The 115,343-nt window shown below is 33.7% G+C and carries 91 protein-coding genes, 2 tRNA genes and 1 other RNA gene (2 of these 94 running past the window's edge); 53 read left to right on the top strand and 41 right to left on the bottom strand.

What is annotated here, in order from left to right; translation table 11 throughout:
* The 6 genes from panB to ypfJ all read left to right on the top strand — a co-directional run.
* A protein-coding gene (panB, locus tag EG814_RS06915) for a 3-methyl-2-oxobutanoate hydroxymethyltransferase (RefSeq protein ID WP_125720265.1) crosses the window boundary here: on the top strand, positions 1-150 show its final stretch. Its footprint begins 669 nt before the window's first position; only the last 150 of its 819 coding nucleotides appear in the window; the start codon falls outside the window, past its left edge; it ends in the stop codon at positions 148-150.
* Between the two features lie 194 nt (positions 151-344).
* Positions 345-1,034 carry an RluA family pseudouridine synthase gene (locus EG814_RS06910; RefSeq protein WP_125720263.1) on the top strand — a complete coding sequence of 230 codons (690 nt, stop codon included), beginning with the start codon at positions 345-347 and terminating at the stop codon, positions 1,032-1,034.
* A 75-nt stretch (positions 1,035-1,109) separates the two neighbouring features.
* Positions 1,110-2,438, top strand: a complete 1,329-nt coding sequence (locus EG814_RS06905) for an aldehyde dehydrogenase (protein ID WP_125720261.1) — start codon at positions 1,110-1,112, stop codon at positions 2,436-2,438.
* 120 nt (positions 2,439-2,558) lie between these two features.
* Positions 2,559-3,356 carry a DUF2189 domain-containing protein gene (locus EG814_RS06900; RefSeq protein WP_125720259.1) on the top strand — a complete coding sequence of 266 codons (798 nt, stop codon included), beginning with the start codon at positions 2,559-2,561 and terminating at the stop codon, positions 3,354-3,356.
* 91 nt (positions 3,357-3,447) lie between these two features.
* On the top strand, positions 3,448-7,500 hold the full coding sequence (locus EG814_RS06895) for a PAS domain S-box protein (protein ID WP_125720257.1): 4,053 nt from the start codon (positions 3,448-3,450) through the stop codon (positions 7,498-7,500).
* Between the two features lie 141 nt (positions 7,501-7,641).
* The gene (ypfJ, locus tag EG814_RS06890; RefSeq protein ID WP_125720255.1) at positions 7,642-8,490 is read left to right on the top strand and encodes a KPN_02809 family neutral zinc metallopeptidase; all 849 of its coding nucleotides are present in this window, start codon (positions 7,642-7,644) and stop codon (positions 8,488-8,490) included.
* A 278-nt stretch (positions 8,491-8,768) separates the two neighbouring features.
* Here the strand turns inward: ypfJ and EG814_RS06885 are convergent.
* The 4 genes from EG814_RS06885 to EG814_RS06870 all read right to left on the bottom strand — a co-directional run bounded on the left by EG814_RS06885 (position 8,769) and on the right by EG814_RS06870 (position 11,271).
* Positions 8,769-8,842, bottom strand: a tRNA-His gene (locus EG814_RS06885).
* A gap of 79 nt (positions 8,843-8,921) precedes the next feature.
* Positions 8,922-9,638 (bottom strand): bacillithiol biosynthesis deacetylase BshB1, encoded by a 717-nt coding sequence (gene bshB1 / locus EG814_RS06880; protein ID WP_125720253.1) that lies wholly within the window; start codon positions 9,636-9,638, stop codon positions 8,922-8,924.
* Positions 9,639-9,771: 133 nt separating this feature from the next.
* Positions 9,772-10,836 (bottom strand): chorismate-binding protein, encoded by a 1,065-nt coding sequence (locus EG814_RS06875; RefSeq protein WP_125720251.1) that lies wholly within the window; start codon positions 10,834-10,836, stop codon positions 9,772-9,774.
* Between the two features lie 3 nt (positions 10,837-10,839).
* On the bottom strand, positions 10,840-11,271 hold the full coding sequence (locus EG814_RS06870; protein ID WP_012026684.1) for a PaaI family thioesterase: 432 nt from the start codon (positions 11,269-11,271) through the stop codon (positions 10,840-10,842).
* A gap of 252 nt (positions 11,272-11,523) precedes the next feature.
* Here EG814_RS06870 and EG814_RS06865 point away from each other — a divergent pair, with 252 nt between their 5' ends.
* Positions 11,524-13,035: a hypothetical protein gene (locus tag EG814_RS06865; RefSeq protein WP_125720249.1), complete on the top strand. Its 1,512-nt coding sequence runs from the start codon at positions 11,524-11,526 to the stop codon at positions 13,033-13,035.
* Positions 13,036-13,555: 520 nt separating this feature from the next.
* Positions 13,556-17,209: a phosphoribosylformylglycinamidine synthase gene (gene purL, locus EG814_RS06860; RefSeq protein WP_125720247.1), complete on the top strand. Its 3,654-nt coding sequence runs from the start codon at positions 13,556-13,558 to the stop codon at positions 17,207-17,209.
* A 143-nt stretch (positions 17,210-17,352) separates the two neighbouring features.
* Here purL and EG814_RS06855 read toward each other — a convergent pair whose 3' ends face one another.
* Entirely contained in the window at positions 17,353-17,637 is a 285-nt protein-coding gene (locus EG814_RS06855) for a hypothetical protein (RefSeq protein ID WP_125720245.1), read from the bottom strand.
* A 282-nt stretch (positions 17,638-17,919) separates the two neighbouring features.
* On the opposite strand from EG814_RS06855, the gene EG814_RS06850 reads away from it, so the two are divergent.
* The 10 genes from EG814_RS06850 to EG814_RS06805 all read left to right on the top strand — a co-directional run bounded on the left by EG814_RS06850 (position 17,920) and on the right by EG814_RS06805 (position 28,360).
* Positions 17,920-18,354 (top strand): hypothetical protein, encoded by a 435-nt coding sequence (locus EG814_RS06850; protein ID WP_125720243.1) that lies wholly within the window; start codon positions 17,920-17,922, stop codon positions 18,352-18,354.
* Between the two features lie 177 nt (positions 18,355-18,531).
* Positions 18,532-20,310 (top strand): AMP-dependent synthetase/ligase, encoded by a 1,779-nt coding sequence (locus tag EG814_RS06845; RefSeq protein WP_125720241.1) that lies wholly within the window; start codon positions 18,532-18,534, stop codon positions 20,308-20,310.
* A 247-nt stretch (positions 20,311-20,557) separates the two neighbouring features.
* Positions 20,558-22,372: a type VI secretion system Vgr family protein gene (locus EG814_RS06840; RefSeq protein ID WP_125720239.1), complete on the top strand. Its 1,815-nt coding sequence runs from the start codon at positions 20,558-20,560 to the stop codon at positions 22,370-22,372.
* Positions 22,373-22,399: 27 nt separating this feature from the next.
* Positions 22,400-23,887 carry a hypothetical protein gene (locus EG814_RS06835; RefSeq protein ID WP_125720237.1) on the top strand — a complete coding sequence of 496 codons (1,488 nt, stop codon included), beginning with the start codon at positions 22,400-22,402 and terminating at the stop codon, positions 23,885-23,887.
* Between the two features lie 71 nt (positions 23,888-23,958).
* Positions 23,959-24,672 carry a hypothetical protein gene (locus EG814_RS06830; protein WP_125720235.1) on the top strand — a complete coding sequence of 238 codons (714 nt, stop codon included), beginning with the start codon at positions 23,959-23,961 and terminating at the stop codon, positions 24,670-24,672.
* 47 nt (positions 24,673-24,719) lie between these two features.
* Positions 24,720-25,025 carry a hypothetical protein gene (locus EG814_RS06825; RefSeq protein WP_164515284.1) on the top strand — a complete coding sequence of 102 codons (306 nt, stop codon included), beginning with the start codon at positions 24,720-24,722 and terminating at the stop codon, positions 25,023-25,025.
* 4 nt (positions 25,026-25,029) lie between these two features.
* Positions 25,030-25,626, top strand: coding sequence for a hypothetical protein (locus tag EG814_RS06820; RefSeq protein WP_125720231.1), 597 nt, complete (start codon positions 25,030-25,032; stop codon positions 25,624-25,626).
* Positions 25,627-25,629: 3 nt separating this feature from the next.
* Positions 25,630-26,358, top strand: coding sequence for a hypothetical protein (locus EG814_RS06815; protein ID WP_125720229.1), 729 nt, complete (start codon positions 25,630-25,632; stop codon positions 26,356-26,358).
* A 210-nt stretch (positions 26,359-26,568) separates the two neighbouring features.
* A complete protein-coding gene (locus tag EG814_RS06810) occupies positions 26,569-27,126 on the top strand; it encodes a hypothetical protein (protein WP_125720227.1) in 558 nt (185 codons plus the stop codon).
* 319 nt (positions 27,127-27,445) lie between these two features.
* Positions 27,446-28,360, top strand: coding sequence for a phytanoyl-CoA dioxygenase family protein (locus tag EG814_RS06805; protein WP_125720225.1), 915 nt, complete (start codon positions 27,446-27,448; stop codon positions 28,358-28,360).
* An 87-nt stretch (positions 28,361-28,447) separates the two neighbouring features.
* Here EG814_RS06805 and EG814_RS06800 read toward each other — a convergent pair whose 3' ends face one another.
* The 11 genes from EG814_RS06800 to EG814_RS20965 all read right to left on the bottom strand — a co-directional run bounded on the left by EG814_RS06800 (position 28,448) and on the right by EG814_RS20965 (position 47,759).
* Positions 28,448-28,993: a 3'-5' exonuclease gene (locus EG814_RS06800; RefSeq protein WP_125720223.1), complete on the bottom strand. Its 546-nt coding sequence runs from the start codon at positions 28,991-28,993 to the stop codon at positions 28,448-28,450.
* A 50-nt stretch (positions 28,994-29,043) separates the two neighbouring features.
* Positions 29,044-30,141, bottom strand: a complete 1,098-nt coding sequence (locus EG814_RS06795) for a slipin family protein (protein ID WP_125720221.1) — start codon at positions 30,139-30,141, stop codon at positions 29,044-29,046.
* 881 nt (positions 30,142-31,022) lie between these two features.
* Complete coding sequence (locus EG814_RS06790; protein ID WP_125720219.1) at positions 31,023-31,565, bottom strand: hypothetical protein; 543 nt, start codon at positions 31,563-31,565, stop codon at positions 31,023-31,025.
* Positions 31,566-32,679: 1,114 nt separating this feature from the next.
* Positions 32,680-37,749, bottom strand: coding sequence for a DUF4132 domain-containing protein (locus tag EG814_RS06785; protein ID WP_125720216.1), 5,070 nt, complete (start codon positions 37,747-37,749; stop codon positions 32,680-32,682).
* A 133-nt stretch (positions 37,750-37,882) separates the two neighbouring features.
* A complete protein-coding gene (locus EG814_RS06780; protein WP_125720214.1) occupies positions 37,883-38,317 on the bottom strand; it encodes a hypothetical protein in 435 nt (144 codons plus the stop codon).
* 198 nt (positions 38,318-38,515) lie between these two features.
* Positions 38,516-40,840 carry an AAA family ATPase gene (locus EG814_RS06775; protein ID WP_125720212.1) on the bottom strand — a complete coding sequence of 775 codons (2,325 nt, stop codon included), beginning with the start codon at positions 40,838-40,840 and terminating at the stop codon, positions 38,516-38,518.
* Positions 40,824-41,534 (bottom strand): hypothetical protein, encoded by a 711-nt coding sequence (locus tag EG814_RS06770; protein ID WP_125720210.1) that lies wholly within the window; start codon positions 41,532-41,534, stop codon positions 40,824-40,826. The genes EG814_RS06775 and EG814_RS06770 overlap by 17 nt, the downstream gene beginning before the upstream one ends.
* Positions 41,527-42,720 (bottom strand): ABC-three component system protein, encoded by a 1,194-nt coding sequence (locus tag EG814_RS06765; protein WP_125720208.1) that lies wholly within the window; start codon positions 42,718-42,720, stop codon positions 41,527-41,529. Before EG814_RS06765 ends, EG814_RS06770 begins: the two co-directional genes overlap by 8 nt.
* A gap of 646 nt (positions 42,721-43,366) precedes the next feature.
* The gene (locus EG814_RS06760; RefSeq protein ID WP_125720206.1) at positions 43,367-44,788 is read right to left on the bottom strand and encodes an RtcB family protein; all 1,422 of its coding nucleotides are present in this window, start codon (positions 44,786-44,788) and stop codon (positions 43,367-43,369) included.
* 449 nt (positions 44,789-45,237) lie between these two features.
* Positions 45,238-47,478 (bottom strand): hypothetical protein, encoded by a 2,241-nt coding sequence (locus EG814_RS06755; protein ID WP_125720204.1) that lies wholly within the window; start codon positions 47,476-47,478, stop codon positions 45,238-45,240.
* 165 nt (positions 47,479-47,643) lie between these two features.
* Positions 47,644-47,759: transfer RNA gene (locus EG814_RS20965), tRNA-OTHER, on the bottom strand.
* A gap of 493 nt (positions 47,760-48,252) precedes the next feature.
* Between EG814_RS20965 and EG814_RS06750 the strand changes: the two genes are divergently transcribed.
* From EG814_RS06750 to EG814_RS06715, 8 genes are all read left to right on the top strand, one after another.
* Entirely contained in the window at positions 48,253-48,876 is a 624-nt protein-coding gene (locus EG814_RS06750; protein WP_125720202.1) for an HD domain-containing protein, read from the top strand.
* 174 nt (positions 48,877-49,050) lie between these two features.
* A complete protein-coding gene (locus tag EG814_RS06745; protein ID WP_125720200.1) occupies positions 49,051-50,115 on the top strand; it encodes a helix-turn-helix transcriptional regulator in 1,065 nt (354 codons plus the stop codon).
* 224 nt (positions 50,116-50,339) lie between these two features.
* Complete coding sequence (locus EG814_RS06740; protein WP_125720198.1) at positions 50,340-50,798, top strand: MarR family winged helix-turn-helix transcriptional regulator; 459 nt, start codon at positions 50,340-50,342, stop codon at positions 50,796-50,798.
* A 138-nt stretch (positions 50,799-50,936) separates the two neighbouring features.
* Entirely contained in the window at positions 50,937-53,327 is a 2,391-nt protein-coding gene (locus EG814_RS06735) for a 3-hydroxyacyl-CoA dehydrogenase/enoyl-CoA hydratase family protein (protein ID WP_125720196.1), read from the top strand.
* Between the two features lie 30 nt (positions 53,328-53,357).
* Positions 53,358-53,738 carry a four helix bundle protein gene (locus EG814_RS06730; RefSeq protein WP_057120870.1) on the top strand — a complete coding sequence of 127 codons (381 nt, stop codon included), beginning with the start codon at positions 53,358-53,360 and terminating at the stop codon, positions 53,736-53,738.
* 32 nt (positions 53,739-53,770) lie between these two features.
* Positions 53,771-54,952 carry a thiolase family protein gene (locus EG814_RS06725; RefSeq protein ID WP_125720194.1) on the top strand — a complete coding sequence of 394 codons (1,182 nt, stop codon included), beginning with the start codon at positions 53,771-53,773 and terminating at the stop codon, positions 54,950-54,952.
* A gap of 167 nt (positions 54,953-55,119) precedes the next feature.
* Positions 55,120-56,910, top strand: coding sequence for an acyl-CoA dehydrogenase family protein (locus EG814_RS06720; RefSeq protein ID WP_125720191.1), 1,791 nt, complete (start codon positions 55,120-55,122; stop codon positions 56,908-56,910).
* Between the two features lie 485 nt (positions 56,911-57,395).
* Positions 57,396-58,490, top strand: coding sequence for a glycoside hydrolase family 18 protein (locus tag EG814_RS06715; RefSeq protein WP_125720189.1), 1,095 nt, complete (start codon positions 57,396-57,398; stop codon positions 58,488-58,490).
* 73 nt (positions 58,491-58,563) lie between these two features.
* Here the strand turns inward: EG814_RS06715 and EG814_RS06710 are convergent, their stop codons facing one another.
* The 3 genes from EG814_RS06710 to EG814_RS06700 form a co-directional block, all read right to left on the bottom strand.
* Positions 58,564-59,049, bottom strand: a complete 486-nt coding sequence (locus EG814_RS06710) for a hypothetical protein (RefSeq protein ID WP_125720187.1) — start codon at positions 59,047-59,049, stop codon at positions 58,564-58,566.
* 143 nt (positions 59,050-59,192) lie between these two features.
* Positions 59,193-59,705: a DUF4251 domain-containing protein gene (locus EG814_RS06705; RefSeq protein WP_125720185.1), complete on the bottom strand. Its 513-nt coding sequence runs from the start codon at positions 59,703-59,705 to the stop codon at positions 59,193-59,195.
* Between the two features lie 4 nt (positions 59,706-59,709).
* Positions 59,710-60,135, bottom strand: a complete 426-nt coding sequence (locus EG814_RS06700; RefSeq protein ID WP_206430290.1) for an META domain-containing protein — start codon at positions 60,133-60,135, stop codon at positions 59,710-59,712.
* A gap of 212 nt (positions 60,136-60,347) precedes the next feature.
* Here EG814_RS06700 and EG814_RS06695 point away from each other — a divergent pair, with 212 nt between their 5' ends.
* Together EG814_RS06695 and EG814_RS06690 are read left to right on the top strand one after the other, a co-directional pair.
* Complete coding sequence (locus EG814_RS06695; protein ID WP_125720183.1) at positions 60,348-60,875, top strand: superoxide dismutase family protein; 528 nt, start codon at positions 60,348-60,350, stop codon at positions 60,873-60,875.
* A 108-nt stretch (positions 60,876-60,983) separates the two neighbouring features.
* Positions 60,984-62,186, top strand: a complete 1,203-nt coding sequence (locus tag EG814_RS06690; RefSeq protein WP_125720181.1) for an LETM1-related biofilm-associated protein — start codon at positions 60,984-60,986, stop codon at positions 62,184-62,186.
* Between the two features lie 41 nt (positions 62,187-62,227).
* Here EG814_RS06690 and can read toward each other — a convergent pair whose 3' ends face one another.
* From can to EG814_RS06670, 4 genes are all read right to left on the bottom strand, one after another.
* The gene (gene can, locus EG814_RS06685) at positions 62,228-62,863 is read right to left on the bottom strand and encodes a carbonate dehydratase (RefSeq protein ID WP_125720179.1); all 636 of its coding nucleotides are present in this window, start codon (positions 62,861-62,863) and stop codon (positions 62,228-62,230) included.
* Positions 62,864-62,982: 119 nt separating this feature from the next.
* Positions 62,983-64,623, bottom strand: coding sequence for a SulP family inorganic anion transporter (locus EG814_RS06680; RefSeq protein ID WP_125720177.1), 1,641 nt, complete (start codon positions 64,621-64,623; stop codon positions 62,983-62,985).
* 84 nt (positions 64,624-64,707) lie between these two features.
* Entirely contained in the window at positions 64,708-64,989 is a 282-nt protein-coding gene (locus EG814_RS06675) for a hypothetical protein (protein WP_235830924.1), read from the bottom strand.
* A gap of 122 nt (positions 64,990-65,111) precedes the next feature.
* Positions 65,112-65,591 carry a Dps family protein gene (locus tag EG814_RS06670; protein ID WP_125720173.1) on the bottom strand — a complete coding sequence of 160 codons (480 nt, stop codon included), beginning with the start codon at positions 65,589-65,591 and terminating at the stop codon, positions 65,112-65,114.
* A gap of 107 nt (positions 65,592-65,698) precedes the next feature.
* Here EG814_RS06670 and EG814_RS06665 point away from each other — a divergent pair, with 107 nt between their 5' ends.
* Positions 65,699-66,640 carry a LysR substrate-binding domain-containing protein gene (locus EG814_RS06665; RefSeq protein WP_125720171.1) on the top strand — a complete coding sequence of 314 codons (942 nt, stop codon included), beginning with the start codon at positions 65,699-65,701 and terminating at the stop codon, positions 66,638-66,640.
* 474 nt (positions 66,641-67,114) lie between these two features.
* Here EG814_RS06665 and EG814_RS06660 read toward each other — a convergent pair whose 3' ends face one another.
* Together EG814_RS06660 and mnmD are read right to left on the bottom strand one after the other, a co-directional pair.
* Positions 67,115-67,312 carry a hypothetical protein gene (locus EG814_RS06660; protein ID WP_095928926.1) on the bottom strand — a complete coding sequence of 66 codons (198 nt, stop codon included), beginning with the start codon at positions 67,310-67,312 and terminating at the stop codon, positions 67,115-67,117.
* Positions 67,313-67,479: 167 nt separating this feature from the next.
* Positions 67,480-68,142 carry a tRNA (5-methylaminomethyl-2-thiouridine)(34)-methyltransferase MnmD gene (mnmD, locus tag EG814_RS06655; RefSeq protein ID WP_125720169.1) on the bottom strand — a complete coding sequence of 221 codons (663 nt, stop codon included), beginning with the start codon at positions 68,140-68,142 and terminating at the stop codon, positions 67,480-67,482.
* A gap of 308 nt (positions 68,143-68,450) precedes the next feature.
* Between mnmD and EG814_RS06650 the strand changes: the two genes are divergently transcribed.
* Positions 68,451-69,521, top strand: a complete 1,071-nt coding sequence (locus tag EG814_RS06650; protein ID WP_125720167.1) for a branched-chain amino acid aminotransferase — start codon at positions 68,451-68,453, stop codon at positions 69,519-69,521.
* Positions 69,522-69,750: 229 nt separating this feature from the next.
* Here EG814_RS06650 and EG814_RS06645 read toward each other — a convergent pair whose 3' ends face one another.
* Positions 69,751-70,131: a pyrophosphohydrolase domain-containing protein gene (locus EG814_RS06645; RefSeq protein WP_125720165.1), complete on the bottom strand. Its 381-nt coding sequence runs from the start codon at positions 70,129-70,131 to the stop codon at positions 69,751-69,753.
* Positions 70,132-70,549: 418 nt separating this feature from the next.
* Between EG814_RS06645 and EG814_RS06635 the strand changes: the two genes are divergently transcribed.
* The 4 genes from EG814_RS06635 (at position 70,550) to EG814_RS06620 (ending at position 73,328) form a co-directional block, all read left to right on the top strand.
* Complete coding sequence (locus tag EG814_RS06635) at positions 70,550-71,758, top strand: SRPBCC family protein (RefSeq protein WP_125720161.1); 1,209 nt, start codon at positions 70,550-70,552, stop codon at positions 71,756-71,758.
* A 77-nt stretch (positions 71,759-71,835) separates the two neighbouring features.
* Positions 71,836-72,378: an RNA polymerase sigma factor gene (locus EG814_RS06630; protein WP_125720159.1), complete on the top strand. Its 543-nt coding sequence runs from the start codon at positions 71,836-71,838 to the stop codon at positions 72,376-72,378.
* Between the two features lie 33 nt (positions 72,379-72,411).
* Positions 72,412-72,831 (top strand): hypothetical protein, encoded by a 420-nt coding sequence (locus tag EG814_RS06625; RefSeq protein ID WP_125720157.1) that lies wholly within the window; start codon positions 72,412-72,414, stop codon positions 72,829-72,831.
* A gap of 38 nt (positions 72,832-72,869) precedes the next feature.
* The gene (locus EG814_RS06620) at positions 72,870-73,328 is read left to right on the top strand and encodes a sensor of ECF-type sigma factor (RefSeq protein ID WP_125720155.1); all 459 of its coding nucleotides are present in this window, start codon (positions 72,870-72,872) and stop codon (positions 73,326-73,328) included.
* 72 nt (positions 73,329-73,400) lie between these two features.
* Here EG814_RS06620 and EG814_RS06615 read toward each other — a convergent pair whose 3' ends face one another.
* A complete protein-coding gene (locus EG814_RS06615) occupies positions 73,401-74,462 on the bottom strand; it encodes a WD40/YVTN/BNR-like repeat-containing protein (protein WP_125720153.1) in 1,062 nt (353 codons plus the stop codon).
* 250 nt (positions 74,463-74,712) lie between these two features.
* Between EG814_RS06615 and EG814_RS06610 the strand changes: the two genes are divergently transcribed.
* From EG814_RS06610 to EG814_RS06600, 3 genes are all read left to right on the top strand, one after another.
* Positions 74,713-76,023, top strand: a complete 1,311-nt coding sequence (locus EG814_RS06610; protein ID WP_125720151.1) for a hypothetical protein — start codon at positions 74,713-74,715, stop codon at positions 76,021-76,023.
* 133 nt (positions 76,024-76,156) lie between these two features.
* Positions 76,157-78,136 carry a KUP/HAK/KT family potassium transporter gene (locus EG814_RS06605; protein ID WP_125720149.1) on the top strand — a complete coding sequence of 660 codons (1,980 nt, stop codon included), beginning with the start codon at positions 76,157-76,159 and terminating at the stop codon, positions 78,134-78,136.
* Positions 78,137-78,272: 136 nt separating this feature from the next.
* Positions 78,273-79,487 (top strand): RsmB/NOP family class I SAM-dependent RNA methyltransferase, encoded by a 1,215-nt coding sequence (locus EG814_RS06600; protein WP_125720147.1) that lies wholly within the window; start codon positions 78,273-78,275, stop codon positions 79,485-79,487.
* A gap of 190 nt (positions 79,488-79,677) precedes the next feature.
* Here the strand turns inward: EG814_RS06600 and EG814_RS06595 are convergent, their stop codons facing one another.
* A complete protein-coding gene (locus EG814_RS06595; protein ID WP_125720145.1) occupies positions 79,678-80,721 on the bottom strand; it encodes an AMP-binding protein in 1,044 nt (347 codons plus the stop codon).
* A 4-nt stretch (positions 80,722-80,725) separates the two neighbouring features.
* The gene (locus EG814_RS06590; RefSeq protein WP_125720143.1) at positions 80,726-81,658 is read right to left on the bottom strand and encodes a CPBP family intramembrane glutamic endopeptidase; all 933 of its coding nucleotides are present in this window, start codon (positions 81,656-81,658) and stop codon (positions 80,726-80,728) included.
* A 118-nt stretch (positions 81,659-81,776) separates the two neighbouring features.
* Between EG814_RS06590 and arsC the strand changes: the two genes are divergently transcribed.
* Entirely contained in the window at positions 81,777-82,121 is a 345-nt protein-coding gene (gene arsC / locus EG814_RS06585; RefSeq protein ID WP_125720141.1) for an arsenate reductase (glutaredoxin), read from the top strand.
* 88 nt (positions 82,122-82,209) lie between these two features.
* Positions 82,210-84,663 (top strand): outer membrane beta-barrel family protein, encoded by a 2,454-nt coding sequence (locus EG814_RS06580; protein WP_125720139.1) that lies wholly within the window; start codon positions 82,210-82,212, stop codon positions 84,661-84,663.
* Between the two features lie 322 nt (positions 84,664-84,985).
* Here EG814_RS06580 and EG814_RS06575 read toward each other — a convergent pair whose 3' ends face one another.
* Positions 84,986-85,159, bottom strand: a complete 174-nt coding sequence (locus tag EG814_RS06575; protein ID WP_111288649.1) for a hypothetical protein — start codon at positions 85,157-85,159, stop codon at positions 84,986-84,988.
* A 274-nt stretch (positions 85,160-85,433) separates the two neighbouring features.
* Between EG814_RS06575 and fumC the strand changes: the two genes are divergently transcribed.
* A complete protein-coding gene (gene fumC / locus EG814_RS06570) occupies positions 85,434-86,819 on the top strand; it encodes a class II fumarate hydratase (protein WP_125720137.1) in 1,386 nt (461 codons plus the stop codon).
* 93 nt (positions 86,820-86,912) lie between these two features.
* Here fumC and EG814_RS06565 read toward each other — a convergent pair whose 3' ends face one another.
* Positions 86,913-88,115 (bottom strand): NAD(P)-dependent oxidoreductase, encoded by a 1,203-nt coding sequence (locus tag EG814_RS06565; RefSeq protein WP_125720135.1) that lies wholly within the window; start codon positions 88,113-88,115, stop codon positions 86,913-86,915.
* A gap of 241 nt (positions 88,116-88,356) precedes the next feature.
* Here EG814_RS06565 and EG814_RS06560 point away from each other — a divergent pair, with 241 nt between their 5' ends.
* The 10 genes from EG814_RS06560 (at position 88,357) to EG814_RS06515 (ending at position 97,087) form a co-directional block, all read left to right on the top strand.
* Entirely contained in the window at positions 88,357-89,559 is a 1,203-nt protein-coding gene (locus EG814_RS06560) for a serine hydrolase domain-containing protein (protein ID WP_125720133.1), read from the top strand.
* A 250-nt stretch (positions 89,560-89,809) separates the two neighbouring features.
* Positions 89,810-90,207: a transfer-messenger RNA gene (gene ssrA, locus EG814_RS06555) on the top strand.
* 156 nt (positions 90,208-90,363) lie between these two features.
* Entirely contained in the window at positions 90,364-90,936 is a 573-nt protein-coding gene (locus EG814_RS06550; RefSeq protein ID WP_235830923.1) for a Crp/Fnr family transcriptional regulator, read from the top strand.
* 82 nt (positions 90,937-91,018) lie between these two features.
* Positions 91,019-91,912, top strand: coding sequence for an aromatic amino acid DMT transporter YddG (gene yddG / locus EG814_RS06545; protein ID WP_317133040.1), 894 nt, complete (start codon positions 91,019-91,021; stop codon positions 91,910-91,912).
* A gap of 68 nt (positions 91,913-91,980) precedes the next feature.
* Complete coding sequence (locus EG814_RS06540) at positions 91,981-92,676, top strand: nitroreductase family protein (protein WP_125720129.1); 696 nt, start codon at positions 91,981-91,983, stop codon at positions 92,674-92,676.
* Positions 92,677-92,854: 178 nt separating this feature from the next.
* Positions 92,855-93,184, top strand: a complete 330-nt coding sequence (locus EG814_RS06535) for a hypothetical protein (RefSeq protein WP_125720127.1) — start codon at positions 92,855-92,857, stop codon at positions 93,182-93,184.
* Entirely contained in the window at positions 93,165-94,094 is a 930-nt protein-coding gene (locus EG814_RS06530) for an FAD:protein FMN transferase (RefSeq protein WP_164515283.1), read from the top strand. Before EG814_RS06535 ends, EG814_RS06530 begins: the two co-directional genes overlap by 20 nt.
* A complete protein-coding gene (locus tag EG814_RS06525) occupies positions 94,073-95,344 on the top strand; it encodes an RnfABCDGE type electron transport complex subunit C (protein ID WP_125720123.1) in 1,272 nt (423 codons plus the stop codon). Before EG814_RS06530 ends, EG814_RS06525 begins: the two co-directional genes overlap by 22 nt.
* A complete protein-coding gene (locus tag EG814_RS06520) occupies positions 95,341-96,426 on the top strand; it encodes an RnfABCDGE type electron transport complex subunit D (RefSeq protein WP_206430289.1) in 1,086 nt (361 codons plus the stop codon). The genes EG814_RS06525 and EG814_RS06520 overlap by 4 nt, the downstream gene beginning before the upstream one ends.
* 10 nt (positions 96,427-96,436) lie before the next feature.
* Positions 96,437-97,087, top strand: coding sequence for a nitroreductase family protein (locus tag EG814_RS06515; RefSeq protein WP_164515282.1), 651 nt, complete (start codon positions 96,437-96,439; stop codon positions 97,085-97,087).
* A gap of 292 nt (positions 97,088-97,379) precedes the next feature.
* Here EG814_RS06515 and EG814_RS06510 read toward each other — a convergent pair whose 3' ends face one another.
* Positions 97,380-100,658 carry an AsmA family protein gene (locus EG814_RS06510; RefSeq protein ID WP_125720117.1) on the bottom strand — a complete coding sequence of 1,093 codons (3,279 nt, stop codon included), beginning with the start codon at positions 100,656-100,658 and terminating at the stop codon, positions 97,380-97,382.
* 279 nt (positions 100,659-100,937) lie between these two features.
* Here EG814_RS06510 and EG814_RS06505 point away from each other — a divergent pair, with 279 nt between their 5' ends.
* Together EG814_RS06505 and EG814_RS06500 are read left to right on the top strand one after the other, a co-directional pair.
* The gene (locus tag EG814_RS06505; protein WP_125720115.1) at positions 100,938-101,579 is read left to right on the top strand and encodes a DNA alkylation repair protein; all 642 of its coding nucleotides are present in this window, start codon (positions 100,938-100,940) and stop codon (positions 101,577-101,579) included.
* 183 nt (positions 101,580-101,762) lie between these two features.
* Positions 101,763-102,155: a Rid family hydrolase gene (locus EG814_RS06500; protein ID WP_125720114.1), complete on the top strand. Its 393-nt coding sequence runs from the start codon at positions 101,763-101,765 to the stop codon at positions 102,153-102,155.
* Between the two features lie 129 nt (positions 102,156-102,284).
* Here the strand turns inward: EG814_RS06500 and EG814_RS06495 are convergent, their stop codons facing one another.
* The 9 genes from EG814_RS06495 to EG814_RS06455 all read right to left on the bottom strand — a co-directional run bounded on the left by EG814_RS06495 (position 102,285) and on the right by EG814_RS06455 (position 114,511).
* On the bottom strand, positions 102,285-102,467 hold the full coding sequence (locus tag EG814_RS06495) for a hypothetical protein (protein WP_125720112.1): 183 nt from the start codon (positions 102,465-102,467) through the stop codon (positions 102,285-102,287).
* A gap of 63 nt (positions 102,468-102,530) precedes the next feature.
* Positions 102,531-102,935: a ribonuclease E inhibitor RraB gene (locus tag EG814_RS06490; protein WP_125720110.1), complete on the bottom strand. Its 405-nt coding sequence runs from the start codon at positions 102,933-102,935 to the stop codon at positions 102,531-102,533.
* Positions 102,936-103,148: 213 nt separating this feature from the next.
* Positions 103,149-105,167: a polyphosphate kinase 1 gene (ppk1, locus tag EG814_RS06485; protein WP_164515281.1), complete on the bottom strand. Its 2,019-nt coding sequence runs from the start codon at positions 105,165-105,167 to the stop codon at positions 103,149-103,151.
* Between the two features lie 276 nt (positions 105,168-105,443).
* The gene (locus EG814_RS06480) at positions 105,444-106,349 is read right to left on the bottom strand and encodes a glycerophosphodiester phosphodiesterase family protein (protein WP_125720106.1); all 906 of its coding nucleotides are present in this window, start codon (positions 106,347-106,349) and stop codon (positions 105,444-105,446) included.
* Between the two features lie 8 nt (positions 106,350-106,357).
* Positions 106,358-107,932: a calcineurin-like phosphoesterase C-terminal domain-containing protein gene (locus EG814_RS06475; RefSeq protein ID WP_125720104.1), complete on the bottom strand. Its 1,575-nt coding sequence runs from the start codon at positions 107,930-107,932 to the stop codon at positions 106,358-106,360.
* Between the two features lie 10 nt (positions 107,933-107,942).
* Positions 107,943-109,376, bottom strand: coding sequence for a SusD/RagB family nutrient-binding outer membrane lipoprotein (locus EG814_RS06470; protein WP_125720102.1), 1,434 nt, complete (start codon positions 109,374-109,376; stop codon positions 107,943-107,945).
* A gap of 7 nt (positions 109,377-109,383) precedes the next feature.
* On the bottom strand, positions 109,384-112,761 hold the full coding sequence (locus EG814_RS06465; RefSeq protein ID WP_235830922.1) for a SusC/RagA family TonB-linked outer membrane protein: 3,378 nt from the start codon (positions 112,759-112,761) through the stop codon (positions 109,384-109,386).
* A gap of 149 nt (positions 112,762-112,910) precedes the next feature.
* Positions 112,911-113,834, bottom strand: coding sequence for a FecR family protein (locus EG814_RS06460; RefSeq protein WP_125720098.1), 924 nt, complete (start codon positions 113,832-113,834; stop codon positions 112,911-112,913).
* A gap of 89 nt (positions 113,835-113,923) precedes the next feature.
* On the bottom strand, positions 113,924-114,511 hold the full coding sequence (locus tag EG814_RS06455; RefSeq protein ID WP_125720096.1) for an RNA polymerase sigma factor: 588 nt from the start codon (positions 114,509-114,511) through the stop codon (positions 113,924-113,926).
* A gap of 171 nt (positions 114,512-114,682) precedes the next feature.
* Between EG814_RS06455 and EG814_RS06450 the strand changes: the two genes are divergently transcribed.
* Positions 114,683-115,343: the 5' portion of a DeoR/GlpR family DNA-binding transcription regulator gene (locus tag EG814_RS06450; protein ID WP_125720094.1), read on the top strand. Its footprint extends 89 nt past the window's final position; only the first 661 of its 750 coding nucleotides appear in the window; the start codon lies at positions 114,683-114,685; its stop codon lies beyond the right edge, outside the window.

The raw sequence follows: 115,343 nt of genomic DNA, 5'->3' as shown, positions 1-115,343 counted from the left end.
ATTCACGATATGCTTGGAATGAACAACGAATTCAGTCCGCGTTTCTTACGCCGTTACTTAAATCTTTACGACGAAATGACAAAAGCAATTGGTCAATATGCTGCCGATGTTAAGGCTAGCGATTTCCCTAATGCTAATGAACAGTATTAGTTTTTGAGTTGCTAAGCTGCTAAGGTTCTAAGGCTCTAAGGCTCTTAGGGACAAAGTTGCAAAGGGACAAAGTTGCAAAGAATAAACCTAATGTTTAAAAATATAAATTGCCTCCAGCTTTAGCTGGAGGTTCTTTTTAAGCCTATCGGAAAGGCTTTAGCCAAACTTTCTACATTTAATTCGAAATTCCCATTATGAAAATTATTTCTACCAAAGACAATTTACAAATTCTGCACGAAGACAATCATATTATCGTGGTTAACAAACGTGTGGGAGATATTGTGCAGGGAGATAAAACGGGCGACAAACCTCTTTCTGATATTGTAAAAGAATATATTAAAGAAAAATACAATAAACCTGGAGATGTTTTCTTGGGCGTTATTCATCGTTTGGATCGGCCGACAACTGGAATTGTAGCTTTTGCTCGTACAAGTAAAGCGCTTTCGCGAATGAATGAATTGTTCAGCAATCGGGAAACTAAAAAAACATATTGGGCGGTTGTAAAAAATAAACCAAAAGAGCCAAAAGCAAAATTGGTTCATTATTTAAAAAGAAACGAAAAAAACAATACCTCTAAAGCGCATTTAAAAGAAGTTCCGGACAGTAAATTAGCCAGTTTAGATTACACCATAATCAAAGAATTGCAGAATTACACTGCATTGGAAATCAATTTGCATACGGGAAGACATCATCAAATTCGTGCTCAATTAAGCGCTATTGGGTCGCCAATTAAAGGAGATTTAAAATACAGTGCAGACCGAAGTAATCCCGACGGCGGAATTCATCTTCACGCTAGAAAACTCACTTTTGTGCATCCTGTTTCTAAAGAAGATATCACAATTATTGCTCCAACTCCAGACGATCCAATTTGGAATGCGGTATGATTTTATGATTTAATTGTTAATTTTTTAAATTTTATCGATTAACTTGCATAGAGAAAAAAACAAGCTAATCGGAAAATGGATTATAAAAGCAACATCGGATATCGAAAGGAAACTCTAAAAAAGTTATTGTATAATATTCAGAAAAGTGAAGATTTAATCGTAAAAGCTTTATATGATGACTTTAAAAAACCAGAGTTTGAAGCTGTTTTGACTGAAACCAATTACGTTATTTCAGATCTGAAAGACGTTATAAAAAACATCTCCAAATGGGCAAAACCAGATCGAGTTTTTCCTTCCTTGCTTAATTTCCCTTCTAGCGATTATCTTTATAAAGAACCATACGGAGACGTACTAATCATTGCTCCTTGGAACTATCCTTTTCAGCTTGCCTTATGTCCGCTTATTGCCGCGGTCGCCGCAGGAAATCGCGTAGTTTTAAAACCTTCTGAATTAACACCTCATACTTCTGCCATCATAACAAAAATTATACAGAAAACATTCCATGTAAATCACGTCGAAGTTTTTGAAGGCGGAATCGAAGTTTCTAATAAATTATTGGCTCAGCGCTGGGATTATATCTTTTTTACCGGAAGCGTTGCTGTCGGCAAAATTGTTGCCAAAGCAGCAGCAGAAAACCTAACTCCGGTAACTCTAGAATTGGGCGGAAAAAATCCTTGTATTGTTGATGAAACCGCCAACTTAAAACTCGCTGCCAAACGAATTGTCTGGGGAAAATTTATTAATGCTGGACAGACTTGCATTGCTCCAGATTATATTCTGATTCAGAAAAACATGAAGGTCAATTTTATTTCTTATTTAATTGAAGAAATTATTAAAGCCTACGGAAAAAAAATAGATAAATCACCAGATTTTGCTCGAATTATAAATACTAAAAACTGGTTTAGATTGACCAACATGATTCAAAATGAGCATGTTTTGTTTGGCGGAGAAAGTGACGCCAATTCACTTTATATTGCTCCTACCCTTCTAGAAGAACCCGATCTAGATAGTGCCGTTATGAAAGAAGAAATCTTTGGGCCAATTCTGCCGATACTCGTTTATGAGAATGAAAACGATATTGAAAAGGTTGTTAGCCGTTATGAGAAACCTCTTTCATTTTATATTTTTAGTGAAAATAATTCATTTTCGAAGCAATTAATTTCAAAATACTCTTTTGGAGGCGGGTGCATCAATGATACTGTTGTTCATTTTTCCAATAAAAGACTGCCTTTTGGCGGTGTTGGACAAAGCGGAATCGGTGCTTATCATGGTAAACTAAGCTTCGATACCTTTTCTCATCATAAAGCAATTGTAAAAAAAGCAAACTGGCTCGATTTACCTATGCGTTACGCACCTTACAAAGATAAATTGGCTTCCATAAAACGTGTTTTAGACTGGTTATAAATCAATTAAAAACATTTGGGAATGTTTTGTAGATTTTGATACGGTATTGATTAAAAATATTATATTTACGTCAAGATACCTTTCAAATAGTACAAGTCTATAAAACAATTTTACATTAAAATGAAATCGACACTTAACCAAATTGAGGACATCAAAAAAAATGGCTATTCCCTTGATTTTGCTACAGTTTTTAATCATGCTTTCGAAAACTATAAAAAAATAGCTCTTTACTCTGGGCTTATCATTTTAGTATTTTCAATTATTGCCGCTGTGGCTTTTATGGGCGTAATGATAGCCTATTTTGGAGCCGAAGCTATGACTAAAGATTTCATTCAAAATTTTGAAAACCAAGAGTTCACCGCTATCCAACTTGTCATACAAACTGTTGCTGTTTCTGTAGTTGCAGGAATTACAGCCCCTTTTGGAGCAGGATTTCTAAAAATGGCAGATTCTGCAGACAAAGATGTAGAGTTTAACGTTTCAACCATTTTCACCTATTACAAATCTCCTTATTTCGGGCAAATTTTTGTAGCCGCATTTATTCCTGCTTTGCTAGGAACTGCTCTAGCCAATTTAATTGATAGCTTGGGCGTTTTGTTTGTCGGAAATATAATTTCGTTTACCGTTTCCTTCTTTATGTATTTATCAATTCCGTTAATTGTTTTCGGAAATCTAAAAGCATTCGATGCTATAAAAGCCAGCATTATTATCGTTACAAAAAATCCAATTAACATATTTGCTTTTTTCATCATAGGTTTTCTTGGTTCAATGATTGGCTTTATTGGCTGTTGCGTTGGAGTCATTTTTACTGTTGTTTTTAATAGCTCAATGATTTACGCAACCTATTTTGCCATTTTTGGAACAGAATCTGAAGAAGAAGATTCAATAGATTCTATTGGAAGACAGGATGTAGATTAAAATAGAAAATTCTTATTTCGCAGAGAAACTAACCACTTCTTTTTAAGAATTTTCAAAACCTTATTTACTAAACCAACATACCCCAAATTCTATGGCCGCAAACTGTAGTTTTTTCAATTCGGTTATTTCAGGAATTTTCACTATTGGAAATGCCTTTGAATCAATTATGACCGGATGGTATGTGTTTAATTCCGATATCATTTATTACAATAATCATAAACTTTTTGTTTTAGGATTATCACTTTTTGCCTTTCTTTCACTGCTGGTTTATCAATTTTTTAGAATTAAATCTAAAATTGGAAATTTCATCGAAAAAAAGAAAGAACAAGACACTGCCCGTAGAGAATACCAACTTTATATCCTGTTTTTTGGTATAGCGGTTATTGTTATCGAAATTATAAATGAAATCTTCAAAATTAGACCCAAAAGCCTATTATTAACCAATGTTTTAATCGGTGTTTTTGTTCTTATTACTTATGCCATAACAGATAAAATTAAATGGCTGAGAGATCAAATCCAACAGATATTTATTTTCTGTTTTTTCATTTACATCAGTTACGTCGCCTTCAACATTGTTACTTTAAAAAATGATGTTGTGCCCATCATCGTTTTCCTAATTTCATTTTTCTTTTCTTACAACATCCTCAAACCCATAAAAATTTACTGGTTTTTTGTTGGTTTAACGTTTACTTTTTTAATTGTTACGTTAGCACTGCATCTTATTCCGATAAAATCTTCTATTTTACTACTCAATTTTTGTATCCTCATTTTCATTATAAATCAGGTAAAATATGCTGTTTTAGTAAACAATCGTGACAATTTTAGGTTTGCAAACGAAATTGTTCATAAAGGAAATTCGCTTACGATAGCATCCAACCAAAAAGGCGAAATACTTTTTTGCAGCGAAACGATAACTCCAATTTTAGGATACCAACCTGATGCTGTTATGGGATTAAAATTCTGGGAACTAACGCAAGATCCTGAATCGCACGGAAATTTAAATGCAACAGGAAATCAAGAAAACAAACTTTACATTAGAAAATTAAAAACCCAAAACGGCGAATACAAATACATTCAGTGGAAAGATAAAAAATTCTCAGACGATTTAATTATCAGCATTGGACAAGATGTTACAGAACAGGTTATAGTTCAAGATCAGTACAAAAATCTAATTCAGACAGCAACCGATATTATTTTTGAAATCGATGCAGAAGGTCATTTTACTTTTATAAATGAATTTGGTGCTTATGCTCTTGGCTACACTGAAAATGAAATAATTAAAAAACATTATTCCAATTTTATTCACGAAAATTATATCAATAGCGCCGTTGATTTTTATGAGAATTTGGTGCTTAACGAAAGTAATTATCCTATTATTGAAATTCCGGTTCTGAAAAAAAATGGTGAAGAAATATGGATTTCACAAAAAATCATTGTCCGTAAAAATGAACTAGGATTAACAACTGGATTTTCTGGAATAGCAAGAGATATTACAGAAAAAAAGAATATCGAAAACGAGAAAAAAAAGCGTCTTAAAAAAATTGAAGCCTATAATAGTTCAACCAAAAAATTATCAACTACAGACTTTAGCAAATACAATCAATTAAACACTGTTATTGATTTAATCTTAAAAGAAGCCGCAACCATAAGTCAAGTCAATCGCATTAGTTTCTGGAAATATGACAATGATTTGATTACCTGCAAAAATCTTTTTAGTCTTGATAATCAAAGCCTAAGCGACAAAAATATTCTAAATAAGGAGTCTTATCCTATTTATTTTGAAACCTTAAACAACAAAGCGATTATTAATGCCCCAGATGTATTCAATAAACTGGAAACCTCTGAATTTGAAAAGCTTTATTTTACAAAAAATAACATCAAGTCGATGCTCGATGTGCCTATTTTCTTAACAGGCCAATTAGCGGGCGTGGCTTGTTTTGAAAGCACAGAACAAAAAAGAGAATGGGATAATGAAGACATTAATTATGCTAGAACTATTTCAGATGTAATTTCGTTGGCAATTTCTTCTCAAATGCGTTTAGAAGCAGAAAGAAAATTAGAGCTTAAAAGTCAGCTTTTGTCTGCGCTTTCTTCCTGTACCGAGAAGTTTCTACTAAGCAAAACCACGCACCAAATGTTTCAGGAAACGTACAACATTATTGGAAAAGCGGCCAAAGTAGATCATATGTATTACTACGAAAAAGATGCGATTTACAATGTTGTGAGCCAAAAATACAAATGGTCTCGCGAAGGTGTAACTCATCAGATTACGCCACTTCGCCTTATGTCTGAAGAAAATCTGAAAGAAATTTACGAGGCCGCATCACAAAGAAAAATTGTTAATACATTGACTCGAAATCTTGCCGATGGTTTCTTTAAAAAACTTCTGATTGACAATGAAATTCAATCTATCTTAATTCTACCGCTCTATATCAACGATATTTTTACTGGCTTTATTGGTTTTGATGACTGCACAACAGAAAGAAAATGGTCTGAAGACGAAATAAATATCTTTCAGGTTTTGGCAAATAATATTTCGTCTGCTTTAGAACGAAACCGAAATGAAACTAAAATTATAGAAAGTGAAGAAAAATTCAAATTGATTGCCAACAATATTCCTGGAACGGTTTATTTATCAAAATTTGATGCTTTTTCAACTAAAATATTCTTAAACGACGAAGTTTTAAACCTAACGGGATATTCAAAATCTGAGTTTATTGAAAATAATTTGTCTTTTCTCTCGTTAATTCATCCTGATGATAAAGAAGAAGTAATTAATAACCAAATTGATAATTTACAAAAAGGAATGCCCTTGCATAATGTGTACCGCATTAAGCGTAAAAGCGGCGAGTTTATTTGGATAGAAGAATTTGGAGACGTAATTAAACGAGATGATGAGATTGAATTTGTTGGCGGAATTTATTTTGACATTACAAGCAAAAAAGAAATAGAAGATGCCATAAAAGCCAAACAGCTTGCAGAAGCGGCAAACAAATCAAAATCTGATTTTTTGGCCAATATGTCTCACGAAATCAGAACTCCGCTAAACGGAATTATTGGTTTTACACACCTACTAATGAAAACGGATTTGGAAGAAATTCAAGAAAAATACATGACTACCATCAACCAGTCGGCCCATTCTCTTCTTGAAATTATAAATGACATTTTAGATTTTTCGAAAATTGAAGCCGGAAAATTGGAACTTTTTATTGATTTATATGATATTAAAAAAATCTTAGGACAAGTTTTTGATTTAATCCTTTATGAATCTAACAGAAAAAATCTCGAACTTGAACTGAATATTGATCCAGATGTTCCTAATTACATATGGACAGATATTGTGCGACTCAAACAAATTTTGATTAACCTTCTTTCTAACGCAGTAAAATTTACAATCAAAGGCTCTATCCAATTAAATGTTACGGTTTTAGAAAAAAAACACAACAACAACAGCCTTATCCGTTTTGCTGTAGTCGATACTGGAATTGGTATTCTAGAAAAAAATCAGAAGAAAATTTTTAAAGCATTTCTGCAGGAAGACAGTTCTACTACGAGAAAATTTGGAGGAACCGGTTTAGGTTTAACAATATCCAATCAGTTGCTTGCTTTAATGGAAAGCCGCTTACAGCTGGAAAGCAAAATTGATGAGGGAAGCACTTTCTTTTTTGATTTAAACTTAAAAACAAGCAATCAAAGTATTCATGATAAATACAACGCCGAGCTCAAAAGTTTAAATATCAATGTCGATTCTAATGCACTAGAAACAAGTGACAGCGATATTACTTTTTTGATTGTAGAAGACAACAAAGTAAATATGCTACTTCTTAAAACAATTATAAAAAATCTATATAGCAATGCCTTTATTTTTGAATGCGAAAACGGATACGAAGCCATTCAGCAATTTGAAAAAATCAATCCAACCATTATTTTTATGGATATCCAAATGCCAATCATGAATGGCTACGAAACTGCAAAAGCCATTAGAAATACTAAAAAAGGCCGAGATATTCCGATAATTGCCGTTACTGCCGGTGCTGAAAAAGAAGAACGAAACAAATGTATTTCTGCCGGAATGGACGATTATATTTCTAAACCGATTATGAAAGGAACAGTAGAAGAAGCTTTAGTAAAATGGCTAGGTTAATTTGTTGACAGTTTCGGTAAATTGATTTTAATCAAAAACTATAACTCAGACTAAAAACAAATGTTCTGATTGTGAAATTTATCCCAAAAAATCTCTAAATTCGTACAACGTTTTAAATAACAAGTTAAAAAACAATTTAATATGAAATGGTTAGGCAGAAGACAAAGTGATAATGTTGAAGACCGTAGAGGACTTTCTGGAGGGAAAGCAGTGCTTGGAGGTGGTGTAATTGGAATCATTATTTTGTTGCTAAATGTTTTTGGAGGCGAGACAGGCCAAACTGTAGGTTCTGTATTAGAACAAATGCAAGGCGGACAGCCACAAACAGAAGCTGCAGCTCCTTTAAGCAAGGAAGATGAAGAAATGGGAAATTTTGTTAGAGTTGTTCTAGCAGATAACGAAGACATATGGACCAAAATTTTTGCTGAACATGGCATGACATACGAAAAACCAAAATTAGTTCTTTTTAAAGGTTCTGTGCAAACAGCTTGTGGCGGTGCATCATCTGCTTCTGGTCCTTTTTACTGCCCTGGCGATCGTAAAGTGTATATGGATTTAGCTTTTTTTGAAGAATTAAAAAGTAGATTTGGTGCAAAAGGTGGCGATTTTGCCATAGCATACGTTATCGCCCATGAAATTGGACATCACATTCAAACTTTAATGGGAACATCTTCTAAAATGCGCCAAATGCAGCAAGGAAAAAGTGAGACTGAAGCCAATAAACTTTCTGTAGCATTAGAATTACAAGCCGATTTTTATGCTGGAGTTTGGACGCATTATAATCAAGCAAATCTAGATACTGGAGATATTGAAGAAGCTTTAAGCGCTGCAAATGCTGTTGGAGACGATGCCATTCAGAGTAAAATGCAAGGACATGTTGTTCCCGATTCTTTTACCCACGGAACTTCAGAGCAAAGAATGTATTGGTTTAACAAAGGTTTTAAAAGCGGAGATATTACCCAAGGCACTACATTTGAAGAAATTCGATAATACATAAACCAAATATAATAACCACCAGAAAAGCATGACTTAATCGTCGTGCTTTTTTTTATAAACCATATAAGTTATATAAGTTTTTTTTTGAAGCCATATTGTTGTTTTCCTAAACTGGAGAAAGAACATATTAGAAGCTGTATATATGAATTGTTACAAACATTTCTCTTAAAGATTCTTTAAAAAAAACTCAAATCACTTAAATGAACTTATATGGTTTACAAAAAAATAAAAGCACAAAAAAAGCCTTGAATTACTTCAAGGCTTTAAATCTGGGTGGCTGACCGGGTTCGAACCGGCGACCCGCGGCACCACAAACCGCTACTCTAACCAGCTGAGCTACAACCACCATTTTTCTGCTTAGCGAGTGCAAATATAGAACAAAGGTTCAGTTCTACAAAGAAAAAAATGAAAAATTTTCATAAAAATTAAATCAAATTTTCTAAGCTATTGACTGCCAAACATCTTTCAACTGTAAAACCTTCAGCAAAATCTTTCCCAACTAGCCTTCCTAAGTCCTGCGCACGATAATTTAAGCTTTCTAAAAAGTTTTTGCTCGTAATTGGCGTTGCAGGTTCCTTTGAATTCGGATCGTAAAATTGTGTTTTGTATGCTAAAACTGCTTCTATCTTTTTTTCTTCAAATCCTGTAATGTCTACAACAAAATCAGGTTCTAAGTTTTTCCATTGAATATAATGGTAAACGACGTTTGGTCGCCAAGCTTCCTGTTTTTCTCCATCAAGAGTAGTTTCTATTTTCATTAAACCAGACAAAAAGCAAGAATCAGAAACCAATTTGCTTCCTTTTCCGTGATCAATATGGCGGTCGTCAATTGCATTGCACAATACAATCTCAGGTTTGTATTTGCGAATCATTTTAATGACTTCCAACTGATGCTTTTCATCGTTAACGAAAAAACCGTCACGCATACGTAAATTTTCGCGTACAACAACGCCTAAAATGGCCGCAGCATCTTTTGCTTCCTGATCTCTAGTTTCTGCTGTACCGCGCGTTCCTAATTCGCCACGCGTTAAATCAACAATCCCCACTTTTTTCCCAAGAGAAACTTCTTTTAAAATGGTTCCAGCACAACCTAATTCTACATCGTCTGGATGTGCGCCAAAGGCTAGTATATCTAATTTCATAGTTTTTTATTTCATGTTTTTTTTTGTTTCAGGTTTCAAGTTTTACGCTTTGACCTAAAATCAGTGCTTTTGTTTCTCATTTCAGATTTACGTTCCAATTAGCAACTTGAAACATGAAACCTGAAACTTGAAACTATTTTTTCAAAACCCTCTTCATCGTCATCGACTTATTGACGCTTTCTTCCCATTCTTTTTCAGGAATACTTTCTTTAGTAATACCGCATCCCATATATAAAATGGCTTTATCTTCCTGAATCTGCATGCATCGTAAATTTACAAATAAATCAGAACTAGAATTATTTCCTGTAAAACTGTTGTTTAATTCACCCAGAAAACCGCTGTAAAAAGTACGCTCGTAATTTTCATTTTCTAAAATAAAAGCTTTTGATTTCTTTTTTGGAAGTCCACAAACGGCTGGCGTAGGATGCAAAGTATCAATTACTTCTTCTAGAGTCGAATTATCTTTTAAAACTCCCGAAATATCCGTTTTAATATGCCAAATCGATCCTGCTTTTAAACTGTAAGGTTCTGAAACTACAACCGAAGCAGCAAATTCGCGAAGGCGTTTTACTATAAAATCCGTTACAAACTGCTGTTCGTCTTTTTCTTTTTGCTGCCAAACGATTTCTATTTCCTGATTGTCTTTCTGCGTTCCCGCCAAAGCCATAGTTTCAAAAACATTTCCGTTTGCTTTTAGAAGTTTTTCTGGAGTTGCTCCCATCCAAAGTCCGATTTTAGGATGAAAAAAACAATAGCAGAAAGTTGCAGGATAAAGCTGTACCAAGTGCTGAAAAGTTTCGATAAAATCAAATTCAGACAAAGGCACTTCTTCACTTCGCGATAAAACCACTTTTTTGAATTCTTCATTTTTTATAGCCTGAATTCCTTGCGCCACTAAATATTCATATTGAAATTTAGCTTCAGGATCAAAATTCAAATCGTCGATCTCGATTGGATCAAAAGAAGTCGTTACTTTTTCTGCGGTAATAATTTCCGATTCGTTTTCGGGAATTAAAATCAGCTGTTTTTCGTCAAAAGAAGCAAAAACAAAACCTTTTTCGCTGTAATCCGAAATGGTATATAAAGTATTATTTTGCTGTAAAATCCCAACGTAGTTTGATGTGTTGGGTTTTGAATAAAGTACAAAGGGTAAATTTTGTTCTTTATGATTTTTAATTTTTAAGACAAATGAATTCATGATTTATTCGCTTTTCTTTCTATCCAAAACCATATTAGTCAATTTACAAAGGGAAACTAAATTCCCTTCTTCATCGGTAATTTTGATTTCCCAAAGATGAAGACTTCTTCCTTTATGAATAATTCTGGCCGTTCCAAAAACATAACCTTCACGAATACTTTTGAGGTGATTTGCCGAAATTTCGATCCCTCTTACCTCCTGCTCTTTCGGATTGATAAAAAAGAAAGAAGCTGCACTACCAACACTTTCTGCCAAAGCAACAGAAGCGCCTCCGTGCAATAATCCCATTGGTTGGTGAACACTTGGATTTACTGGCATTTTTGCAGTTAAAAAATCTTCTCCAGCGTCAATATATTCTATTTTTAGCGTTTCCATCAATGTGTTTTTAGAAAACTCATTACAGCGCGCCAAAATCTGCTCTTTTGTATAATTCATTAAAATAAACTTTAAAATCGTAAAATTAAAGAAAGATAAGACACAAATCGAAAAATAGCTTTCTAAAATTAAAAATCAACTTCAAACTTGTCAGTTTTTTGCTATTTTTACAAAAACAATTAAAATCAATCTTTGGCTTTTTTGCCACAGATTACACAGATTTTCACAGATTATTTTTTTATGCACCAAGCAAAAAATCATTCTAATCCTTTTATCCCGATAGCTATCCGGAGTGGCAAAAAAACTATCTAAATGCGTCAATACTTTTTACTTTTTATTTTCGGAATAATTCTGGCTTTCAGCTCTTGCAGAACTGATTTTGATACTGTTGCAAGTTCAGGAGATCTAAAGTTTTCAAAAGACACCGTTTATTTAGATACTGTTTTCAAAAATATTGGCTCAAGCACTTATCAATTAAAAGTCTACAATCAGAGCAAAAATGACATTTCGATTCCAGTTGTGCAATTTAAAAAAGGGTTAAATTCTAAATACAGAATGACCGTTGACGGAATGACAGGCAAGAACGGTAAGATTTTCAACAACGTTACACTTTTAGCAAAAGACAGTCTGTACATTTTTATAGAAACCACAGCTGATATTACAGACGCCAATCCAGCCGATTTTTTATATACCGATGAAATTCAGTTTGACAGCGGTGCAAATCTTCAAGAAGTGGCTTTGGTGACTCTAATTCAGGATGCTGTTTTTTTATATCCAAATCAAAATCCTGACGGAACTAAAGAAAAAATCAAAATCGACGGTAAAGATGTTGACGGATTTTATTTGAGTGAAAATGATTCTGCAAACGGAAATGAACTTCTTTTTACAAACGAAAAACCATATGTAATTTATGGCTACGCAGGAGTTCCGGAAAACAAAACAGTAACTTTTGAAGCTGGCGCTAGAGTTCATTTTCATGCCAATTCTGGATTATATGTAGGTAATAAAGCTTCGCTTCAAATTAACGGAACCGTTTCTACAACAGACAAACTAGAAAAAGAAGTTATTTTTGAAGGCGACCGATTGGAATCTCTGTATGATGATATTCCAGGACAGTGGAAATCTGTTATTTTTGAAAAAGGCAGCTTAAATCATGCTGTGAATCATCTCACTTTAAAAAATGCCATTATTGGTTTAGATTTTAGAAGTCCTTCAAATACTGTTGAAATTAAAAACTCACAAATTTACAATTGTGCGGAGTACGGAATTCTAGCTCAAAACGCACAAATTAACGGAGAAAACATTGTTGTTAATTACGCAGGTTTAGCAAGTTTATCTTGTGTTTATGGCGGAAATTACAATTTTACACATTGCACTTTTAACAACAATTGGTCAGGGAGCGCTCAATTTGCAGTGAATTTAAGCAACTATATGGCAGGCGCAACTCCAGAAACCAATCCGTTGACGAATGCCACTTTTAACAACTGTATTATTTATGGTTCGGCTTCAAACGAATTTAATTTAGACAAAAATACAACTGCGCCATTTGTTTATCAATTGAACAATTGTTTATTGAAGTTTAGCGGTTCTACAACAAATTCGTTATACCAATTTAAAACTGATACGGAACATTACAATACTATTATTTTGAATGAAAATCCAAAGTTTTATAATGTTGCTGAGAATAAATTCAATATCGATAAAACTTCTGCCGCTTTCGCAAAAGGGAATCAGGCATACATAATTCCTACTGATATTTTAGGAATTACCCGAACTTCTCCACCAGATTTGGGTGCTTATCAGAGTGCTGAATTTCCTAAATAAGTTTTTTTTCTTTGCGCTAAATATTTTTTTCTCGCAGATCTGGCAGATTAAGCAGATTATTAAACTGCTTTAAGATTTACACAGATTTTAAACTAAAAATTGATAGAATCTGCTCAATCTGCCAGATCTGCGAGATAACAATCTCTTTTTTTACGCAGATTTATTCAACTAAAATCTGCTGAAATCTAAACAAATCTGCGTGAAACAAAACTTTTTAATTTCTCTTAAATGAAAAAAATCCGCAAAATCTGCAAAATCTGCGGGAGCAATTATTTTAAGTCTTTCATCAAATTCTAATCAAAAAAAGAAATAAGAAATCACCTCAATCCATTAAAAATAAAAACCTTCACAACATTAAAAATCAAAAAAACTTTGTGCCTTTGTGCCATTGTAGCAAAAAGAAAAATTCTGCCAAAAAAAAGCAGTTTTAACTTTTTTCTAAAGACTTTGTTATCAAATTTGCGCCTGCTATTTATTTAAACTAAATTTGCAGCTCAATACAACAAACTACACAAAAAAAATGATCCATTTCTTTGAAAACCAAAGCAAAACTGTTTTTGCCGTACAAACGCAAAACGAAATTTCAGCTCAAGACATTTCAAAATTAAACTGGCTTTTTGCCGACGCAAACAAGATCGAAAAATCTGCATTGACAGGCTTTTTTGTTGGTCCGCGCGCCACTATGATCACACCTTGGAGTACTAATGCAGTAGAAATCACTCAAAACATGGGTATTGACGGCATTATCAGAATCGAAGAATTTCATCCTGCAACAGAAGATTTTACCGATTTTGACCCAATGCTTTCTCAGAAATTCAACGAATTAGATCAGGAAATTTTCACGATCAACATTCAGCCAGAACCAATTTTGGAAATTGAAGATATTGCGACTTACAACAAAGTTGAAGGTTTAGCTTTAAGCGAAGAAGAAGTTGATTACTTAAATAATCTTTCAACAAAACTGGGAAGAAAACTAACTGACTCTGAAATTTTTGCTTTTTCTCAGGCGAATTCAGAGCACTGCCGTCACAAAATTTTCAACGGAACTTTTGTAATTGATGGCGAAGAAAAAGAGACTTCTCTTTTCAAATTAATCAAAAAAACATCACAGGAAAACCCTAACGATATTGTGTCTGCTTACAAAGACAATGTTGCTTTTGTAAAAGGACCAAAAGTGCAGCAATTTGCACCAAAATCTGCTGACAAACCAGATTTTTATGAAGTAAAAGAATTTGATTCTGTTATTTCATTAAAAGCAGAAACACACAATTTCCCAACAACAGTTGAGCCTTTCAACGGAGCTGCAACAGGATCTGGAGGAGAAATTCGTGACCGTTTAGCTGGTGGACAAGGTTCTTTGCCTTTGGCCGGAACTGCTGTTTACATGACTTCATATTCTCGTTTGAACGATGACAGAAAATGGGAAAATGCGGTTGAAGAAAGAAAATGGTTGTACCAAACGCCAATGGATATTTTAATCAAAGCTTCAAACGGAGCTTCTGATTTCGGAAATAAATTTGGTCAGCCGCTTATTACTGGTTCTGTTTTAACTTTTGAACACGAAGAAGAAAACAGAAAAATTGGTTACGATAAAGTAATCATGCAAGCGGGTGGAATTGGTTACGGAAAAGTAGATCAGTCTATTAAAAACAAACCAAAAGAAGGCGATAAAATCGTTATTTTGGGTGGAGAAAATTATAGAATCGGAATGGGTGGTGCTGCAGTTTCTTCAGCAGATACAGGAGCTTTCGGTTCAGGAATCGAGTTAAATGCAATCCAACGTTCTAACCCGGAAATGCAAAAACGTGCTGCAAACGCAATTCGCGGATTAGTAGAAAGCGACAATAATCCAATTGTTTCTATTCACGATCACGGAGCGGGTGGACACTTAAACTGTCTTTCTGAATTGGTGGAAGAAACGGGAGGTTTAATCGATTTAGATAAATTACCGGTTGGTGACCCAACACTTTCTGCAAAAGAAATTATCGGTAACGAATCTCAGGAAAGAATGGGATTGGTTATTGGCCAGAAAGATATTGATACGTTACAAAGAATTGCCGACAGAGAGCGTTCTCCAATGTACGAAGTTGGAGATGTAACTGGTGATCACCGTTTTACATTCCAATCTAAATCTAACGGTTCGAAACCAATGGATTATGCTTTGGAAGATTTCTTTGGAAGTTCTCCAAAAACAATTATGACAGATAAAACTGTTGACAGAAAATATGCTGACGTTGCTTACAACTCTGCAGATTTCGAATCGTATTTAAAAGACGTTTTACGTTTAGAAGCCGTTGCATCTAAAGACTGGTTAACCAACAAAGTTGACCGTTGTGTTGGCGGAAAAGTGGCGAAACAGCAAAATGCAGGTCCGTTACAATTGCCATTGAATAATGTAGGTGTAATGGCTTTAGATTATTTAGGAAAAGAAGGAATCGCAACTTCTATCGGGCACGCTCCTATCGCGGCTTTGATTGATCCTGCTGCAGGTTCTAGAAATGCTATTGCAGAATCTTTATCAAACTTAGTTTGGGCTCCAATTATCAATGGAATAAAAGGTGTTTCGCTTTCTGCAAACTGGATGTGGGCTTGTAAAAACGAAGGTGAAGATGCTCGTTTATACGAAGCTGTTCAGGCTTGTTCTAATTTTGCTATCGAATTGGGAATCAATATTCCGACAGGAAAAGATTCACTTTCGATGAAACAAAAATATCCAAACGATGAAGTAATTGCGCCAGGAACGGTTATTATTTCTGCTGCTGGAAACTGTACAGATATTAGAAAAGTTGTTGAACCTGTTTTACAAAAAGACGGAGATTCAATCTATTATATCAATTTATCTCAGGATACTTTCAAATTAGGAGGTTCTTCTTTTGCACAAATTAGAAACACAATCGGAAACGAAACTTCTACTATTAAAGATACGGCTTTCTTCAAAAATGCATTTAATACGATTCAGGAATTAATTGTTGAAAACCAAATTTTAGCTGGACACGATATCGGAAGCGGTGGTTTAATCACTACTTTATTAGAAATGTGTTTTGCTGATGTAAATCTGGGAGCTAAAATTGATTTCAGCGCTTTCGCGGAAAAAGATTTATTGAAAATCCTTTTCGCAGAAAACATCGGAATTGTATTCCAGGCAAACTCAAACGAAGCAGTTGAAGCAAGATTAAAAGCTAATGGCATTGAATTCTTCAAAATTGGTTCAGTTCAAAGCACACCAAGTTTGGAATTTGGAATTTATAATTTGGATATTGCGAAGTACAGAGACATTTGGTTCGAAACTTCTTATTTATTAGATCAAAAACAATCTAAAAACGGAACTGCTAAAGCACGTTTTGAGAACTATAAAAATCAGGCTTTAAATTATACTTTCCCAGCTCATTTTACTGGTAAAGCGCCAGTAATTGACGCTTCTAAACCAAGACCAAAAGCGGCTATTATTCGTGAAAAAGGAAGTAATTCTGAGCGTGAAATGGCAAATGCTATGTACTTAGCAGGTTTTGACGTAAAAGACGTTCACATGACTGATTTAATTTCGGGTCGTGAAACTCTTGAAGATATTCAGTTTATCGGTGCAGTTGGAGGATTCTCTAATTCAGACGTTTTAGGTTCTGCTAAAGGTTGGGCTGGAGCTTTCTTATACAACGAAAAAGCAAAAACAGCTTTAGACAATTTCTTTAAAAGAGAAGACACTTTATCTGTCGGAATCTGTAACGGATGCCAGTTGTTTATGGAATTAGAAGTAATTAACCCAGAACACGACGTTCACGGAAAAATGCTGCACAACGACAGTAACAAACACGAAAGTATTTTTACTTCTGTAAAAGTTCAAGAAAATAATTCTGTAATGCTTTCTACTTTGGCAGGAAGTACTTTAGGAGTTTGGGTTTCTCACGGAGAAGGTAAATTTAATTTGCCAATGGGTGAAGAAAACTATAACATTGTTTCTAAATATGCTTATGAAGGATATCCTGCAAACCCTAACGGTTCTCATTATGATGTAGCTATGATGTGTGACAAAACAGGAAGACATTTGGTTACAATGCCTCATATTGAGCGTTCTACTTTCCAATGGAACTGGGCATACTATCCAAAAGACAGAAATGACGAGTACACTCCTTGGCATGAAGCTTTTGTTAATGCCAGAAAATGGCTTGAGAAAAAATAAAAATATTTTATAATTAAAGCGCTTGAATTATCAAGTGCTTTTTTTTTGCCACGAATTGCACGAATTTACACAAATTAATTCATGTCAATTCGTGCAATTCGTGGCAGAAAATATCTCGACGCTATCCCTAAGTCGAGGCATTTTTAACGTTTAAAAGCTGTAGCCACTCCTGTTACAACGCTTGCTGTGCCGAAGGCAAATAAACCAGATGCAATAGCATTTTGTCCAGAGAAAAATTGGCTTTCACGAATTGCATTGCTAAAGAATGTTCCGCCGGCAAGACCAGCTATTAACCCCAAGCCAATTGTTCCTATAATCCACCAAGGCTCTGGGTCTGGCGGTAACGGAGGATTTTTAAAAAAACGTTTCCACCATCCAGGATATTTGGTACCGCACCATCCCATTGCTAAAAAGAAAGCTGTTTCCATTTTATTTTATTTTAAATAATGCCTACTCATCTGCTTTTCGGCTTCCGCATTTTTTTAATAGGATAAAATTAGCAGATGCAATTCACAACCAGCCAATAGAAATTCCTGTTTTTAAACGGGGAAAAAACACCTTTTTTAAATGTAGTTATTAAATCAAAAAAATAACATATAATATTCGATTCCGAAGATTTTTCGTTCTTATTGCTAGTGTAATTAAACTATATTAGCCAACGAAATCAGCCATTAGATTTTTTAAAGCCCAAAAACAAAAACCTACAGAGAATGAAATTTTTAAAACTACTTTTTATCTGCAGTATTTTCTTTACTGCGTTACAATCAAATGCCCAAGTTGAAGTAAATCAGATTAAACACAACTCAAAAGACCGATTTATTACCACCACAATTGGATATCCAGTTTCTGGAACTTTTGCACCGATAGGTCAAAAAGACCCCATTACAGTATTAAATCCAGATGGAACTGGTTATATTCAATCAGAAGATTTAAGCAAACAAAAAATCAATTGGGGAATAGAATGTACAGAAGAAGGCGTTCCTGTTTTTAAAGAAGGTTTCAATAGTGCTTCTTACACATTTTGGTACAGACCAACTGATGGAGAAGAATGGTATTACTCTCAATTTTCTATTCATTTTGCCAAGAAAAAAATGTTTTTAATGGGCGAAAGAGTAAAAATATATGAGGATTATAATGTACAATAGCCATAAAAAAGCTTTTCCAAATTAAATTTTTCTTGATTTTTTAGAAATTTTACAGCAAAAAAGAAAACGTTTTCGTTGATTTTTAATAGTCTATATAATTTTTCCCATTAAATTTTACAAAACTGAAAATCATACCTAAATTTTATTTAATTTGCAATAAAATTCAATATATTAAACATGGTTTCAATCACACGCCTTTTTGATTTTCCCTATTATCAACAAGAAACTTACAACCTTCCAGTTGCTCTCGCAACCAAAAAAAATGGAGCCTGGGAGAAAACATCTAGCCAAGAATATATTGCAAAAGCAAATGCTATTTCTAGAGCATTATTACGCATGGGCGTTCAGAAAGATGATAAAATAGCTTTAATTACTTCCAACAATAGAACGGAGTGGAATATAATGGATATTGGTATTTTGCAGACTGGTGCTCAAAATGTCCCTATTTATCCAACAATTGCAGAAGAAGACTACGAATATATTTTAAATCATAGTGGCAGTATTTACTGTTTTGTTTCTGATACAGAAGTATTAAAGAAAGTAAATGCTATTAAAGCAAATGTTCCAACTTTAAAAGAAGTGTATTCATTTGACGAAATTGATGGATGCAAACATTGGACAGATTTACTTTTGGCTGGTGAGGACGAAAGTAACCAAAACGAAGTAGAAGCTAGAAAAGACAGTATTCAGACCGACGATCTGGCAACTATTATTTATACCTCAGGAACAACAGGAAGACCAAAAGGTGTAATGCTTTCTCATAAAAATATAGTTTCAAACGTACTAGACAGCGCGCCAAGAATTCCGTTTGATCCAGGAAAAAGTACAGCTTTGAGTTTCTTACCAATCTGCCATATTTTTGAGAGAATGATTTTGTACATCTATCAATATTATGGTGTTTCGGTATATTTTGGAGAATCAATAGAAAAAATCAGCGATAACTTAAAAGAAGTTCGTCCAACAGTTATTACTGCTGTACCGAGACTTTTAGAGAAGGTTTACGATAAAATTTATGCAAAAGGTGCTGACTTAACCGGAATCAAGAAAAAACTATTTTTCTGGGCAATTGATTTAGGTTTAAGATATGAACCATACGGGGCCAACGGTGCTTGGTATGAATTTCAATTAAAAATTGCCCGCAAACTAATTTTCAGCAAATGGAAAGAAGGTTTGGGCGGAAATTTAGATTTAATGGTTTCTGGAAGTGCTGCATTACAGCCACGTTTAACGAGAGTTTTTGCTGCCGCAGAAATTCCAGTAATGGAAGGTTACGGACTCTCTGAAACTTCACCCGTAATTGCAGTAAATGACCAGAGAAATAAAGGATTTAAGATTGGAACTGTCGGAAAAGTGATTCGCAACGTTGAAGTTAAAATTGCCCAAGATGGAGAAATCTTATGTAAAGGGCCAAATGTAATGTTGGGCTATTATAAAGATCCAGAGAAAACAGCAGAAGCGCTAATTGATGGTTATTTTCATACGGGAGATATTGGAGAAATTGACAGCGAAGGCTTCTTGAAGATTACCGATCGTAAAAAAGAAATGTTCAAAACTTCTGGTGGTAAATATATCGCACCTCAATTGATCGAAAATGCAATGAAACAATCTCGTTTTATTGAGCAGATTATGGTTATTGGGGAGGGCGAAAAAATGCCAAGTGCTTTTATTCAGCCAAACTTTGAATTTGTAAAAGAATGGGCTAAAATTCACAAAATTAGTTTAGGAAATTCCACAGCCGAAATCGCTTCCAATCCGCAAGTAATTAAACGTATTGATGCTGAAGTTGAAGAAATCAATAAAAAATTTGGACATTGGGAACAAATCAAACGTTTTGAATTAACTCCAGACGTTTGGTCTATAGATGGTGGACAACTTACTCCTACTCTAAAATTAAAACGTAAAATCATTAAAGAAATCTATAAAGATCTTTACGGAAAAATCTACGGAAACAATTAATCAAAATAATATAACCAAAAGTAAAACGGCTGTCTGAGAAGACGGCCGTTTTTTTGTTTATAAAAGAATGCTTTTATAAAAAAGTTTTGAATTATAAATAATCTAAAAGTCTTTCTATTAAAACTTGTCTTATTTTGATATAAATAAAACTTTTAGTGTCTATGTAAAAGCAATGGTTTTCTTTAAATTCATAAAAGTAAGAAATTACTACTTTTATTTAAGATTAACCAATTTAAAACTAGACCTCATGTCCAAATTTTCAGAGCAGGTTCATATTTCGATTAGTTCCTTCGAAAAAAATATTATTTATTATGATTTGAAGCTTTCGCAACAAATGGCCGACCACCATTATTTTTCTTTTGTATGGCAGTACACCGGCAAGGCAGTTATAGAACCTGAAGACCAAGAAAAAGCAATCAGTAAATATAATGGCAGTGAAGTGATTTTTACTTTTAAAGTCAATGGAATCAAACTGATGTGCAAAGGAATTATCAACGGTTTAGAATCTATAGATCTTCACGGGAGTCCAGCAGGGCTTCATGTTTATGGAATAAGCCATACGGTACTTCTGGATGATCTGAAGAAATCTAGAATATTTATGAATAAAAACCTGCAACAAATCGCTCTTGAAATCTTTGCCGAAACAAGTTCTGGAGAATTTTATCAGCGTGATGCTATTGTACCAACTCATACCAAAGTATTCAGTAATAAAGCTCAGTATAATGAAACAAGCTTTAATTTTATGAAAAGGCTTTCTGCACGGTACGGACAATGGTACTATTTTGACGGAATGAGAATGCAGTTTGGCCAAACTAAAGCTAGTAAGGTAAAGCTCATTAACGGATCTTCACTACATCAGTTTAGAATAAAAACCAAGCTTGCCTCCCATTTGGCATCATTGGGAAGTTATGATTATAACACTGCTAAAAGTATTAAAAACAGTGCTGAAAAATCATCATCTGCCAACAGAGACAGATTTTCGGTCTCTGCAGTGTTTAATCAGGGGTCTATAACTCGAAGAGATTTAAGCATAGGCGCTTATACCAATAACGCCAACAATAAAGAAGAAATTGATGAAATGATCAGGCTAGAGACAGCTTCTCGGGATGCCAATAGCGTTTTTTACGGCGGAATTTCATATTATCCCATCGGTGTGGGACAGGTTTTTACGATTCAGAACAAAACCGTCGAACACGAGCTGATAGCTATAGAAGTTCACCACTATTCTGAGGTAAACGGCAATTATAGTTGTGAGTTTAAAGCAATTCCTGCAGAGGTCGCTGTTCCGCATTATACTGATGCAGGAATATTTGCTTCTGCTGATAGTCAGCCTGCCAGAGTAGTAGATAACAACGATCCAGAAAAAATGGGACGCATAAAAGTTGAATATTACTGGGGTCACAGATACAATGAAAGCGACTGGATGAGAATGATACAGCCCCACTCAGGTAGAGGAAAAGGATTTTATTTTATTCCTGAAATCGGCGAAGAAGTTTTGGTAGGTTTTGAAGGTGGTAACTTTGAATGTCCTTATGTAATGGGAACACATTATAATGGTGCTGCTACTTCTGGTTACGAAACTCCGCAAAATGACTTAAAAGTAATACAAACCCGTAGCGGCAATCGAATTATTTCTAATGATGAAACAGGAGATGTGACTATTGAAAGCCAGAAAGGACAAACCATAGCGGTAATTCACGGTGACGGAAACATCAAATTTAAAGCGCCAAAAAATATAGAGTTTGAGGCTGGAGAAGATTTTATTGTAAATGCAGGCAGAAATATTAGCACAAGCGCGGGGCAGAATATTTCTGAAAGTGCTCTTACTAATAAATCGACTAATGTTGGAGGCATTCTACATACAAATGTTGGAGGAGATAATCTACTTAAAGTCTTTGGCGATTGTCATGAAGATATTGAAGGCAACCTAAATTCAGATATTAAAAAGGATAAAAATTATATCGTTGCTGGAAAAAGTATTGTTCAAAGTGAAAATGGACATGAATTTCATTCGGATAAAACTATCAAGAACAATAGTTCCGAAGATACAAGACAAAATTAAATTGACAGCATATAACAAACTCAAGAAATGACCAAAACAAGACGTGTTGGCGGTAATGCAACTTATATTACCAGAGGAGTTTCGAAAGAATTTGCCAATGAAATCGAAATAAACTCAAACGGGCGCATTGAGTATAATGCCCCTGAATATAGCTATGGAGAACCTGAGGCTAGACCAATTAGTGAAGAACCACAAAAAGCTTTCTCAGGCTGGTGGAGTCCAGACTATGAAGGAATAAGGAATATGCCAGAGCAGGATTCTAACTGGCCAAAAGCCTATTTAGAAGAGACCGTTTATTTTCAGTTGAACGTAAGTGAGAGTATTCCAGTTGGTACAAGCATAACATTTCAGCTTTGGGACAAGGACAACCCTTTTAATGACCTCACCATATTTGATGATGCAAAATTGGACGGAAAAAGGGTTTACAAAACCGCTATGGTGAGAAATGTAAACGGACAGCACAGAATAACAATAGAACTATATTTGAACCCAAAATGGGATATTGATATTAAAAAAGATGAAAAATTAAGCGTAAATAGCTGTCTTGAATTTTATTGGACTTGGAAATACCATAATACTTACTGGAAATCTAAAAATAATATACTTGATGTATATCGTTCTAAAACAACTTTGTTTATAAAGCCGGCTATAAGCGACAAAAGATACGGACTGCCAGAAATCTATGCAAACAATGGTTCTATTATCGTCTACGCCATTGACAAACTTTCTGATGGTACAATTAAAAAGTTTTCGACCATTAGACTTCGAACCATAACCACTTTTAAATTTCAGGCAGACATAAATAAATTTAAAAGAGAAATTTATAATGAAGCGATCAACCTTGAAACCAATAAATTGGAATCTGCAAATTATGAAGTAGAAGAAATGACTAGTTTTTTTTATACTAGAAAAAATGCCTCTCAGATTTACATTGATGAAAATATAATTGAAGTGCCAATTGAAGCGAGAGGAAAACTAGCTGTGAAGAATTTTGGAACTAAAGTTATAAAATTTGCTAAAGAAGCCGCTAAAGTCTATGAGCAGATTGAGATATTGAAAGAAATGAAGGAAATGATTCCGGAACTAAGCAGCAACGAAAAATTTAATATGCCTTCGTTATCTACTTTTGTTGGGTTTGTGCCTCAATTGGCTGTATTTGCTTTCGGTGTAGAAGTGATAGGCTGGATGGTAAAAGGTTCGCTTAAAGAATCGAATGATATTGTTGACGAAAGTATGTGGGCAGATTGGCAAAACGCAAAAGCTAAGGGATTAAAGAATGCACAAAATTTTATTAGTAGTTATTGGGCAATAGATAAAGAGTTTAGATTTATTTATGTAAGCAAAGAAATGCTGGACAATCTTTTAAAAGGAAAATTTAAAACAAAAGATGAATTTATAAAATTAAATAATATGGATCAAACTGATAAAAGTTATGTAGTTGCTACTCACAATATGTACGATGAATCTACGAAGAAAATATTTACAATAGTAGACAGCATTTTTATTAATGTTTAAAGAGATTTTGTTATTTATTTTGTTCCCACAAAGTTAAAAAAAAAAAAAAAAAAAAAAAATAGAAGTATCCAATGAAAAAAAAAATTTTTTTAATCGCTATATTATCTCTAGTATTTATATATGTAGCCTATTCTTATTTTCAAAATTCTATTACTGTTTTTAATGATAGAGAATATAATCATGATTGCAAGAAAATGCCTTTTGGCGACAGTTTAATGATTTATATACCTTATAAAATAATAATTTCAAACAATACACTTAGATTAATTAATATAGAGAGAATAGATGATGAAAATTATGCCAGAAACTCACCTATTTATAGAAATTTGATTTTTAATAAAGATGGATTTGAAATTACAAATAATTTTGAAAGAGATTCTGAAATTAATTATCTAAGATATAAATATAGAAAAACAATTTTTCCATTTACAAAACGGACTTTCTATTATTTTAAAGGCGTGCCTATTAAATACAAAATCGGAAATAAAGATTTTGATTTGATTCAAAAACAATTGAGTGATTTGAAGATAACTTATGATATCAAAATTAGTAAAAAATATATAGACAGCCTCTATGAGGTCAATAATAAAAAAAGATTTAATGTGAATTTTGAAAATTCAGCATATCGATTTATGCCAGAATATATAATGGCTAAACTTAATGATAAAAAACAAAAACATGTAAAAGTTATTGATTCATTGAAATGTTTAAATAAGCAGGAACAAGTAGAATATTTACTTAAAGCTGGAAGAACTAATATTAAAGTTTTATTAAATGATTTTTAAATAAGCATATGACTAGTTCGAGCGTCACGTTCGTACACACAATCAAATTGAGTAGAACTTACCATATTGAAACACTCACAGTGGCGAGATCATATCAAGATTTTGTACAAAGTGATTGGGCGATTAAAAATAACTTTAGAAGTTTGAAATTAAATAAGGAAATGTTAGAAAAATTATTGAAAGGTGAAATTAAAAATCTGGAAGAACTAAAAAAGCTAAGAGATAATCTTATATCTAAAAATTATAATGAATATCAATCAACACTTAACTACACAGCTTTTTACACAACAATCTATAATAAAGAAATAGAAGACGATTATGCTTTTATCGATTCTATTTTTGTAAACCAGTAAATAAATGAAAAAACATCACTTATTAAATTACATGATAACATGCTTATCACTAGCGTCTTGTGACAATATTGAACCTCTTAAAATTAAACAAATAAGTTCAAAGGAAATTGTAACATTTTTTGTAAACACAGAAAATGGTTTAGATAAAAAAGATAGTATATCAATTATTATACCTACTGAATTTGAATTAAAGTTAAATACATCAAAAGTTAGGGTGCTAGATTTAAATTACATTTTAAATAAAAGACGATTAATGGATGATTTTTTTGAGTATCAAGTTTACAATAAAAAGAACAGACAAAAACCTATTTATTCTTTAAAACCATATTTGAATGATAATCCTCTAAATATTATTATAAAGGAAAGAAATCATTTAATATCAAAAGATGATGCCAATGGTTTATTAAAAAAATATAATATTAAAAAGTCTGTCAATAATTTAAAGATAGGTGATACAATTAAATTGATACCCTTTGATCAATTACTAAAGGAAAATAAAAAAATACTTGATGAATTAAATAAGATTAATGATTCCATTTTTTTTAGAGTCACTTTAAAAGGAGGAGAAGTTTTGATAGTGAAACAGAAAATTAATTGGTAGATTATGAAGAAGTACCAGAAAATTTTAGTTATTATTCTAAGCTGTTTTTTACTTGTTATAGTTTGGTATCATTTAAAAACTCCTATAACTATTGAACAAGAAAGAGCAAGAGAGGTTCCTGTAAAATTCCATTTGGATAGAAATGATAAAGGCAAAAGATTAATTAATGTATACATACCTTATAAAATAACGATCTATAATAATAAATTGAATGAAATAACAATAACTTTTTTTAGTGATGGGGGCTGGGGTTTTGGAAATAATTTAATATATAACACTCAGGGAATGGAACTTAATGATTACAGACAGGTTCACTATGCCGAAAAATTTTGCGATACATATCTTAAATATCGAAGAACAATTTTTCCATTTTTTAGTAGAACCTTTTACTATTATAAAAAACATGTCTTTTTTGAAGATAGCTTAAAATACAATTTCCGAGAATTTGAATATGCTGAGTATTCTAAACAGCTAGAACTTTTGTCAAATGACCTTAAAATTCCAATTAAAAAATCAATAATTGATAGCTTGTATAAGTCTGATAAGAAAAAGAGACTTAATATCCACTTTGATGACTATAAACATCATGTTATTCCAATATTTATAGAATCTAGAATAGATACAAAAGAGCAAAGACTTGTAGATATATGTGATAGTATAAAATCGATGAATAAAGAGGAGTCAGTTATATATTTAAAAAAATATTTGATGACTAAACAAGAGTTTTTCTAATATAAATATGCCGACTAGCAAAATTCGAAGCTAGAAAATTAAAATATGCTTAAAATTTATTCAGAGACCTTGGTGTCCCTCTTACAAACACAGTCAAAATTAATCTCAAAAATCTGTATGTAAGTGAAATAGAATTTAAAAAATTTAATCAAATAACTATTAAGCAAGATCTAATAAAAAGATTTTGCAAATAATCACAAACTAAAAAATATGAAACTTATAATAATACTTATGCTATTAACACAGCAGTTCGTTTTCTCTCAACAAAAAAACAATGATTACCTACGTCTAGATAGTGATCTTTTTCAAGTTAAACTTAATTCAGTAAATTATAAATTTTCTGTTATAGCTAGTAAATATAAAAACCGTTTTGATCTCGCTCGAGATACAATCTTGAAAGAAGGAAATTATATAATTAAATACGATGATTTTTACACAAAATTCTCAGTTAATAAAGCAGGCAAAGTTGACGGAAAACTTGATAAAAAGTTTAAAAGTCAGGGAAAAGTATTTACAACTAAGCACCTAGTTAAAGATGGGTATATTTATAAAGCCACTACATATGACGGTACAGATAACTTAGTTAATGACAGTGATGTTTATTATTGTGAAGATATTATTGAAATAGTGATGATTTCAGCGAATGGCGAGAAAAAAATTACGATTGAAACCCCTGATAAAACTGAGATTAGAAAATATGACCAGAACGGTAATTTTTTAGATGAAGAAATATGGAATAAAGCAGGAATAGGTGGTTCTGACAAATAAAAAAGGATTTATAAAGAATCTTAAATCCGATCGCGCGGATTGCAATCCCGTAACGATAAGCAAACATTAAAAGCAAAAAATCGAAGCCAATCTTTGTGGGCACGGATTGCAAATCCGCGCGATCGAAAACAATTAAATCCGTGCCTACATCAATAAGAAATATTCAGCGCAAGAACAAGAATCAATCTTTGTGGGCACGGATTACAAATCCGCGATAATTAGACATTCATTTTCAGCATAAAAAACAGGTATTTCTACTTTAACCGCCAAACCAACAATCCCGTATTTTTAAGTTTTCTTTCAACTAAACCGAAAACTTATGCCTTGGACAGTTCTCGAACAATTATGGAAACGTGCTGTAAATCCTGAACATACAAATTCAGGCGATTCAAATTGGGACAATGAAGTTAAAACATTGTATAAGCTCGGTATTGGCATGGAAGATACTTTGTTGTTTTTATATGCTGAAAAGCCCGATTTTGAAAATTTTAAAAATTGGATAAACGGCAGAAAACGAGATACCGTTTACGAAGTCCAAGATTTAACCGAAAATGTATTGTCTGAACAAGATCTTGAATTCTGGAATGAAAACGGTTACATTGTAGTTAAAAATGCGATTTCTAAAGAAGATTGTGAAGCCACACAAAAGGCAATTTGGGAATATTTAAAAATGGATCCGAATAAAAAAGAAAGCTGGTACAAACGTCATGAAGACCAAAAAGGACTAATGCTTAATTTTTCGGATCATGAAACTTTAAATCGCAACCGCTTTTCGCCAAGAGTAAAAAAGGCTTACGAACAGCTTTATAAAACCGACAAAATCTACAAAACAATTGACAAAGTAAGTTTTAATCCGCCAGAAACAGAGCATTTCAAATTTCTTGGAAGTCCGCTTCACTGGGACATGAGTTTAAAAAAACCGCTGACTTTCGCTCTTCAAGGAATGCTTTATTTAACGGACTGCGGACCAGAAGATGGTGCTTTTCACTGTGTTGCGGGTTTTCATAATCAAATTAATCAGTGGTTAGATGAACTTGAGTCTGATGAAAATCCAAGAAACAAAGCCCTGCAAACTCTACAGTCAAAACCAATTATTGGTAATGCTGGCGATTTTATCATCTGGCACAACGCGCTTCCGCACTGCGCAACACCGAACAAAGGAGGAAAACCCCGAATGGTTCAATACCTGACTTATCTGCCCGATGATTACAATGCTGCAGGAGAATGGATTTAATATAAACAAGAAAACTGCAAACATAAATGTCTGCAGTTTTCTTCAGTTACCAATTATGCTTTTGATAACTTGAAAACAAATTAAATTCTAATTTTTAAGGCACCAATGCAAAATCTTGGCGATGTTTTTGGCATCGTCAATGCCTCTGTGGTGTGTTCCTTCTAAAGGAATCTTCAATAGCGCTAAAGCTCCATTCATTCCCATTGGTTTTACTAAACCAAATTTTTCTGCAAACATCGTTTTAACATTGATATGTTCATCTCCCATTGGATAAACAACTCCGAATGATTTACATTGTTTTTTAAGCATATTCAAGTCGTACTGACCGTAACTTGCCCAAGTGTACAAATCGGGATTGTATTCATCAACCAGCTGATTAATGGCTTCTTCAAAACTCACTCCATTTTCATCTAGTAAATCTTGGGTAATCGTGGTCAGTTTTGTACAAAACGGACTCACTGTGGAACGTTGCGGTTTGATTAGCAATCCTTTGTTTTTCGAAATTTCTCCAGTTTGAGTATCCAAAACTGCAAGACCAATTTCAATAATTTCATTTTCTTGCCCTTGCGGAACCGCACCTTGCCAACATGTGGCTTCAAAATCGATAATAATAATTTTATCTGTAGTTTTCATTTTTTTAAATTTTAGATTAAAACCATCAGCGTTTCCGTTGATGGTTTTCCTTATTTTACGAAGATTTCCTTCAATTGACCAATTACGTTTCCGCCTCCAGAAATTGTGATTTCCCCAATTTTATCCGCAATTTTTTCGACGTACTCCATCTCTTTCAATTTCCACAACATTTCGTTTTCTTCCATTAGCTTTGCTGTGTTAAGTAAACTTCTTGTTGCAGCGGTTTCTTCTCTTCTCATAATACTGTTTGCCTGCGCTTTTTTCTCGGCAACCAAAACCTGATTCATGATTTCTTTCATATCACCTGGCAAGATTACATCTCTAATTCCTGCATCAAAAATCACTAAACCTAAATCTTGGATTTTAGTTTTTGCTTCTTCCAAAATAGCATCGGCAATAGCATCTTTCTTTGACAATAATTCGTCTAAAGTCAATGCGCCCACAAAAGCTCTCAAAGCCAATTGCATTGCAACATACAATTGTTTTTCAAAGTCTTTGTTTTCGATCAAAGCTTTCATAATATCAACAACTTGATATCTCACAAAAAAGTTGATTCTTAATCCTGCTTTATCTTTTGTCAACAATTCTTGTCCAGAAATCTCAACTTGCTGTTGTCTCATATCGATTGTTTTGACTTCGATTGTAATCGCGTTATTCCAAAAATAATGGGTTCCAGATTTTAATTCTTTAACGAAATTCCCATTCACAAATAACAACGCTTTGTCATTACTTGACACAATGAATTTTCTTGTAAAATACCTCATCTTAGCATTTTCTAATAAGTTCACTGATATATTTTCAGTGATTTCAATCTTAGACAAATCTGCTTTAATGAATTCATTTTTTACAATTCCTTTCCAAAAAGCATACTTTCCTGGCAATAGAATTTCTTTGAAATTTCCTTTTACAAATTGTAATACAATTTCGTTATCGGCCACTTCAACCACTTCTAAAAGTGAAGCCAATATTTCATTTTGCAATAAAATATCTAATTCAAAAGGAGGCTGAAAAGATCCGTTTAAATCGTAAATCATAACATTTTTATCCCCAAAAATCCAGTGTAAACCTTCTTCTAATATTTTTAATAATTTTCTGTTTTCGAACACCAAGCCCACTTGGTAATTCTCGATTTTAATTCTTTTTATCATGGTTATATTTTTTTAACTTCTTGTTTATTTGTTTTATGTTTAAAGTTCTAAACCTGTAACTTCTCTTTATTCTATTCTCTTTATTCTATTCTCTTTATTCTATTCTCTTTCTAAATAAAAAAACCTCTTTGCCTTTCTCCTCTAAGAAAAACGGACGAATAGTTTGTTCTTTGTCTGTCTGAATTGTTTCTGATTCTATTTTATTGAAAGATTCCGCAGATTCGCTTAATAATCAAATCAAAAAGAAAACAACTTTTCAAAATACATTTCGATTCGCGCTGGCTTTATCAGAGTGTGAATTTCGAATTCTAAAAATTCTAATTTCACTGACAAAGACAAATCAGTTTTTTTTCTAATGGTCATCTTTTTAAGAGTGATGGTCTCTGGAAATACAGGTTTTTGAGGCCCGTTGACTTACCACTTCGTCCAATCAACCTAAGTTGATGCAGGATTCGAACCTGCAAATTTCTATTGCTCTAACCAGACTGAGCTATCGCATTACTGCGAATGGGACTCGAACCCATGACACATAGAGTGTGCGATAGTTTTTTGGAAAACCATCAAAACCTCCAAATCAAGTTGCATAGAAAAACATAATTCGCTTTCGCGGAAAGTTCCCTACAATGGTGCTATACAGAAACACGCAACTGGACTTGTTTGATATTTTTAATCAAAGCCAAAACTTTGATGTTTTTCATTTTATAAAAGAACTTATTTATTTCTTGAGCAAATATTCAAATCGTACTGCGCAATGATTTTGCGTAGTATAAAATTTCTAATTAAACTTTATCTGAATGTATATTGGAAGAGAATCCTGCCAGTCTAATTTCCTGGCAGTTTTCTTATTTCACGAAGATTATACTTCAATGGATCAATTCGCGCTAGCCGCTTGACAAAGCCATTATTTTTCTAGAAAACATATTTCTAAAACTTGCGAAAAGATTTTCATGCTTAGCTTTTTTGGCTGATTTTTTCTTTTTTTCAGAGCTGTTTTCTAAACTTTCTTTCTTCGCTTTAGCAGTTTTTTTAGCTTTAGCTTCTTCGATGCTTTCCAACTGCTTGATTTCTTCACTTCTAAATTTCTTAAAAGGACGCGGTTGAAAATCAACCAAAATTGCAGCCATGTTTATAGCATCTATGTTTGTCAAATCTGTCTCACCCTTAAAGAATGTTTCGATAGGTCTGAATTTATCTTTCTTCTCCTTGAACTTATTCTTCTTGGTTGGCTCAAAATCCATAGAAAAGAAGTTTCTAAAAACATTCAAGTCATCTGGAGTTGCGCCATCTTCGAAAATCATCCAACAGAAATCACGTAGTTTTCCACGAGAGGGTTTGTACAAGTAATCGAAGTGTTGTCCTTCTTTAGCTATTTCGTATTTCTTTTTAATCTCTTTTTTATACTGTTTTAATGTGTTGTTGTGCATGGTTATTTATTTTTAGTTGGTTATTGGAATCTCAGGAAAACTTAGTAATTCAGGGAATCCAATAACTTCAAAGGTTTGCATGCACCTCTACAGTATCAGAGTAACATCATGCAATTGACATTACTTTTTCCCAAAAAATTACCAATACTCCATAGTTTCATAAGCTTCGACTCTATTTCTCCAGCAGGAGAAAAAGAACTTTTACTAAATCGACCTCTATCTGTTTGATCAAAATGATGATCTGTCTTAATGGCTATTTTTTGATTCATTATTTATTTTTTACTTTTTAAAAATCTTTTGTGTCTTAGCGCCTTATTGGCAAATGAGCATAAAAAAAGCACCCAATTAAAGGTGCTCATCAAAGTTATAAGATAACATTCGTATCCTACTGCTCATAATGATGCACTTGTATTCTAATACCTCCAAAGGCCGACCCTGGCAATACTAATTCTATTTTATATTCTAAACTGAAACCCATTTTATATACTTTTTATATTTTTTAAATCATTTGTTTTTAAAACCTCGCTGAGATTTTGTTCAGCAAAGATAATATCGAAAAAATCAATTCTCCAAATTTATTTTTAACATAATTTTCTGATTATCAATAATTTAAATCCTACTTTTAAGCAAAGAAATTCCTGTCCGCTTATTTGTGCAGATTTCCATTTTATTTTAATTAATTGTCATTCATCCAATTACTCTCCAAGATTATTTTTTGTTATCTGGGTTAATCAACAAAGATTCTTTCATGTATTTTTTTTTAATATTTTTAATTTATACGTTAATTCTTATACTATTTTATCAAATTGAGCAATCCTAAAACTTTTAGGAAAGAGCTTAAAACAAAAAAAGCGTCCCAAATAAAAGGACGCTTTCTCTATATCTTAATTTTCGAATTTGATATTGCTACTTGCTTTTCTCTTCGAAAAAATACATACTGCATCCATAATTTTTCACCAAGGCAAATCCTGCCAGGCAATCATTATTTTCTGCTTTAAATAAACTAGTACGCATTTCTTTTGCTTTTATTTGAGGTACAAATGTAGTAATTTATTTCTTAATTTAACATTTTTTGTTAAAAAAGTTAAAAATATCACAATTTAAAAACTTCATTTTAAGCATAGGTTTTATCAATCTGACTCAAAATAGTTGGGTCTTGAATTTCATCATCTTTAGCAAACAATAAAACTTTAGACATCACCTCAGCCGATTTCGGATCATCATCTGCAAATGGCAGGAACAAACGTCCTCTATGCTGTGAATGAATCGGAAGAACCGATAAATATCTTCCTGGAACCTGATGCACAATTGCACTTCCTAAATGAACGCTGTATTCTGCCATCTTTCCTTTAATGATTGCGTGATTTCCTGTAATCTCCACATTTTTGATTTTAAACAATCTCAAAGTTTCTCTCAATAAAACTGCTCGCATTTCGATAGAAGAATGGCTCGCTTCTGGATCGACACCACCAACGTGCGCCACGCTTACCACCAAATCGATATCACGCATCACTTCTGAGAAAATCCTCGGATTTACATCTTCAAAAGCAATGTTTTTATAATCTTTTAAAGAGTGAAATTCAATGGTTTCTAAAGTTGGACTTTCAACATCTGCTGGTGAGAACCAATCGGCCATAGCATACATTTTTACCTGATAGCCTTCTTTATGGAAAACTTTCTGCAATCCTTCTTCGTAATCTACCTTCCAGCCTCTTGTTTTCAATAAAGCCAAAGTTTGCGTTGGCTGAACTTGATGTCCTGCGTAACGTCTAGAAATTGATTTTTCTTTCAACTCATCTGGAGTTGGAACATACAATTCTCTGAAAATCTGTTTAAATGGTTGCTGTACTTTATTGTCAAAACAATAGGATTGAAAATCGGTCCAAACTCCATTTTTATGCAGATCAAAACAATGTGCAATTCTAAAAGTCTGATTTTCATTTAACGAAATCATTTCTCCTTGAGCCGAAATCAGGTTTCCGTCCACGTAAAAACCAATCTGATTGTCATTAGAAATAAAAACTAATTTTTCTAAATGTTTGGAAATAATCGGATGCTCGAAAAGATTCTGCATTTCTGCAAATAAAAACTCATCACCGCGAATCATACTTTCCTCGAGTCCTTTTCTTGAACGCGTCCATTGCTCGCGCATCGTTTTTCTATAAGCGGTTAACTCCAGAATGCCTTTGTCTTTTTTGTATTTTGCCGGAATCGCTTTTATCTCCTTATCCCCTTTAAAAGTAACCAGATCGGCTTTTCCTTCTTTATTAATTACCAGACTAACGGTTACATCGTCTAGTTTTACTTCTGTTTCTTTAGACAAAATATTCTGAATTTGCTTCGTTTCCATCGCCCAAGTCAAACGAACGGGATCTGGATATCCAGCATTTCTAGCTAAGTTTTCTAAAGCGACACGAATCGCCAAAGCCTCGCTCGCCTGCTTCATCGAACCAAACTCTTTACTTTCTTTTTTAAACTGCTGTAGATATTCGTAACGCGCCAAAATATCTTTTTCCGGACTTGTTTTGCTTAACGTAACCAAACCGTAAACTCTTAAATAATCCTGATCGCGTTTGTCTTTTACTTTTGCGGTTACTTCTCTAATTTTCAAATCGCCCGTAATTGTATCTGCGTATAAGCGCGCGCGTCTGTGTCCGTTTCCGTCACTTACATATTTGGCCGATTCGTATAAAAGTTCCCATTTGGCTTTTCCAAGTTTTTTGTAAGCCGATAAAAACCAATCTTTGTCGACCGCTCCATCTTTAAAATCCTGTAAATCGATAGACGAGAATTTCGCCATTTCGCTTTCCAATTCTGAGTTTACCGCGCTATACGTTGCCGTTTTAGTGTGCGCATGAAACCACCAGATTCCATCATCCAATCCGTTCCAGTCCAAATACGTGCTAATCAACTTTTGCCATTGCGGCGCATAAATCGCTGTCTGAATCAACTTGGCTTCAGAGATTTTGGCATTTTTCACTAAAGCATTAAAAACTTCCTGCGTGTCTGTCTCGAGCGGATAACATTTTTTTAGCAAGAAACTAAACAGCTTTTGTTTCGTCAATTCGGTATAACTCCACGAATAAATATAGCCTTTGTACAAACTTGCTTTTCCAAGTGCAACAATGATTTCTACAAGTCGGTTAGCGCCATAAATAATTTGAAAACTCTGTACGAAAGACGTTACCGAAGTATTTGAATCGCCTCGTTTGATTTCGATATCCAAAAAGGTTTCACGGATTTTAGTAATCATTGCAGCTAAAAATGGGAATTTGTCCAGTAATTCCATGCTTCCATTATGTCTGTAATAACTTCTTCCGCCTGTTAAAGCCGAAATTCTTTCGGGTTCTAAAATACCTTCATACAATTCTCCTTCGGTAATTAAATTTTGTTCGAAAGCAACACAATACGAATGAATTGGCGGTTTGTTAAACGAAATGTTTTTCTCCAGACCGTTTAATTGTCTCCAACGGTACAGATTCCAAACCTTGGCATTTTGTTCAGCTGTTAGATCTAGTAAAGTGATTTTATTCAGATAAATATCAAAAAAGCCCTGATCCTGCCAGCCATTACCGTGATTTGAACTATAATAATATTCATCTTTTCCTGGCTTGTATTCAAATTCTAATATCGATTGCGGAAGATTCGCATACAAAGTACTGCAGGCATCGATAAGGAAATCGTTTTTTTCTGGAAACGAATACTTCAATTGCAAAGCATTCAGAATGTTTAAGATAGCATTATCCCAATCGTAACCTCTTTTGTTTTGGTGCGGCAATAATTCTTTATAGTAGAAAACATATTCTTCGAGAAAATCTCTCCAAATTTTTCGGTCGCAATTGCTTACCAAAGTCATCAGAAACAAATCTCTTTCTGCTAAACCTGAATTTTTAAACCAGTTTTCCCAAACTTCATACAGCGGATAATTTACCGCTGCTGCTTCAGTATCTTTTTCGTCTTTTAGATTTTTTAAGGTTCTAAAAGTGTTGCCAAGCAAAACGGTCGATTTACTATTATCGTAATTCTCGATTTCGTATTCGTAATTTCTATTTTCTTCATACATCTGATAAAGCTTTGCAATCTCCGTTTTAATATGAGAAATGGGTTTAGAAAAACCATATTTTTCTGCTTTTACCGATTTAGCATACAGCGAATCCGTTTCTAGTTTTGGAAGTTGATAAGCCGAAACTGTATTTGGAGTATAAAAACCATAACCATTTTCCTCGCTTAGTATATTTTTCTTTTGCGAAGGTTCTAACTGCTCAATAAATTTGGTTTCTTTTTCGGTAATTTTTGGTCTTTTCTGATAATCCTGAACCCAGTCGTTTACTTTATCTGTCAGTTTGTTGTTTTTCTGAAGCTGAAGCATAACGTCTAACATAGACATACGCTGTTCTAAATCTCCTTTTTCTATAGTCTGATCGACAAAATTGGTGATTTTCGCCTCTTCTTGTTTTACTAAAATTGCGGTTAGATTTTTCTTTAAATTGGAATTCTTACGTTTATACAATTCCTGAAAAACAGCCAATTCGTTTTCAGTTAAACTCATATTTTCTAAAACACAAATCGCCGAAGCTACTAGAGATTCTCCTCTGTCTTTTAAAATTCGTAAAGCAAAATTTCGCTGAAAATCAGTTGGAACTTTATCCTGAGTTTTCTGCTGGTTGGAACTGTAAAATGAATACTGATAAAAACCGCCTAATAAATTTCGAGTCAATTTTTCTCTTAAGTTGATAGAAAATCCTTCAAAATGTTCTAAAACAGCTTCCAATCTTTCGTTGTTATCACCAACCAGATTTATTGCTGCTGCGAAAAGCGTATCGCGTTCAAACTTGATGTTGAGCCACGAAAATACTTTTCCTTCAAAAGTTTTTTCCTTTTCGGTTATTTTTTGAGCAAGGTCAAATACTTTATTAAAGAAGTTCGGATAATCGGCATTTTCTATATAAAATTTAGATCTGGCATTGGCTTCCAGCAGCATATTCATTCTTGGAACAGCAAAAGCCAAAACCTGAAGATTTTCGTCGTCTAAAGCTTTAAAATACAAAGGCATTTCGATATACGGATCGTTGGTTTCTCCCGCAAATTTCAGCGCCAGCGATTTCTTTTCGACCGAACCTTTTTCTAATAATTCATGCAGATATGGAACCGTTTTCTCGACGTCTAAAACACCCTGAACCCAAAGCGCCATATAAACTTCATTGTTGTTTTTGCTTTTAACGCCAGTCGAAATCGTTTCTGGATTTGAAAAATAACCCGAAGCCAACTCGATTATGTTTCGAACGGTTGTTTCTTTTTCCGATTCCCAGCCTAAACCTGTCCACGTATCGATTGCTCTTACGACAGATGAAAAACGCGTTAGTTTATTATCGATAATTACGCGAATCATGTATTGCAAAGCGCCAATACTCGTTTCGTCCAACGCTTCTAAAACCGTCTGGCGCAAACCTTCCTGACGCTGAGCAGCCAAAAGCAATTTTTCGACCAATTCCCAGCTTTCTTGTTTTTCGCTGTTTAAAAGCGCTTTAATGATATTTCTGGATACTTTTCCGTGTGTATCTTTATTGAAAATAATGTCTTCAAACAATTGAAAAAGACCTTTCTTGCCCGAATCAATCGCCGACGACCATACCATAAACTGATTCAGTGGATTCGAAATCTCAGTATCATAACGAATCTGGTCTTCGATGCTTAAATCATAATAAAAAGTCGTGCTGTCCTGATAATTGTATTTGTACGGTCCGTTGAGCAGCGAACGCAGAAAATTAATCTGATTAACAAGCAAATAACTCTTATGATTCGGTGCTCTAAAAGATCGTCTCGCATAACCGTGCTGATACATTTTTTGAGGCAGTCTGTTCCAAGCTTCTTTTACGTACGCCGCGTTTTCTTCGCCAAAGAAATAAACCAGCAGATCGTAATAATTTTTATCGTCCCACATATTATCTTTGACCAAAGTGGCAAAGCTTTCGGCTTGTGTAGAACCCAGCGAAATATAATTGCTGTAATAATTGTCTTCTAACTTTAAAAGTGCCAAACCAAACTCGGCCACTTCTTTTTTCAGTTTTGTGCCAGAAAACAATTTCGAAAGCAGATTGCTATTTACAATTTCTTCCAGTTCTTTTTTAAATCTCTTAATCGGATTTTCGATTACTTTACTTTTTAAAAGATCTTCTATTGTCATGGGAATTATTTTAGATTGTTGATTTTAGATTTTAGATTATTTTGATGACACTCAATTTTTTGATTTGACATTGCAATTGATTTTTGATATTGTCATTGCAATTGGAATTTGGGATTTAAAAATTGGAATTTAATCACCAGTAACTCCCCGCCAGAAAAGTCAGTCTGATAAACATGAGGTTTTTATTTTGAGATAAATCGATTTCCTCTGAAAGCGTTTCCAGCTGATCGTCTCCGTAGAAAACGGCATATAGACCATCTTCAAACGCTACGATGGCATTTTCTTGCGCTTTCGCTAAATCGACTTGGTTGTGATTGTAAATCGCACCGAAACCAACTTTTCCGGTATCGGTAAGAATGGGAAGGTAATTTTCTTTGGGAAGATGGATTTTGTCTTCGTCTTCAAACTCAAACGAAGAAGAACGGAACAATTGTACCTGATGATCTACTATCGATTCTATGAGTTTTTGTGTAGTAATGACAGGATTTTCTATGGCCAAAGCGATACTTTTTTCCTGAAGCAACGGATGTTTTTTTCCTAATTGTTTAACTGAGATGCTTATATTCATCTTTACGGCTTTTATTTTGAAGCTGTAAAATAAGAATTTTACATCAATTTTCGCTTAAACGAATGTGTATTAAATGTTAAAAAATCTTATGAAATAAAAGTATAATTTGAAGACAAAAAAATACCCCGCAAATTGGTAGTTGCGGGGTTTGGGTTTTTATTGGTTGAGATTTATTAGATATTTGTTTCAGTCCTCCTCTTAAATTCTATTTTTCATATTAATTGATTTTCCAGACAAACCAAATCTATCATATTTGTATCGAATAAATTTGGAATATCTATCTTCATGTGTTGAAAGAATTAATTGCTGATCATTAAAATTGTACTTAAGCAATTCTACTAATGAATGAGTATTAATTTCATCCAAAGTCTGTAATGGGTCATCAATTAAAATCGTACCAAGTTTTGATTGATTGAAAACTTTATTCAAAACTAACATTAGAGATATAACAGTTGCAGACAATTGACCAGAACTTAACAAATATGCAACTTCTTGATCTTTGCATGTTGGTCTTATGTAAACCTGTTTTTGCTTTCCAGTTTCAAATTCAATAGAAAGTCCAGAACCTAAACTATGATTTTGCAAAATCTTCCCAGTATATATGTGAAAAGGAATACTGATTTTATTGATAATTTCTTCTGTGTAATCTTTTATTTTCTGATCATAAACTTTTATGATACTATTTAGTTTATCTTCAACAACTTTAAGTCTACTATATTTTTCTTTAAAATTCTGCAATTCAGAATCAATAGCTTTTAAATATTGTATTTCAATATATTTCTTTTTGTCAAGTATGTCCTGCTCAGTTAATTGTTCCAAAAGCTCGAAAGATTTATTGAAATAATTTTCAAAATCTGATAGTATTGAATTAATGTCTATTTGTTCAGAAATTTTTGGCTTATAATCATTTGTAAAGTCATAAACTTTTTTTGTAATTTCATTGATATTCTCTATTACTCTATTATTTACAAGACTAATTAATTCATCTCGTTTACGTGATTCAAATAATTCTAAAAAATGATCAAATCTACTTTTCAAATTTTGAAATTTCTCTTTTAGTTCCAGAAATTTACCATTTTCTATTAACTTTTTATTTTCTTCATCAAAAGAATCAATCTCTTTTCTTAAAAAATCTTTAATGGGATTTAAATATTCATTAATTAATAATTCTTTTTGTTCTTCAAAACTCTTATTGTTTACTAAATAATCGCTAAATATTTTTTTTTCTGTAGCATTTATTTGCTCTATTAATTTTTCATTATTTTTCCAATCAAAGCCACAAGTTGGACATTCTCCATCACTTAAATTAATATGGTCTTTATGTTGATTATTAAAATCAATTAGATCTTGTCTTCTATCTTTAAAATTTGATAAAATATTATTTTGTAAAGATAAACTTTCTTGTAGGCTTTTAACCAATCTAGTTTTTACATCAAATGCATTTATATCGATTTTTAAGTTTTCTTTTTCCTGTAAAAACTCTTTAAAAGATTCATCGCTTAAATCTGAAAAACTTTGTTTTTCTATATCTTCGATTTTCGATTTATTATTCCTAATTTTTCTATCATTACTATTTCTCAAAGAATATTCATTTTCTAAAAATTGGAAATTTTCTAAACTCCAATAATTGTTTGAAAATTCTTCTGCAAATGCTAAGTTGGAAAAATTATTTAATTTACTTACTAATTCGATATCCTTTAATATAGATTTATTTTCTAAAAGAGACTTTATTTTTTCTATTTCAATTAAATATGAAATATTGACATTTAGAACAGTATTTTTAATCTCACTTTTATCCCACTCAAAATCTTTATCTGTAATTAAGTGTTTATAACTTAATGTTGAATCAATACTTGAAAAATCAGTATTTGATCTTTCTATTTCATCAATTCTTTCTTTATGCTGTTTTTTTCTCTTAAGAATTTCAGTACTACAAAATTTTATTTTCGCTAATTCATTTCTTTCCTCTTCACCACCTAATAGTGAAACAAGAAAAGAATCATACCTATCTTTAGGATCTTTTTTTAGAAAGTAAGTGTTTTCATCTTGTTCTACATAATTTAAAACCGAATAAAGTTTATATAAATCTGAAAAATCTAAAGTTTGTTCTAAATCTTCATAAGTAGAAATTCTATTATTTATAAGAAGTGTGGATTCATTAAAGATTTGACTTATATTATTCAACTTAGATTTGCCAATACTTTTAGGAAAAATCCTTTTTATGGAATGTTCTATCTCACTTCCATCATTAACTATTAATTCTAACTCCACCTCTAAATCATTAGACTTATGTATTGGACTATCCAAAAAGGTATATCTGGCATCTAAGTTAACATCTCTAAATCTTCGTGGCTTTCCAGTAAATAATATTTCTATCGCCTCAAAAACAGTAGTTTTCCCATATCCATTTGGTCCATCAAAAACAATTAAATTATTAGAATCAAAACTAAATTCAATTTTATCAATACACTTAAAATTTTTAATTTTTAATTGACTAATTTTAAATCTATTCTCTTGTTTCATTTTCAAACAAATTATTATTTAACAAAAAATCTTCTACGTCTTGATTTTGGTTGAAATCACTTAAAATATTTTCAACAAATATCTTTTCCGAATCATTCAATTCCGAATTAATCTCATTTTTAATATTTTTTAATTGTTGATTATCATTTAAAGGAATATAGTTTAGAAAAGGAATCTTTATAAATAAACTCATTAAAAGCTTATACCATGTTTCGTTTTTATTATTTAATAAACTACTATTCTCTATCGCAATTCTATTTAATTCAATAATTGCATTGCTTGATTTAATCTTCTCTTTTAAATTATTAACATCATTATTATTATATGGTAATATATATTTTTTAGCGATTCGATAATTCTCTTCAATTTTATGCAACTCTTTTAAAATTAAATCTGTTTCTTCTTCAAGGTTTAGAATTAAAATAAATGAAAGATTATAATCTAAATTAACAGCCTCAAACTCTTTCAAATGTTTTTTTCTAATATCTTCTTCAATAACGGCATTTACTAAAAATTCCAATTTAAAATCACTGTCTTCATTCAAAATCTTTAGCTCATCATAACTCATAAATAATAAAACATAATAATCTTCCTTTCCATCGTCAAAAAAAGTAAAGTACGTTTTATAATCATATTGAATTTCATGAAGCATCATTTTATTTTCAATCAAAATTTCTTTAATAATTTCATCCATTGTTTATTTCTCTTATTGAATTTACAACGCTTTTAAATTCGAATTCAAAGCTTTTATCTGTTATATCTAATCCTTTCTCTACTTCAAAATTTGGTTGCATAATATTTCTTAAAACATCTTTTACTTGCTCTTTTTCTAAATTTAAACTATGAGTAACAATCGTATTTATTTTGTTTAAATTATTATTTTCAATATTGGTACAATATTCATAAAGAGTTTTTTTATGTGGAGTTCTAGAATTTTCATCAATATTAATATTAACTAAACTAAGCTGATAGTTATTTTCATTATGTTTATAAGTTAAATCTGCAAATAAGGGATCTTTATCTATATTCTCAAAACATTTAATTATTATCCCTCTAATGTCATTATCAGAAAAATAACTAATAATATTTTCTACCTTAATATCCTTTTCCAAAAGTTTATGAGCATTTATCCTATCTTTAATTAATATCTTAATATCATCAGAAGGCAAAACATTAATTTGCTCTAAATAATTAATTAGCTTTTCTTTAAGCCTAACTTCTTCTTCATCATTTTCATCATATTGTTCAATATATTCCCTAATTACTTTAAAAAATTTCTTTATAATTGAAATCCATGCTATTTCTTCATTAAAAGCTAAATCAGAGTTTAAAATCCATTCTCGTATTTCATTAAGCGAAAAAGATTTAACAATTTTTGTTCTATGTCTCTCTTTTATTGCAGAGCATATTTTATAACAACAATAATTTCTCTTTAACTCAACATCAGAGTTGTGCAACTCAGGACGAAGTTTTTTTATGGCATCATCAATTTTTGTAGTTATATTATCAAGAGTATAAAATCCACACAGTACATTTGTAGCGAGTCTCGGTTCTTCTTTTGTTACTTTAAATTTATTTATCTCAATGCCACTTTTATGTAGATATAGAAAATTTCGTTCAGCATTATCAGGAAATCTAGCCATCATATCATCCCATGCCTTTGAATATTTAGTGTAATTATGTGCTCCGTACGCTTTAACTTGAAACGCCTCCCAAACGTTTGTTGTTAAAGAAAAATCCTCATCCTCTTCTAATTTTAAGCAATAAGAATGTGGTATAATATCACCTGTTAATTTATTAATTTCTTCAAGGGCTTTACATAAAGCTACTTCACCTTGAAATATATAACCCGACCAACTTGGCGTAGCATCTGTACTCATATTATATTTTTAATTTGCGAATAAAACCAAACTTTCATTTCCAGATCTACTAAAATCTTTCATAACAAATATCAATAAAAATCTTACTGTCATTTTACGGTTTTCCATAATCTCGGTAATTTTATTTTTTTCAAATATATACAAACAAAAAGCCTTCAAACCAAGTACAAACCCCTGATTTGAAAGCCAACATTTTTTTGCCACAAAGGCGTTACGTTTTTTTGTTTAAGCAGGATTTTTGTCATTTCGACCGAAGGAAGGATTTCCGTGAGTAGCTCGACAAAGATTGGACATACGTTGTGGAGTTTCTTGCGGAGATCCTTCCTTCGTCAGGATGACAAACAGTACGATATAATCTTATTTAAAATAAACTTTGTACTAATTAATCGCGCAAAGGCGCAGAGACGCAAAGTTTTTTTGCCACAAATTGCACAAATTTTCGCTAATTTTTTTGCCACAGATTAAAAGGATTAAAATGATTTTCTTAATTTGCTTAATCTGCTCAATCTGCGGGAGAAAAACTTTGCGCCTTGGCGACTTCGCGTGATTTTATATTTATTCACTTTGCGTGAGACGCACTGCAGTGCGCCTCTACATTGCAACATTATCACAACAGACTGAACACTAAAAAACTGACTACTGACCACTAATCCTCACGGCTTCCATCATCTGCCATTCTCACTAATTTTGGCGTAAACTTGGCGACAACATCAACTAAATCCTGTTGGGCTTCCATGACCATGTTGATATCTTTATACGCCATTGGAGCTTCGTCAAGACCAGCGCCTATTAAGGTAACACCATGATCTTTCAGAATCGATTTCATTTCGGTTTGTGTAATGTTTTTAATCGCCTGAGTTCTGCTCATTTGTCTTCCTGCTCCATGCGAAGCAGAATTAATGGCGTTCTCCTCGCCTTTTCCTCTCACCAAAAATCCCGGTGCGGTCATACTTCCCGGAATGATTCCCATAACACCTTTTCCGGCTGGAGTGGCTCCCTTTCTATGTACGATCACTTCTTCGTCGTTCCAGATTTCTTTCCAGGCAAAATTATGGTGGTTTTCTACTTTGGCTAAGATTGTCGCTCCCAACGCACGTTCCATTTTGTTATGGATAATCTCGTGACAAGCCGAAGCGTAATCGCCCGCCAGATTCATCGCCATCCAATATTCCTGACCCAATTGTGAGTTCATATCCAAATAAGCCAAATTTCTCGCCACTTCTGGAAGTTTACATTCGTCTTTGGCAATTTTAGTATAATGCCCCGCAATCGTTGCGCCCATTCCGCGTGAACCAGAATGCGTTAACAAAGCCACATATTTACCTTTTGGAATATTCAAAACGGCATCGTCTTTCGCAAATTCCATGATTCCGAATTCAACGAAATGGTTTCCACCACCCGAAGATCCTAATTGCGACCAGGCTTTATCTTTCAAGTTCTTCACAAACGGATTCATATTAAAAGTCTCGTTCTCCAAAACCGCATGATCTGATTTGTACTGACCGTGAAATCCATGACCGGCTCCAAAAATAGAATTGGCAATTAATTCTTTTTTAAATTTAGCTTCGTTTTCAAAGTAAAAATCTTCTGGAATATCGTAAACCGACAAAGCCATTCTACACCCAATATCAACCCCAACGCCATACGGAATAATAGCATTTTTAGTGGCTAAAACGCCGCCTATCGGTAATCCGTAACCTTGGTGAGCGTCTGGCATTAAAGCGCCCGCAACGGTAACAGGAAGTTTCATGGCGATTTCCATTTGTTTTCTGGCGCCGTCTTCGATATGATCCAATCCGTAAGCAGAATACGCATTTGGATTTTGGTTTAAAGCAATAAAATCTTCTGGTTTTTCATTCGATTTTTCGATTAAAGCCACAGCGAGTTTGCTAAATACTTTATCGTCTATATAATTTTCTGGAGTTTCTAAGACGTTTTTATAATTCTCGATCATTTCTTCTCGAGTAAATCCGTTTCTTTTGCTGTTTATTTTTAAGGCAATCCCAATTATTTTTCCTTCAGGAAATCCTAATTCTAATATATCTGTACCGTTTATTTGTGTATTCATTGTTTTCTTTTTTAGTGACAAAGGGTCAAAGTTTCATAGTACCAAAGGTCTTTTACTGCTGCGCAGTTATTTTGCGTAGATTATTTATTTCTCGCAAAGTTTTTTGCCACAAATTGCACAAATTTTCGCTAATTTTTTTTTGCCACAGATTAGAAGGATTAAAATGATTTTTAAAATCTGTTTAATCTGCTAAATCTGCGAGAGAAAACTTTACGCCTTTTGCGAAATCCTACAATTCCACTAATTTTTTGCCACACATTAAAGGATTAAAATGATTAAAAAATCTGTTTAATCTGCTAAATCTGCGAGAGAAAAACTTTGCGCCTTTGCTCCCGATAGCTATCGGGATTGCGAGATTAAATTTCACCTCACTTTGCAGGAGACGCACAGCAGTGCGCCTCTACAAAACCTTTGGCACTTTGCAACTATGTCCCTTTGTCACTTCTAAATTAATCTATTAATAACTGTGTAACAAGAGCATCATTCATTGCCCATTGCGCATTATACACCTCATCAGCATTTTCGGTATCGATAATTGTTAAACCTTGAGCTTCCGCTTTAAGTTCTAATAAATTACCAATATTCAATTTGCTGTTCAATTTTGCCAATAACGCCTGAACTCCTTTGAAATCCAAACCACCTACGACCTGACCTCCGAAAGTCATCTCTAACCAAACGATTTCTCTTTTGGCTACATCCAACACTCCAAACACCAAACCTTTGGCAACATTCTGCGTTACACGAACTTGATGATCTACACACGACGGATCGTACGCAACACCTGTTCGCTCCGAGATTTTCATCGGATATTTGCTATTCATCCAACCTACGACCAAATTTGGTGTGATACTTCCGTTGCTGTACGCATTACAAGTAAAAGTTACAAATTTTGCCTTCGCTTTCGTTAATTCGTCGATGTTGATATTAATGTATTCAGCTGTTCCAATTTTATTCGGAATACTTCTGATATCACCGCTATGCTGACAACCTGTAGTCGTCAATCGGCTGAAAGAGCAAATATCTGAACGGTCTTCGTAAGCGATATGACAGCTCAAATCCATATCTAAATGTTGTGCAGACAAAGCTGCACCCCATTGCATAAACAATCGCACTTCGTTTCCTTCAACTGGAAAACGTGTTCCCATTAAAGCAACTGGCAAATCCTGAACAGTCTCACTTCTATCGCCAATTGAAACTGGCATATTGTACAATTGTGGATCGATATAAATCGTTTTATTTGGGTTTGAAACCGACGCAAATCGTTTTTTCATAGCCAAAATAGTCAATTCTTCTATTTGATTTTTCATTGTTGCCAACTGCGCATCATCGTACAACTTCAACAATTGATTTGATGCAATACGTTTGTTTGTTCCGCCCAAAGGTTTCACACTTCGCTGCATGTTTACATCAAAGTAATTTTGTGCATACATATTTAAAGTAAACACTAATCTTGCTGGAACTTTATCGATCACTTCTTCAAAATGCTTAATTGTTTCATCAGCTCCAAACCAAAGCATATTCGAAAATAACGAACGTGCAAATAATCCTGGGCGCTGTTTCAATAAAGCAAAAGTCTTATCGGCATCAAATTTTAATCTTGACGAATTCACTTTGCTTTGCCAAACATCGTACACTTGGTTGTAGAATACATCCATTAAAAAATTCAATTTCTCAAATCCTTTTCTTTTGCTGTATTCTGCCAAACGCAAAGCACGGATAAAACGAACCCACATTCCGCGTTTCGGATGCATGATTTCGCACATCGTTTCCACATCCATTTGCATGTTGTTTAACCAATTTGCCACCATCAAACATTCTTTTCGAGAATATTTAAGTTTCAAATCTTTTTGAGATGCAATTTTCGCTTGCGCGCTTGTATCCAAAACATTGTAAAAATGCTGATTGTTTTTAGACGCTCTTTTAATAATCGTTTTTGGTTCGATAATCTGCAATAAGCCCGTGTTTTTATACCACAAATAACGTAAGATATCTGTTGGAGTTTTCAAAAACTGAGATGCTAAATCTTCGTTGCCGTTTTCAATCAGCAGATCGATTACCAGCATTAAAGTTTCCTTCATGGCAATTTCAGTTTTCGGCAAAGCCAAATATTTCATTGTTATTTTTAAACTATCAACCTGAGTTGCGTCTAAAGCGGTTTTGGATTGCAATAAGGAAATATAGAAATCATTTAAGTCTTTCTCCTTCCATAATTCCAACACTTTTAGTTTACTTCCTTGACCGATATTTTCCAGTTTACCGAATTCAAACGGAGTTCCACAGAACGGACAGCCGTTGTATCTTTCTAAAGGAAAAGTATTATCTGGAATTATATGTCCGCATTGCAAAACTGTTCCGCCAGTCATTCTAAAAGTATTTCCAAAAAAAGTCAAAATATGATCTAAAATAGATTCACCCGTTGGCACATTCCATTCTTTAACCAATGGTGTCCAGTTTTTATCCGTTCCTAAAACTTCTCTTAAGACTTCTAAAACTTCAATTTTATATTTTGGGTTTACATTATTTAGCGCCTGCAATAACGATTCAGAAAACGTAAATCCCAATTTTGCAACATTAGCCGCTAAAACCGAAGTTGTTCCTGATAAATTTTTGCTATCATTCACAATCATTTCTGACGGAATGAAAATGGCATTTTGACGTAAACTGATTTTTAATAATTCTTGTGTTTTCATTTTTTTTTTAATTTTTAAAATTTAGATAATTGCGTTTCTGATTTCTACCTAAAAGAGTTTTGAAGTAAGAAACACTTGACCTGAAATTTGAAGGTAATGGACTAACTAACTAAAATGGAGCGGGCGACCGCGAAAGAAGTAAGTTAATCTTGACCTTCGTTTTAGTGAAGCAGATGGGATTCGAACCCACGACATGGACATTAGAAGTGTACGAAGTAAGTTTGGATTGACCTTGAAGGATAATTTCAAAACTACCTGCTCTACCGCTGAGCTACTGCTTCAATTTATATAAAGAGATAATCGCATAAGTATAAATCGTGGAAAGGTTTCTAGAAGTAACTTAAACTTGACCTGCTTTATTTAATTTTTTTTTCTATGAACGTTTGTTTTATTTCTTGAACAAATATTCCAAAACTACTGCGCAGTTATTTTGCGCAGTTAAATTTTGTTTTTCATTTTTAAGAAATACTGTTTGTTTTTATTTCTTGAGCAAAGATTTCAAAACTACTACGCAATTATTTTGCGCAGTAAAAAAAGAATTTTAAATTTGAGTAAAAACAATTGATATCAAAAGCGGATAAGTCCCAGAGGGACGGCATATCTATAGTTTTTTTTATAATGTAACAGAAAGAGCCCCAGCGGGGTGAAATATTTATTTTAAAATATAAAAACGGAAATGTCACTCCGCTGGAGCTTTTAATCCTGTCGCGAAAAATTGGCTATAAATATTACGCTCTTCCAGAGCTTCTCATTCGATTTAAATAAAAAGACAGTATGAATTTAAATAAAATCTATTCCGAACTACTTTCCGTTATTGGCTTTTCAGAAAATGAAATTCAGCAGAATTGGTTGGACTTAGAAAAGGCATATTCCAAAAAATCAAGACATTATCATAATCTGAAGCATCTAGAGGAAATGATTGCCAGTTTTGAAATCTATTCTGATAAACTTCAAAATCCGAACGAAATATTATTTTCTATTTTTTATCATGATTTTGTGTATTCGGCTTCGAAAAAAGATAACGAACTCAAAAGTGCTGAATATGCTTTGTTAGTGTTGGGTGAAAAAAGCGACCTTAATAAACAATTAGTTTTTGATGCTATTTGTGCTACACAAAATCACACGCATAACACAAACGATGACATTAATTGGTTAATTGACTTTGATTTGAAAATTCTCGCCAAAGACTGGGAAGAGTATAAAACTTATTTTGAACAAATCAGGAAAGAATATCGCATTTATCCTGATTTTCTATACAAACCTGGACGCGCAAAAGCTTTGAAACATTTTCTTGAATACGATTTTATTTTTCAAACGGAGGAATTTAGAAGTTTATATGAAGAGAAAGCGAGAAGAAATATTGAAAAAGAAATAAGCTATTTAGAAAGTAAAAAATAATCGCGCAAAGTCGCTAAGGCGCAAAGTTTTTTTGTCTCCCGCAGATTTTGCAGATTGAGCCGATTATTTTAAAAATAAAGAATCAAGATTATCTGCTTAATCTGCAAAATCTGCGGGAAAACAAATTTTAAAAAAACTTTGCGCCTTAGCGCCTTTGTGGCAAACAAAAAAAACATGTCACAAAACAAAAACGCCTTAATCCGCTACAAAACCATCGACAAATGCCTCCAGAATAAATACAGACAATGGACATTAGAAGATTTAATCGAATGCTGTTCTCAGGCTTTAGAAGAATATGAAGGAAGGCAGATTCCGATTAGCAAACGAACCATTCAGATGGATATTCAGATGATGCGCAGTGAAAAACTCGGTTACAATGCGCCAATCGTGGTTTACGATAAAAAGTATTATAAATATGATGATGAAGATTTTTCAATAACCGATATTCCGCTGACGGAAACCGATATGAATGTTTTGACTGAAACGGTTTCGATGCTGAAACAGTTTAAAGATTTTTCTTTATTTAGCGATGTATCAGACATTTTACAGCGTTTGGAGGATAAAATCTATTCGGAGAAATCGCATACCAAACCTGTTATCTATCTGGATAAAAATGAAAATCTAAAAGGACTTCATTATCTGGACGAAATTTATCAGGCGATTATCAAAAAAATGGTTCTGATTATTACTTATAAATCTTTTAAATCTAGAGAAGAAACAAAATTTCATTTTCATCCTTTTATATTAAAGGAATTCAACAACCGCTGGTTTTTAGTTGGAAAGAAAAAAGCATCTCAACCGATTACCAATTTGGCTTTGGACAGAATCGTTTCTATAGATTATGATTTTAACCTTCCTTATATAGAAGAAAATTTTGATGCTGATATTTATTATAAAGATGTTATAGGTGTAACTGTAAATTCTGGTTTACAGCCCAGACGCATCGAACTTTGGATTGATGCTGCGAACGCTCCTTATGTACTCACGAAACCATTACATTCTTCACAGCGATTAATTAAAGAAAATGAGGATAAAAGTATTATTGTACACGTTTTTCTACTTCCTAATTACGAAATGGAAAGATTGTTATTAGGTTTTGGAGATTCGATTGAAATTTTACGTCCAGAGTATTTACGAAATCGTATGAGAAAGATTCTTCAAAGTGCAATTTCGAGATATGAAGCGGGATTAAATTCCAATTCTGAAATTCCAAATTCCAATTCTGAAACTTTTAAATAAATTCAAATAACGTAATTCCAAATTTCAATATCATGTTATTTAAAGGTAGCAGATTGGAATTTGGATTTTTTTCTATTGGAATTTAAATTTTCACTATATTTCAAAATAAATAAACCACAAACCCCTCTAAATCAAAGGGATTTTTTAACTAACCAAAAATTTATGAAAAAATAATATGCATGCATAGTATTTTTTGATTATATTTGAAATCGATATAGTTACCTATGAAAGACAAAACGATAGATTATATTTTGAGAGCAACATGGCAGGCTGTTTCAAGAATGTATAATGAAGAGGCTGCAAAATACGATGCTACAATGGCAACCGGATTTGCTCTGTTAAGTATTGATAAGGAAGAAGGAACTCCATCAACGGCTTTGGGACCACGAATGGGAATGGAAGCCACAAGCCTGACCAGAACATTAAAATCGATGGAAGACAAAGGTTTGATTGTTCGCAAAAAAAATCCAAGCGACGGAAGAGGCGTTTTGATCTATCTGACTGAATTTGGAAAAGAAAAAAGAGAGCTGTCTAAAAATACGGTTTTGAAGTTTAACGAGACGGTTAGAAAACACGTATCAGACGAAAAGTTAAATCATTTTATTGAGGTTTCTGAAATCATTAATGAATTGATTCACGATAAAAACATATTTAATCAAACTGAAAATATTGAAAAGGAATAATCTAAAAATTATTCTTTTTCTAACAAAAACAAACAAGTAACAAATTATGAAATCGCTCACAATAAAAAATTTGTGTAAACAAATACAAAATAAAAAAGCGATAACATATTTGACATACAAAAAACAAAATCAACAAATATGAAACGCACAATTAAAAAAGTTGCTGTAATTGGATCCGGAATCATGGGTTCAGGTATAGCTTGTCATTTTGCCAATATTGGTGTTGAAGTTTTACTGCTTGACATCGTACCTCGCGAGTTGACAGAAGCTGAAGCTAAAAAAGGATTAACGCTTGAAAGCAAAGCCGTTCGCAACCGTTTGGTAAATGACCATTTGGCGAACTCATTAAAATCGAAACCCTCTCCTATTTACAGTCAGAAATTTGCAAACCGAATCACGACTGGAAATACAACAGACGATATGGCAAAAATTGCTAATGTGGATTGGATCATTGAGGTTGTAGTAGAACGTTTGGACGTTAAGAAATTAGTTTTCGAACAAATCGACAAATTCCGCAAACCGGGAACTTTAGTTACTTCAAATACTTCTGGTATTCCAATTCACTTTATGAGCGAAGGAAGAAGCGAAGATTTCCAACAACACTTCTGCGGAACACACTTTTTTAACCCTGCGCGTTACTTAAAATTATTTGAAATTATTCCAGGACCAAAAACTTCAAAAGAAGTTCTGGATTTCTTAACCGATTACGGATCTAAATTCTTAGGAAAAACTTCGGTTGTTGCTAAAGATACTCCGGCATTTATTGGAAACAGAATTGGTATTTACGGAATTCAGAGTTTATTCCACTTGGTAAAAGAAATGGGATTAACGATTGAAGAAGTTGATAAATTGACTGGTCCGGTAATTGGTCGTCCAAAATCGGCTACTTTCCGTACGGTTGACGTTGTTGGATTGGATACTTTGGTACACGTTGCCAACGGTATTTACGAAAACTGTCCAAACGACGAACAACACGAATTATTCAAACTTCCGGATTTCATTAACAAAATGATGGAAAACAACTGGTTGGGTTCTAAAACTGGTCAGGGATTTTATAAAAAAGTAGATAAAGATATTCTTTCTTTAGACTTAGATACATTAGAATACCGCGCTGCAAAAAAAGCCAATTTTGCAACGCTTGAATTAACTAAAACTATCGACAAGCCAATTAATCGTTTTAAAGTTTTAGTAAAAGGGACAGACAAAGCGGGAGAATTCTACAGAAAAAGTTTCGCTGGAATGTTTGCTTATGTTTCAAACAGAATTCCTGAGATCTCAGACGAATTATACAAAATTGACGATGCCATGAAAGCTGGTTTTGGATGGGAAAATGGTCCATTCGAAATCTGGGATGCTATCGGTGTTGCCAAAGGAATCGAAATCATGAAAGCGGAAGGTTTAGAGCCTGCTGCATGGGTTAATGAAATGTTAGCTGCTGGAAGTGACAGTTTCTATACGGTTAAAGAAGGCGCTACGTATTTCTACAATATTCCAACAAAATCACAAACTAAAGTTCCTGGACAAGATTCATTTATTATTCTGAACAACATTCGCGAAAGCAAAAAAGTTTGGAGTAATTCCGGTGCAATCATTCAGGATTTAGGAGATGGAATTTTAAACTTAGAATTCCAATCTAAAATGAATACCATTGGCGGTGATGTACTTTCTGCTATTAATAAAGCTATTGAATTGGCTGAAAAAGAACACCAAGGTTTAGTTATTGGAAACCAAGCAGCGAATTTCTCTGTTGGAGCTAATATCGGAATGATTTTCATGATGGCAGTGGAACAGGAATATGACGAATTGAATATGGCAATCAAATTGTTCCAGGACACGATGATGCGCGTTCGTTACTCTTCAATTCCAGTAATTGTTGCGCCTCACGGAATGACTTTTGGCGGTGGATGCGAAATGAGCTTACATGCTGATAAAGTGGTTGCTGCAGCAGAAACCTATATGGGATTAGTTGAATTTGGAGTTGGCGTGATTCCAGGTGGTGGTGGTTCTAAAGAATTGACTTTAAGAGCTTCAGACTTATTCCGTAAAAACGATGTGGAACTGAATGTTCTTCAGGAGTATTTCTTAACCATCGCAATGGCTAAAGTTTCGACTTCTGGTTATGAAGCTTTTGATACTGGACTTCTTCAACACGGAAAAGATATTATCGTAGTAAACAAAGATCGTCAGATTGCAGAAGCTAAAAAACATGCCTTGTTAATGGCTGAAGCTGGTTATACTCAACCAATCAGAAGAACAGACATTAAAGTTCTTGGTAAACAAGCTTTAGGTATGTTCTTGGTTGGAACGGATCAAATGGAAGCGGGAAAATACATCTCTGAACACGATAAGAAAATCGCAAACAAACTGGCTTATGTAATGGCTGGAGGTGATTTATCTGAAGCGACTTTAGTTTCTGAACAATATTTATTGGATATTGAAAGAGAAGCTTTCCTATCTCTTTGTACAGAAAGAAAAACTCTTGAGCGTATTCAATATATGTTAACTAAAGGAAAACCTTTGAGAAACTAGTATCAAGTAATAAGAATTAAGTATTAAGAAATGCATCAGTTTGAAAAATTAAAGATTTGGCAAAAAGCAATGGATATTGCAGTTCATGTTTATGAAATCTCTGCATTGCTGCCAAATGATGAAAAATTCAATTTAATTCATCAAATTAAAAAATGTGCTGTTTCTATTCCTTCAAATATTGCTGAAGGTTCTGGTAGAAATTCTGATAAAGAATTTATGCACTTTTTAGGAATTGCAAATGGCTCAACATTCGAATTAATAACACAATTAATACTTGCAAAAAGACTTAAACTTGTTAGTGAAGATTTAATTCAGCCAACTATTAATCAATTAGTAGAGGTTTCAAATATGAATTTTTCTTTTCAACGATCATTAAAAGATAAAATCAACAAAACAATTGGAAAATCTTAATACTTAATTCTCCAATCTTAATACAATCATTTATGAAAACAGCATATATAGTTAAAGCTTACCGTACAGCGGTAGGAAAAGCACCAAAAGGAGTTTTTAGATTTAAACGTCCTGATGAATTGGCTGCAGAAACCATTCAGTTTATGATGAATGAACTACCTGATTTTGACAAAAAACGCATCGACGACGTTATGGTTGGAAACGCCATGCCAGAAGCAGAACAAGGACTTAACGTTGGTCGTTTAATCTCTCTTATGGGATTAAAAGTTGAAGACGTTCCAGGAGTTACGGTAAACCGTTACTGCGCTTCTGGATTGGAAACAATCGGAATGGCAACGGCTAAAATCCAATCAGGAATGGCAGATTGTATTATCGCTGGTGGCGCAGAAAGTATGAGTTATATTCCGATGGGAGGTTACAAACCAACTCCGGATTATAAAGTTGCGGCTGCAGGTCACGAAGATTATTACTGGGGAATGGGTTTAACTGCCGAAGCGGTGGCAAAACAATACAATGTTTCGAGAGCAGATCAGGATGAGTTTGCTTACAATTCTCACATGAAAGCGTTGAAAGCACAGGCAGAAGGAAAATTTGACAAACAAATCGTTCCGATTACGGTTGAGCAGACTTTCATCAACGAAAATGGTAAAAAAGAAACAAAATCATACGTAGTAAATAAAGACGAAGGACCAAGAGCAGGAACTTCTGTAGAAGCTTTAGCAGGTTTAAGACCGGTTTTTGCTGCTGACGGAAGTGTAACTGCTGGAAACTCTTCTCAAATGAGCGACGGTGCAGCTTTCGTTTTAATCATGAGCGAAGAAATGGTAAAAGAATTAAACCTTGAGCCAATCGCAAGATTAGTAAACTTTGCTTCTTCTGGAGTTGAACCTAGAATTATGGGTATTGGTCCGGTAAAAGCAATTCCGAAAGCATTGAAACAAGCTGGATTAACTTTGAATGATATCGAATTAATTGAGCTAAACGAAGCATTTGCTTCTCAGGCTTTAGCGGTTACTCGCGAGTTAGGTTTAAATCCTGATATCGTAAACGTAAACGGAGGCGCAATTTCATTAGGTCACCCTCTGGGATGTACGGGTGCTAAACTTTCAGTTCAGTTATTTGATGAAATGAAACGTCGTGGAAACAAATACGGAATCGTAAGTATGTGTGTTGGAACTGGACAAGGTTCTGCTGGGATTTACGAGGTATTATAAAAAGAAATATGCGTCTTCTTTGTCATTTCGACGAAGGAGAAATCGCACGCGGGACTCGACAAAGGTTAGCAAATTTCAATACGGAATTTCTAGTGCGATTTCTCCTTCGTCGAAATGACAAAACTGAGATCATAAATAAACTATACAAAAACAAAAAAACATAAGTCATGAGCGACAAAACAAGAGGAGGTCAATTCCTAGTAAAAGAAACTAAATGCGAGGATATCTTTACTCCAGAAGATTTCTCAGAAGAACAGTTAATGATGCGTGACTCTGTAAAAGAGTTCGTTGACAAAGAATTATGGGCGCATAAAGATCGTTTTGAGAAAAAAGATTATGCGTATACAGAATCATCTATGCGTAAAGCAGGTGAATTGGGACTTTTAGGAGTTGCAGTTCCGGAAGAATACGGTGGATTAGGAATGGGATTCGTTTCTACAATGTTGGTTTGTGATTACATTTCTGGTGCAACTGGATCTTTTTCTACTGCTTTTGGAGCTCACACCGGAATTGGAACTATGCCAATTACACTTTACGGATCTGAAGAACAAAAGAAAAAATACGTTCCGAAATTGGCTTCTGGAGAATGGTTTGGCGCTTATTGCTTGACTGAGCCAGGTGCAGGATCTGATGCAAACTCAGGAAAAACGAAAGCAGTTTTATCTGAAGACGGAAAATACTACTCTATCACAGGTCAGAAAATGTGGATTTCGAATGCAGGTTTCTGCAGCGTTTTCATCGTTTTTGCTCGTATTGGAGATGATAAAAACATCACAGGTTTCATCGTTGAAAACGATCCGTCAAACGGAATTTCTATGAATGAAGAAGAGCATAAATTAGGAATCCGTGCTTCTTCTACTCGTCAGGTTTTCTTTAACGAAACAAAAGTTCCTGTTGAAAACATGTTATCTGAAAGAGGAAACGGTTTCAAAATCGCTATGAATGCTTTAAATGTTGGTCGTATTAAATTGGCCGCAGCTTGTTTAGATGCTCAACGTAGAGTGACTTCTGGCGCTGTAAAATATGCTAACGAAAGAATTCAGTTCAATACTTCTATTTCATCTTTTGGAGCTATCCGTTCTAAATTGGCTGAAATGGCAACTAGCGCTTACGCAGGAGAAAGTGCTTCTTACCGTGCTGCAAAAGATATCGAAGATAGGATTGCTGCCCGCGAAGCAGAAGGAACTTCTCACCAGGAAGCAGAATTAAAAGGTGTTGAAGAATATGCTATCGAGTGTTCTATTTTGAAAGTTGCAGTTTCTGAGGACGTTCAAAACTGTTCTGACGAAGGAATTCAAGTTTTCGGTGGAATGGGATTCTCTGAAGACACTCCAATGGAAAGTGCCTGGAGAGATGCTCGTATCGCTCGTATTTACGAAGGGACAAACGAAATCAACAGAATGCTTTCTGTAGGGATGCTGATCAAAAAAGCGATGAAAGGACACGTTGATTTACTTGGGCCAGCAATGAAAGTTCAGGAAGAATTAATGGGAATTCCTTCTTTTGATACTCCTGATTTCTCTGAATTATTCGCAGAAGAAAAAGTAATCGTAGCTAACCTGAAAAAAGTTTTCTTAATGGTTGCCGGAAGCGCTGTTCAAAAATACGGGCCAGATTTAGATTCTCACCAACAGTTATTAATGGCTGCTGCTGATATTTTAATCGAAATCTACATGGCTGAAAGTACAATTTTGAGAACTGAGAAATTAGCAAAATCTCAAGGTGAAGATAAAGTTCAGGAGCAAATCGCTATGGCAAAATTATACTTGTACAAAGCGGTAGATATCGTAAACTTAAGAGGAAAAGAAGGAATCGCTTCTTTCTCTGAAGGTGACGAACAACGTATGATGTTAATGGGACTTAAACGTTTCACAAAATACACTAACCTGCCAAATGTGGTAGCGTTAAGAGAAAAAATCGCAGAAAAATTAGTTGCAGAAAATTCATACTGCTTCTAATATAAAGATAGTTTTTAGCTTTTAATTTGTTTAAGCCCGCGCAAGTCCGAAACTGTGCGGGCTTATTTTTTTTTAAACCATATAAGTTATATAAGTTAATATAAAGCTGTTATGATAGCTTATATTTAATCGCAAAGGTTTTTACAAATAGATTGGAGTGTAGAGACGCACCGCAGTGCGTCTAACGTTTGCTCTACCGCAAACACACGAAAAATATTTATTATGAAATTTGGCATGGAATGCTACACATGCAATACTTTGCGTAGACGCACTGCGGTGCGTCTCTACTGTAACAATCTTTACGTATGTTTGCGGTTAAAAAATAAATGAACTTATATACTTATATGGTTTAAAATTCAGACCGCAATATTTTTGCATGAATTTGCAAAAAAATCGTTAAAATTGTATCTTAAAGTTATCTGTAATAGCGAATATCAAATTTATACTTTACTTTTAGCATTCTAAAAAACTAAAAACAACATAATATGAAAAAAATTAACCTAATTGCCCTTTTCTTTTTGTGCATAGCAAGCTGCAATATTTTTGCACAGAAAAACAAAAAAATGGACATTATTGCTTATTACACAGGCGATGCTGATTTAATTGACAAATACGAAGTCAATAAACTGAACCAAATCATATTTAGTTTTTGTCATTTAAAAGACGGAAAACTAGCTGTAGATTCTCCTAAAGATTCTATTACGATTAAAAAATTAGTTTCGCTTAAAGCGAAAAATCCACAATTAAAGATTATCGTTTCACTTGGTGGCTGGGGCGGCTGCGAGCCTTGCTCAGAAGCTTTTTCTACTGCTGAAGGAAGATTGAAATTTGCAAAATCAGTAAAAGCATTAAGCGATTCTTATAAAGTGGACGGTTTAGATTTAGATTGGGAATATCCATCAATTGAAGGGCTTCCAGGACATTTATACCAACCTGCTGACAAGCCTAATTTTACTGAACTGATTAAAATATTACGTTCTACATTAGGTAAAAAATATGAATTGAGTTTTGCTGCAGGGGGTTTTCAAAAATGTTTAGATGAATCTATCGACTGGAAAGCTGTTGCTCCATTTGTAAATCGTATTAATATTATGAGTTACGATTTAGTAAACGGATATTCGAAAGTTACAGGACATCATACTCCATTATATAGTACAAATCCGAAAGAAGAGTCTACAAATAGAGCCGTTGAATTTTTATTAAAAGCAGGCGTTCCTGCTGAAAAACTAGTTATTGGAGGTGCATTTTATACTAGACAATGGAAAAATGTAGAAAACATCAATAATGGACTGTATCAAGCTGGAGAACACTTCCAAGGTGTTGATTTTAAAAATTATGCTACAACTTATACAGAAGCAAACGGCTGGAAATATTTCTATGACGAAAAAGCCCAAGCTCCATACTGGTACAATGCTGGAACAAAAACTTTTGCAACATCTGACGATTTAAGATCTATCAAAGCGAAAGCGGAATATGCGAAAACGAAGAAATTAGGCGGAATCATGTTCTGGGAACTTACTTTGGACAGTTTCCGTGATGGAATGGTAAATGAGATTTACAAAGTTAAAACTGGTAAATAAGTAAAATAAAAAGCATAAAAAAACGGGAGGTATCATTTAGATGGCTCCCGTTTATTTTATAACTAAAAAGAAATTAATTCACTTTTGTTTTATCCAATTCTCCAATAAACGGAATAGCTTCTAAAATTTCGCTTCTAATTATTGTTTGAAGATAAACTTCAAGCTGGATAAACTTCGCCGCATTTATAGAACCAATCGCTTTTTTTGCCTGATTATATGTTTTAGAATAAAGCTTCTCATAATCAATATGGTTTTTCAAAGTAGCTTTAGCCAATTCGTCAGCTTTAGCATCGGTTAGCGTTTCATAATTTGCTGCATAATCATTTATCAATTGAAACTTTGTCTGCCCTAACGTTTTACGAGATGCTTCGTAATTATCGTAAACTTTAGTAAAAGCTGTGGCTTGCGCATCAGATAAATTCATGTATTGCTTTACGAGTTCGCTTTTTGATTTTCCATACACACTTTGTACCACTTCTAAATCTTCTTTATAAGAAGACTGCGCATAAGATGAAAACGAGGCTGCCACCATAATAAGAATAAGACTTAATTTTTTCATAGTTTTAATTTTAAATTTGTTTTTAAAAATATATGCATACTCAATTATATATTGATTTTAAAACGTTAATTTCTAATCGAGTTACAAAATGAATAAACTGCATAACTAGAAATTAGACTTCAAAAAAACGGAACTTATAATTTTTATTCTTTAGTTTTTGGAGCGTAAATTATTCCATCGTAATTAATCGGGGCTCTATTATTGCTGGTAACAGAAAGCGTTGCGCTTCCGTTATAAAAAATAGAAAACATTAAATCGTAAACATCAGTTTTTCCTCTTACTGTTGCTTTTAGGTTTGTATTATTCTTTTTATTTTCAATTTTAATATTTTCGGGCTTACCTTCAAATTTTATTCCGCCATCACTATTGTATCCAATATTATAAGCACGTCCAAAAAAAGGAAGATCGCATGTTACAGTATCTGCTTTAAATTTTAAAAAATAAGTATTATAATCTAGCTGAATTAATCTTCCGCTCTGTGGAGTAGTTTTTTGAGCTTCAAAAACAAAATCTTGAGCATCTATAAGTGCTTTTATTTCATTTTGTCTTTTTAATTCTCTCTCTTGTTTGAGTTCTTTTTTTGTTTTTTCTTGTCCAGAAACGGAGAAACTTACAAAACTTATCAGTAAGAGGAAAAAAGATACGGTAGTTTTCATAAAATTACTTTTTTGTAAAACGCATCATTGCAATATCTCCAGAAATAAAATTCAGCGTTTTGCCATAGTCTGTAATATCGTATGATGTAATTTTTTCCAGCGTACTCATATAAGTCTGCTCGCCCTGACCATCGAGACACATCATTTTGGTGACTGCCATTGGCTGTGTAAAGTCAATTGTGTTTCCAGTTACATTGAGTTTTCCTGTATAGGAATTACAGCTATTGTTTCCAGAAACTCTATTTTCTTTTGTATCAAAATTTATGGTAGGCTTTTTATTTGGATATAATCCATCAAAAGCTATTCGTGGACCCGAAATATAATTGAGCTCCCAAGTTCCGTCCAGTTTAGAAACTGAATCTACTTTTTTACACTTACAGGAAAATAAAACCAAACTAAAAAAAACGAGGGTAAAAATCTTTTTCATCATAACATTAAGAATTAAATGTGAGCGAATTAGACAAATTGGCTTCAGAAATTATTCGTTAAAAACCTTTACGAATTTAAGCAATATTTTCGGTTTTGAACTCAATCAATATTAAATTATACCGTATAGTTTGACTTTTTTTTAACTTTTTGAGTTAATCAATTCGGTTATTTTATGTTAAATTTACTTAATCTTTAACTAAAATGACCGTAAACATGAAAAAACTAATTGTTTCTTTCGCTATACTTACCGCCTTAGTAATTGGCTGTAAGACCAATACAAAATCAAACGATGCAAAAACATTAACTGTTGCATTAGAACCAAAAAGCAATAGTAAAGTTGCCGGAACTGCTACTTTTGTCGAAAAAAACGGTAAAGTAACTTTTACAGCAAAAGTAACTGGATTAGAGCCTGGAGTTCACGCCATCCACATTCACGAAAAAGCAGATTGTACTGCTGCAGACGGAAGTTCTGCTGGTGGACACTGGAATCCAACTTTCAAAAAACATGGAAAATGGGGAGTTGCAGAATACCATAAAGGCGATATCGGAAACTTTACTGCTGACGCAAAAGGTAACGGAACTATTACTTTGACAACAGATGAATGGTGCGTAGGTTGCGGAGATTCTAATAAAGACGTTCTTGGCAAAGGTTTAATTGTGCATTCAGGCGCAGATGATTTTACCACTCAGCCAACCGGAGATGCAGGCGGAAGAGTTGCTTGTGCAGGAATTATTAAATAAGAAAATTGGAATAACCACTATTTTTAACAAAATCTAGTGGTTATTTCATTTTAAAATGAATTCTAAAACAAGAAAAAGACATAGCTTTGCATCAGCAAAATTAAGTCCATGATTAACCCATCAGCACCAGGCTGGATCGATAAGTTTTTTAGTGAACAGAAGTTTTCAGAAGCTATTCCTTTTGAAACTGTAGATTCGTTTTACTATAAAGTAAGAGAAACGGGATTTATCTATGGACATATTATTGCAATCGATTCTCAAATTCCGATACCGATAAAAGGATGGTTTAAAACCGAAATTTCTAAAGTAGCTTTACTGAATACGCTCTATCATGTTTTTTGCTTAGAGAAAAGAAATTCGGAACCTCAAAATTTTATTTCAGAAGTTTTAAAGTTTTACAAACAGATGAATCCAGAAGGATTTAATTTGTTTAAAATGTTATTGCCAAAAGACACCCCATCTCTATCTCTAGAAAACATTATCGACCAGAGAGTCCAAACCAATGATAGCATTATCAGCAAAAACTTTTCACATTTAGTCACTAATGCACTATTGTTTATTGATGTTTTGGCTTTCAGACAATATTTAGAACATGGAGAAATTCCTGAAAAATATTTAAAGAGAATTGAAGAAACTGTTCTAGGAATTGTGGGGCTGGCTTTAAAAACCAAAACCGCTAAATCACAGCACGACGATCTTTTAATTAAACTTTTTGAAGCTTCTATACGTTATTCCAAATTTTCAAAAGTTACCGTTGAGACTTTAGAAACGTTAAATCTGGATTACTTTACCAATAAACTGGAACAATTTTATTTACTAGATATGGCCGGAATGGCTTTATGGAGTGACGGAGTTGTCGAAAATGAGGAATCCTATTTTTTGTATTCTTTAGGCTCGACTATGGGCGTTTCTGACGATTTTGTAACCAAAAGCATGGACACAACAAATGCTTTTATTACAACACATAAAACAAAAATTCCATATTTTAATTACTCTAATCCTGTAAAACATTTTTATGATCAAATGACACACAGCGTTGTCAAACTGATTATTAGAAACAAAAACAGGTTAATAAAAGAAATTGTTCAGAGTAAAGAATTGATGGTTCTCCTCGCCTATTCTACAACGAGAGATTTGGACGCCAAAGAGAAAAAGAAAGTCAAAAAACAGCTTTTGGATATTTGCAAAACCATTCCATCGTTGACTATATTTTTGCTTCCGGGAGGAAGTTTACTGCTACCTATATTAATTAAATTTATCCCAACAATGCTGCCATCGGCATTTAATGAAAATTTAGACGAAAACGAATAAAAAAAATCGCCCTTTTAAAAGGGCGATTTTTTATAAAACTATTAAAGATCTAATTGATAAACATTATCAAGCTCAGCATTTGAACTTATCGTGACATTTAAATCTGTTACAAAACCAGAATTTAATCCGTAAACCCATCCATGAAGCATAAGATCTTGACCACTTTTCCAAGCATTCTGCACAATTGATGTTTTCGCCAAGTTATAAACCTGTTCTTTAGCATTGATTTCAACAAAAGCATTAAAACGTTCTGTTTCGTCTTCAATAGAATTTAAATATTTATCATGTAAACGATATTCATCTTTAATGTGACGAAGCCAGTTATCAATAATTCCCACTGACTGATTTCCCATAGCTGCTTTAACACCTCCGCATCCATAGTGACCACAAACAATAATATGTTTTATCTTCAAAACATTTACTGCATAATCCAGAACACTCAACATATTCATATCAGAGTGCACAACCATATTTGCTATATTACGGTGAACAAAAACTTCGCCTGGTTTTGCACCAACAATTTCGTTTGCAGGAACACGGCTGTCAGAACATCCTATCCATAATAATGGTGGCTGCTGTCCTTTAGCCAAATCAGCAAAATAATTTGGGTCTTTTGCCAATGAAGTTTCAACCCATTTTTTATTGTTTTCTAATAACTGCTCATAAAATTTTCTCATTTCTTTATTTTTTGTTGGTAATTTCTAATGCTACGATTGTCTCCAAAAAAGAACTTAGTGTAAAGTTACCTAAATTTTGACGTTTGTATGGGCTTAAAATTATCTAAATTTAATTATTATTATCTAACTACTTCTTTTTGAACCATCTCTCTCTTCGCCACGTCATAATAATGTTCGATTGTAACATGATTATGATTTTCGGGTGTATTTTCAAGTTCGTACGCTTCTTTAAAGCCTTTAAGCTTAACTTTTATATTTTCATCAAGAGCTCGCGTTTCTTTAAATTCACGAATTAAATCTAGAACATCATGAGAAATATATTCTGTATCATGAGCATTAATAATAACTTTTGAGTTTTCTGGAATTTCGGCCAATGTCTGTTTTATTGCCGCTTTATTTAAAAACGAAACTTCTTGAGCTAGATCGATATGAATAATATCTCCATCTTCGTATTCTTCTTTTTTGAAAACATAAGCTCTTTTTAAGTTTCCTCTTAAAACGAATATAATACTTATAATAATTCCCAACGCAACACCTTTTAGCAAATCTGTCGCAACGACAAAGACCAAAGTTGCGATAAAAGGGACAAACTGGTATTTTCCCTTTTTCCAGAAATGCATAAAGGCTGCTGGTTTTGCTAATTTATATCCAACTAAAATCAACACAGTGGCTAGTGTAGCCAATGGAATTTTATTCAAAATCATTGGAATTGATAATACACTTATCAATAATAGAATACCGTGAATAATAGCAGAAAGTTTAGATTTTGCTCCTGCATTATTGTTTGCAGAAGATCGCACTACTACCGATGTCATTGGCAAACCTCCTAAAAGAGAACTCACGACATTACCAATTCCTTGTGCTCTAAGCTCTACATTGGTATTGGTGTAACGTTTTTGCACATCCATTCTATCAGTAGCTTCAATACATAAAAGCGTTTCAATAGAAGCGACAATGGCAATTGTAACAGCAACTACCCAAACTTGCGGATTTGTAACAGCAGTGAAGTCTGGCATAATTATAATTGACTTAAAATCATCAAAAGATTTTGGAACTGGCAAAGAAACCAAATGTTCTTTTGCAATTGCCAAAGTGCTTCCTGTTGATAGAAATATTTCATTTAAAACGACACCAGCAATAACAGCAACAAGAGCTCCTGGAACCAATTTTATTCTTTTTAAAAATGCAACTTTATCCCACGCTAATAAAATTACTAATGAAACTGCAGAAACTACCACAGCTCCTAAGTGAATGTGATTTAAAACATCAAACAAAAATGAAAAAGTATTACTTCCATCATTTTGAATAAAAGCCTGATCTCCTTCATAATCTGCATCATAACCAAAAGCATGCGGTATTTGTTTTAAGATGATAATGATTCCGATACCCGCCAACATTCCCTCAATTACATTTGTCGGAAAATAATTCGATATACTTCCTGCTTTTAAAAATCCTAATGCTAATTGAATTAATCCAGCAATAAAAACAGACATTAAAAATACATCGAAAGCTCCTAAATCGGTAATTGCGGTTAAAATGATAGCTGTTAACCCAGCAGCTGGACCCGATACACTAATATGCGACTGGCTTAAAGACCCTACAATGATCCCGCCCACAATACCAGCAATAATTCCAGAAAATAATGGCGCTCCAGAAGCCATTGCAATACCTAAACACAATGGAAGAGCCACCAAGAAAACCACTAAACCTGAAGCAAAATCAGATTTAAGGTTGGCAAAAAGATTGATTTTTTTTGTCATAATATAATACTAAAAAAATTATTCATTAAAGATTTACCCCATCTCAGATTGAGACGTAGCTAAAGATCAAAATAATCGGAAGTATTATACCAAATTTGGCGGAGGGGCAAATATGCTTGGAGAAATATTGTCAAGCATAACAATATTTTCAGAAATGATAGTTTTTTTCTCGATATAAACCGGAATTACAACTTCGTGCTCTAGAATAGCCGGATGAACTGCATTTTTAAGTTCTTTATGCACTTCTTCCTCTGCAATGTTAAAAGATATAGCCGTACTATTCCCTTTCTTTAACGCCTGAACAATTGTCGGGGTCGATAAGAAGGCAACAAATATGAATAATAATATGCGGGCTACAAATTTCATTGAAACAAAAATAGCGTTAAACAAATAAAATCAAAGAAATTTTGATAGAAATTTAACACAAACAAAAAAGCAGAATGCATTTTTTACTGCATTCTGCTTATAATTTATTAAAAAACAACCTTTTATAACGTTTCTTCTAGCCAAGCATTCATCATCCAAATTGTTTTTTCCTGCTCAGAAATAAAGTCACTCATCATAGAATTGGTTCCTTCATCATTAATTTCGTCAGATTTGTTCAATATTTCTCTTTCTATCTTCAATAAATCTGATAAAGAATGAACGATTAATTGAACCGCCTTTTCGTCATTAGAAATATTCTTTCCAACCTTTAATTTATTGTTTTCGATATAATCTTCAAAAGTATGCAAAGGCGTTCCTCCAATTGTTAAAACCCTTTCGGCGATCATATCTATTTTTAACTGAGCATCTGTATATAGTTCTTCGAATTTTACATGTAAATCAAAAAAACGTTTTCCGCGAATGTTCCAGTGAATTCCTCTTAAGTTTTGATAATACACTTGAAAGTTTGATAATAGTACATTCAGTTCTTTTACTAATAATTCTGATTCTTTTACAGGTAAGCCTAAAATATTTGTCTTCATAATCTAATTTTTTACACTAATTTACTACAAATTTAGAGTAACTTTCATAAAATAAACATAAATAAAAATTATATTTTCTTATTTTTGCATCACAAATTACTATCAATATGACTATAACTCAATTGCAATATGTATTAGCAGTCGCTGAACATAAAAACTTCACACTAGCTGCTGAAAAATGCTTTGTGACTCAGCCTACTTTAAGTATGCAAATACAAAAAATTGAAGAAGAACTTAATATTTTAATTTTCGACAGAAGCAAAAAACCGATCCAACTAACCGATATTGGACAAAAGATTGTAAATCAGGCAAAAAATATCGTAAACGAAGCAGATCGTATTAAAGATATTGTAGAACAGCAGAAAGGTTTTATTGGGGGAGAATTTCGTTTAGGGATTATTCCAACGATTATGCCTACGCTTTTGCCAATGTTCTTGAACAATTTTATTAAGAAATATCCAAAAGTAAAACTCTTAATTGAAGAATTAAATACAGAAGAAATTATTCTAAAACTAAAAAACGGACATCTTGATGCCGCCATCGCTGCGACACCACTTGAAGACGAAAAAATAAAAGAAATCGTTTTATACTTCGAGCCTTTTGTAGCTTATATCCCTGAAAATCATTCTAGTTTCCAGAAAGAAGAAATTGAAGTTGCTGATCTAAATTTAAACGAAATTCTATTATTGCAGGATGGACACTGTTTTAGAGATGGGATTCTAAATCTTTGCAAGACAGTTTCAGAATCTGACCAAAATAATTTTCAGATTGAGAGCGGAAGTTTTGAAACGCTTATAAAATTAGCCGATGAAGGTTTGGGCACAACATTACTTCCGTACTTGCACACCTTAGACTTAAAAGAATCTGACAAGCTGAAACTTCGTAATTTTAAAGAACCAAAACCAGCTCGAGAAGTAAGTTTGATTTACCCAAAAAGCGAATTAAAAATGCAAATCATTGACGCTTTACGATCTACAATTGCTGGCGTAGTAAAAGGCGCAATTGTTTTTCAAAATGTTCAAATTATTAGTCCGTTGCAAAAGAAATAACTCTTTGCGGTTAGTTTTTTAACGCAAAGCATGTTAAGATTTTTTTTACTGCAAGATTAAATGTCTATATATTAAGTTCGCAAGCTGTGGGTTTGTTTTTGACCGCAGAGTACGCAGAGAATTTTGCAGTGAGTTTTTTAATATCGCAAAGGCGCGAAGGCGCAAAGTTTTTTTTCAGGAATACAAATAAATTTCACGCAGATTTAAAAAGATCTCAGCAGATATGCGTACATATTTTATAAAATCCTTTTAGATCTGCGCAAATCTGCTGAGATCTGCGTGAAACAAACTTTGCGACTTCGCGCCTTTGCGAGCAAATTTCTAAACAGCTTTATTCCCAAAGCTTTGCGAACATCTCATTTTAATCATAACCCAAAAAACTTCGCGCTCTTTGCGTAAAAAACTTTGCGCTCTTTGCGGTTAAACTCAGCAAAAAAGAAAGCAATAAAAAAGGAGCCAAATTGGCTCCTTTCTTTATACTTTAATTAACTGTAGACTTTGTTTTAATTCTGGTTTTCCGACTACGAAATTCAGTAACCACTCTTGCAATTGTTCCATTTCGTATGGTAACAGTGTTTTGATAGCTTTTTCTAACTCTTTGCAGAAAAGTATCGGATCGAAACTAACTCTCTCAAGTATAGATTTCGTGTAATCAAACATCATTTTTGACATAATAAAATAAGATTTTCGGGGGTTATCTATTTTTTTAAACTCGAGCCAAATTTAAACAAATAACTAACATAATTTCTATTTTTAACTTATTATTTTAAAAAATTTAGCAACGAATACGTTTTCTTAAAACATATAAATCAATCTAGAATCATTCTAAACAGCTCATTCTAAACCTTTTTGAAAGCTCGAAACATTTCTCGTTTTCCTGGAGGCCCCGCTAACTTTTCCACTGTAAATCCAACTTCGATCATACTTCTTTTAACAACTCCACGAGCTGCATAAGTCACAAGAACTCCATTTGGCTTTAAACTATTGTACATTTTCTGAAAAATTTCGGTACTCCAAAGCTCCGGTTGCACTCTAAATCCGAAGGCGTCAAAGTAAATCAAATCAAAAATTTCAAAATCGTTTATTTCGTGAAAAAATTGTTTCCTTTTGGTTAACGAGAAACGGCTGCTAATTTCTGCTTTTTTGTCCCACGCTATTTTATGCATTTTTTCAAAAATGTTATGATATTCCAATGCTTCCAGTTCTTTGGCATAATTCATTTCTAAAATTTCATTAGGATCTACAGGATAGGCTTCAACTCCAACATAATCTATATTTTGTTCTTTTCTAACCGATTCCAAAAAAGTAATAAAAGCATTTAATCCAGTTCCAAAACCTATTTCTAATATACTTATAGAATTGTCAAACAATGAAAGCCCATTTTTAATAAAAACATGCTTTGCTTCCTGAATTGCACCGTGTTTAGAATGATAACATTCGTCCCATTCTGGCAAACGAATTGTTGTTGAGCCATCTAGCGTTTTAATTATTTCTCTTTTCACCTTTTTAAGAATTTAACAACGGCTTTTTATTGATTTTCAAGCCATTTTAATATTCAAATTTAGTCAAAACAAATGCGTAAAGCCTTAAAAATTGATAGATTTTTCATAAAATCTTTATAAAAACCAATTAAAAATTTGAGTTTATTATAGGATAAATAAATCTCAGTCAAAACCAGTAAATAATGAATTTTCGCTAAGTATTTTACATATTTTTACTTAATTTTGCATTCAATAAATTCCATTTTACACGATATCATCACTTTATATTTTATAAAAGTGAAAATATCTCACAAAAAACTTACATAACTATGAGTACAACTCAAACGAGCAAAATTGAAATCATTAAAGCTACTTCTACAAAAATAAATGAAGTAGATTTTGAGAACTTAAGTTTTGGTGCTGTATTTACAGACCATTTATTCGAATGCGATTTTAAAAACGGGCAATGGCAAAATCCTGTCATTAAGCCTTATGCTCCTATTTTGATGGATCCATCTTCAAAAGTCTTCCATTACGGACAAGCTATTTTTGAAGGAATGAAAGCTTATAAAGACGAAAGCAACGACATTTGGTTGTTTAGACCAGATGAAAACTACAAACGTTTTAATAGTTCTGCTGTTCGTATGGCAATGCCAGAAATTCCAGAAGCTATTTTTATGGATGGTTTAAATGAATTATTGAAAATTGATCAAGAATGGATTCAGAGAGGAAACGGAGCTAGTATGTACATCCGTCCTTTTATGATTGCGACAGGTCCTGGAGTTATCGCAAATCCTTCTGACGAATATAAATTTATGATTTTACTTTCTCCTGCAAAAGCATATTATGGAGGTGAAGTAAAAGTAATTATTGCTGAACATTACAGTAGAGCGGCAAATGGTGGAATCGGAGCTGCAAAAGCTGCTGGAAACTACGCAGCACAATTTTATCCAACTAACTTGGCAAACAAAGACGGTTTCCAACAAGTTATCTGGACAGATGATGCAACGCACACCAAACTAGAAGAAGCGGGAACAATGAACGTTTTCTTCAGAATTAATGATACTTTACTAACAGCTCCAACAAGCGAAAGAATTTTGGATGGTGTTACTAGAAAAAGTTTGATTGCAATGGCTGAAAAAGAAGGTTTAAAAGTAGAAGTTCGTCCAGTAATTGTTTCAGAATTAGTTGAAGCAGCTAAAAACGGATCTTTGAAAGAAATCTTCGGAGCTGGAACTGCAGCAGTTATCAGCGTTATCAAAGGATTCTCTTATAAAGATGAATATTTTGAAATGGCGCCAATTGAAAATTCGTATGCTTCTTTCTTAAAAGAAAAATTAACAAGTCTTCAAAACAAACTTTCTGAAGATACTTACGGATGGACAGTTAAAGTTCAATAATCCAAAACCGATAATAAAAAGAGAAACCCGATAAATTTAATTTTATCGGGTTTTTTATTTGATATTCTAATCGTCAGATAATATTTAACACATAGAAACATAGATTTTTTTGATCCTTAAAAGAGTACAAAAGAAACTTGTTTTTAACACATAGCTATGTGTATTTATGCAAGTGAAACGCCTTTTACATAATTCAAAACTATGTTTCTATGTGTTTAAAAATTATTTATTACAATAATTTCGAAAAATCAGGTTTAAAATAATTCGGACCTTTCATTACTTTTCCATCTTCGCGATAAATTGGTTTTCCGTCTTGACCCAATTTACTCATATTACTGCGCTGAATTTCATCAAAAACAGCTTCAATTTTATCCTGAAGTCCGTGCTCGATAATCGTTCCGCACAAAATATACATCATATCTCCAAGTGCATCTGCAATTTCGACTAAATCATTATTTTGAACCGCTTCGTAATATTCTTCATTTTCTTCTTTCATTAAATTGTAACGAAGCAACTTTTTCTCTGCTCCTACATCGGCAATTGGGGTTGCACTATGACCAATTTTAAAAGCAGTGTGAAATTCGGTTACGGCATCGAGTTGTTTTCTCATATAGTAGTTTTCTTTTTTTTTGCTAATGTAAGTCTCTTTCGTATAAATATGAAAATTTATTGAACGAAATGAAAAGGCAATTTAGCAGCAAATCGTTTACAAATCTTTAAATTTGCTAAAAATTTTTATATCTATGTTTAGTCAAGGACAAATACTATTTGGAGTGTGTTTTTTTATTGCTTTTGTAATCATAATGATTTTTGCTTATCGAAAAGATCTGAAATTACACAAAGTCTTCTACAAAGGAAATTACAAAGTACTCCTTGCTTTCCTGCTTTTTATTGTGCTTTTGTTTGTAATTAAAATATTTCTAAAGAAATAAATTATTCTGCTTACAATAAAATAAAACCTAATAATTATGGGTTATTAGTAAGACTCATGATAAATTTATAACTTTACCCAATCCAAACAATCTGCCATGAAAATTCTAAAGTATTTATTCCTTTTCGCGTTACTAAGTTTTGTTGCTCTTACTGTTTTTGTTGCTACACAAAAAGGTGATTTTTCTGTAGAAAGAAGTAAAGTTATCAATTCGCCACGCACAACGGTTTATAACTACCTAAATGACTTTAGAAATTACGAAGATTTTGAATCATGGTCTGTAGAAGATCCTTCTATCAAAATGAATTACGCTAATAAAACGAGCGGAAATGGCGCTTCATATTATTGGGATGGCACGGATGGAAAAGGAAATGCTATTATTCTTAAAACAAAAGAGGGAGAAAGCATTGAGCAGAAAATGCAATTTGACGGCACCGAAGCCGATGTAAACTGGACTTTAAAAGATACTTTGAACGGAAAAACAAAAGTTACCTGGAAAGGAAAAGGAACTATGAGTTTTCTATTTAAAATATATACTGCTCTTCATGGAGGTTCGGACAGAGTTATTGGAACTATTTATGAAAAAAGTTTGGCTAATATTGACAAAAATTTAGATTACGAAACTAAAACTTATGCTGTTAAAGTAGATGGAGTGGTTAAGAAAACAGAAACACCTTACATCAAACAGACTTTTACGAGCGAAATTGCCAAAGTAAATAAAAATGCTAGAATTGTAATTCCGAAACTTATTCAGTTTAGTGAAACCAACGGATTATCTGCAATGGGAAAACCATTCATTATTTACCATACTTATGATACGAAAACTGGTTTAGCTAAAATTTCAATCTGTTTACCAATAAATAAAGAAATTTCAACCAGTTCTGGAAGTGATATTTTAGCAGGAAAATTAAATGGTTTTGATGCTGTTAAAACAACTCTTAACGGAGACTACTCTCATAGAAATGAAGCAATTGCCAAAACAACGGCTTACATAAACAACGAAAAGATTATTCCAGATTTAAGCTGGTCGCATCTTGAAATCCTAACGCTAAGCAAATTGGACGTAAAAGCTTCTTCAAAATTGGTAACTGAAATTTATTTTCCAATAAAACCAAAAGTAGTTCCTGTCACTGCAGAACCTGCTTACGCTCCTGTAAACACTAGCACTACTGAAACTCCAAGTGAGCCGCGTACCGAACAACCTCGCACAGAACAGCCACGTACAGAGCCTGTAAAACGCAAATCTGCTCCTACTCCTGCTCCTGCACAAACACCTGCTACTCAAGAAGAAGATTCAGAATTTTAAATAATTTCAAAACGGCATTAAACCTTTTGCCTTAAATTCTGTCTAACTTCTTTAAAAAAGTTTACAAAACAAAAAGTTTGATAGACGAGAAAGAATTTATAAAACAATTATTAACCCCTGAGACGCAAAATTCTGCGTTTCAAAAACTCCTGTCTGATTATCAGAGGCCTTTGTATTCTCATATTCGAAACATTGTTTTGAATCATGATGATGCCGACGATGTATTGCAGAATACTTTTGTAAAAGTCTTTCAAAATCTTAAAAACTTTAAAGGAGAAAGCAAACTTTTTTCCTGGATGTACCGTATTGCCACCAACGAAGCTTTGACTTTTTTATCGCAAAAAGCAAAACTAAGCGGCATTACATCTGAAGCTTTACAAAATAAAACGATCGACAATTTAAAAGCCGATCTTTATTTTGACGGAGATGAGATTCAGATCAAACTTCAAAAAGCAATCGTCACACTTCCAGAAAAACAGCAATTGGTTTTCAAAATGAAATATTTTGAAGAATTGAAATACGAAGAAATTGCAGATATTTTAGGAACATCTGTTGGAGCTCTAAAAGCTTCTTATCATCATGCCGTAAAAAAAATTGAATTATATGTTACATCAAATTAAACCTTTTGTAACAAAAACTATCTTATAAGTATTATGAAAACATTTAAATTAGAAAACGAACCCAAAATAAAATCTGGCTTTAAAGCTCCAGAAAATTATTTTGATACTTTTCAAGAAAAGGTTTTACAGCAATTAAACGAAAAAGAGGTTAAGGTAATTCCTTTTTATAAACGTACAAAAATCATTTCTCTGGCGGCCGCTGCAGTAATTGGTTTTGCATTGCTAATTCCGATTGTTAATCATTATAAAACCAATTCAAATGAACTGGACGAAGCCACTTTAGAGAACTATTTATCTTATCATTCTAATATAAGCCAATACGATTTAATACAAAATTTGGATGACAACGATATTGAAAAATTAGGCAACGATGTTACTCTAGAAGACGAAACACTGGAAGATATCTTAGTTGCAAGTCCAAATATAGAACATCTAATTTCAGAACAAAATTAAATCAACTTAACTCAACAACTCAATAACTTAGCTTAACAATGAAAATAAAAAACATTTTACCACTACTGCTATTTCTGACAAGTTTTTCAATTTTTGCACAAAATGGAAAAATTGATGAAAAGCGAGAAAAAATTAAGGCTTTTAAAGTGTCATTTTTAACAACAGAATTAGAATTGACTTCAACCGAAGCTGAAAAATTCTGGCCCATTTATAATGCTTATGATGATAAACAATACGAATTGAAGTATTTAAAAATGAAAACGTATCTGAGAAAGCTAAAAGATGACAATCTTAAGAATCTTTCTGATAAAGAAGCAACAACATTATTGTCTCAAATAGAAAGTACCGATAAAGAAATTTACCAGCTTCGTGAAAAATACATGAGTAATCTGAAAAAAGTGCTTCCTGCAAAAAAAATATTACTGCTTAAAAAATCTGAAGATGACTTTAATCGAAAGTTATTACAGCAATATCGAGACAAAGCCAATAAAGATTAAACTTAACGAAACAACAGCGATAGGAACCCTATATAATAATACTTACTTTATTATTTAGGGTTCTTGTTTTTTTTATTTAAAGTGAATGCGAAGCATCTTATTGTGTCCTGCAGCAATTGCCGTATTTCTATTAATAAATCGAATAGTAAACAGTTTTGTATCGCTGGACAGCATTGTCCAGGTCTCTCCTCCGTTCTGCGAATACTGAATTCCGCCAGAACCTACACAAACCAATTCTTTCGCGCCGCCACCTGGCACGTATTGCACACAAGAAGCATATCCAAAACCTTGATTCTGACCAATCAGTTCCCAAGTTTTTCCGCCATCTTTAGTAAAAATTTTATTATCTTTTTTTTCCATTGGCGAGTCATAATTTCCCCCTGCGGCAAAACCATGCTTAGAATCGTAGAAATCTGCCGTAAAAATGCCTGTCATTGCTTCTCCCTGTACGATTGGAGTTTCTACAGCTTTCCAAGTTTTTCCTTTATCGCCAGAATAAAACACACGAGATCTTTTTCCGCCAGAAACCAGCCAAGTATCATTTCCTTTAATTACGATGTTTGAATTACTTGCTGCAAAAGCTGCTTCGCCTTGCGCATTTGTTGGGAGTTTATGAGATAATACTTTTGTCCAAGTCTCTCCTCCGTCTCTTGTAATAATAACTGAGAAAGTATCTTCTGTCGGATCTCCAATCGCAATTCCTTCTTTATCATTCCAAAACTGCATGCTATCGTAAAACACTTTCGGATTTACTTCTTTGTAAACCAATTTTACTTTATTTGTTTTCTTAGAGACTTGATATAATAATGCAGGATTTCCAACACTTAGCAGAAAAATATTTTTTGAATTCTGAGCTATGCTTCTAAATTCTAGTTTTAAAGTATCCTTGTAAATATGCTCTTCGAATTTCTTTTTTTTATCTAAATCAAAACATCCAAAACGAGAATTATCTCCTCCGTACCAGATTTTATTTTTATCGATCACGATAGCACGTATACTAATTTTATCCTGAAATAAAGTATCAACTTGAATGGCTATAAAACCATTTTCATAATTTGCTTTATTCTTATTTGTGAATGTTTTAAAGGATACAAACAAAACAAACATGCAAAAAAATAGCGATACTTTTCTCATATAAATAAAAAATTTAGGGTGTTGCTAAAATACAATTAATTCTCACATGGCGAATTAAATTTCGTTTTTTTTCTATAAGAAAATTTAATGATTCATTTACAATTATTTACTTAAAAAATTTATACAATTTCTTTAACTAAAAAACAAAATACTGATAATCAATATTTTAAAATATCGGTTTTGGCAAAATAATTTTATGGCACAGTAATTGGATATCTCATAACACAAAATAATTTAATACAAATTAGCCATGAAAGCGAATTTACTTTTAATAGCATTATCAGCCTTAGTTTTTGGTTCTTGCTCAGCGCAAAGTCAAACTACTGTTTACGCAAAAAACTCAGATATAAGCGATAACTTAGATTTAAGAGCTGTTGCTTCGATGTTTGGAGAATCTGCTAATCTTCAAGATTTTGAAAGACGTTTAAATGATCCTAAATATCAAATATCAAATCTTGACCTTAACGGTGACAATGAAGTAGATTACTTACGTGTAATCGAAAGTGTTGAAAACAGAACTCACGTTATTATCATTCAAGCCGTTTTGGATCGTGATGTTTACCAAGACATTGCTACTATTGATGTAGAGCGAGACAACTACAACAAAGTAAGCGTTCAGGTTGTGGGTAATACTTATTTATATGGTGCAAATTATATTTATGAGCCGGTGTATAGCGTAGTTCCTGTTATCTATACTTCTTTTTGGGTTACCAATTACAGACCTTATTACTCAACTTGGTATTGGGGTTATTACCCAACGTATTACAGAGCATGGAATCCGTATCCAATTTACAGATATAGAAACAATGTAAATGTTTATATTAATGTTAACAATAATTACAACTATGTTAATGTAAGAAGAAGCTACAGAGCTCCAGCAATCTACGAAACAAGACGTACATACGGTTACGAAAGAATGCGTCCGAACTATAGTTTTGCTGAAAGACACGCTAACACAACAAACCGATACGAATTAGATCAGAGACGTGTGGCTAGCAGAGAAACAAGTAGAAATACGTATAACACGAACAGAAATTATACAGGAAGAACAACTTCGACTGATAACAGAACTTCGAACAGAACGTATGCAGAAAACAAAAGTGCAACAAGCAGATCCTCTGTAGACAGAAGCAATACTGCAAACGGAAATACGAATAGAAGCTACAACTCTACAGGAAGAAGTACTGAAACTGTAAATACAGGAAGGAGCACGAATCGTGATTATCAAACGAGAGCTAATAACACTCAAAGAGCAGAAAATACTGCTAGAGTGCAAACTACTCAGAGAGCAGATTACGGAAATAGCAATTCTTCTACCACATCCAGAAGCAGTTCTAATCGAGAGTCATCTGCTCCAAGAGCTGAAAGAAGTTCAAGAAGTTATTCTCAAAACCAATCTAGCAGTTCAAGCAGAGATTATTCTGCGAGACCGCAGCAAAGTCAGCGTTCTGAATCTCCAAGAATGAGTCAAGAAACTTCTAGGGCAAGTCAAGAATCTAGAGGCGGACAAAGTCAAAGAGAAAGCGGATCAAGTTCTAGAAGCAACGGTAGAAGAGGTTAATTTTACAATCATATAATATTCAAAAAGGAAAGCACAATTTTAGGATTGTGCTTTTTTTTATCTTTTTAATTATAATTGCTGCTAATTTGTTTTAAAACAGTAAATTTGCAACCGTCTTTTTATAAAACTATACATGAGCGCATCGCATAAAAACTTACATAGTAAGTTGTCTATTGGGGGTTTATTGATTACTTTAGGGATTATTTATGGAGATATTGGTACTTCTCCATTGTACGTAATGAAGGCTATATTAGGCGATCACACGATAAATGCTGATATTGTTTTAGGAGGTATTTCTTGTGTATTTTGGACGCTGACATTACAAACTACTATTAAATATGTACTTATTACTTTAAGTGCAGACAACCACGGCGAAGGAGGAATTTTTGCCTTGTACGCATTGGTCAAGAAAACAAAAATTCAATGGCTTATAGTGCCCGCCATTATTGGAGGAAGCGCCTTGCTCGCCGACGGAATTATTACCCCGCCGATCTCTATTTCATCTGCTGTAGAAGGAATTAGGGCATTCTACCCAACTATGCAGACGCAAACTATTGTATACATAGTAATTACAATTTTATTCGTTTTATTTACAATTCAGCAATTCGGAACCAAATTGGTTGGTAAATTCTTTGCCCCAATGATGCTAATCTGGTTTGCTATGCTGGGAACTTTAGGAACAATTCAAGTTCTTAATTATCCAGAAGTAATTAAAGCGATTAATCCATACTACGCTTATCATTTATTATCGATACATCCTGATGGTTTCTTCGTTCTTGGTTTTGTATTCTTATGTACAACTGGAGCCGAAGCTTTGTATTCTGACATGGGACACTGCGGAAGAAAAAACATCAGAATCAGCTGGATGTTTGTAAAAACTACATTAGTTTTAAACTACTTTGGACAAGCTGCTTATTTAATTCACCACGAAGGAAGTACATTACAGCAATTGGGCGGAGAAAATGGAAATCCGTTTTACTTAATTATGCCACACTGGTTCTTGCCATTCGGAATTGTAGTTGCAACTCTTGCTGCTGTAATTGCGTCTCAGGCACTTATTTCTGGTTCGTTTACTTTGATTAACGAAGCAATGCGTCTGAATTTCTGGCCAAAAGTAAAAATCAAATACCCAACAGAAGTAAAAGGTCAATTATACATTCCGTCAATTAACTGGTTATTGTTTTTTGGCTGTGTTGGAATCGTTTTACATTTCGAAAAATCAGGAAATATGGAACATGCTTATGGTCTTGCCATTATCTTATGTATGATTATGACAACCATTTTGCTCAACTATTACTTAATCATGAAACGTGTAAAACTGTACTTCATGGTACCGCTTATCACCATTTATTTATTGATTGAGTTTAGCTTCCTTTTTGCTAATATTACCAAATTTGCCGAAGGCGGTTATGTAACTTTAATAATTGCGAGTTTATTGATTTCTGTAATGACAATCTGGTATTTGGCTAAGAAAATCAACAAAAACTACACGAAAGTGGTTAAAATTGATGATTACAAACAAGTTTTAGTAGAATTAAGCCAAGATTTATCGATTCCGAAATATGCTACGCACTTGGTTTATATGACTAATGCAAATCGTGTGGATGAGCTAGAGGAAAAAGTAATTTACTCAATTCTTCAAAAACGTCCGAAAAGAGCTGATATTTATTGGTTTGTTCACGTTAATATTTTGACTGAACCTTATAAAACACAATATAAAGTAACCGAAATCGCAAAAGACGACATCTACAGAATTGACTTTAATTTAGGTTTTAGAGAACCAACTAAAATCAATTTAATGTTTAGAGAAGTTATTAAAGATATGGTAAAACGTGGCGAAGTGGACATTACGAGCCGTTACGAATCGTTGAACAAAAACAATATTATTGGCGACTTTAAATTTGTATTGTCTGAAAAATTCTTATCAAACGACAATGATCTAAGATGGCACGAAAATATTATTATGAATTCGTATTTCTTTATTAAAAAACTGAGTTTGTCTGAAGAAAGAGCTTTTGGCTTAGACAGCAGTTCTGTTAAAGTAGAGAAATTCCCAATGGTGCTTCATGCTCCAGAAAATATTGGATTAACGAGAATTATTCCTAAAGAATAAATTTCAAGATATATTCATAAAAAACACTCTAAATTAGAGTGTTTTTTTTTCTTTTAATGAGAGTCAGAATAAGATTCGATATTAAAAATTTAACTTTCAATCAATTAATAGTACCTTTGCACTTCAAATACATAAAATGAGATTACACAGAAATTTAGTTTATACTACCATAGATTCGTTAAATGCTATTTTTAACGAAGGAGAATATGCAGATAAAGTGGTAGCAAGAGCATTAAAAAAAGACAAGCGCTGGGGAAGCTCAGATAGGAAGTTTGTTGCTGAAACAATATACGAAATAGTTCGTTGGAAACGATTATACGCTGAAATTGCCGAAGTAAAAGAACCTTACGACAGAGACAATCTATGGAGAATGTTTGCCGTTTGGGCTGTTTTACGTGGTTATCCAATTCCAGATTGGAGACAATTAGAAGGAACTCCGGAAAGAAAAATCAAAGGCCGTTTTGACGAATTATCTAAAAACAGAGCTTTAAAAGAATCTATTCCAGATTGGATGGATGAATTGGGAGTAAAAGAATTAGGCGAACAAGTTTGGTCTAAAGAAATTGCTGCTCAAAATCAGCCTGCAAAAGTTATTTTGAGAACAAACACTTTAAAAGGAACCAAAGAAAGCCTTAGAAATACATTAATGGATTTAAATATTGAAACAGAATATTTAAAAGACCAACCAGAAGCTCTTGTTTTAAAAGAAAGAGCGAATGTATTTTTAACAGACGCTTTTAAACAAGGTTTATTTGAAGTTCAAGATGCCAATTCACAATTGGTTGCAGGTTTTCTAGACGTAAAACCGGGAATGCGCGTGGTAGATACTTGTGCAGGTGCAGGAGGAAAAACATTGCACATGGCTTCTTTGATGGAAAACAAAGGACAATTGATTGCAATGGACTTGTATGAAAGTAAATTGAAGCAATTAAAATTGAGAGCTAAAAGAAACGGAGCTTTTAATATCGAATACCGCATCATCGACAGCACAAAAGTGATTAAAAAACTGCACGAAAAAGCAGATCGTGTTTTAATCGATGCGCCTTGCAGCGGATTAGGTGTTTTAAAAAGAAATCCAGATTCTAAATGGAAATTACAGCCAGAATTTATCGACAACATTCGTAAAGTTCAGAGCGAGGTTTTAGAAAGCTATTCTAAAATTGTAAAACCAGGAGGAAAATTGGTTTACGCAACTTGTTCTGTTTTACCATCAGAAAATCAAGAGCAGGTGGAAAAATTCTTAAAAACAGAAATCGGAAAACAGTTTACTTTTGTTGAAGATCGTAAAATGTTGGCTTCAGAATCTGGTTTTGATGGATTCTATATGGCGCTAATGGAACGTAAAAAATAAATTTAAATTCCAATATTTTAAATTCCAAATTCCAATCTTCTTGGAATTAAAATCCCAAATTTCAATCTGAGTTATTGAAATTTGGGATTTTTTATTTTTCAGTTCAACTTTTCCAAAGTTTAAAACTTTGACAAAATTCTAACTCAAAGCATTGGAATTTGGAATTTAAAAATTGGAATTTCTTTAAATATTATTCCTGTAAAGTTGGCTTACGTAAAAGTTTCCCATTTTCATTTTCTTTGAATTTCGACACAAAAACAATTTCTTTTGGTTTTTCAAATTTCCCTAAATCATCAAAGAAATCAGGAGCAAATTCTTGTTTTTCACCTTCAATAACCAAAACTAATCTTTCTCCTAAAGTTGTATCTGGAAGCCCGGTTACAAAAAATCTATTCGCAATTTTGCCAATCAATTTTGCTTCGATCTGTTCTGGAATCAGCTTCACTCCTCCGCTATTGATTACGTTGTCAATTCGACCTAAAAATTTAAATTGCTGTTCACTTAGCAATTCAACTAAATCATTAGTCACAATTGGTTCGTCAGAAATTGTAGCCACATGAATAACCAGACATTGACGATCATCCTGCGCTATTTTTACATTTGGAAGAATCGAAAAAACATTATCACCCAAACGTTTCGCTGCAATGTGGGTAATGGTTTCCGTCATTCCATACGTTTCATAAATCTCTGTTTTAAACGGTAAAAGTTCTGCTTCTAAGGCACTATCCAATTTTGCTCCGCCAATAATTAATTTACGAATATTATGCAGCTTATCAATAGAGTTCTGAACTTGCAAAGGTACCATAGCAACAAAATCATAAGTTCGCGAATTGAACGCAAGTGGCGTAACACTGGGAGCAACGATATCTAATTCTAATCCTAAAATTAAACTTCTTACGAGCATCATTTTTCCCGCAATAAACTGTGTCGGAAGGCATAATAAGGCTTTGTCTCCTGGTTTTAAACCAAAAAAATCGCCCGTTGCCAGAGCCGACTGTATCATAGCTTGTTTTTTCAATCTGACTAGTTTTGGAAGACCTGTTGTTCCAGAAGTTGTCATTTCGATATAATCTTTTTTATCAAACCAATCCAAAAAGAATTCTCCGATTGATTTTTCATAAGCATCACCTTCTTTCACATAACTATATGCAACTTGGCAAACATCTTTTGCGTTTAAATGATAGCCGTTTAATTTGAAATAATTGTGAACTTTATTCTGAGTTAAGTTTAGCATATTCTTAAGCTTTTAATTCGACATTACTAATTTTTCCAGTTAGTTTCTCTTTCCAATTTTTCCAGCCATATTTTTTACTAAAAATAAAAAGCAAAATAGGATAAACGATAACAACAGGAAGAATTACATCTATTCCTGCTGAAGGTTCTGAAAGATCTTTAAAAATAGAATGGGTTTGAAAAACGGTCCAATCTGAGGTAACCAATAACGCTCCTACAAGATTGTTTGCGGCATGAAATCCGAGTGCTAGCTCCATTCCTTCATCCATCAAGGTGATTACACCTAAAAATAATCCAGTTCCTATATAATAAATCATGATAATATTTCCCATTTTGGCAACCTCAGGATTTGTCCAGTGCATAGAACCAAATATAAGAGAAGTCATCAGCAGCGGAAACCATCTGTTTCGGGACAAATTGGCAAATCCTTGCATGAGATATCCTCTAAAAACATATTCTTCTGTACTAGTTTGAATTGGAATTAAAATAGTTCCTACCACAACCAATATTAAAAAAGGAACTAATTTAAATTGCAACACAAACTGTTCTGGAGCTCTTAAATACACAAATAAAAAACTGAGTACTGAAAAAAATGCCCAAACAAAGAAGGAAAACCAGATTCGTTTCCAATCGACTTTAGGCCTAGAAGTAGTAACCGACAATAGAGTTTGATGATGAATATATTTTACAACAAAATAAATTCCAGCAAAGGCAAAAATGAAGGAAATCATTACTAGAAAAAGAGTGATATTCGATTCAAACATTTTCATAACTCCTTCATTGGTCGTTGGAAAAGCAATATGTTCAGCGTATGTTTTGTAAAATACAGCAGCTGTAATTGGAATTTGCCCCACAAAAGACGCTGAAATAATAAAGAGAGATCCTAAAAGATATTTCCAAAATTTATTTTCAGGTTTAATTCCTTGTTCTAAAAACATAAATTTAAAATTTTAAAAAAAATGAGAATTCAAATTCGATAAGTTAATCTTACTTTTGATATTGCTAAAATACCCCTTTTTTATCTTACAAATATTTGAAATATCTAAATATAACAAAATGATACAAATTTACCATAATCCGAGATGCGGAAAATCAAGAAATTGCCTTGCTTTTATAGAAGAATCAAATCAAGATTTTGAAATTATACCTTACTTAACCCAAACTCCTACATTTGAACAGCTGAAAAAATTATTAGGCCAGTTAAATCTTGAACCTATTGAGCTTATTCGAACTAAAGAAAAAATCTGGATTGAAAATTTTAAAGGCAAAACCTTGAGTAACGATGATATCATTAATGCAATGGTCGAAAATCCAATTTTAATCGAGCGCCCGATTGTTGTAAAAGACGGAAAAGCCATAATTGGCCGAGATCCAGAATTGGTTGCTTCTTTTTTAGATTGATTCTAAAATATTCAATTAACATTTTTTTGTGATTTCTCTCTTTAAACCAAAAGCTACATTTGCCGTCTAAAGAAAGAAAAGCCAGAAAATGAAAAAAATCAAATTTGCTGTATTACTTGTATTCTTGTTTACAAGTTTTTACAATTACTCTCAACAAGGAAGCCCAGGTGGCAAAAATAAAGTAAAAGTCACCGGAAAAGTTTTTGAAAAAGTTAGCAAACAGCCTTTAGAATATGCTACTATTTCGATTACTGCCCCAAATGACACAAAAGTTGTCGCTGGAGGAATTACAAACCCAAAAGGAGAATTTGAAGTTGCTGTTGCACCTGGAACTTACGATATAAAAGTTGAATTTATTTCGTTTAAATCAACTGAAATTAAGCAGAAAAGCATCCAAAGTGACACTAATTTAGGCGTCATAAATCTATCAGAAGATGCTGCGCAATTAAACGAAGTTGTAATTCGCGCAGAAAAATCGACTGTTGAGATTAAACTGGACAAAAAGGTATACAACGTTGGTCAGGATATGATTGTAAAAGGCGGAAGCGTAAGCGATGTTCTGGACAACGTTCCGTCTGTTTCTGTTGATACTGAAGGAAATGTAAGTTTAAGAGGAAGCGATAATATTCGTATTTTGATTGACGGCAGACCTTCACAAGCCATCAACATGGCAGAAGCTTTAAGACAGCTTCCTGCCGATGCAATTGATAAAGTCGAAGTTATCACAAATCCATCTGCACGTTATGATGCCGAAGGAGGATCTGGAATTATTAATATTGTTCTTAAAAAAGGTAAAAACCAAGGTTTTAACGGAACTTTGATTGCATCAACAGGTTTACCTGAAACGTATGGTTTAAGTGGAAATTTAAATTATAAAACAGAGAAACTAAACTACTTCACAACAGCTGGATACAACTATAGAACAACTGAAGGAGCTGGTAAAACAAATTCTGAATATTTCGACACAAACGGAAACACAACAAGCTTCTTAGACGAAACTCGTGACACCAAACGTACCCGAAACGGATTTAACGGAAGAGCTGGTGTCGAATGGACGCTTACTCCAACAACTTTCTGGACAAACGCCATCAATTACCAAAAAAATAATGGTGACGACCGAGATTTGATCAATTACTATAATTATGATGCTGGCCGAAATTTTACAGGAACAACTTATCGTTTAAACAACGCAGATACCGGCAGCGAAAATGTTGAATTTACTTCCAACTTAATTAAAAATTTCAACGATAAAGGACACAAGCTTACTGCAGATTTATCTATTTCAAGAAATACAGACGATAGCAATAGTGTAATCGAAGACTCTCCAAGATTTGATACCACATTAAATGATCAGATTCAGAAACAAGTTCTTTTTCAAGCAGATTACGTATTGCCTTTAGGTGAAGGCAGCCAATTTGAAGCGGGATACAAAGGAAGTTTTGGTGACTTAAACAACGTTTATAATGTAACGGATGATGCTGGTGTTGTAAATCCTAATTTATCTAATACTTTAGAGTATAAAGAAAACATCAACGCACTTTATACGCAATACGGTTTCAAAGTAAATAAGTTTTCTTATTTATTTGGTTTGAGATGGGAAGACACAAATATTCAAGTTAACTTGTTAGATAACAGCGATTTCAATACTAAAAAATACAACAACTTATTCCCAAGTGCTTTTATTAGCTACGAAATCTCAGATCAAAGCAATTTCTCAGCAAGTTACAGCAAACGTTTGTCTCGACCAAGAGGACGTTTTATGAACCCTGCTGTAAATTATGCAAGTAACATCAACATCTTTCAAGGAAATCCAGACTTAGATCCTTCTTTAACAGACAAATATGACATTGGTTATATCAAAAGATGGGACAAAGTAACTTTCAATACATCTGCTTATTTTGAAGACACGAAAGACGTTTTCAGCTTTGTACGTTCTCCTACAGGAGATGAAGTAAACGGAATTCCTGTAATTAAAAGTTCACCGATCAATTTAGGAAAAGAGCAAAAATTTGGTTTCGAATTTACATTCAATTACACGCCATACAAATGGTGGAAATTAAACAGTAACTTCAACTTTTTTAACGTAAAAACAACTGGAAGCTATAGCTATACAGATACTCAAGGAAATGACATTTTTCAAGATTTAGACAATCAAGCCAATTCTTGGTTTGCAAGGATAAACTCTAAAGTTACACTTCCGTACAAAATTGACTGGCAGCTAACTGCAATGTACAACGGAGAACAAAAAACTGCTCAAGGTAAAAACTTAGGCCAATTCGGAATGAATACCGCTTTCAGCAAAGACGTTCTTAAAGATAAAGCAACAATTGCTTTCAACATTAGCGACGTTTTCAATTCTAGAAAGATGAGATCATACACCTATTTAGACAATGTAAATTCATATAACGAATTCCAATGGCGTAAACGTCAGTTTAATTTATCGTTCACTTACCGTTTTAATAAACCAAAAAGTGAAAGAGATAAAAATGCTCCTAGAAACAATGACGGCGGTGGCGAAGGCGGTGGAGAATTTCCGGGATAAACTTTTTGAAATCCCAATATTTGAAATTCCAAATTCCAATACTGGATTAAAATTCCAAAAAATAAAATTCCAAATTCCAATATTGGATATATAAATAAAAAATCTCAAATTTCAATCTAAATTATTGAAATTTGAGATTTTCTGTTTTCAAAACTCTATTCAACTTTCTCAAAGTTTAAATCTTTGAGAAAGTTCTAAACTCAAACAATTTGAATTTGGAATTTCAAAAAATTGGAATTTTTCTTTTTTTTATCCAAAATCGCAAATTTACAGATAAAAAAAAGAACCCAATGGGTTCTTTTTTTATGACATCAATCTAAAATTAAATAGATTGTTCTTCTTGTCTTTTTCTGGCTCTTTTTTCTTTAATCATTTCCCAGCTAGCTCCCGTAACCCAGTAAGATACGAAACCAACTAAGAAAAACATTAACCAAAACCCTATAGTTAGTATGGTTAAGAAAAGTAAAAAACCTAAGTACTGTGAAAATTCAAACATGTTTTCCGGAATTTTTGAATGTTACGACAAATGTAGGGCTTATATTTTTTCTCAGCAATAAAATCTAAATCAATTTTCGTTAAATAACATTTATCCGTATATTTATACTCATTTTAAATAAGCTTTTTTTTAGAGGTTCTAAGGTACTGAGAAGCTAAGGTACTAAGTCTTTAAGACTTTAATATTCTGAGAGAGTAACAGCAAACCACAAACCACAAACCACAAACCATAAACTATCATCCATTAACAATAAAAAACAAATATTTTATAAATAATGAAATACAGAATAGAAAAAGACACTATGGGCGAAGTTCAAGTCCCAGCCGATAAATATTGGGGTGCACAAACGGAACGTTCTAGAAACAACTTTAAAATTGGCCCATCGGGATCCATGCCAAAAGAAATCTTAGAAGGTTTTGCCTATCTTAAAAAAGCCGCAGCTTACGCCAATTATGATTTAGGTGTTTTGCCAATCGAAAAAAGAGATGCGATTGCAGCGGTCTGCGACGAAATTCTAGAAGGAAAACTCGACGATCAGTTTCCGCTGGTAATTTGGCAGACAGGTTCTGGAACACAAAGCAATATGAACGTTAATGAAGTAATTGCCAACCGCGCTCAAGTTCTTAAAGGCTTTGAAATCGGCGAAGGAGAACAATTCATAAAAGCCAATGACGATGTAAACAAATCGCAATCATCAAACGATACTTTTCCAACTGGAATGCACATCGCCGCTTACAAAATGGTTGTAGAAACTACGATTCCCGGAGTTGAAAAACTTCACGCAACTTTAGCCAAAAAAGCTGCTGAATATAAAGACGTAGTGAAAATTGGCCGTACGCACTTAATGGACGCAACTCCTTTAACTCTAGGTCAGGAAATTTCTGGATATGCCGCTCAATTAGCTTTCGGATTAAAAGCTTTAAAAAACACTTTAGCCCATTTATCTGAAATTGCTCTTGGCGGAACTGCAGTTGGAACGGGATTAAACACTCCAAAAGGTTATGATGTAAAAGTAGCACAATACATTGCAGAATTTACCAATCATCCTTTTATAACTGCGGAAAACAAGTTTGAAGCTCTTGCCGCTCACGATGCTATTGTAGAAACGCATGGAGCTTTGAAACAATTGGCTGTTTCTTTAAATAAAATTGCCAATGATGTTAGAATGTTAGCTTCTGGACCACGTTCTGGAATTGGCGAAATTCATATTCCTGAAAACGAGCCTGGCTCTTCTATCATGCCAGGAAAAGTAAATCCGACGCAATGTGAGGCTTTAACAATGGTTTGTGCCCAAGTTATCGGAAATGATATGGCAATTGCTGTTGGCGGAATGCAAGGTCATTATGAATTGAATGTTTTTAAACCTGTCATGGCAGCCAACTTTTTACAGTCGGCACAATTGTTAGGTGATGCTTGTATTTCTTTTGACGAACATTGCGCACAAGGAATTGAGCCTAATCATAAACGCATCAAAGAATTGGTAGATAATTCCTTAATGTTAGTTACCGCTTTAAACACCAAAATTGGATATTACAAAGCCGCAGAAATCGCTCAAACAGCTCATAAAAACGGAACAACTCTTAAAGAAGAGGCTGTTCGTTTGGGATATGTAACACCAGAAGATTTTGATGCTTGGGTGAAACCAGAGGAAATGGTTTAGTTTAAGCTGCTAAGTTGCTAAGGTTCTAAGCTGCTAAGTTTTTTATATTTGACTTAGTGCCTTAGAACCTTAGTTGCTTAGTACCTTAGTAGCTTATTTTCCATCTACATAATCCTGAAGATAGCTGAATCTTTCAGTTAGTTTTCCGTTTTCTGTGATTTTGGCGCGTTTTAAGATTCCGTCTTTATCGCCGTTGAAGAAAGCAGGAATTACATGTTCCATGAATTGTTCTCCAAAACCTTCGCTGGCATCTTTTGGAATTTCGCATGGCAGATTATCTACAGCCATTACCGCGACTGCCGCAGGATGGAAAAAATCAACTTCTCTGTCTTCTAAAGGAAAATACCCATATAAAGGATCTGCAATTGTCGAAGAACGGACTGTACACGCAATTGGTCCATTTACATCACAAGAAATATCTGCTACTACTTTTAATTTACAATCGCTTGCATTGAGCATTTCTTTGGTCAGAATCATTGGTGCATTGTTTGCATGAAAATGCCCTGCAAAATAAATATCAGACACTTTCGTGAATCTCTCAAAATCAGATTCATATTCTTCTGGATGATTAATAAAATCTACAAAATCCAAGACCTGTCCGTCTTTTCTTTTATTGTATTCCAAAACATCTAACTGAACGTAAACAGCTTGAGCATATTTTTTGGTCAAATAATTGTCTATTGTAATTTCTTTTATTTTTATAGCATCCAAAATTTCTTTTGCTCCACTCCCAACCTTTCCAGTTCCGGTAACTACAAATTTTAATGCAGGCATTGTGATGCGTTTTAAATGCTTGATTAAATCTTCTTTTCCTGAAAGTATCTCTGCTTTTGGAAGTGTAAACAATTCGAATTTAATTCCGAAAGCTCGAATTCCGTTATAAACTCCAACCATTCCCGCATATTTTCCAAAACCAATTAAACGGCGGTTATGTTCGTCTACAATAGTTTCGTGATCATATAAGTCAATATTTTTTTCTAAAACTGCCTGAAGTAATTTCCTGTTATGAGGCTGTTTTTTAATGGTATGAGAAAAAAAGAAATACGCTTTATTTGGAATCAGATTTTCTACAGGAACTTCTTTTACGCCAAACAAAACGTCGCAATCAGAAATATCATCTGCAACTGTGATTCCCATATTTTTATAATCATCATCAGAAAAAATTCTTATATCGGAACTTTCCACTTTTACAGCAGCATCGTGATATAGCTGTTTTAGTTTTGTCAACTCATTTGGTGAAAATACAACTCTTCTATCCGGCGGATTTTTTCTTTCTTTTATGATTCCAAATTTCATATAAAGTATTTTTTTTTAATTAAATAATATAACTTTTAGCATTGTATTTGTTCCAAATATAACAAATTTAGTTAAAATTTTGTTTTAAAAATTCTATTTAGAATGCTTCAAAACCGTTATAAGCTGAAAAACAAAGCACTAAATTTTCACATTCTTAAAGTTATGTTAAAAAACACAATTTTAAGCCTCAGAATTAAGAATACAACAAAATTGAATTCGATATATTTGTTTTTAAAGAACGATGCAAATGATTTTCCTTAAAAAAACAAAGATACCACAAATACTTTTTTCTATACTAGTTTTAAGTTCTTGTGGTCAAAACAAAAAAACGCAAATAGATACTACTCCAGAAGTCGAAGATACATTACCTAAAATGAAGCCGTTAGGAGCAGAACCAAAAGTTTCTCAGGCTTACAAAAATTCGGTGGTTGGTAGAATAAATCACTTTTACAATAAAAATTGGCCCAATAACAATATGAACGGAAGTTTTCTAGTGGCCAAAAATGGGCAGATTTTATTTGAACGATATAATGGTTTTGCTAACAAAAATGAAGGAACCAAAATTACACCCGAAACCCCTGTGCAGATTGCTTCGGTAAGTAAAGTTCTGACTGCATCAGCAGTTTTAAAACTGGTAAATGCAGGCAAAATTGAATTGGATCAAAAAGTAAATACTATTTTAAAAACTTTTCCATACGAAGAATGTACTATTAGAATGCTATTAGATCATCGTACAGGGATGCGTAATTATGCTTATTTTACAGATCGTGACAAATCGGTTTGGGACAGACATAATCAATTGACCAATAAAGATATTTTGGATATTCTGGCAACAAAAGATATTGGTTTAGAAGCTAGAACAGGAACTCGTTTTAGCTACTGCAATACCAATTATGCGATGCTAGCTCTTATCATTGAAAAAATTACAGGTTTGAGTTTTAAAGAAGCTATGGCTGAAATGATTTTCAAACCATTGGGAATGAAAAATACCTATGTATTTGACGACGATAAAGACCGAAAAAAAATTGTGCCTTCCTATAAGGGAAATGGTGTAGAAATTGGTTTTGATTACCTAGATAATGTTTACGGAGACAAGAATGTGTTCTCTACAGCACGAGACCTTTTAAAGTTTGACAGAGCAAGGCAATCACCCGATTTCTTAAAACCTGAATTATTAAAACAGGTTTATGTGGGCTACAGCAATGAGCGTAAAGGAACTAAAAATTACGGTCTTGGAATTAGAATGATTAACTGGGAAACAGGACAGAATTTCTATTTTCATAATGGATGGTGGCACGGAAACACTTCATCTTATATTACTTTAATGGAAGAAGGTGTAACGATTATCGCGCTGTCTAATAAGATGACTAGAAACACTTATGCGGTTCGTAAATTAGCTCCGATCTTTGGAGATTATCCTTTTAATTTTAAAGACGAAGAATAACCTTGATGTCTGTTAAGTTATTAGTCTTAAAATCCATAGCCTAAGTGAAAGTCTTAGAGCTTTTGCCACTATTGTTATTTTAGATTACATAAATTGAAAGAAAAGCAAAAACAATTTAAGCACTGATCTTTAAAACTTTACGTTTTCAACTTTGGACTAAGAACTAAGGACTTTAAAGACCACATTAATTTTTCTGAAAATTTTAGCAGAAAGTAATTTCAAATACTCTAAATTTGCAGACTTATTTTTTGGGGTCGACTGGTTTTGACAGCAAGTCGAATTGAACAGTAAGCACGTCGAGCATTGAGACCTTGCTCGTAAATATAAGATCTCAAACTTTTACACGGCGAAAATAATTACGCTTTAGCTGCATAATCCGAATCATAGTACGATTGCGCCACGTCTCTACAAGGTAGAGAAGCTGGATTCTCCTGGAAAGCCTTGGTTTGTGGCGTTCCGTTCAGGGGAACCGTAAAAATAAACCTAGATTTCTATGAGCTTCGGGTAGATTTCGAAAATTAAGAAGATAAGTGTTGGGTGGTTGTTTCTGGCCTAGCTCAACATCGAAAATCTAATCAGGAAATAAACGTGTAGAAAGCTCTTTAGTTGCTTGTTTGGACCCGGGTTCGATTCCCGGCGACTCCACAAAAAAGCCTGTAAACTCCTTGTTTACAGGCTTTTTGTTTTTAAGCACATGAAATTAAGATTACAGAAAAAAATTCTCCAAGTCCAAAGAGAATTTCAAAACCATTTATTTCATAATATTTATTAAATTAGAATCCAACTTTGCAATAATAAATGTCAATGAAGGAGCAGTTTAGAAAGCACATCGAAAAAATTTCACCAATAAGTGATGAAAAATTTGACTACGTATTTTCTTTTTTCAAGTCAAAAAAAATTAGAAAAAACACAATCATAATCAGTTGGGGAGATTTGGTTGCACAAGAATATTGGGTATTTAAAGGTTGTGTAAAGGCATCTTATCAGCTTGAAGACGGAAAGGAAAAGATTATCAGATTTGCTGTTGAGGACTGGTGGGTAAGCGATTATGATGCTTACTTTAAAAAAAATCCCGCTACTCTGAATATAGAATCTCTCGAAGACTGCGAACTACTGGCACTTTCTCTAGAAGATCGCGAAAGGCTGTGCACAGAACTTCCTGAAATTAATAATTTCTTCAGAAAAAAAATGGAAGGCGCTTATTCTGCTTTTCAAAGAAGACTTGTTTCTATGCTTAGCAATGATGCCAAAAAACATTATGAAATTTTTGTACAGCAGTATCCCATGCTAATAGAACGTCTTCCTAAGTCAGTTATCGCTTCTTATCTCGGAATTACGCGAGAAACGCTCAGTCGAATTTCTAATTCTTTTCCGTGATCTGCATCACGATTCCGGCGTGATCTGCATCATTTGATTTCATGGATTTTATCAAAATCTTTGTGTTTACATTTTAAACCTCATGATGACACAATCTAAAGCCACTGCCATAGGATTTGGTGCGATTATTTTATGGAGTTCTATCGTAGGACTTATCAAAGAAGTCAGTCATTCTTTTGGAACAACTGCGGGAGCTGCAATGATTTACACCACAGCTGCTGTATTTCTGCTTCTTAGTATAAAATGGATTCCGTTATCAAAGTTTCCCAAAAAGTATCTGATTTTTGGAGGCTTGTTAATGGTTTCCTATGAATTATGCCTTGCCCTTTCGATAGGTTATTCGCAAAACAGCAGACAGGCAATCGAAGTCGGAATGGTCAATTATCTTTGGCCTACTTTTACTTTGATTGCCACAGTTCTTTTTACTTCAAAAAAAGCAAACTGGCTGATTTTTCCTGGCATAGTTTTATCTATGCTTGGCATTGTCTGGGTTCTTGGAGGCGAACAGGGGTTTGATATTTCAGAAATGCTACTCAACATTCAAGCAAATCCAATAAGTTACGGGCTTGCTTTTTTAGGAGCGATATTATGGGCTGGATATTGTGTTGTGACTATTCGTATTTCGAATGGTGCTAATGGTATCACTTTCTTTTTTATACTCGTTGCGATTGTCTTATGGTTTAAATATTTATTACTTTATGATGATTCTCCGATGCATTTTAGCATTTCATCTGCTCTGTATCTCATCGCTGCAGGATGCGCAATGGGATTCGGTTACGCCGCATGGAATATAGGAATCTTGCACGGAAACGTTACCGCTTTGGCAGGAGCTTCTTATTTTACACCAGTATTTTCATCGTTATTTTCTTCCATTCTTTTATCAGCAGCTTTAGGATTATCATTTTGGCAAGGAGCATTTATGGTGTGTGGTGGTTCCATATTATGTTGGCTTTCAACTAGAAAGATTTCGAGATAAAATAAAGATTTTACTTATCCAAATTAAGGCTGGCGCAAATATGACCTGCAATTAAATAATTATAGAATATGGCAGAGAATAAAAAAACAATGACTAGAGCCGGTTTTTTAGGTTCAATAGGAAGAGTTGGGCTATTAGGCACACTTCCGTTTCTGGCATCAGCATGCGATGAAAAAGAAGCTACACCAATCATATATGAAGGAAACAGCACAGACACTATTGTGCATAATATACTAACCCGCAGATCTATACGCAAATACAAAGATCAAGATATTCCGAAAGAAGTACTGGACACCGTAATGAGATGCGCTATTTTCGCGCCAAGTGCCATAAATTCTCAGCCTTGGGAAGTGAGAGTAATCCAAAAACCAGAAATACTTACAGAGATTTCTAAACGCCATATTGATTACTTAAGAAGTGAGAAAAAAAACATTCTAGATCCAGAAAATCATAGTGTCAATTACCATGCACCGGTTCTGATAATTATTGCAAGAGCGATTAAAGGTACTGGAACATTACCCACTTTATTAGACTGTGGCCTTTTAACCCAGAATATTATGCTTGCCTCGCATGCACATAATCTTGGCTCCTGCCCGCTTGGAGGAATTGTACCCTTTCTAAACCAAGACAACAATGTTGATCTTCTGCAATTATTTAATATTTCTTCAGATTATGAAGTCGCGATAACACTTGCAGTGGGCTATCCCGACGAAAATCCAGAAGCTCCAATACGTTATAGCGATAAAGTAAAGTACATTAAATAAGAATTGTTTTGGTTATCGATCTTAAAACAATTCACAATAAAACGTAAAGGCTGTAAGAATACATCGATGACGAATTCAATTCATCATTGACTAATTCAATAAAACATTCTAATAACTTCTTTTTAACACAGGTACTTTATTTTTGAAAAAGCCCCATTATAATAACTTTTCTTCAAAAATGATTAAAATAAAAACGGAATATATTGCTCTTTATGTTTTAGGAATCCTACTGCTGCTTTTCGGACAGCGTAGTTTTTGGGAGAGTCTGCTTAAAGAAGCTGATGACAAAAAAGAAGCGCTGAAATTAAGAAAAGAAGCAGAAGAAGCTTTTTCTCAAAAATTTGAAGTTCAGAAACTGGAATATGATTCTGTTAAACGTATTTGGAAAAACAATGCGCTTTATTTTCAGACTATACATACCGGCAGTATCAATTTTAAAGCGCTGAAAAACAAACCCAAAACTGTTGTAGAAACAAACGATGACGAAAATGCTTCAGAAAGTTCCTAAACAATATTTGGCTCAAACGCGCAACATCTTTCATTGCAATTGCAAAATTAAAATCCCAATTGAATTTAGCGAAGAGCTTTTAGAAAGAGCTTTTGAAGTACTGGAAGAAATAGACCTAAAATATAATTCTTATGTATCGGGTTCCTATTTCAGTTGTATCAATGAAAATAGAGGAAACTGGACGCCTATCGACCAAGACTGCGTTGAGATGATCAGAATGATTAAAAAAGTCTCCCTTATCACCAAAGGACATTACGATATTACGTGCATGCCATTATTGCAACTTTGGGGATTTTACAAAGAAAATAATCACAGTCTGCCAAAAAAAGATGAACTCGCCACTGCGCTTGAAAAAGTCAATTTTAGATCGATTGCTATAGAAGGCTTAAACGTCAAAATAGGTGCTGAACAGGAAATTATTACGGGTTCTTTTATAAAAGCTTTTGCTGTTGATAAAACTATTGCGTTTCTCAAAAGCCATGGCGTTGCAGATGCCATAATAAATGCGGGAGGAAGCACCATTTCATCATTGAACGATGCATCTCATACAGCTTGGAAAATAAATATTCCTGATGCTTTGAGTAAAGATGTATTTAAAACTGGTCTTCAGATCAATTCGCAGACATTCAGCCTTTCGGGTAGCATCGACAATAATTTGCTAATAGATGGAAAAAAATATGGCCACATTCTGGATTGTATAACTGGTTATCCGGCTGAAAATCTGCAGACAGGAGTTCTTACCAAAAGTGCTTTTTTGGGAGATGTACTTTCTACTGCGCTTTTTACAGTTCCTGCAACAATACGTGATGAAGTGATAGCTGAATTGAAACAACATTTCGATTTTGATTATTTTATAATAGACAACGACCATAAAAAAATAGTTACAGAATGCTTTCAATACCTTCGTTAAAGAAAGAAACAAAGAAAAAACAAATCGAATCTCTAGAAGATCCGGCAGATTTTTATATACCATTGTCAGGATATAAAGGTATGATGGAGCCCGTTGTGAAAATTGGAGAGACTGTAAAAAAATATCAATTAATTGCCGAAGGACCTAATATTGCCGGCAAAATGCACGCTCCTGTTTCTGGGATTGTTAATGCTTTTACAACTATTGGAAATAAGGCTTTTATCCATCTGATAAATGATTTTAGAGAAATTGAAATTCCCGCTCCGTATTTTGATGCTTCCCAAATAAATCTCGAAATATTGCAGCAAACACTATCTGACTGCGGTATTCAAGGAGCTGGAGGATCACAGTTTCCTACACATCTGAAATACACTATAGGAAAAGAGAAAATCAATACCCTGATTTTTAATGGTGCTGAATGCGAACCCTATTTAAGCAGCGATACTGCATTGATGCAATATGAAATCTCCGAGCTTTTGCAGGCGGCTAAAGTCCTGCAAAATGTACTTGGGTCTCCTGAAATAGTATTTGGTATTGAAAAACACAATAAAACGCTCAAAACGCTTCTTTTAGAAAATGCACAGAAAATACAATTAGCTGTCAAAGTACAGATTCTTCCTGATACGTACCCACAGGGAGGTGAGCTGCAGCTCATTAAATCAATCACAAAACTGGAACTCCGAAAAGGCACTATTCCATCTCAATATGGCATTCTGGTTAATAACATCGGGACGTTAAGAGCGGTTTATGATGCGGTTTTCAAATCACGCCCTATGATTGAACGTATTGTTACCATTTCTGGAAATAGTACGTCTAAAAGCAGGATTTTCAGAATAAAAATAGGTACGCCAATTGCCCATATTTTAAATTTGAATGATAATCATTGGAATCCCGAAAAACAAACAATTGTTATGGGAGGCGCTATGATGGGAAAAAGCATCGATTCTCCTCTGCAACCCATTGAAAAAGGATCTGGCGGTCTATTGATTCTGAAAAAATTAAAAACAGCAGCAAATAACTGTATTAAATGCGGTTTTTGTATTGATGTTTGTCCGCAGAAACTGATGCCTTTAGAATTTGTAAGACATAATATTGATGATGATCTTAAATCGCTTCACAGTTTTAATCTGCAGGATTGTATTGAATGCGGTGCGTGTGCTTACATCTGTCCGAGTGATGTGGCCCTGATGGAAAATATTTTTGAAGGTAAAATAAAATTATCTGCATTGGCAGAAAAATCACTACAATGAAAACAGCTCCTTTTATAAAACCTAAATTTAACAGTACGCAAAAGGTAATGCTTGACGTTGTACTGGCCTTGCTGCCAATTGTCATTATAGCCTGTTTCGCATACGGCAGTCTGGTAATAATACAGTTTTTAACCGCTATTACGGTTGCCCTCCTAGCAGAATTTGTATTGTCTGCTTTTCTCCTAAAAAAATACAATACAATACTCGATGGTTCGGCTGTGGTTACTGCTTTACTCCTAGTTCTTACGCTCTCACCGCTCGTGCCTCTGCATATAGTAGCCTTCGGGGCTGCTGCAGCAATTTTATTTGGAAAAATATTATGGGGTGGCCTAGGTAAAAACACTTTCAATCCGGCACTTGCTGGAAGAGAATTTATGAGTGTCTTTTTTGCTTCGATAATGACTTCTTCTGAATTATGGAAAACCAAAGGCTTTGTAAAAACACCGTCAGAACAGCTTCTTCCGGCTGCAGACCATTCTGTTTTTAGCGAATATCTGAGTGCAATGGTTTACAAAACTTCGGGCGCAGTGGGCGAATATTCTATTCTTTTCATAGTTCTGGGCGGATTGTATCTGTTACTACGCAACAGAATCAGCTGGCACATTCCTTTTGCGTTGCTGGCTGTTTTTACCTTACTGCTTTGGCTTCCTGGAGGCACGCAGCTTCATTATTCTACAGCTGGCTTATTGCTTGGCACTATTTTTATGGCAACCGATATGCCTTCAAGTCCTGCAACTCCAAACGGAAAATTGTATTACGGCATGATGACAGGTTTGGTTATTTTTATATTAATCAAAGGTGGCGTGCAGTTTGAATATATGTCTTACGCTATACTGCTCCTCAATGCTTTCTCACACCAAATTAGTATACAGTTCCGTCCTTCAGCATGGGGAGATCCAACTGACTGGAAACAAAAAGTAGAGCCTGTTTTTAATCTTACTATTAAAATTTTAGGTGCTGCTTTTGCAGTATTAAGCCTTTATTATTACGATCTTATTCAGTATGTTGTTTTTCTGTACATACTATACTTGATTACTAAATTCAACTTCTCCTTTTCAAAAAAAATTAACAATGCAATTTAAGAGTAAAAACATGAAAAAATTATTTGTGGCCGCAATGGCAACTGCCCTATTTTATGGATGTAGCGAACCCAAGATCGAACGTACTGTTTTTCAAGGCAGTTCTAGAGAAGCAATTGTCAGTAATATTTTAAAACGCCGATCTATTAGAAAATATACAGACAAGCAGGTTACGCAGCAGCAGCTTGACACGATAATGAAATGTGCTATATACGCCCCGAGCGCGCTTAACAAGCAGACATGGGAAATTCGTGTTGTTCAAAACCAAAAAATATTGGACGAAATCAACAAAAGATTTCTTGCCTTTGCACAGGGCAAAGAACTACAAGGAAGTGCATCACGTTACCGAGAAGAGGGTTTCAGCATTTTCCATCACGCTCCAACTTTGATTGTAATGGCGGGAGAAAAAGGAAGCAATTACACCAAGCTTGATGCGGGTCTTGCACTGCAGAATATATTACTAAGTGCCAATGCTCTTGATCTTGGTACTTGCCCTATAGGTTCTCTGGTACCAGTGCTTAATCTTCCCGAAAATGCAGACATCCTTAAACTCTTGAACATTCCCGAAGGATATGAAGTTACAATAAACGTCGCACTTGGCCATCCTGCTGAAAGTCCAGAAGCACCTATCAGATACAGCGATAAGGTTAAAATCATTAGATAAATCAACAAATTTTGAAGGAATAATTTCAAATATTTTGGCTTCCTAAATTTACTTCCAAAAGACTTTTATTGAAAAGATTTTCAGGTTGTTCATTTACACTTTTGAAGAACAATTATTTAGAAAAAGTGTCCATACATTATTCCAGAAAACTCCAAAAAAAGGCAGAAAATCATATGACTTTCTGCCTTTTTTATATTAAAAAACTCATATTATTTAAGGATTTACATTCAATTAGCCAATTTCTGAAATTTAAAAAAAACTTTATCCTCTACATAATACTTTCCGCGCCTTTTTAATGGCTTCCAGATACTTGTAAAGAGTCTTTAACTCGCATTCTACGACGTTCTGGCGCCATATTTTTAAGCTCACTTTCTTCTGCAAAACTCGTGTCTTCTTTAAATTTTCCTGTTGAAATTTCAAAATCGTCTGCTGTACCTGTAATTTTCATCGGAACATTTATAAGCCCCATTGGCGGAAGACCTAAACGAAAACCGACATTTATTTTTCCATCCATTGTAACCTGACCTTCAAGTTTACCTCTAAATCCAGCCATTTTCATGGTTGTTGGCGTAATAGTCATTACATTATTTTTAATGACAGAATGTATGGCAATTTTATTAAATGACGCTTTTTCTAAATCAGTAGCATCGGCTTTTTTGGCAACGTGGTTTAAAAGCTTAAAATTTTTAAACTTTATATCTTCCAAAGTCAGTGTTCCTTCTCCGTCAATAGATTTAAAATCAATATCCATATTCTGGTCAATGCTTCCTCCAAGCTGGTAATCAATCGATACTAATCCGTAGGCATCTTTAGCCATACTCACCAATTCGGCAAAAATCGGAATTTCTGCGTATGCGCGTTGGATATCAAAATTACTGGCTTTAAAATTGGCATTGTATTTCGCTAAACGCCTATGCTGTGCTTTGTAATCCCCAGTCATTGCTATTTGAGTGCCGGCCATATTAAAGGCCGCTTCTTTTACCTCAACCTTTCGATCTTTAACTTCCAGATTTCCTATAAAATCTTTAATCTTATAGGTATCAAACTCAAGATCGTGAACTTTAGCCGAGATTTTCAAATCGGCTGTACTTGGAATTCTAATGACGTAGTTTTTGTTCTTATCGTTTTTGTTTTTTGCATCGTCGTTTTTTACATCGTCGTTTTTTGCAATGGCTTTTACAGAAACAGAATCCTTTTTTTGCACCGCTTCTTCTTCCGCTTTCTGATCTGTATATTTTGCAATCATGTCAAAAAACTCATTAGCATTGATATGATTACTCGTAAGATTGATATCAGCTTTAAGCTTTTCGTTATTTTGGCGCAAATACTTTCGATTAAAAAGATACCTTAAAATATTATGTATGGAACCATTTAACACGACATCGGATTTACCGTAATGGAGATTAAATTCCTCAAAACGCATCTTATCTTTAAAAAATTTAAATGTTCCCTTAGAAACCTGAAACGTTTCTGGAAATAAGGCACTTTTGATCACAATATTTTTGGCTTCGAGTTTTCCGCCATTTTTTATATTATCATAATTTTTGGCATCTAAATCTTTTTTAGAACCTTTAGCAATCAAATTGGTTTGAATTACTCCTGAAACACTAACATCTTTAATCGGGAATATTTGAGTTAATTTACCCACATCTAAAGTTCCTTGAGTCTTAATATTATAAACCAAATCATAAAGATTGGTAACCTCTCCTTGCACTTTAAAAGGCGATCCTGCCAAAACAAATTCAGCTGGTTGCAATTTTACATTTAAATCTTCTCCTGTACCTTTATGACTTGATACGGCTGCGTTTACGTTTATATTTTCAATCGGAATATTAGGGAATTTAAGTGATTTTAAATATCCATTTTTAATATTTACCAGGGCTTTCGATGATGGATATTTTTTCTGTTTACTGTTTAAAACACCATGCATGCTTACTTTTAAATTTAAATCTCCCTTAACTTCCAAACTGTCCAAAGGGTAAAATTGATGAATTTGGGCTAAATTGATTTTAGATTCCAATTCTGTATCTACTGTAAAAGGATATAATTTATGAAGTTCAAAACGTCCGCGAACATAATTATCTAAAGCTTCGGCATTCAAGTTGGTTATTTTGGCCGTAACGTTGCGCAAGATGCTGTCCTTTGCTGTTAAACTTAAATTTAGGCTCACATTTTTTATGGCATCATTTTTCTTTATATTCTTAACATAGCCATTTTTTAAGCTAAGGTTCAACTGAAACTTTGGAATACTTTTTATAATAGTATCTATTTTATTCAAACGCGGGCTGAAACCTAAATCACGTAAAAATACACCATCGGCCTTTAGGTCTAAAGCCACGTTCCCGCGAATATCATTATCATTAAAATGCATTGCATTCTGAAATTTAGCTAAATCTAAATCGGCCTTTAATGCTGTTTTAATTTTTAGTTTTTTAAAACCCTCAGAATGAAAATTAAGTGTTGTTTTCTTTTTATCCAGATTGAACGAAAGATCGTCTAAATCAAATTTTAATTTATTAATATCTAAATCTTTAATCTGGGCTTTGGCCGAAATGTGAATGTCTTTTATCGGTTCCTTAATTTTTTTATAAGCAATGGTGCCACTATTAATTTGCAAATCGGCAGATACAATTGGTTTTTGTGATTGATCCTGCATATATTTTCCTTTTGCAAATATTCTAAAATCAATATTACCAGTAATGGTCATTTCTTCACGCCACTTGTCATAAGCCGGAGGAACAAGCGACAGCATTTCTTCTAATGTAGAATTCTTAGACTGCATACGCAAATCAAAATCATATCCTCCTTTTATGAAGGCAAAATGACCGTTAAATGAAAATGGAAAATTTTTAATACGAATAACATTTCGCTCAAACTTAAATTTAAGCGCTTTGGCATCAATGTAAGTGATAATTTCAGCATTAATTGGTTTATTACGAACGTAATCAAGGCCTTCTAAGCTAAAATCGAATGATTTTATTTTTACTTTTGAATTAAGATCAAAATAATCTGCACTCAAATCTCCAATTCCTTTGTAATTAAGGTCCTGAACCTTAAATTTTAAATGAGTACTTCGATCATTATAAGATATATTCGTTTTTTTTATAACAATCCGTTTGATATTAAATTCTGTCTGAGTAGTATCTTCAGAAGTTTTGGATGATTTTACAATATTAAAATTTGCATGCCCTTTAGCGTCTATTTCCAGATTTAAATCGGCTTCATCAAGATAAACAGCATCCAAAACAATTTTACCTTTTAGCAAGCTGTAAAAATTCACACCAGCAGATACTCGATCTGCTTTTACAACATTTGCCAACGCAAATTGGGTCTTTTTGTTTACTATGCTAACATGTTTAGCGTAAACAGTTAATGCCGGAAAATGTTTGAAAAGAGAAAGTCCAATTTCATCAAAACGCACTTCTGCATCTAGTTTTTCATTTGCTATACTTTCCAGTTTATTCGTTATTTGATCCTTAAAAATATAAGGAACAATCGTTAGAATTATTACTAAAAGTAAAAATAGGCTTACCAGGAAAATTGTAAATTTTTTGAAAAACTTCTTAATCATTTTTATAATGTACCGTTTATGAACTAAAAATAGAACTTTAACAACGACAAAAAAACCTTGTACGATATATTAACTAAAAAATAACAACCACAAAAAAACTAACTAACTTTATACTTTCATTATCAGCAACATGGCAATATATAAGTTTGACGTAACAATAGATGTAGCAAAACTATTTATATCCAAATCGACAAAATAGTTCTAAATTAGAAATAAAAAAACTTTACATAAACGCACTTAGAATTAAGACAAACGCTTGTTAAACAAATATGCATTGAAATGAAACTATCATCAAAAGCAGAAAAAATACTGAAACAAATCGACGGGAAGAATACTAAACTTGGAGATTTGCGAATCCTTGCTAAGGATATAAAAAAAGATCATGAACTTGCATTGGAACTTTGGTCAACTGAGCATTTTTTTGCCCGACAATTGGCCATCTTGATTATGGATAAGAAACTCCTATCTGAAGAAGCAATTGATAATTTTGTAGCTGACATTGCCCAACATAAGGAAAATGAAAAACTTCAGCTTATTGACTGGCTTTTTGCAAATCAGCTAACCAAGGATAAAAAAACAATTGCACTAATTGAAAGTTGGGAAGAAAGCCAATCTCCTTTAAAAAGACGAATATTTTGGTACTATCAAGCACGTTTGCGCTGGACAGGAAAACCGCAGCCAGACAGCGAAATATTACTTTCTAAAATTGAAAAGAAAATTGAAAACGAAGAGCCCGAAGTACAATGGGCAATGAATTTTTTAGTAGGATGGATAGGCGTTTACGAAAAAAAGCTTCGGAAAAATTGTATCGCTCTTGGCGAAAAAACGGAGCTTTATAAAGGACAAATGGTATCAAAAGGCTGTACACCAGACTATTTACCAGAATTCATTGTGATTGAAAGCAAAAAGAGAAATTTATAATTTATTTTGTTTAAAATCTTAATATAAGTTAAACCCCAGCATCCTTTTTACTTTTTAATAATATTACGAAATATCGTAACGCTTATTTTTTGCATTTATAAATAACTCCCTAAATATTAGATTTTTAAATAATTGGTTCGATGATTGTTTTTTAATAGAATCAAAATTTTAAAAACCTAAATTATGCTAAACTTGAAAAAAGAATTAGGCACATTAAACATGCCTTGGGAAAAAGAATATGGTTATGCGCAAGCTGTAAAAAATGGCGATACGCTTTGGATTTCGGGACAATTGGGACACGATAAAGAGGGAAATCTTGCCGTTGGAATGGAAAGCCAGTTCGAAAAAACTTATGAAAATATTCAAATTTTACTAGATAATTTCGGCATGAACGCAGACGATATTGTAGAAGAGGTTATTTATGTTACCGATATGGCCTCTGCTTTTCAAGCAAGAAAAAGAATCGGAACTGCTTTCTATCCCAACCCGCAAAGAGTTGCCAGCAGTATTGTTGAAGTAACCGGACTTGCGCTTCCAGGACAAATGGTAGAGATAAAAATTGTAGCAAAAAAATAAGTTTCAACGATTCATATCTAAGACTTTATTTTACCCAAAAAGCCTTTTCTAAAAAAGGCTTTTTTTTATTTGATATCCATCTTTAAAACAGTACGATTTCAAAAATTGAAAATTCTATACCAATAGAAATCATTTTGCATTATTTATCAGCTCCCACACTACCTCAAATTCTAGCATAGCCTTTAGTCTTGTGCCGCAGCTCAGATAAATCCAAGTTCCTAAAGGTTCGTCTGCTGGGAAAAGACAGGTTATGTGCGAAACTATAATAGTGTATTGCATAAGGTCCTCTGTTCTGAACTGGATTGTTTTCATTGGTCTTTTACTTTTATAAATTTGATATTACAAATTATTTCTGTTGGAAAAAGATTGGATTTGCTATTTTGCTGCTGGCACAATTTTCCAGTTTTCAAAACTACAGTCGTATTGATAGCCCAGTTCGCACATTTCTCCAGCCCATTTACTTAGGGTTTCGTGCATCATTTTGATAGCGGTTGTTCTTCCAGAAATCACAAAAAGCTGTTTGTCATGAGATGCGATGGCATGGTTAACGATGTAATGCTTTTTTTGAATTTCTTTTTCTAGATTTTGAGCTTTTTCTAAAGTATTGGTATAAAAAAAGTAATCAATCTTTAATTCATCCTCTTCCTCGACTGCTGCATCACGCAATGTTACAAGCGATTCTATAGCCGCTCTAAATTGGGTTCCTTGATTAATTATAAAATCAGTTTCAGAGACGAACTGTTTTTTTTGTTTGTTTTTGAAAAAACTTAAGATTTCCATTTTGGTTTTTAAAGTTTAAATTATTACTTAACAAAACAAACATATATAAATCTAGAATCGCATTTTCATCGGTAATAGAAACTTAACACCATATCGAACAGATCAATAGGTTATCTACAAAGACATAACATATAGCAAATGTTAATATCATCAATTATTAAAAAACAAAGATTATTGAGTTTTCTTTGGAGTTTATTTTGCTAGTCGTCTTTTCTAAAATTTATTCGCCACCGCAATCATATTATAAATTTCTGTTTGTGCCCTGCGTTCTGGCATTTCACCGCTCTTTTCTAAATCATTAGTTCCAAAACTGTTTATGGTTCTTTTCTTTGTGTTATCGCTGAGCTGTAAGGCAATAATTTCATTTATTTCTGTAATATGTTTTTCGTCTGTTAAGGGAAAAGCCACTTCTATTCTTCTGTTTAAATTTCTGCTCAACATATCTGCAGACGATAAGTAAATTTTTTCGTTACCGTTATTGCCAAATTTATAGATTCTGGCATGTTCTAAAAACATATCTACAATTCTATAAATTTTTATATTCTCCGTTATACCTTTTATTCCTGGCAATAAAGTGCAGATTCCACGAACGATCAATGTCACCGCTACGCCTGCTCTACTCGCCTCAATAAGTTTTTCTATAACATCTTTTTCATCGACTCCGTTTACTTTTAAAAATACCGAAGCTTTTTTACCCGCTTTTTTGTTCGTTATCTCGTTGTCTATTAACTCTAAAAGACTTTCTTTCATATTAAAACCTGCAGCTAAAATATGTTTTGGTGCGCCCGTTTTTTTCTTGGTTTTTAAAAATGTAAACACCTTTTTTAAATCGTCTGTATATTTTTTTTCTGAAGTAAAAAAACCAAAATCAGAATAAACGCTAGCGGTACTTTCATTAAAATTACCAGTCGACAAATAATTGTAATGTTTTTTATTTCCATATTTATCTTTCATGATCACCATAGCAATTTTAGCATGAACTTTTAAATTCGGCATACTTTGAATGATTTTTATACCGGCATTTTTCATTTCTCTTGACCAGAATAAATTATTATATTCATCAAAACGTGCTTTTACTTCTACAAAAACAGTTACTTTTTTACCATTTTTAGCAGCACTTATCAAAGCATTGGCAATTAATGACTGAGATGAAATTCTATACAATGTAATTTTTATCTCCAAAACATTTTTATTAATCGCAGCCTGATTAAAAAATTGCAGTACGTAATAATACGACTGATATGGAAAATGTAGCAACTGGTTTTTCTTATCTATAACTTCAAAAATAGATTTCCTGTTTTCAAAAGGCAAATGTTTGAGTCCTGGATAATTTGTTCCCTGAAGATTAGGCTTAGCAGGATTTGGAAACTTAAATAAATCATACAGATTATGATGGCTTCCGCCTTTTATCATTTCTTCTTTTTTAAGTCTGAATGCTTTTTTACATACCGAAATAGTTTCGGCATCCATACTAGAATCATACAGGAATCTTGTTGATGAACCGCGTTTGCGTTCTTCTATTTTTGCCTCAATTTTTGCAATCAAATCTCCTGAATTTTCATCTTCGATCAGATAATTTTCGTCACGATTTAATTTTATAGCATGACAAGAAACCACTTTTCCAGAAGGAAATATAAAAGATAAACAATTCTTTATTATAGTGTCTATCGAAATTATATAATGTGTATCTCCCTGACTTTGCAATTGTTTATATCGATCCAATTTGTCTGAAGGAATATTCAGGTAAGAATAGCTGAAATTACCTTCGGTGTCTTTTAATTTTACCAAAAAATACAAACCGCGATTATTTAAAAAGTATGTTTTGGGCTGATTAAGAGAAATATAAACTATCTGAATATAGGATAATATGATGCTTTTAAAATAGTATTCTATTTCCTGCAAATGCGTATCTAGAATTTCTTGATTTTCATAATAAACAATATTGTGCATTTCTAATTCTGGCAGTATCGAATTCTTCCAGATCGCTCCAAATCTATTTTGCTGTGCATTAACTTCTATCAAGATTTTCTCCAGCAGTGCTTTATTCTTTTTTGAATTTTTAATGAACAGCTTTCTGATTTTAACTCTAAAAAATTCGTCCAAATTTGAAGAATGAATGGCCAAAAATTTGATTCGCTCGTATAAGGCATTAGTTGAATCATCTGCCTCTTCTAAAATACAGCTGTTAAAAGAAAGCCATGAGATTTCTGAAGGTATAAGGTAGTTTTCCACTTTTAATAAGAAAATAAACGGGTTTATATTTATATACAGAATTGTAAATTTGATGATAATTTATTTTAAATGATAAACGCAGGCACTCTCTTTAACGAAAATTTAATGAATCGTTAATGTAGCTTTTAATTCGTAAATCCATTTTATGGTTGCGAACATGAATATCTTTATTATGCTCTATTATGCTCTTTTTTTTGATCGAGATAAAACAAAGAAAAGGCCTTCAGTTTTACTGAAGGCCAAATAAAAAAAAACACTAAACACTTGAAAAAAAAATTATCTTTTTTTCAAAACTCTTTCTGGATAATCTGTAATAATTCCGTCAACTTGAAGCTGTATCATATTATCGATATCCTGCTCGTCGTTAACGGTCCAAGGTATTATTTTCATTTTCAGCACTCGAAGTGAATCGATTGCCGGTTTGTCAAGCAATTTATAATGCGGACTATAAATCTCTGGTCTGAAATTAAGTAGCAAAAGATTTTTGGACAAACTGCCTTTTCCGACTAAATAAGCCAATTTTGTTTTAGGAAATCTTTTGTGCATTACGTTCAATACCGCAGGATCAAAAGACTGAATATTGATCATTTTTTCAATTCCTTTTTCTTGAATGATTTTCATGACCATTTCTGTAAAAACTTCTGGCTCTGGCTGACTTTTACCATATTCCGATTTTTCAGATTTGATTTCGATATTATATCGCACTGGTTTCAGCTTGTTTTCGGCAATGTATTCCTCAACACTATCAATAACTTCAGACAGCAATGGCTTGTATGTTTTCTGCTTTTGCTGCTGCGGAAAATTCAAGTTTCTTCTAGAACCGCTGTCAAACTTTCTAATGCTGTCGTACGCCATATTGTAGAGATTGAAGCTTTTTTCTTTTTCTTTCGAAATTGGCTTTCCTTGCGAATCCAAAGTGTATTGCGAAGACATAAAAGGTTCGTGCGAAACAACTACTTTTTGGTCTTTAGAAATTACGACATCCAATTCTACAACATCGACACCTTTTTTTACAGCGCTAATAAAAGCCGGAATGGAATTCTCTGGAAAATTACCGCGATCGCCACGATGTCCTTGCACTTCAATTACTTTTTTCGAAGAAACTGCTTTTTGACTTCCACAAGAATATACTGCTAAAACCGTTAGCAGAACACAGCTTATCTCTTTGATTTTAAACATCATTTATTGATTTATTTTACCTTATCAATTCTGTAAGTCGTATTGGCAGTATGCGTTTTGCCAAACATATCTATCGCTTTAATTTCGATAGCGTGTTCGCCAATCGCCAAATCAGAAGGGATATTTCCTCTCCAAACGTGTGTGCTTTTTTCAGGGTCTGAAGAACGTTTTCCGGGCATCAGCACTTCAGACAATTCCCATTCGTAAACCAATTCTACATACGACGGATCTTGCACTTCTACATATTCCATTTCTTTCCATTCGCCTTGATCTACTCTATACTGTACTTTGTCTTTTTTACTTCCCATAAAAAAATTGGCAAATACACCCGATTTGGTACGTTTGGCTTTTGCGACTACTTTTGGAGCAAAAACCTTCATTTGGTAATTCTCTGGTTTTCCTGCTACTTTGTAATCTACGGTATATTTATTTCCGTTAAAATGAATAAAAGCATATCCTTTTGGCGTTCCGTCTCTCATAACCGAAATTGGAATTCCTTTTTCATCCAATTTTCCAGAATACCAGTCACCCGATGTTGTCCCGATATTGTAATGATGATGTGGCGTTTCCTGCAGCCATCCGTCTTTTTTACCTAAGAAATCCTGTCTTTGCATGTGCGTATGCGCCGAAAGCGAAAGTGTATTGGGGAAATCTTTTAGCAATTCAAATAATTTCTGGCGGTCTTCATCTCTAAAAGAATCATCTTTAGGATCTGGCTCACTAATCGGAATATGGAAAGCGAGTACGATTAAATTCTCTTTTGGAACCGCTTTTAAATCATTTGCTATAAACTGCATTTGCTCTTCTGTAAAACCTCCCCAATATCCTTGCTGATCTCTTGGGTCAGGGTATAAAACATCATCTAGAACAATAAAATGCACTTTTCCGTAATTGAATGCATAATTGGCTGGACCAAAATGCGCTTCGTAAGTTTCATCGGCTAGATTATCTGCTTTGGCATCAAAATTTAAATCGTGGTTTCCTAAAAGATTGTACCACGGAATTCCGACTTTCTTTACTGCTTGAATATATGGATTAAACAAACTAAGATCGTTTCCGACTAAATCTCCCATACTTAATCCGAATGGAATATTTTTGATTCCTTCTACTTCGGCAACAATTCCTCTGGCAAAAAAGTCAACTTCTTCCAGATTATACGGCTGAGGATCACCAAAAATTAGTGCTGTAAAGTCGTTGGTTTCTTTTTGAAGCGTTAATCCAAAATCTACAGATTCTGGAAGTTTTCCTGTTGGAGCAACACCTTCAAATTTACCTTTTGGAGAACCCGCTGGTTTATAATTGTAGAAAAACTGAGGCAAATTGTCTTTATTCACCTGAATTTTATAACCTGACGGTTTGATTACCGCAATAATCGCATCATTTGGCAAAGGCAGTTCGTAGTTTCCTTTTTTGTCTGTCAAAACCACTTCGCGCCCGTTAGTAACGGCAACGTTGGCAATTCCTTTTTCTTTTTTCTCTTTTTTACCGTTTTGATTTAAATCTTCAAATACGATTCCTTTTACAGTTGTCTGTGCTGTCAGAACACCACAAAACAATACTGCACTATATATAAATGTTTTTTTCATTTTTTTAAATTTATTTGTCCCACCAAACTTTAGTATTGATATTATCTCCTCCCACCATTTCAACAGCTTCCAAATAATTTTCATTATTTTTAATCTGCTGATTATCTGGATAAGTAAATCTCGATGGCATAATTCCATCATTTACCATCGCTGTAGTTTTTGGCAGTACAGGAAATCCAGTTCGGCGGTATTCAAACCATTGCTGATAATCTGTAAAATACAAAGCGTAGTATTTTTGAAGCATGATTCTTTCTAATGTTCCGTTGTACTGCGCCTCTGGTTTATCAAAATAGGTTGCTGGAACAACCGCTTTTACATGTTCAATCGCTGCTTTAACGCCATTTTCGTAATGCCCTTTCGCATCTGCTATAAGTCCGCGTTGAGCCAATTCTGCTTTAATGAATTCAACCTCAGCATACGTCAGAATATAGATCTGCATTGGATTTTGAGCCTGCACATTCAAAAGCGTCGATGCATTATATTTAAATTGAGAATCTGAGCCTGCATAACCGCTGTCAATTCCTTTAAAACCAATTGGCGCATTGGTAACCAAAGCTGTTGCTCCAGTTGCAATAATCGCTCTTCTTGGATCTTCTAAAGTATTCAGGTTATCAATAAAAAAAGAAGCCATTTTGATGCTCAAATTAAAATCCTGCGGTCTTCCCCACGGAGAGACATTTGGTGCAATACCTGTTACTTTCAGAATTGCTCCTTCAGCTGTATTGGTAAAAACGGGATAAATTTCCGGATGATCTGCCATATAAGCCAGTTTTGTAAAAGCACCTATTTCTGTTCGGTTAGAAACTCTTAACAGCAATCTCATTTTAAGAGAATTGGTAAACTTTTTCCATTTCAGAACATTATTTTGAAACAGAATATCTTCGGTATAAATCATGGCTCTACTGGTATCGTAAAGCTTATTTGCTTTTTCTAAATCGGCCAAAATGGTTTCATAAATAAACTCCTGTGTATCGTATTTCGGATACAAAATTCCATCTTCACCTCGCGCTGCTTCAGTCATCGGAACTGGCCCAAAAAGGTCCGTAAGGTTGGCGTAAACCAATGCATTTAAGGTTAAGGCAATCGCTTCGTAATTTCCGTCTCCAGCTTTTACAGAAGCCATGCGCATTTCTCTGATATTCGAAAGCCATTTGTAGTAATTATTCCAAGCCGAATTTCCAATATTATTACTCACATCATAACGGTGAAGTCCTCCCGTGATACTTGGAAAAGGAAGTGAAACCTGCATTAAATTGAAGGTAACATCTACACTCTGTGTGGCATTCTGCGAAGCAATTCCGTAAATAATCGGGTTCAATAAAGTTCCCGGACTTATTTCGGTAATTAGATTCGGATTCTCATTTAGTTCTTCAAAACCATTTGAACACGAAATTGTCAGTCCGGTAAGAAGTAGAATTATTGCTGTGATTTTTATCTTTTTCATTATCTAATTATAAAGTCAAACTTAAATTGAAACCATAAGTAGCAGGCGAAGGCATTTGTCCCATTTCTATACCTGGCAAAATAGTATCTCCGTTTAGAGCCGCTGTTTCAGGATCGTAAATTGGGAAATCTGAAACGGTTGCTAAATCTCTTCCGAAAATTGAAAACTGAAGCGATTGCAGTCCTGTATTTTTCAGCCATCTTTTTGGCAGGTTGTATTGAAGACTGATTTCGCGAAGCTTTCCAAAAGAAGCATCAAAAGAGTTTGACTCGATATTGGCTCTTCGGTAATAACGAACATACCAGTCTGCAGTTTTCACCTGTTTGGTATTTGGAGCATACGTTCCATCTGCATTTTGAACTACACCATCGCCAATGATAAAGCCTTCTGCTCTACCCATTTCGTTAGAATTCAACTTTCCTTGTTCCGAAAGTTTGTGGTGTGTCTGCGAATAAATAATACCGCCGTACTGACCGTCAATTGTAACATTCATGGTGAAATTGCCGATTGAAAAACTGTTCGTTAAACCACCTTTCCATTTTGGACTTGCATCACCAATATATTGAATTTCTTCAGGATAAGCCGGAAGACCCGCATTATCATATACAATCTGTCCGTCAGGCGATCTGACAAATCCGAAACCATAAATGGCACTTGTAGTTCCGCCTACTTTTGCAATTATTGATGCTGTTCCTCCTGTACCAATAATCTGTTGTCCGTCAATACCTTCTGGCAGTTCCATTACTTTATTCCAGTTGCGTGACCAGTTTAGTGTTGTATTCCATTTGAAGTTTTCACCATCAATAATTTTTCCGCCAAGTGTAAGCTCGATTCCGCGGTTTCTCACTTTTCCTCCATTCAAAACTGCTCCGCTATAACCTGTTGAAAAATCCATCGGAATATCGATAATCTGGTTTTTAGTTACACTTTCGTAAACCGTTGCATCTGCTGTTAAGCGGTTTTTAAGCATTCTAATTTCAAAACCAGTCTCAAAACTTGTTGTAATTTCTGGTTTAAAATGATCATTATACAAAACCGTCAAAGTCTGAGCCGAACTAGGAAAAGCGCTTTGTCCGTAATATTTCTGCGTTTTATAAGGTTCTGTATCGTTTCCTACTTGAGCAAATGAAAGTCTGTATTTTAAGAAATCAATCGCTTTTGGAAGGCTAAGCATTTCTGAAATAACCGCACTCGTATTGATTGAAGGATAAAAGAAAGAATTGTTTTCTACAGGAAGTGTACTCGTCCAGTCATTTCTACCTGTAATATCCACAAAAAGCATATCTCTGTACGACATAGAAACCAAACCGTACAAACTGTTCATTTTTTTATTGGCATCGCCTAAAGTTAGAATTGGCGCACTTGAACCATTTGAAAGTTTATAAACTCCTGGCACTACTAAACCTGTTACTTCAGCTTCTGTTCTTCTGTATTTATAACTCATTGCGTTTCCTCCCGCAGAAGCCGAAAGCGAGAATTTATCTCCAAAATTTTTTTTGTATGAAAGTAAAAAGTCGGAGTTTATTTCTTGTTTAAAAACGTCCTGTCTTTCATAAAAACCTTTCGCATATCGGTTGATGCTATAAGGTCTTTTCTGCTCTCTGGTCTGGTTGTAGGTATTCATAGAAGAACGAAGCATCAATTCTAAATTGGAAGACAAAGTAATGTTAGCAAAAATATTACCTACAATTTGGTCACTGTCTAATGTATTAGTCGCTTCATAAGCAATCAAATACGGGTTATCGATGAAAGAGCTGAACGGATGCAGCTGTTCAATCTGTTCTTTACCTTTTTCCCAAATCGGACGATACCAATCCAGATCAATATTGGGCTGTTGGAAAATCATGAAATACGCAATAGAACCATTGTTGTAACCTGTAGAAGGAAGATTATCACTATTTCTCGTATTATAATTTACGGTTGTTCCCAATTTAATTCTGTCAGAAACCTGATAATTGGCATTAACCGCCGCAGTAACTCTGTCAAAACCAGTATTTGGCATAATCCATTCATTCTTCTGATTTCCAAGAGAAAGACGCATAGAACCTTTATTGTCACCGCCCTGAATAGAAATATTATTATTTAAAGTAACACCTGTTCTCCAAAAATCTTTACGGTTATCTCTATACGGCTGCCACGGAAGTCTCTCTGCAGACTGCCCTTGTACAGCAGGATCGTACTGATAGAAATTCTGCCCTGTAAAAGCGGGTCCCCACGCACTGCTCGTTCCGCTTGTTGAAGTTCCGTCTTCCGAATTCCCGTAAGAGTAATACTGATTTCCCACAGCATCTGGCGAATTTCCTGTTCCCTGTCCGTATTTATATTGATAATCTGGCCATCTTTGAATTACATCGAAAGTAGCTCCAGTATTAAAAGAAATTCCTAAACCTTTATTTTTCTTTCCCGATTTTGTGGTAATAATCAAGGCACCGTTTGCCGCACGGCTTCCGTAAAGTGCAGTTGCACCTGCACCTTTAAGCACTGTTACCGCCTCAATATCGTCTAGATTAAGATCTGAAATTCCGTTTCCGTAATCAATTGGAGAATCTTCTCCCATATACGCACTTGTAGAACCAGAAGTAGTCATCTCTGCATTTACAGGAACTCCATCTACTACAATCAGCGCGTAATTTCCTTTTGGACTCAAAGATCTGTTTCCTCTAAGGGTAATCTGCTGTGAATTTAAAGGTCCTGAACCTGTAGAAGTTATACTTAATCCAGCCACTTTTCCTTTCAATCCAGACGACCAGTTATTTGGTCTTCCTTGCGACAAATTTTCAGATTTTATAGTCTGCTGCGAAAATCCTAATCGTTTTTCTTCTCTTTTAATTCCCAAAGCCGTTACTACAACTTCGTTCAATTCGCTTGTACTCAATTTCAAGGTCACCGTAATCGGATTTGCACTAGCAGCAATTTCCTGAGAAACATATCCCATATAAGAAACCACAAGAACAGCAGAAGAGCTTACAGCAAAACTGAAATTCCCTTCCATATCGGTCATGGTGCTGGTTTTGGTTCCTTTTTCAAGAATCGTAACGCCAGGCATTGGCAAACCACTCTCGTCCAATACTTTTCCACGAACATTCATTTGAGCGCGAAGATTTTTGGTAACGGTAATGGTATTGTTGAGTTTTCTAAACGAAAGTCCTGTTTTTGTGGCTATTTTTGAAAGTACTCCGTCTAGACTTTCTTTTTCTGCATAAATCGAAATGCGCTGTGATGTTGCGGATATCTTTTCGTCAAAAACAAAAGTAAAAGTCGTTTTTTGCTCTACCGCTTTAAAAAAATCGGTAATGGTTGCATCTTTTAGATTTAGGCTTATTTGTACATCCTTAGCAGATTGTCCTAAGGCAAATCCGTTAAAGGAAAAAATTAATAAAATCATTAAGTAAAGATTTTTGATCTTTATATACTTATTGAAAAAAAATTGTAGTTTCGTGTCCATTATTACTATTAGGCTATAAATTTTATTTTTAGTCTTTTTTATGCCCGTTTCCGTTGCACCGGAAGCGGGTTTGTTTTTTTCTGTTTTTTTTACTTTGTCTGTTTTCTTATAATGATTTGGTTTTTAGTTTTATAGTTTATTTTCAGCTGTTTTAAATAGGCAATACTTTCTAATACATTTTCTAGTTTTTCATCTTTAAACTTCCCAGAAATAGTAAGATCATTCAATTCCTGATCTTCAATCACGATATCGACATTGTACCAATTTTCAATGATTTTAACGGTTTCAGAAAGTTTGGTGTTTTTAAGAATGATAGTGTTGCTGATCCAGGCAATTTTATCGTCGCTGTTTTCTGCAGAAATCTGTAAATCGGAATTCTTGATTAAATCGGCTTGCTGATTTTTGGTAATCTGCACTTTTTTTCCAGTTGGTGAAGTAACTTCAACTTTCCCTGTAATCACACTTACTTTCGTATCATGATGATTATAAGAATTGATGTCGAATGAAGTTCCTAAAACCCTCACTTTTACATCGTGCGTCTGGACTATAAAAGGTCTTTTGACATCTCTAAAAACTTTAAAATAAGCTTGTCCTGTCAGTTGTATATTTCTTGTCGTTTCAAATTCTTCGGGATAGGTAACGCTACTGTTGGAGTTTAATACAATGACACTGCCATCTTCCAGATAGATTTCTTTCTTTTCTCCTTTGGCAGTAATCTGAGTGATTTCTTTTGGTTTGAAAATAAATTTAGCCGCGGTAAACGCAATTGTAAGACCGGTAACTAAAACCGCTGCAATTCTTAGTGCTTTTCTAATTGAATATTTTTTTGGCTTCACCTGTAATTCTAAAAGTATTTTATTTAGAATGACATCGCCTTTTTCATCAGAGATTTGATGTTCTGATGACTGTTCCTGCATTTTATCAAAAAATGTTTCTACAGCTGCTTTTTCTTCAGGTGTGCAGGTACCTTCTTCGTATTTTTTTGCCAGAAGCAAAAAGTTTTCTTTTTTCAAAATATATGCTTTTATAGACAAGTCACATTTTTTGAATCAAACAAGTAGTCGAAAAAGTAGTCTTAACGTTTTCTTAAAACGAGCGTTTTTTAGTTAACATAAAAGAACGCTGCCCAATAAAAAAGAAGGAAATTATAAGACGCAGAATTTAAACGCAGCTGTTTTAAAGCATTGCTGATATGTTTTTCTACGGTATGAATAGACAGGTTTAATTTTACAGCAATTTCAGCATTCGAAAAATGATCCATTCTGCTGAGTAGAAAGACTTCGCGGCATTTTGGAGTCAGTTTATTGATCTGTTCGTTGATATTTCTTTCGAAATCAACATATTCTAAGTCGTTTAATGATAAGCCTGGATCTGGAATGGTGTCTAATATTTCAATGTGATGCTGCTCAAATTTTAAGTTTCTAAGCTGATTTGCAATTTTATATTTTACCGCTCTAAACAAATAAGCTTCAAGGTTTAGGATAATGGTGCTCGATGCATTTTTCCAAAGACTGATAAAGATTTCCTGAACCATATCTTCGCAGATTGCTTCGTCTTTGTAAATTTTAAAAGCATACGAATAAAGCTTTTTCCAATAGCGATTAAAAATAATTGAAAACGCAGTATCATTTCCCTCAAAAATCAGTTTTTGAAGTTCGTCGTCTGTCATTTTCAAAAAATCTTTTTTCATAAGAGATAAAAAAGCAAATGAAAAACATCAAGCAAAAAATACCTAAAAAGCTAATTTAACTTTATGTTAAATTACACTAAGCAAAACTGCTTCACTATATTTCCTACTTAGGTATTAATAGACAAATATTCACTAAACAATGTATATTTGCATTTATATAAACATTTTTGAATGCTAAAGGAAGAACGTTTTGACAAGATATTGAAAATGCTAAGCCGTGACGAGAAAGTCAACTACAGCGGTTTGGCACAGGAACTTAATGTTTCTGAAGATACCGTCAGAAGAGATATTGAACAGCTTCACAATAACGGACTGCTTTCTAAAGTTCGCGGAGGCGCTATTCCGATATTAAAAAATCCTTTGAGTTTTGTAGACAGAGCTTCGTATCAGACAGACAAAAAAGAAATTATAGCACTTAAAGCCCAGCAGTTTATTCACGACGGCCAAACTATTTTTATGGACGGCGGAACGACAAACTGCAGTATAGCGGCTAAACTGCCTATCGGAATTAAACTCAAAATTATAACCAATAATATTCCTTTAGTACAAGTACTTTCGAATCATAAAAATGTTGAAGTGATCTTTCTCGGAGGTATTTACAATACACAAACCCAAACCACTGAAGGCGTTAAGGCCTGCGAGGAAATAGGTTTGTATATTGCTGATATTTATCTTTTGGGCACTTGTGGCGTTGATAGCAAATTTGGTATAACCGCCAGTTTTTTTGGAGATAGCGGCATTAAAACGGCTATGTCTAAAGCCGCTAAAAATATTATCGCTCTTGCGAATGAAGAAAAACTAAATACGGCCGAGCCTTTTAAAGTCTGCGCTA

It is taken from the genome of Flavobacterium ustbae (assembly GCF_003946915.1).
GTDB classification, from domain to species: Bacteria; Bacteroidota; Bacteroidia; order Flavobacteriales; family Flavobacteriaceae; genus Flavobacterium; species Flavobacterium ustbae.
Note: the sequence above shows the minus strand (reverse complement) of the source record. Positions and strands in the feature narration are given on the sequence as shown.

What these genes read in the sequence shown, in the direction of transcription:
- EG814_RS06845 (WP_125720241.1), top strand. Translation starts at nt 18,532, where the DNA reads ATGGTTTCAATCACACGCCTTTTTGATTTTCCCTATTATCAACAAGAA.
- EG814_RS06720 (WP_125720191.1), top strand. Translation starts at nt 55,120, where the DNA reads ATGAGCGACAAAACAAGAGGAGGTCAATTCCTAGTAAAAGAAACTAAA.
- EG814_RS06470 (WP_125720102.1), bottom strand. Translation starts at nt 109,376, where the DNA reads ATGAAAAAGATAAAAATCACAGCAATAATTCTACTTCTTACCGGACTG.
- EG814_RS06800 (WP_125720223.1), bottom strand. Translation starts at nt 28,993, where the DNA reads ATGAAAACTACAGATAAAATTATTATTATCGATTTTGAAGCCACATGT.
- EG814_RS06590 (WP_125720143.1), bottom strand. Translation starts at nt 81,658, where the DNA reads ATGTTTTTAGAACAAGGAATTAAACCTGAAAATAAATTTTGGAAATAT.
- bshB1 (WP_125720253.1), bottom strand. Translation starts at nt 9,638, where the DNA reads ATGAAATTAGATATACTAGCCTTTGGCGCACATCCAGACGATGTAGAA.
- EG814_RS06755 (WP_125720204.1), bottom strand. Translation starts at nt 47,478, where the DNA reads ATGAAAACACAAGAATTATTAAAAATCAGTTTACGTCAAAATGCCATT.
- EG814_RS06735 (WP_125720196.1), top strand. Translation starts at nt 50,937, where the DNA reads ATGAAACGCACAATTAAAAAAGTTGCTGTAATTGGATCCGGAATCATG.
- EG814_RS06615 (WP_125720153.1), bottom strand. Translation starts at nt 74,462, where the DNA reads ATGAGAAAAGTATCGCTATTTTTTTGCATGTTTGTTTTGTTTGTATCC.
- EG814_RS06900 (WP_125720259.1), top strand. Translation starts at nt 2,559, where the DNA reads ATGAAATCGACACTTAACCAAATTGAGGACATCAAAAAAAATGGCTAT.
- EG814_RS06610 (WP_125720151.1), top strand. Translation starts at nt 74,713, where the DNA reads ATGAAAGCGAATTTACTTTTAATAGCATTATCAGCCTTAGTTTTTGGT.
- EG814_RS06535 (WP_125720127.1), top strand. Translation starts at nt 92,855, where the DNA reads ATGATTAAAATAAAAACGGAATATATTGCTCTTTATGTTTTAGGAATC.
- EG814_RS06790 (WP_125720219.1), bottom strand. Translation starts at nt 31,565, where the DNA reads ATGCACAACAACACATTAAAACAGTATAAAAAAGAGATTAAAAAGAAA.
- EG814_RS06910 (WP_125720263.1), top strand. Translation starts at nt 345, where the DNA reads ATGAAAATTATTTCTACCAAAGACAATTTACAAATTCTGCACGAAGAC.
- EG814_RS06565 (WP_125720135.1), bottom strand. Translation starts at nt 88,115, where the DNA reads ATGAAATTTGGAATCATAAAAGAAAGAAAAAATCCGCCGGATAGAAGA.
- EG814_RS06780 (WP_125720214.1), bottom strand. Translation starts at nt 38,317, where the DNA reads ATGAATATAAGCATCTCAGTTAAACAATTAGGAAAAAAACATCCGTTG.
- EG814_RS06605 (WP_125720149.1), top strand. Translation starts at nt 76,157, where the DNA reads ATGAGCGCATCGCATAAAAACTTACATAGTAAGTTGTCTATTGGGGGT.
- EG814_RS06695 (WP_125720183.1), top strand. Translation starts at nt 60,348, where the DNA reads ATGAAAAAACTAATTGTTTCTTTCGCTATACTTACCGCCTTAGTAATT.
- EG814_RS06715 (WP_125720189.1), top strand. Translation starts at nt 57,396, where the DNA reads ATGAAAAAAATTAACCTAATTGCCCTTTTCTTTTTGTGCATAGCAAGC.
- EG814_RS06875 (WP_125720251.1), bottom strand. Translation starts at nt 10,836, where the DNA reads ATGAATTCATTTGTCTTAAAAATTAAAAATCATAAAGAACAAAATTTA.
- EG814_RS06540 (WP_125720129.1), top strand. Translation starts at nt 91,981, where the DNA reads ATGGCAGAGAATAAAAAAACAATGACTAGAGCCGGTTTTTTAGGTTCA.
- EG814_RS06625 (WP_125720157.1), top strand. Translation starts at nt 72,412, where the DNA reads ATGAAAACATTTAAATTAGAAAACGAACCCAAAATAAAATCTGGCTTT.
- EG814_RS06500 (WP_125720114.1), top strand. Translation starts at nt 101,763, where the DNA reads ATGCTAAACTTGAAAAAAGAATTAGGCACATTAAACATGCCTTGGGAA.
- EG814_RS06490 (WP_125720110.1), bottom strand. Translation starts at nt 102,935, where the DNA reads ATGGAAATCTTAAGTTTTTTCAAAAACAAACAAAAAAAACAGTTCGTC.
- EG814_RS06530 (WP_164515283.1), top strand. Translation starts at nt 93,165, where the DNA reads ATGCTTCAGAAAGTTCCTAAACAATATTTGGCTCAAACGCGCAACATC.
- EG814_RS06750 (WP_125720202.1), top strand. Translation starts at nt 48,253, where the DNA reads ATGAATTTAAATAAAATCTATTCCGAACTACTTTCCGTTATTGGCTTT.
- EG814_RS06740 (WP_125720198.1), top strand. Translation starts at nt 50,340, where the DNA reads ATGAAAGACAAAACGATAGATTATATTTTGAGAGCAACATGGCAGGCT.
- fumC (WP_125720137.1), top strand. Translation starts at nt 85,434, where the DNA reads ATGAAATACAGAATAGAAAAAGACACTATGGGCGAAGTTCAAGTCCCA.
- yddG (WP_317133040.1), top strand. Translation starts at nt 91,019, where the DNA reads ATGATGACACAATCTAAAGCCACTGCCATAGGATTTGGTGCGATTATT.
- EG814_RS06525 (WP_125720123.1), top strand. Translation starts at nt 94,073, where the DNA reads ATGCTTTCAATACCTTCGTTAAAGAAAGAAACAAAGAAAAAACAAATC.
- EG814_RS06675 (WP_235830924.1), bottom strand. Translation starts at nt 64,989, where the DNA reads ATGAAATTTGTAGCCCGCATATTATTATTCATATTTGTTGCCTTCTTA.
- EG814_RS06480 (WP_125720106.1), bottom strand. Translation starts at nt 106,349, where the DNA reads ATGATGTTTAAAATCAAAGAGATAAGCTGTGTTCTGCTAACGGTTTTA.
- EG814_RS06505 (WP_125720115.1), top strand. Translation starts at nt 100,938, where the DNA reads ATGAAACTATCATCAAAAGCAGAAAAAATACTGAAACAAATCGACGGG.
- can (WP_125720179.1), bottom strand. Translation starts at nt 62,863, where the DNA reads ATGAGAAAATTTTATGAGCAGTTATTAGAAAACAATAAAAAATGGGTT.
- EG814_RS06765 (WP_125720208.1), bottom strand. Translation starts at nt 42,720, where the DNA reads ATGAGTACAGATGCTACGCCAAGTTGGTCGGGTTATATATTTCAAGGT.
- EG814_RS06645 (WP_125720165.1), bottom strand. Translation starts at nt 70,131, where the DNA reads ATGAGAAAACAACTCGATGCCGTAACCGAATTTCACACTGCTTTTAAA.
- EG814_RS06870 (WP_012026684.1), bottom strand. Translation starts at nt 11,271, where the DNA reads ATGAATTATACAAAAGAGCAGATTTTGGCGCGCTGTAATGAGTTTTCT.
- EG814_RS06775 (WP_125720212.1), bottom strand. Translation starts at nt 40,840, where the DNA reads ATGAAACAAGAGAATAGATTTAAAATTAGTCAATTAAAAATTAAAAAT.
- ypfJ (WP_125720255.1), top strand. Translation starts at nt 7,642, where the DNA reads ATGAAATGGTTAGGCAGAAGACAAAGTGATAATGTTGAAGACCGTAGA.
- EG814_RS06840 (WP_125720239.1), top strand. Translation starts at nt 20,558, where the DNA reads ATGTCCAAATTTTCAGAGCAGGTTCATATTTCGATTAGTTCCTTCGAA.
- EG814_RS06520 (WP_206430289.1), top strand. Translation starts at nt 95,341, where the DNA reads ATGAAAACAGCTCCTTTTATAAAACCTAAATTTAACAGTACGCAAAAG.
- EG814_RS06575 (WP_111288649.1), bottom strand. Translation starts at nt 85,159, where the DNA reads ATGTTTGAATTTTCACAGTACTTAGGTTTTTTACTTTTCTTAACCATA.
- EG814_RS06705 (WP_125720185.1), bottom strand. Translation starts at nt 59,705, where the DNA reads ATGAAAACTACCGTATCTTTTTTCCTCTTACTGATAAGTTTTGTAAGT.
- EG814_RS06855 (WP_125720245.1), bottom strand. Translation starts at nt 17,637, where the DNA reads ATGGAAACAGCTTTCTTTTTAGCAATGGGATGGTGCGGTACCAAATAT.
- EG814_RS06595 (WP_125720145.1), bottom strand. Translation starts at nt 80,721, where the DNA reads ATGCTAAACTTAACTCAGAATAAAGTTCACAATTATTTCAAATTAAAC.
- EG814_RS06560 (WP_125720133.1), top strand. Translation starts at nt 88,357, where the DNA reads ATGCAAATGATTTTCCTTAAAAAAACAAAGATACCACAAATACTTTTT.
- EG814_RS06635 (WP_125720161.1), top strand. Translation starts at nt 70,550, where the DNA reads ATGAAAATTCTAAAGTATTTATTCCTTTTCGCGTTACTAAGTTTTGTT.
- EG814_RS06620 (WP_125720155.1), top strand. Translation starts at nt 72,870, where the DNA reads ATGAAAATAAAAAACATTTTACCACTACTGCTATTTCTGACAAGTTTT.
- EG814_RS06515 (WP_164515282.1), top strand. Translation starts at nt 96,437, where the DNA reads ATGAAAAAATTATTTGTGGCCGCAATGGCAACTGCCCTATTTTATGGA.
- EG814_RS06510 (WP_125720117.1), bottom strand. Translation starts at nt 100,658, where the DNA reads ATGATTAAGAAGTTTTTCAAAAAATTTACAATTTTCCTGGTAAGCCTA.
- EG814_RS06815 (WP_125720229.1), top strand. Translation starts at nt 25,630, where the DNA reads ATGAAGAAGTACCAGAAAATTTTAGTTATTATTCTAAGCTGTTTTTTA.
- EG814_RS06660 (WP_095928926.1), bottom strand. Translation starts at nt 67,312, where the DNA reads ATGTCAAAAATGATGTTTGATTACACGAAATCTATACTTGAGAGAGTT.
- EG814_RS06795 (WP_125720221.1), bottom strand. Translation starts at nt 30,141, where the DNA reads ATGATAAAAAGAATTAAAATCGAGAATTACCAAGTGGGCTTGGTGTTC.
- EG814_RS06550 (WP_235830923.1), top strand. Translation starts at nt 90,364, where the DNA reads ATGAAGGAGCAGTTTAGAAAGCACATCGAAAAAATTTCACCAATAAGT.
- EG814_RS06745 (WP_125720200.1), top strand. Translation starts at nt 49,051, where the DNA reads ATGTCACAAAACAAAAACGCCTTAATCCGCTACAAAACCATCGACAAA.
- EG814_RS06465 (WP_235830922.1), bottom strand. Translation starts at nt 112,761, where the DNA reads ATGATTTTATTAATTTTTTCCTTTAACGGATTTGCCTTAGGACAATCT.
- EG814_RS06665 (WP_125720171.1), top strand. Translation starts at nt 65,699, where the DNA reads ATGACTATAACTCAATTGCAATATGTATTAGCAGTCGCTGAACATAAA.
- EG814_RS06785 (WP_125720216.1), bottom strand. Translation starts at nt 37,749, where the DNA reads ATGACAATAGAAGATCTTTTAAAAAGTAAAGTAATCGAAAATCCGATT.
- purL (WP_125720247.1), top strand. Translation starts at nt 13,556, where the DNA reads ATGATCCATTTCTTTGAAAACCAAAGCAAAACTGTTTTTGCCGTACAA.
- EG814_RS06475 (WP_125720104.1), bottom strand. Translation starts at nt 107,932, where the DNA reads ATGAAAAAAACATTTATATATAGTGCAGTATTGTTTTGTGGTGTTCTG.
- EG814_RS06820 (WP_125720231.1), top strand. Translation starts at nt 25,030, where the DNA reads ATGAAAAAACATCACTTATTAAATTACATGATAACATGCTTATCACTA.
- EG814_RS06905 (WP_125720261.1), top strand. Translation starts at nt 1,110, where the DNA reads ATGGATTATAAAAGCAACATCGGATATCGAAAGGAAACTCTAAAAAAG.
- EG814_RS06730 (WP_057120870.1), top strand. Translation starts at nt 53,358, where the DNA reads ATGCATCAGTTTGAAAAATTAAAGATTTGGCAAAAAGCAATGGATATT.
- EG814_RS06830 (WP_125720235.1), top strand. Translation starts at nt 23,959, where the DNA reads ATGAAAAAAAAAATTTTTTTAATCGCTATATTATCTCTAGTATTTATA.
- EG814_RS06760 (WP_125720206.1), bottom strand. Translation starts at nt 44,788, where the DNA reads ATGAATACACAAATAAACGGTACAGATATATTAGAATTAGGATTTCCT.
- arsC (WP_125720141.1), top strand. Translation starts at nt 81,777, where the DNA reads ATGATACAAATTTACCATAATCCGAGATGCGGAAAATCAAGAAATTGC.
- EG814_RS06725 (WP_125720194.1), top strand. Translation starts at nt 53,771, where the DNA reads ATGAAAACAGCATATATAGTTAAAGCTTACCGTACAGCGGTAGGAAAA.
- EG814_RS06670 (WP_125720173.1), bottom strand. Translation starts at nt 65,591, where the DNA reads ATGAAGACAAATATTTTAGGCTTACCTGTAAAAGAATCAGAATTATTA.
- EG814_RS06600 (WP_125720147.1), top strand. Translation starts at nt 78,273, where the DNA reads ATGAGATTACACAGAAATTTAGTTTATACTACCATAGATTCGTTAAAT.
- EG814_RS06850 (WP_125720243.1), top strand. Translation starts at nt 17,920, where the DNA reads ATGAAATTTTTAAAACTACTTTTTATCTGCAGTATTTTCTTTACTGCG.
- EG814_RS06710 (WP_125720187.1), bottom strand. Translation starts at nt 59,049, where the DNA reads ATGAAAAAATTAAGTCTTATTCTTATTATGGTGGCAGCCTCGTTTTCA.
- EG814_RS06700 (WP_206430290.1), bottom strand. Translation starts at nt 60,135, where the DNA reads ATGATGAAAAAGATTTTTACCCTCGTTTTTTTTAGTTTGGTTTTATTT.
- EG814_RS06495 (WP_125720112.1), bottom strand. Translation starts at nt 102,467, where the DNA reads ATGAAAACAATCCAGTTCAGAACAGAGGACCTTATGCAATACACTATT.
- EG814_RS06455 (WP_125720096.1), bottom strand. Translation starts at nt 114,511, where the DNA reads ATGAAAAAAGATTTTTTGAAAATGACAGACGACGAACTTCAAAAACTG.
- EG814_RS06580 (WP_125720139.1), top strand. Translation starts at nt 82,210, where the DNA reads ATGAAAAAAATCAAATTTGCTGTATTACTTGTATTCTTGTTTACAAGT.
- EG814_RS06865 (WP_125720249.1), top strand. Translation starts at nt 11,524, where the DNA reads ATGCGTCAATACTTTTTACTTTTTATTTTCGGAATAATTCTGGCTTTC.
- EG814_RS06680 (WP_125720177.1), bottom strand. Translation starts at nt 64,623, where the DNA reads ATGACAAAAAAAATCAATCTTTTTGCCAACCTTAAATCTGATTTTGCT.
- EG814_RS06690 (WP_125720181.1), top strand. Translation starts at nt 60,984, where the DNA reads ATGATTAACCCATCAGCACCAGGCTGGATCGATAAGTTTTTTAGTGAA.
- EG814_RS06810 (WP_125720227.1), top strand. Translation starts at nt 26,569, where the DNA reads ATGAAACTTATAATAATACTTATGCTATTAACACAGCAGTTCGTTTTC.
- EG814_RS06835 (WP_125720237.1), top strand. Translation starts at nt 22,400, where the DNA reads ATGACCAAAACAAGACGTGTTGGCGGTAATGCAACTTATATTACCAGA.
- EG814_RS06895 (WP_125720257.1), top strand. Translation starts at nt 3,448, where the DNA reads ATGGCCGCAAACTGTAGTTTTTTCAATTCGGTTATTTCAGGAATTTTC.
- EG814_RS06650 (WP_125720167.1), top strand. Translation starts at nt 68,451, where the DNA reads ATGAGTACAACTCAAACGAGCAAAATTGAAATCATTAAAGCTACTTCT.
- EG814_RS06770 (WP_125720210.1), bottom strand. Translation starts at nt 41,534, where the DNA reads ATGGATGAAATTATTAAAGAAATTTTGATTGAAAATAAAATGATGCTT.
- EG814_RS06805 (WP_125720225.1), top strand. Translation starts at nt 27,446, where the DNA reads ATGCCTTGGACAGTTCTCGAACAATTATGGAAACGTGCTGTAAATCCT.